General features: G+C 60.3%; 100 protein-coding genes, 2 tRNA genes, 2 rRNA genes and 1 riboswitch (1 of these 105 only partly in view). Of the genes, 55 read left to right on the top strand and 49 right to left on the bottom strand.

Annotation, left to right across the window (positions count from 1 at the left end; all coding sequences use genetic code 11):
• The 4 genes from G5306_RS10030 to G5306_RS10045 form a co-directional block, all read left to right on the top strand.
• A 23S ribosomal RNA gene (locus G5306_RS10030) occupies positions 1-142 on the top strand; the annotation flags it as partial.
• Positions 143-224: 82 nt separating this feature from the next.
• A 5S ribosomal RNA gene (gene rrf, locus G5306_RS10035) occupies positions 225-339 on the top strand.
• Positions 340-434: 95 nt separating this feature from the next.
• Positions 435-511 (top strand) — tRNA-Asp (locus tag G5306_RS10040).
• Positions 512-1,066: 555 nt separating this feature from the next.
• Positions 1,067-3,019 carry a ligand-gated channel protein gene (locus G5306_RS10045; RefSeq protein ID WP_421312816.1) on the top strand — a complete coding sequence of 651 codons (1,953 nt, stop codon included), beginning with the start codon at positions 1,067-1,069 and terminating at the stop codon, positions 3,017-3,019.
• 45 nt (positions 3,020-3,064) lie between these two features.
• On the opposite strand, the gene G5306_RS10050 is transcribed toward G5306_RS10045, so the two are convergent.
• From G5306_RS10050 to G5306_RS10060, 3 genes are all read right to left on the bottom strand, one after another.
• Positions 3,065-4,477, bottom strand: a complete 1,413-nt coding sequence (locus G5306_RS10050) for a diguanylate cyclase domain-containing protein (RefSeq protein ID WP_421312817.1) — start codon at positions 4,475-4,477, stop codon at positions 3,065-3,067.
• A gap of 140 nt (positions 4,478-4,617) precedes the next feature.
• Positions 4,618-5,982 (bottom strand): ATP-binding protein, encoded by a 1,365-nt coding sequence (locus G5306_RS10055; RefSeq protein WP_371878966.1) that lies wholly within the window; start codon positions 5,980-5,982, stop codon positions 4,618-4,620.
• 33 nt (positions 5,983-6,015) lie between these two features.
• Positions 6,016-6,738, bottom strand: a complete 723-nt coding sequence (locus G5306_RS10060; protein WP_005342708.1) for a response regulator — start codon at positions 6,736-6,738, stop codon at positions 6,016-6,018.
• A 199-nt stretch (positions 6,739-6,937) separates the two neighbouring features.
• On the opposite strand from G5306_RS10060, the gene G5306_RS10065 reads away from it, so the two are divergent.
• Positions 6,938-7,288: a hypothetical protein gene (locus G5306_RS10065; RefSeq protein WP_005355311.1), complete on the top strand. Its 351-nt coding sequence runs from the start codon at positions 6,938-6,940 to the stop codon at positions 7,286-7,288.
• A 177-nt stretch (positions 7,289-7,465) separates the two neighbouring features.
• Here the strand turns inward: G5306_RS10065 and G5306_RS10070 are convergent, their stop codons facing one another.
• Complete coding sequence (locus tag G5306_RS10070; RefSeq protein ID WP_216979692.1) at positions 7,466-7,885, bottom strand: hypothetical protein; 420 nt, start codon at positions 7,883-7,885, stop codon at positions 7,466-7,468.
• Between the two features lie 99 nt (positions 7,886-7,984).
• Positions 7,985-8,899: a LysR family transcriptional regulator gene (locus G5306_RS10075; RefSeq protein WP_421312818.1), complete on the bottom strand. Its 915-nt coding sequence runs from the start codon at positions 8,897-8,899 to the stop codon at positions 7,985-7,987.
• Between the two features lie 258 nt (positions 8,900-9,157).
• Between G5306_RS10075 and G5306_RS10080 the strand changes: the two genes are divergently transcribed.
• The 6 genes from G5306_RS10080 to recD all read left to right on the top strand — a co-directional run bounded on the left by G5306_RS10080 (position 9,158) and on the right by recD (position 19,919).
• Positions 9,158-9,490, top strand: a complete 333-nt coding sequence (locus G5306_RS10080) for a hypothetical protein (RefSeq protein WP_013723379.1) — start codon at positions 9,158-9,160, stop codon at positions 9,488-9,490.
• Positions 9,491-9,520: 30 nt separating this feature from the next.
• A complete protein-coding gene (locus tag G5306_RS10085; protein ID WP_216952676.1) occupies positions 9,521-10,207 on the top strand; it encodes a pirin family protein in 687 nt (228 codons plus the stop codon).
• A 39-nt stretch (positions 10,208-10,246) separates the two neighbouring features.
• Positions 10,247-10,639, top strand: coding sequence for a DoxX family protein (locus G5306_RS10090; RefSeq protein WP_005336513.1), 393 nt, complete (start codon positions 10,247-10,249; stop codon positions 10,637-10,639).
• Between the two features lie 258 nt (positions 10,640-10,897).
• A complete protein-coding gene (gene recC, locus G5306_RS10095) occupies positions 10,898-14,251 on the top strand; it encodes an exodeoxyribonuclease V subunit gamma (RefSeq protein WP_421212190.1) in 3,354 nt (1,117 codons plus the stop codon).
• Entirely contained in the window at positions 14,251-17,859 is a 3,609-nt protein-coding gene (gene recB, locus G5306_RS10100) for an exodeoxyribonuclease V subunit beta (protein WP_421312819.1), read from the top strand. Before recC ends, recB begins: the two co-directional genes overlap by 1 nt.
• Positions 17,856-19,919, top strand: coding sequence for an exodeoxyribonuclease V subunit alpha (recD, locus tag G5306_RS10105; RefSeq protein WP_421312820.1), 2,064 nt, complete (start codon positions 17,856-17,858; stop codon positions 19,917-19,919). Before recB ends, recD begins: the two co-directional genes overlap by 4 nt.
• 41 nt (positions 19,920-19,960) lie before the next feature.
• On the opposite strand, the gene G5306_RS10110 is transcribed toward recD, so the two are convergent.
• Together G5306_RS10110 and G5306_RS10115 are read right to left on the bottom strand one after the other, a co-directional pair.
• Entirely contained in the window at positions 19,961-21,130 is a 1,170-nt protein-coding gene (locus G5306_RS10110) for a helix-turn-helix domain-containing protein (RefSeq protein ID WP_421312821.1), read from the bottom strand.
• 332 nt (positions 21,131-21,462) lie between these two features.
• Positions 21,463-21,861, bottom strand: a complete 399-nt coding sequence (locus G5306_RS10115; RefSeq protein ID WP_421205737.1) for a VOC family protein — start codon at positions 21,859-21,861, stop codon at positions 21,463-21,465.
• A gap of 75 nt (positions 21,862-21,936) precedes the next feature.
• Here G5306_RS10115 and G5306_RS10120 point away from each other — a divergent pair, with 75 nt between their 5' ends.
• A complete protein-coding gene (locus G5306_RS10120) occupies positions 21,937-22,833 on the top strand; it encodes a helix-turn-helix transcriptional regulator (protein ID WP_227341565.1) in 897 nt (298 codons plus the stop codon).
• Positions 22,834-23,023: 190 nt separating this feature from the next.
• Positions 23,024-24,022 carry a sensor domain-containing diguanylate cyclase gene (locus G5306_RS10125; RefSeq protein WP_216952682.1) on the top strand — a complete coding sequence of 333 codons (999 nt, stop codon included), beginning with the start codon at positions 23,024-23,026 and terminating at the stop codon, positions 24,020-24,022.
• A 75-nt stretch (positions 24,023-24,097) separates the two neighbouring features.
• Here G5306_RS10125 and G5306_RS10130 read toward each other — a convergent pair whose 3' ends face one another.
• Positions 24,098-24,724 (bottom strand): porin family protein, encoded by a 627-nt coding sequence (locus tag G5306_RS10130; RefSeq protein ID WP_421312822.1) that lies wholly within the window; start codon positions 24,722-24,724, stop codon positions 24,098-24,100.
• Between the two features lie 1,275 nt (positions 24,725-25,999).
• Here G5306_RS10130 and G5306_RS10135 point away from each other — a divergent pair.
• Positions 26,000-26,764, top strand: coding sequence for a helix-turn-helix domain-containing protein (locus G5306_RS10135; RefSeq protein WP_005336490.1), 765 nt, complete (start codon positions 26,000-26,002; stop codon positions 26,762-26,764).
• 150 nt (positions 26,765-26,914) lie between these two features.
• Here the strand turns inward: G5306_RS10135 and G5306_RS10140 are convergent, their stop codons facing one another.
• The gene (locus tag G5306_RS10140; RefSeq protein ID WP_058057086.1) at positions 26,915-27,679 is read right to left on the bottom strand and encodes a UTRA domain-containing protein; all 765 of its coding nucleotides are present in this window, start codon (positions 27,677-27,679) and stop codon (positions 26,915-26,917) included.
• Between the two features lie 264 nt (positions 27,680-27,943).
• Between G5306_RS10140 and G5306_RS10145 the strand changes: the two genes are divergently transcribed.
• From G5306_RS10145 to G5306_RS10170, 6 genes are read left to right on the top strand one after another with little or no spacing between them, the layout of a single operon-like run.
• Positions 27,944-28,990, top strand: coding sequence for an ABC transporter substrate-binding protein (locus G5306_RS10145; protein WP_421312823.1), 1,047 nt, complete (start codon positions 27,944-27,946; stop codon positions 28,988-28,990).
• Positions 28,991-28,999: 9 nt separating this feature from the next.
• Complete coding sequence (locus G5306_RS10150; protein WP_421312824.1) at positions 29,000-29,833, top strand: alkaline phosphatase family protein; 834 nt, start codon at positions 29,000-29,002, stop codon at positions 29,831-29,833.
• Positions 29,833-30,732: an ABC transporter permease gene (locus G5306_RS10155; RefSeq protein WP_216979680.1), complete on the top strand. Its 900-nt coding sequence runs from the start codon at positions 29,833-29,835 to the stop codon at positions 30,730-30,732. The genes G5306_RS10150 and G5306_RS10155 overlap by 1 nt, the downstream gene beginning before the upstream one ends.
• Positions 30,725-31,501, top strand: a complete 777-nt coding sequence (locus G5306_RS10160) for an ABC transporter permease (protein ID WP_005355251.1) — start codon at positions 30,725-30,727, stop codon at positions 31,499-31,501. The genes G5306_RS10155 and G5306_RS10160 overlap by 8 nt, the downstream gene beginning before the upstream one ends.
• Positions 31,502-31,507: 6 nt before the next feature.
• A complete protein-coding gene (locus G5306_RS10165; RefSeq protein WP_421255053.1) occupies positions 31,508-32,515 on the top strand; it encodes an ABC transporter ATP-binding protein in 1,008 nt (335 codons plus the stop codon).
• 39 nt (positions 32,516-32,554) lie between these two features.
• Positions 32,555-33,208 carry an HAD family hydrolase gene (locus G5306_RS10170; protein ID WP_421255054.1) on the top strand — a complete coding sequence of 218 codons (654 nt, stop codon included), beginning with the start codon at positions 32,555-32,557 and terminating at the stop codon, positions 33,206-33,208.
• A gap of 135 nt (positions 33,209-33,343) precedes the next feature.
• Here G5306_RS10170 and G5306_RS10175 read toward each other — a convergent pair whose 3' ends face one another.
• A complete protein-coding gene (locus G5306_RS10175) occupies positions 33,344-34,942 on the bottom strand; it encodes a sensor domain-containing diguanylate cyclase (RefSeq protein WP_421205727.1) in 1,599 nt (532 codons plus the stop codon).
• Positions 34,943-35,025: 83 nt separating this feature from the next.
• On the opposite strand from G5306_RS10175, the gene G5306_RS10180 reads away from it, so the two are divergent.
• Entirely contained in the window at positions 35,026-35,466 is a 441-nt protein-coding gene (locus G5306_RS10180; protein ID WP_421205725.1) for a DUF2214 family protein, read from the top strand.
• Positions 35,467-35,538: 72 nt separating this feature from the next.
• A complete protein-coding gene (locus G5306_RS10185) occupies positions 35,539-36,438 on the top strand; it encodes a DMT family transporter (RefSeq protein WP_216952690.1) in 900 nt (299 codons plus the stop codon).
• A gap of 64 nt (positions 36,439-36,502) precedes the next feature.
• On the opposite strand, the gene G5306_RS10190 is transcribed toward G5306_RS10185, so the two are convergent.
• The 3 genes from G5306_RS10190 to G5306_RS10200 all read right to left on the bottom strand — a co-directional run bounded on the left by G5306_RS10190 (position 36,503) and on the right by G5306_RS10200 (position 38,830).
• The gene (locus G5306_RS10190; protein ID WP_180343133.1) at positions 36,503-37,129 is read right to left on the bottom strand and encodes a glutathione S-transferase family protein; all 627 of its coding nucleotides are present in this window, start codon (positions 37,127-37,129) and stop codon (positions 36,503-36,505) included.
• A 105-nt stretch (positions 37,130-37,234) separates the two neighbouring features.
• Entirely contained in the window at positions 37,235-38,503 is a 1,269-nt protein-coding gene (locus tag G5306_RS10195) for an O-acetylhomoserine aminocarboxypropyltransferase/cysteine synthase family protein (RefSeq protein WP_421312825.1), read from the bottom strand.
• A 150-nt stretch (positions 38,504-38,653) separates the two neighbouring features.
• A complete protein-coding gene (locus G5306_RS10200; protein ID WP_005355239.1) occupies positions 38,654-38,830 on the bottom strand; it encodes a hypothetical protein in 177 nt (58 codons plus the stop codon).
• 100 nt (positions 38,831-38,930) lie between these two features.
• On the opposite strand from G5306_RS10200, the gene sgrR reads away from it, so the two are divergent.
• Genes sgrR through G5306_RS10215 form a run of 3 tightly spaced genes read left to right on the top strand, consistent with a single transcriptional unit; the run spans position 38,931 to position 41,839 of the window.
• The gene (sgrR, locus tag G5306_RS10205; RefSeq protein WP_421208923.1) at positions 38,931-40,649 is read left to right on the top strand and encodes an HTH-type transcriptional regulator SgrR; all 1,719 of its coding nucleotides are present in this window, start codon (positions 38,931-38,933) and stop codon (positions 40,647-40,649) included.
• A 48-nt stretch (positions 40,650-40,697) separates the two neighbouring features.
• On the top strand, positions 40,698-41,093 hold the full coding sequence (locus tag G5306_RS10210; RefSeq protein WP_216952694.1) for an acyl-CoA thioesterase: 396 nt from the start codon (positions 40,698-40,700) through the stop codon (positions 41,091-41,093).
• Positions 41,094-41,137: 44 nt separating this feature from the next.
• Entirely contained in the window at positions 41,138-41,839 is a 702-nt protein-coding gene (locus tag G5306_RS10215) for a hypothetical protein (RefSeq protein ID WP_421312875.1), read from the top strand.
• 44 nt (positions 41,840-41,883) lie between these two features.
• Here G5306_RS10215 and G5306_RS10220 read toward each other — a convergent pair whose 3' ends face one another.
• From G5306_RS10220 to tyrS, 3 genes are all read right to left on the bottom strand, one after another.
• Positions 41,884-42,624 carry a lipase secretion chaperone gene (locus G5306_RS10220; RefSeq protein WP_421312826.1) on the bottom strand — a complete coding sequence of 247 codons (741 nt, stop codon included), beginning with the start codon at positions 42,622-42,624 and terminating at the stop codon, positions 41,884-41,886.
• Positions 42,621-43,532 carry a lipase family alpha/beta hydrolase gene (locus G5306_RS10225; RefSeq protein ID WP_421312827.1) on the bottom strand — a complete coding sequence of 304 codons (912 nt, stop codon included), beginning with the start codon at positions 43,530-43,532 and terminating at the stop codon, positions 42,621-42,623. Before G5306_RS10225 ends, G5306_RS10220 begins: the two co-directional genes overlap by 4 nt.
• 168 nt (positions 43,533-43,700) lie before the next feature.
• A complete protein-coding gene (gene tyrS / locus G5306_RS10230) occupies positions 43,701-44,966 on the bottom strand; it encodes a tyrosine--tRNA ligase (RefSeq protein WP_421312828.1) in 1,266 nt (421 codons plus the stop codon).
• 145 nt (positions 44,967-45,111) lie between these two features.
• Here tyrS and G5306_RS10235 point away from each other — a divergent pair, with 145 nt between their 5' ends.
• Positions 45,112-45,960, top strand: coding sequence for a helix-turn-helix transcriptional regulator (locus G5306_RS10235; RefSeq protein ID WP_421312829.1), 849 nt, complete (start codon positions 45,112-45,114; stop codon positions 45,958-45,960).
• 12 nt (positions 45,961-45,972) lie between these two features.
• Here the strand turns inward: G5306_RS10235 and G5306_RS10240 are convergent, their stop codons facing one another.
• A complete protein-coding gene (locus tag G5306_RS10240) occupies positions 45,973-46,749 on the bottom strand; it encodes a substrate-binding periplasmic protein (RefSeq protein WP_421230866.1) in 777 nt (258 codons plus the stop codon).
• Between the two features lie 109 nt (positions 46,750-46,858).
• Positions 46,859-48,160: a hypothetical protein gene (locus tag G5306_RS10245; protein WP_421312830.1), complete on the bottom strand. Its 1,302-nt coding sequence runs from the start codon at positions 48,158-48,160 to the stop codon at positions 46,859-46,861.
• A gap of 644 nt (positions 48,161-48,804) precedes the next feature.
• Here G5306_RS10245 and G5306_RS10250 point away from each other — a divergent pair.
• On the top strand, positions 48,805-49,302 hold the full coding sequence (locus G5306_RS10250; protein ID WP_216952700.1) for a GNAT family N-acetyltransferase: 498 nt from the start codon (positions 48,805-48,807) through the stop codon (positions 49,300-49,302).
• Positions 49,303-49,306: 4 nt separating this feature from the next.
• Positions 49,307-50,161 carry an AraC family transcriptional regulator gene (locus G5306_RS10255; protein WP_421312876.1) on the top strand — a complete coding sequence of 285 codons (855 nt, stop codon included), beginning with the start codon at positions 49,307-49,309 and terminating at the stop codon, positions 50,159-50,161.
• Between the two features lie 96 nt (positions 50,162-50,257).
• Here G5306_RS10255 and G5306_RS10260 read toward each other — a convergent pair whose 3' ends face one another.
• Complete coding sequence (locus tag G5306_RS10260) at positions 50,258-50,845, bottom strand: superinfection exclusion B family protein (protein WP_216952701.1); 588 nt, start codon at positions 50,843-50,845, stop codon at positions 50,258-50,260.
• Positions 50,846-51,014: 169 nt separating this feature from the next.
• A riboswitch (yybP-ykoY riboswitch) is annotated at positions 51,015-51,121 on the top strand.
• A gap of 88 nt (positions 51,122-51,209) precedes the next feature.
• On the opposite strand from G5306_RS10260, the gene G5306_RS10265 reads away from it, so the two are divergent.
• The gene (locus G5306_RS10265) at positions 51,210-52,196 is read left to right on the top strand and encodes a sodium:calcium antiporter (RefSeq protein ID WP_421312831.1); all 987 of its coding nucleotides are present in this window, start codon (positions 51,210-51,212) and stop codon (positions 52,194-52,196) included.
• A gap of 67 nt (positions 52,197-52,263) precedes the next feature.
• On the opposite strand, the gene G5306_RS10270 is transcribed toward G5306_RS10265, so the two are convergent.
• From G5306_RS10270 to pepA, 3 genes are all read right to left on the bottom strand, one after another.
• Positions 52,264-55,116 (bottom strand): valine--tRNA ligase, encoded by a 2,853-nt coding sequence (locus G5306_RS10270; RefSeq protein WP_421255059.1) that lies wholly within the window; start codon positions 55,114-55,116, stop codon positions 52,264-52,266.
• A gap of 65 nt (positions 55,117-55,181) precedes the next feature.
• On the bottom strand, positions 55,182-55,637 hold the full coding sequence (locus G5306_RS10275) for a DNA polymerase III subunit chi (RefSeq protein WP_421312832.1): 456 nt from the start codon (positions 55,635-55,637) through the stop codon (positions 55,182-55,184).
• 174 nt (positions 55,638-55,811) lie between these two features.
• Positions 55,812-57,320: a leucyl aminopeptidase gene (gene pepA, locus G5306_RS10280; RefSeq protein WP_005336423.1), complete on the bottom strand. Its 1,509-nt coding sequence runs from the start codon at positions 57,318-57,320 to the stop codon at positions 55,812-55,814.
• A gap of 172 nt (positions 57,321-57,492) precedes the next feature.
• Here pepA and lptF point away from each other — a divergent pair, with 172 nt between their 5' ends.
• Positions 57,493-58,605 carry an LPS export ABC transporter permease LptF gene (lptF, locus tag G5306_RS10285; protein WP_005342794.1) on the top strand — a complete coding sequence of 371 codons (1,113 nt, stop codon included), beginning with the start codon at positions 57,493-57,495 and terminating at the stop codon, positions 58,603-58,605.
• A 26-nt stretch (positions 58,606-58,631) separates the two neighbouring features.
• A complete protein-coding gene (gene lptG, locus G5306_RS10290) occupies positions 58,632-59,702 on the top strand; it encodes an LPS export ABC transporter permease LptG (RefSeq protein ID WP_216952705.1) in 1,071 nt (356 codons plus the stop codon).
• A 66-nt stretch (positions 59,703-59,768) separates the two neighbouring features.
• Here the strand turns inward: lptG and G5306_RS10295 are convergent, their stop codons facing one another.
• Positions 59,769-60,302, bottom strand: a complete 534-nt coding sequence (locus tag G5306_RS10295; protein ID WP_421172973.1) for an RDD family protein — start codon at positions 60,300-60,302, stop codon at positions 59,769-59,771.
• A 143-nt stretch (positions 60,303-60,445) separates the two neighbouring features.
• On the opposite strand from G5306_RS10295, the gene G5306_RS10300 reads away from it, so the two are divergent.
• Positions 60,446-60,531, top strand: a tRNA-Leu gene (locus tag G5306_RS10300).
• Positions 60,532-60,767: 236 nt separating this feature from the next.
• Here G5306_RS10300 and G5306_RS10305 read toward each other — a convergent pair.
• The 8 genes from G5306_RS10305 to G5306_RS10340 all read right to left on the bottom strand — a co-directional run bounded on the left by G5306_RS10305 (position 60,768) and on the right by G5306_RS10340 (position 71,137).
• Positions 60,768-61,391, bottom strand: a complete 624-nt coding sequence (locus G5306_RS10305; RefSeq protein ID WP_421312833.1) for a PepSY-associated TM helix domain-containing protein — start codon at positions 61,389-61,391, stop codon at positions 60,768-60,770.
• 64 nt (positions 61,392-61,455) lie between these two features.
• The gene (locus G5306_RS10310) at positions 61,456-63,498 is read right to left on the bottom strand and encodes a TonB-dependent receptor (RefSeq protein ID WP_421312834.1); all 2,043 of its coding nucleotides are present in this window, start codon (positions 63,496-63,498) and stop codon (positions 61,456-61,458) included.
• Positions 63,499-63,789: 291 nt separating this feature from the next.
• Positions 63,790-64,827, bottom strand: a complete 1,038-nt coding sequence (locus G5306_RS10315) for an acyltransferase (RefSeq protein ID WP_227341551.1) — start codon at positions 64,825-64,827, stop codon at positions 63,790-63,792.
• Positions 64,828-65,049: 222 nt separating this feature from the next.
• Positions 65,050-65,961, bottom strand: a complete 912-nt coding sequence (gene pbpG / locus G5306_RS10320) for a D-alanyl-D-alanine endopeptidase (RefSeq protein WP_042053464.1) — start codon at positions 65,959-65,961, stop codon at positions 65,050-65,052.
• A gap of 259 nt (positions 65,962-66,220) precedes the next feature.
• On the bottom strand, positions 66,221-67,687 hold the full coding sequence (gene yjeM / locus G5306_RS10325; protein WP_421208912.1) for a glutamate/gamma-aminobutyrate family transporter YjeM: 1,467 nt from the start codon (positions 67,685-67,687) through the stop codon (positions 66,221-66,223).
• Between the two features lie 436 nt (positions 67,688-68,123).
• Complete coding sequence (locus G5306_RS10330) at positions 68,124-69,002, bottom strand: EamA family transporter (protein WP_421255063.1); 879 nt, start codon at positions 69,000-69,002, stop codon at positions 68,124-68,126.
• Positions 69,003-69,035: 33 nt separating this feature from the next.
• Positions 69,036-69,956 (bottom strand): ABC transporter substrate-binding protein, encoded by a 921-nt coding sequence (locus tag G5306_RS10335; protein ID WP_421255064.1) that lies wholly within the window; start codon positions 69,954-69,956, stop codon positions 69,036-69,038.
• Between the two features lie 119 nt (positions 69,957-70,075).
• The gene (locus G5306_RS10340; protein ID WP_216952723.1) at positions 70,076-71,137 is read right to left on the bottom strand and encodes a porin; all 1,062 of its coding nucleotides are present in this window, start codon (positions 71,135-71,137) and stop codon (positions 70,076-70,078) included.
• Positions 71,138-71,355: 218 nt separating this feature from the next.
• Between G5306_RS10340 and glpX the strand changes: the two genes are divergently transcribed.
• Positions 71,356-72,366: a class II fructose-bisphosphatase gene (gene glpX, locus G5306_RS10345; protein WP_005336386.1), complete on the top strand. Its 1,011-nt coding sequence runs from the start codon at positions 71,356-71,358 to the stop codon at positions 72,364-72,366.
• 134 nt (positions 72,367-72,500) lie between these two features.
• On the top strand, positions 72,501-72,752 hold the full coding sequence (locus tag G5306_RS10350) for a YkgJ family cysteine cluster protein (RefSeq protein ID WP_005336384.1): 252 nt from the start codon (positions 72,501-72,503) through the stop codon (positions 72,750-72,752).
• 70 nt (positions 72,753-72,822) lie between these two features.
• Here G5306_RS10350 and G5306_RS10355 read toward each other — a convergent pair whose 3' ends face one another.
• The 4 genes from G5306_RS10355 to hemC are packed head-to-tail and all read right to left on the bottom strand — an operon-like array spanning position 72,823 to position 76,703.
• A complete protein-coding gene (locus tag G5306_RS10355; protein ID WP_100646922.1) occupies positions 72,823-73,986 on the bottom strand; it encodes a heme biosynthesis HemY N-terminal domain-containing protein in 1,164 nt (387 codons plus the stop codon).
• Between the two features lie 10 nt (positions 73,987-73,996).
• Positions 73,997-75,046 carry a uroporphyrinogen-III C-methyltransferase gene (locus G5306_RS10360; protein WP_005355191.1) on the bottom strand — a complete coding sequence of 350 codons (1,050 nt, stop codon included), beginning with the start codon at positions 75,044-75,046 and terminating at the stop codon, positions 73,997-73,999.
• Complete coding sequence (locus G5306_RS10365) at positions 75,043-75,777, bottom strand: uroporphyrinogen-III synthase (protein ID WP_421212210.1); 735 nt, start codon at positions 75,775-75,777, stop codon at positions 75,043-75,045. Before G5306_RS10365 ends, G5306_RS10360 begins: the two co-directional genes overlap by 4 nt.
• On the bottom strand, positions 75,774-76,703 hold the full coding sequence (gene hemC / locus G5306_RS10370) for a hydroxymethylbilane synthase (RefSeq protein WP_421312877.1): 930 nt from the start codon (positions 76,701-76,703) through the stop codon (positions 75,774-75,776). Before hemC ends, G5306_RS10365 begins: the two co-directional genes overlap by 4 nt.
• Positions 76,704-77,026: 323 nt before the next feature.
• Here hemC and G5306_RS10375 point away from each other — a divergent pair, with 323 nt between their 5' ends.
• The gene (locus tag G5306_RS10375; RefSeq protein ID WP_421312835.1) at positions 77,027-79,546 is read left to right on the top strand and encodes a class I adenylate cyclase; all 2,520 of its coding nucleotides are present in this window, start codon (positions 77,027-77,029) and stop codon (positions 79,544-79,546) included.
• Positions 79,547-79,611: 65 nt separating this feature from the next.
• On the opposite strand, the gene G5306_RS10380 is transcribed toward G5306_RS10375, so the two are convergent.
• Positions 79,612-80,265 (bottom strand): alpha/beta hydrolase, encoded by a 654-nt coding sequence (locus G5306_RS10380; protein ID WP_421208910.1) that lies wholly within the window; start codon positions 80,263-80,265, stop codon positions 79,612-79,614.
• Complete coding sequence (cyaY, locus tag G5306_RS10385) at positions 80,262-80,576, bottom strand: iron donor protein CyaY (protein WP_069554181.1); 315 nt, start codon at positions 80,574-80,576, stop codon at positions 80,262-80,264. Before cyaY ends, G5306_RS10380 begins: the two co-directional genes overlap by 4 nt.
• A gap of 73 nt (positions 80,577-80,649) precedes the next feature.
• On the opposite strand from cyaY, the gene lptM reads away from it, so the two are divergent.
• From lptM to G5306_RS10415, 6 genes are all read left to right on the top strand, one after another.
• On the top strand, positions 80,650-80,826 hold the full coding sequence (lptM, locus tag G5306_RS10390) for an LPS translocon maturation chaperone LptM (RefSeq protein WP_019444858.1): 177 nt from the start codon (positions 80,650-80,652) through the stop codon (positions 80,824-80,826).
• A 32-nt stretch (positions 80,827-80,858) separates the two neighbouring features.
• On the top strand, positions 80,859-82,109 hold the full coding sequence (lysA, locus tag G5306_RS10395; RefSeq protein WP_064335261.1) for a diaminopimelate decarboxylase: 1,251 nt from the start codon (positions 80,859-80,861) through the stop codon (positions 82,107-82,109).
• A gap of 185 nt (positions 82,110-82,294) precedes the next feature.
• Positions 82,295-83,125 carry a diaminopimelate epimerase gene (gene dapF, locus G5306_RS10400; protein ID WP_005336371.1) on the top strand — a complete coding sequence of 277 codons (831 nt, stop codon included), beginning with the start codon at positions 82,295-82,297 and terminating at the stop codon, positions 83,123-83,125.
• Between the two features lie 91 nt (positions 83,126-83,216).
• A complete protein-coding gene (locus G5306_RS10405) occupies positions 83,217-83,897 on the top strand; it encodes a DUF484 family protein (RefSeq protein WP_005336370.1) in 681 nt (226 codons plus the stop codon).
• On the top strand, positions 83,890-84,867 hold the full coding sequence (xerC, locus tag G5306_RS10410) for a tyrosine recombinase XerC (protein WP_337073095.1): 978 nt from the start codon (positions 83,890-83,892) through the stop codon (positions 84,865-84,867). The genes G5306_RS10405 and xerC overlap by 8 nt, the downstream gene beginning before the upstream one ends.
• A 32-nt stretch (positions 84,868-84,899) precedes the next feature.
• Positions 84,900-85,610, top strand: coding sequence for an HAD-IA family hydrolase (locus G5306_RS10415; RefSeq protein ID WP_216952727.1), 711 nt, complete (start codon positions 84,900-84,902; stop codon positions 85,608-85,610).
• A gap of 76 nt (positions 85,611-85,686) precedes the next feature.
• On the opposite strand, the gene G5306_RS10420 is transcribed toward G5306_RS10415, so the two are convergent.
• On the bottom strand, positions 85,687-86,085 hold the full coding sequence (locus G5306_RS10420; protein ID WP_216952728.1) for an STY0301 family protein: 399 nt from the start codon (positions 86,083-86,085) through the stop codon (positions 85,687-85,689).
• A gap of 45 nt (positions 86,086-86,130) precedes the next feature.
• Positions 86,131-87,657, bottom strand: a complete 1,527-nt coding sequence (locus G5306_RS10425; protein WP_216954494.1) for a mechanosensitive ion channel family protein — start codon at positions 87,655-87,657, stop codon at positions 86,131-86,133.
• A 145-nt stretch (positions 87,658-87,802) separates the two neighbouring features.
• Between G5306_RS10425 and G5306_RS10430 the strand changes: the two genes are divergently transcribed.
• Positions 87,803-88,186, top strand: coding sequence for a hypothetical protein (locus G5306_RS10430; protein WP_421312878.1), 384 nt, complete (start codon positions 87,803-87,805; stop codon positions 88,184-88,186).
• A 3-nt stretch (positions 88,187-88,189) separates the two neighbouring features.
• Here G5306_RS10430 and G5306_RS10435 read toward each other — a convergent pair whose 3' ends face one another.
• Together G5306_RS10435 and yjgA are read right to left on the bottom strand one after the other, a co-directional pair.
• Positions 88,190-88,966, bottom strand: coding sequence for a gamma-glutamyl-gamma-aminobutyrate hydrolase family protein (locus tag G5306_RS10435; RefSeq protein ID WP_216952729.1), 777 nt, complete (start codon positions 88,964-88,966; stop codon positions 88,190-88,192).
• Between the two features lie 392 nt (positions 88,967-89,358).
• Positions 89,359-89,883: a ribosome biogenesis factor YjgA gene (yjgA, locus tag G5306_RS10440; protein ID WP_005336359.1), complete on the bottom strand. Its 525-nt coding sequence runs from the start codon at positions 89,881-89,883 to the stop codon at positions 89,359-89,361.
• A gap of 114 nt (positions 89,884-89,997) precedes the next feature.
• On the opposite strand from yjgA, the gene pmbA reads away from it, so the two are divergent.
• Complete coding sequence (pmbA, locus tag G5306_RS10445; protein WP_421257822.1) at positions 89,998-91,341, top strand: metalloprotease PmbA; 1,344 nt, start codon at positions 89,998-90,000, stop codon at positions 91,339-91,341.
• A gap of 75 nt (positions 91,342-91,416) precedes the next feature.
• Here the strand turns inward: pmbA and G5306_RS10450 are convergent, their stop codons facing one another.
• The 6 genes from G5306_RS10450 to G5306_RS10475 all read right to left on the bottom strand — a co-directional run bounded on the left by G5306_RS10450 (position 91,417) and on the right by G5306_RS10475 (position 99,462).
• On the bottom strand, positions 91,417-93,972 hold the full coding sequence (locus tag G5306_RS10450) for a TRAP transporter permease (RefSeq protein WP_227341536.1): 2,556 nt from the start codon (positions 93,970-93,972) through the stop codon (positions 91,417-91,419).
• Positions 93,973-94,075: 103 nt separating this feature from the next.
• On the bottom strand, positions 94,076-95,047 hold the full coding sequence (locus G5306_RS10455) for a TAXI family TRAP transporter solute-binding subunit (RefSeq protein WP_204382487.1): 972 nt from the start codon (positions 95,045-95,047) through the stop codon (positions 94,076-94,078).
• A gap of 414 nt (positions 95,048-95,461) precedes the next feature.
• On the bottom strand, positions 95,462-97,615 hold the full coding sequence (locus G5306_RS10460) for a S9 family peptidase (protein WP_421312836.1): 2,154 nt from the start codon (positions 97,613-97,615) through the stop codon (positions 95,462-95,464).
• A gap of 234 nt (positions 97,616-97,849) precedes the next feature.
• Positions 97,850-98,281 carry a DUF411 domain-containing protein gene (locus G5306_RS10465; RefSeq protein ID WP_005339953.1) on the bottom strand — a complete coding sequence of 144 codons (432 nt, stop codon included), beginning with the start codon at positions 98,279-98,281 and terminating at the stop codon, positions 97,850-97,852.
• 46 nt (positions 98,282-98,327) lie between these two features.
• Positions 98,328-98,651: a hypothetical protein gene (locus tag G5306_RS10470; protein ID WP_204420131.1), complete on the bottom strand. Its 324-nt coding sequence runs from the start codon at positions 98,649-98,651 to the stop codon at positions 98,328-98,330.
• An 88-nt stretch (positions 98,652-98,739) separates the two neighbouring features.
• Positions 98,740-99,462 (bottom strand): SDR family oxidoreductase, encoded by a 723-nt coding sequence (locus G5306_RS10475; protein WP_164537855.1) that lies wholly within the window; start codon positions 99,460-99,462, stop codon positions 98,740-98,742.
• A gap of 142 nt (positions 99,463-99,604) precedes the next feature.
• Between G5306_RS10475 and G5306_RS10480 the strand changes: the two genes are divergently transcribed.
• The 5 genes from G5306_RS10480 (at position 99,605) to G5306_RS10500 (ending at position 104,729) form a co-directional block, all read left to right on the top strand.
• Positions 99,605-100,447 (top strand): LysR family transcriptional regulator, encoded by an 843-nt coding sequence (locus G5306_RS10480; RefSeq protein ID WP_164537854.1) that lies wholly within the window; start codon positions 99,605-99,607, stop codon positions 100,445-100,447.
• Between the two features lie 101 nt (positions 100,448-100,548).
• A complete protein-coding gene (locus tag G5306_RS10485; protein ID WP_005339958.1) occupies positions 100,549-101,145 on the top strand; it encodes an NAD(P)H-dependent oxidoreductase in 597 nt (198 codons plus the stop codon).
• 67 nt (positions 101,146-101,212) lie between these two features.
• Positions 101,213-103,069: a monovalent cation:proton antiporter-2 (CPA2) family protein gene (locus tag G5306_RS10490; protein ID WP_042052534.1), complete on the top strand. Its 1,857-nt coding sequence runs from the start codon at positions 101,213-101,215 to the stop codon at positions 103,067-103,069.
• Positions 103,066-103,452 (top strand): SirB2 family protein, encoded by a 387-nt coding sequence (locus G5306_RS10495; RefSeq protein WP_421203295.1) that lies wholly within the window; start codon positions 103,066-103,068, stop codon positions 103,450-103,452. The genes G5306_RS10490 and G5306_RS10495 overlap by 4 nt, the downstream gene beginning before the upstream one ends.
• 290 nt (positions 103,453-103,742) lie before the next feature.
• The gene (locus G5306_RS10500) at positions 103,743-104,729 is read left to right on the top strand and encodes a helix-turn-helix transcriptional regulator (RefSeq protein WP_005339987.1); all 987 of its coding nucleotides are present in this window, start codon (positions 103,743-103,745) and stop codon (positions 104,727-104,729) included.
• Between the two features lie 853 nt (positions 104,730-105,582).
• Here the strand turns inward: G5306_RS10500 and G5306_RS10505 are convergent.
• Both G5306_RS10505 and rsmD read right to left on the bottom strand, forming a co-directional pair.
• Positions 105,583-105,894 carry a DUF1145 domain-containing protein gene (locus tag G5306_RS10505; protein WP_042052536.1) on the bottom strand — a complete coding sequence of 104 codons (312 nt, stop codon included), beginning with the start codon at positions 105,892-105,894 and terminating at the stop codon, positions 105,583-105,585.
• The gene (rsmD, locus tag G5306_RS10510) at positions 105,878-106,507 is read right to left on the bottom strand and encodes a 16S rRNA (guanine(966)-N(2))-methyltransferase RsmD (protein ID WP_124930360.1); all 630 of its coding nucleotides are present in this window, start codon (positions 106,505-106,507) and stop codon (positions 105,878-105,880) included. Before rsmD ends, G5306_RS10505 begins: the two co-directional genes overlap by 17 nt.
• A gap of 110 nt (positions 106,508-106,617) precedes the next feature.
• Between rsmD and ftsY the strand changes: the two genes are divergently transcribed.
• The 7 genes from ftsY to hutI all read left to right on the top strand — a co-directional run.
• The gene (ftsY, locus tag G5306_RS10515) at positions 106,618-108,507 is read left to right on the top strand and encodes a signal recognition particle-docking protein FtsY (protein ID WP_421312837.1); all 1,890 of its coding nucleotides are present in this window, start codon (positions 106,618-106,620) and stop codon (positions 108,505-108,507) included.
• Positions 108,508-108,565: 58 nt separating this feature from the next.
• Positions 108,566-109,234, top strand: a complete 669-nt coding sequence (gene ftsE / locus G5306_RS10520; protein WP_005339995.1) for a cell division ATP-binding protein FtsE — start codon at positions 108,566-108,568, stop codon at positions 109,232-109,234.
• The gene (gene ftsX / locus G5306_RS10525) at positions 109,234-110,187 is read left to right on the top strand and encodes a permease-like cell division protein FtsX (protein ID WP_005342860.1); all 954 of its coding nucleotides are present in this window, start codon (positions 109,234-109,236) and stop codon (positions 110,185-110,187) included. The genes ftsE and ftsX overlap by 1 nt, the downstream gene beginning before the upstream one ends.
• Before the next feature lie 451 nt (positions 110,188-110,638).
• A complete protein-coding gene (rpoH, locus tag G5306_RS10530; RefSeq protein ID WP_005339997.1) occupies positions 110,639-111,493 on the top strand; it encodes an RNA polymerase sigma factor RpoH in 855 nt (284 codons plus the stop codon).
• Positions 111,494-111,618: 125 nt separating this feature from the next.
• On the top strand, positions 111,619-112,278 hold the full coding sequence (gene can, locus G5306_RS10535) for a carbonate dehydratase (RefSeq protein WP_005339998.1): 660 nt from the start codon (positions 111,619-111,621) through the stop codon (positions 112,276-112,278).
• Positions 112,279-112,289: 11 nt separating this feature from the next.
• Complete coding sequence (hutC, locus tag G5306_RS10540; RefSeq protein WP_041202413.1) at positions 112,290-112,994, top strand: histidine utilization repressor; 705 nt, start codon at positions 112,290-112,292, stop codon at positions 112,992-112,994.
• A gap of 154 nt (positions 112,995-113,148) precedes the next feature.
• Positions 113,149-114,000, top strand: partial view of an imidazolonepropionase gene (gene hutI / locus G5306_RS10545; protein ID WP_421312838.1) — the 5' portion only. The gene runs 384 nt beyond the window's last position; the window shows 852 of its 1,236 coding nt (coding positions 1-852); its start codon is at positions 113,149-113,151; its stop codon lies off the right edge, out of view.

Raw genomic sequence — 114,000 nt, forward strand, 5'->3', positions numbered from 1 at the left:
GAAGCGAGCCCTGAGATGAGTCATCCCTGACCCCTTGAGGGTCCTAAAGGGCCGTTGGAGACCACAACGTTGATAGGCGGGGTGTGTAAGTGCAGCGATGCATTGAGCTAACCCGTACTAATTACCCGTGAGGCTTAACCATACAACACCCAAGAAGTGTTCTAAGGCTTGTAACAGATACCAAGCGAACTACTTACGTCAGCTTTCTCAGATTGAAGAATTTGCCTGGCGGCCATAGCGCCGTGGAACCACCTGATCCCATGCCGAACTCAGAAGTGAAACGCGGTAGCGCCGATGGTAGTGTGGCATTCGCCATGCGAGAGTAGGACACTGCCAGGCACCCAATTAAACGGTGATGTGAAAACACATAGCCGGCTGCGAGGATGACACCTCACAAGAAGCGGCAAATGATTTAGCGCAAGCTAACCGAATGCGGAGCGGTAGTTCAGTCGGTTAGAATACCGGCCTGTCACGCCGGGGGTCGCGGGTTCGAGTCCCGTCCGCTCCGCCACTAATTTAAAGGCCTTCCCAGATGGGAAGGCCTTTTTGCTATGGGCGGTTTTTACCCACTAACCCCGATGGTTGCACACCAGAACCAACACAAAGCCCAGTCTGACGACTGGGTTTTGATGTTTTTAGCCTGCTGGTGAGCTGCCGACATCCCACCGCGATGGCAATACCTTCCCCCTGTTGGCGCTCTTGCTACTGTTTCCAGCTCTGTATCGCATCACACCCCACCTGCATGACGATTAAATCAGGCCATCTTGCAACGGTACGTCATCGCTTCCACTTGTTTGTGTAATCCCCTTTTTTGCTTATGGATTTATTCCATTAAAACAGTCTCTTATCAAGAATGAGCGATTCTGCTGCAGGAATACCACATGAATCAAATGATAATGATTATTGTTTGAATGATTCTGGCGAGGTCGTTACAATGCGGGCTGATTAATAAAGTGCTTTTCAAATGAGCCTTTTCTAATGCTGCGTCTGGCCGGATGCTAGGGCGTTGTAATAAGTGAAGTAAGGGAATACGTCACCTTCCTACTAATAATGTTCAGGCTAAAACATGACAACAGTGAAACCGAACAAGCTTGCCTTGCTGATCTGCTCCCTTCTTGCGACCCAGGCCTATGCTGCCGAACAAGAGGTGATGGTCGTCACCGCTTCCGGCTTCCAGCAGAAGATTGAAGACTCTGCCGCCTCCATCTCCGTGATTACCCGTGAGCAGCTGGAAAAGCGCGCCTATCGCGATGTGACTGACGCCCTGAAGGATGTTCCCGGTGTGGTAGTGACCGGTGGTGGCAGCAGCAGTGATATCAGCATTCGTGGTATGGGCTCGAAATACACCCTGATGCTGGTTGATGGCAAAAAGGTGGATAGCCGTGGTACCCGCCCCAATAGCGATGGACCCGGTATCGAGCAGGGCTGGTTACCGCCGTTGCAGGCAATCGAGCGGATTGAGGTCGTGCGTGGCCCCATGTCATCCCGTTATGGTTCAGATGCCATGGGCGGCGTGATTAACGTGATTACCCGTAAGACTACCGGTCTGGCCTGGCAGGGCTCGCTTCACGCCGATTCGACCTTCCAGGAGAACAAGGATGCTGGCAACAGCTTCCAGACTGATGCCTATACCGCAGGTTCACTGATCGATGGCGTGTTGGGGCTGCGCTTCAATGGTCAGCTGGCCCATCGTGGCGAGGATAAGTTTACCCAGGGCTTTGCCGAGCAGGAGACCCGCAGTGGCACGGCCGTGCTCAGCTTCAAGCCCGACGAGCACAACCGCTTCGATCTGGAGGCCAGTCGCAGCCTGCAGGATCGGGATCGCACGGCAGGCAATTCGCTGGATGCCAAGGCGAAAGATAGCCTGTATCGCTACGAGCGCACCAACTATGCGCTGACTCATGATGGTCAGTATGATTTCGGCTCCTCCAGCAGCTATCTGCAGCAGGAGACCAACAGCAACCCCGCTCGCAAGATGGAGCTCACCAACACCATCGCCGATACCCACACCCAGTTCATTCTGGGAGCTCACTACCTGAGTGTCGGTGGGCAGTATCGTTATGAGGATCTGCACGATCAGGGCAATAACCTGAAAGTGGCCAACCCCGCCACACAGCTGACCCGCTGGAGCTGGGCGATGTTTGTCGAGGATGAGTGGTCACTCACTGACAGCTTTGCCCTGACAGGGGGCGCTCGCATGGATCGGGATCAGAACTACGGCTCTCACTGGAGCCCGCGCCTCTACGGTGTCTGGCATCTGGATGATAGCTGGACTCTGAAAGGGGGGGTATCGACCGGCTATCGCTCGCCGGACTTGCGGATGTCTGCGGCCAACTGGGGTCAGGTTACCGGCGGTGGCAGTCTGGATGGCATGCTGGTCGGCAACCCGGATCTCAAACCCGAGACTAGCGTGAGTGAAGAGATCGGCCTGCTCTGGAATGGCCATCAGGGCTTCAATGCCGGGGTAACCCTGTTCAACACCGACTTCAAGAACAAGATCTCCGAAGTGCGTCGCTGCACCAGCAAGAGCGATCCGGCCTGTACTCTCAATGGGTACAGCTATGACTTCATCAGTGATCGGGTCAACGTCGACAAGGCGAACATGCGTGGCGTCGAGAGCATGATGGATTGGGTGATCAACGACAAGTGGTCGGTCAGCGGCAGCTATACCTTTACCCAGTCCGAGCAGAAGAGTGGCCCGCTGGCGGGTCATGCCCTCAACCAGATGCCACGCCACATGGTCAACGGCAGCGTAGACTGGCAGACCACCGAGGATCTCAACCTCTGGTCGCGGGTCAACTTCCGTGGCGAGACTTCCGAGTACCTGAGCAGGGTCAAGATGGCGGAGGGGACTCCCTCCTACACCTTCTTTGACATGGGGCTGGTCTACAAGGCCAACAAGCATCTCGATCTGACCGCCGGGGTCTACAACCTGTTCGACAAGACGGTGGATTACAGCAGCTATGGCACAGTGCTGGATGGCCGCCGCTACAATCTGGGTGTCACCTACAACTTCTGACAGACATAATGCCTCACGGCCGCCATCATCCGATGGCGGCCGTTTTTATTGGGCATCCATCGGGTTGGCCGCTGCCTGATATGGTGCCGCTTGCCAGGTGTTGCGACCATTGGCTTTGGCTTGATACATCAGCTGGTCTGCCTGCCGCAGCAGCTGATCGGTGTCGATACTCTCCCCGGCTGAAATCCAGACTGCTCCTGTGCTGATGGAGAGGGTGACTTCACCAAGTGTGGTCTCCAGCCGCTCTTTATTGACTTCCTGACAGAGGCACGCCGCCCACAAACCGGTCGCCTGCAGGTTATCGCTCGGCAGCAGGACGCAAAACTCCTCACCGCCAATGCGTGCAAACAGACTCTGCTCCGGCAAGATGACGGCTATGCTTTCGGCCAGTTTTTCCAGCAGTTTGTCGCCCACGTTGTGGCCAAATTTATCGTTGGTCTCCTTGAAATGATCCACGTCGAACAGCAGCAGAGCGCAGGGTGTGCCGCTGGTCAGCTGCTGCTCCAGTGACGGGATAAAGGCGCGCCGGTTGAGGAGGCCCGTCAGCGGATCTGTGCTGGCCAGCTTTTCGAGGCGGGCATTGGCGCGGCTCAGCTCTGCCGTGCGATTGGCGACGGCCCGGCGCAGCTGCACGATATAAGCTACCATGACGAGGCCCGCCGCCAGCAGTAGCCAAGGGCCGAGATGGATGGGGTAGACGGTCTCGACATGCATCCACTTGCGGATGATCCGCTCCCGGTCGCTCTCCTTTATCCTGGCAAATCCCTCTTCGAGCTTGGCCAGCAGGGCGAGATCCCCTTTCTTGACGGCAAAGCGGATCTGGTCGGTATAGAGGTGGCGCACCGGAATAAAGCGGGTCGGATCTGCCGAGGTATAGATGTAGAAGTTGGCGACCTGCAGATCGGCGATAAAGGCCTTTATATCGCCCCGAAAGGCCGCAGCCAGCAGGGTGTCGTTGTCATCGAAGGTCTGCAGTTTGGTGCCCGGGAAGTAGCGCCTGGCGTAATACTCCTCGTAGCCACCGGCTACCACACCGACCGTTTCATGGAGCAGGTAGTAGTGGACATCGGTGCCGCGCAGTTCGCTCGAGAAGAAGAGTTGGGAGTCGAGCTGGGCGAGAGGCCGGCCATAGTCGAACAGTTTGTCCCGCTCCGGTGACCAGAGCAGTCCGGCGTGAACATCCGCTTTCCCCTCATGGAGCAGGTCGAGAGAGCCTTGCCAGTCGACCAGCCTGAACTCGATCTTCTGGCCGGTGACCCTGGCATATTCACGCCACAAATCGATCAGCAGGCCATCCGGCTGGCCCGACTCATTGATATAGGAGAAGGGCTGCCAGGCTTTGGAGTTGGTAATGATGATCGGCTCTTCCGGGGCTTTGGCCCAGGCAGGCAGGGCAAGGGCGAGCAGCAGGAGCCCCCATCCGATACTGACTATGACTCCTGTCCTGGAAGAGGCCATCCTTGCTCCAATCCGTTGCCGTATACCGTCCCGTGGTCACCGATTATCACCGTCTTTCTGATCGAAGAACAAGCGCTCAAATGATGAAGTTTGCATGATGCAAATGGCGCCATGACAAGGCTGGCGGATAGAGTAATTACTTACAGCGGCAGGCTGATCCGCGCCTCCAGCCCACCTTGTGGCCGATTGAGCAGGGTCAGTTCGCCGCCGTGCTGATGCACCAGGGTACGGGCAATGGAGAGCCCCAACCCGACACTGCCGGACTCGGTATTGCGCGCTTCATCGAGCCGCACAAAGGGTTTGAATACATCCTCCAGCCGCGCAGGATCGATTCCCGGCCCGTTGTCACAGACCCGGATCAACAGCTCCTCCTTGCGTCGCTCCAGCGACACTTCGGCGCTGCCGGCATATTTGATGGCGTTGCCGATAAGGTTCTGCAGCACCCGGCGCAGGGTGTTGGCCCGGCAGGCGTAGACCTCTTTGCCCTCCGCCAGACAGGTGACCGGCTGGCCGGTATCAGCGTAGTCATCGCACAGGCTGACCAACAGGCTGACCAGATCCAGCTCGCGGGTAGCCTCCTGCTGTCCCTCCTCGCGGGCAAAGCTGAGGGTCGCCGCCAGCATCTGCTCCATCTGTTGCAGGGTCTGCTGGATCCGCTCCTTGTCCTCGCTATCGGCCAGAAATTCGGTACGCAGCCGCAGGCTGGTGATGGGGGTGCGCAGATCGTGGGAGATGGCCGCCAGCATTCGGGTTCTGTCCTGCACGAAGCGGTCGAGCCGGGTGTGCATCCGGTTGAAGGCCTGAATCGATTCGCGGATCTCGGTCGGCCCCTCCTCTTTCAAGGGCTCGATATCCTCGCCCCGTCCGAGCCGATCTGCGTTGCCTGCCAGCTGCTTGAGCGGGCGAGTGGCACGGCGAAACAGCAGCACCATCAGCCCGATCACCAGACTGGCGACCAGCATAAGATTGAGGGTGGTTTGCCACGACCAGCTGCCCGCCTCCTTGTCGACCAGTGAGCTGAACTGCAGCCAACCTCCCTGCGGCAGTTCGATGGAGCCATAGAGCCGCATGTCGCGTGATGGGGGCGGTGGCCCCTTGCGATCCCGCATCATGCGGGCGTGATGCTCCCAGGCTTTGCTGCGCTGGGCATCCTCTTTCAGCTCGGCGCTGATCTCTATGGTGAGACCCTGCGGGTAGCCGAGCCGAGAGCGCACCAGCTGCTCGAAGCGGGGGCTGCGATTATCCGGTTGCAGTGGTTCGTCTGAGAGGCGCAGCAGCAGGGTTTCGCTGCGGCTCGCCTTGAGGATCTCGTCATAGAGAGATGGGGGTGATAGAGAGAGCAGCCTGACCACCGAGATGATCCGCTGCATGGCGTTGCGGCTGTTGACGAAGCCAAGCGCCTCCTCCCGATCCGAGCGGTAGATCTGGATGCTGAGCAGCTGGATCAGGATCAGCCCTGCCAGCGCCACCAGAATGATCTGGCCTGTCAGCCCCTTGGGCCATATTTTTGCCCACAGTCGTTTCAAAAAGGTCACCGCTTATGCCTGCGTCACGTCGGCGGAGAACATATAGCCGCCACCCCAGATGGTCTTGATCAGCTCCGGATTCTTGGGATCCCGCTCCAGCTTGCGGCGCAGTCGACTCACCAGAGTATCGATGGCGCGATCGAAGGCCACCGCCTCGCGGCCACGGGCCAGGTCCAGCAGTTGATCCCGGCTCAGCACCCGTTGCGGGCGTTCGAGAAACACCTTGAGCAGATCGAATTCGGCGGTGGAGAGGCTGAGGCCCACCCCATCCTCATCGACCAGCTCCCGGCGATTGACGTCGAGTAGCCAGCGATCGAAGCGCAGATCCCGGGTCAGGGTCTCGGCGGCAGGCTGGGTCTCGGCCTGGGTGCGGCGCATCACCGCCTTGATGCGCGCCAGCAGCTCGCGCGGGTTGAAGGGCTTGGCCAGATAGTCATCGGCCCCCATCTCCAGCCCTATGATGCGGTCGGTCTCTTCCCCCATGGCAGTGAGCATGATGATGGGCAGGTTCGATTTGACCCGCAGCTCGCGGCAGAGGGTCAGACCATCTTCACCCGGCATCATCAGATCCAGCACCAGCAGGTCGAACTCCCGCTCCTCCAGCAGTCGCTTCATCTCCTTGCCATCCCGGGCGCAGCTGACCCGCAGGCCGTGCTGTTCCAGAAAGCGTTTCAAGAGATCGCGGATCTCGCTGTGGTCGTCGACCACCAGAATGTGGGTGTTGCCCTGGTTCATGAATACCTCCCCTGCTTGGCGTTGGCCCGAGTATACGAAAATCCGGACGGCGGTTTGTGTCAAAGTGTGCCAGATCCGCACGATGCCACACTCTGCTACAAAAAAGGGCGATGCTGGCAAAGTTCAGACACCGACAGGGTGTTTACTTGAGGGCAAGGCAAGAGCGCCGAACCAGAATCATCCCTACAGGAGATAGACCATGAAAAAGCTGACCAAAACCCTGCTGACCGCCACCCTGATCCTTGGCCTGCCGCTGGGTGCCTATGCTGCCAGTGAAGCGGCCCCCACCGGCCAGCCCGGTGCCATGGTGGATTGCCCGATGGACGGTGGTGGCATGATGGGTGGTAAACACCACGGTGGTCGCCACGACAAGATGGCTCGTATGCAGAACATGACCCCGGAGCAGATCCAGGCCAACTTGCAGCAACGTTATGATCGCATCGAGGATCCTGCCAAGAAGGCGGAGTTCATCAAGAAGCTCAACGAGCGTGCCGCCGGTATGACCAAGCACGCCGAAGCGATGAAGCAGTTCGCCGAAGCGAACCAGTAACAGCGCCAGCTGTTATCAACCCAAGGGTGGCCGAGGCCACCCTTTTTGCGCTTACTGCGTTGAGCAGCAGATTGGTTGAACGCTGGTGATTGTCAATAAAAGAGGGGGAGCCTGATGCTCCCCCTCTTGCCATCTGTACCGGTGCGGGGTGTCGCCCTACCCACCGGACGAGTGAACTTAGCCCTGAGCCTTGTCGGTCAGGTCTACTTTCTTGACGGTTTCCCCTTCGAACTTGATGACCACGTTTTTCTTGGCGGCGTCGGTATCTTTCAGCAGGGTCTTGGTGGTCTCGGCCAGCATGGGAGACGCCTTGTTCAGGGCATCCAGGTCATAGGTCCACACTTCCAGACCGGCTTCGGTCTTGGTAGAGGCCGGCGCACCCAGCTTATCCTTGACCGCCTGCTTGTTGGAACCACCTTCCTTGATATCCAGTGCCTTCTTGATGGCTTCGTTGGATGCGCTATCCATGGCTCCGGATACGGCGGTGCTGGCCGCATCCTTGACGCTGCTGGTGACGCTGTCGGTCAGCGAGTCCATCAGGCCGGCATTGGCAAACAGGGGCAGGGTGGTGAGGGCAACCAGCAAACTCTTTTTCATTTTCTACAGCTTCCATGGGTTCAATGAGGCGGCTATGAAATCAGCAAAGATATTGGGCGTCAAGTGAGGCATGCAATTAACATTTCTGTTAACTGTCTCTCATTTTTCGCCAGCCATAAACAGTTTTGGTATCTCCCGCACCAACCAGCTTTTGGCCTTACCCATGGTGTCTCGCCGCCAGGCCAGCACGACCTGCAGCTGATGGCGATATTCGGGGCTGATCACCTTGAGCCGTCCGGCTCGGATATCCTCCTCAATCCAGCTCTGTGGCATGGTGCCGACCCCGATCCCTGCCAGCAGGGCATCCCGTTTCTCCGTCATGGTGCTGACAGTGAGGCGCGGCTGCTTGTCCAGCAGGCGGTAGGTGAGAACCGGTTTGCGCAGGGCTGTGTCGGCCACCGCGATGGCGCGGTAGCGGCGCAGGGTCTCGTCGGCCAAGGGTTCGGGCTCCTGATGCAGCGGATGATCGGGATGGGCGACGTAGAGCATCACCTCGTCCTTGATCACCTGATGCTTGATGCCGGTCATCATGATGTCCGGGTTGATGGAGGAGATCAGCAGGTCGGCACGCCCATCTTCCAGACACTCCCAGCTACCCGCCAGCACCTCGGCCCGCAGCCGCAGTCGGGTATCGGTCTGCTCGGCCAGCTTCTCCACCAAGGGGTAGAGGGCCTGCACCGGGACCAGCGCATCGACGGCGATTGTGATGTCGGTCTCCCAGCCACGGGCCAGCGCCCGGGTCTCGCCTACCAGATGCTCGGCTGCCTCCAGCAGCACCCGGCCGCGCTCCAGCAGCATGCGCCCCGCCGGGGTGAACTTGGTGCGGTGGCCGCTGCGGTCAAACAGCATGGCATCCAGTTCGTCTTCCAGCTTCTGCACCGTATAGCTCAATGCCGAGGGCACCTTGCCCAGCTCGTCGGCCGCCGCCGCAAAGCTGCCGCGGCGGTCGATGGCGTCCAGCACCCGGATTGCCTCCAGGGTCAGCGCCCGTTCCTTGTTCGATTCCTTGGCCATTCCTCACCTTCAATTTTTTTGAATATGTTTGCCAGTTTATCTCGCTAACAAGTTAGGTCATGTCACTTTAATATTCAATCAACGCTTAGGCAGGAACGTCGAGCGGCCAAATATGCGGGTAGTTCCGCACTGTGACACACCAAATCGGTCTGTCTGATGTCGGTGAAAGAACAACACACTATTTGAATAACCTCTTGCATGGATGCATTGATTCTGGCCGAAAAGGCCTTGGCAATGACATATAAAACAAGAGAGTGAATGAACATGAAAAACGTAATCAAGATGCTGGCCGTTGCAGGCCTGATGACCACAGGTTTCGCCCAAGCTTCTGTACCGGCTGACTTCAATGCCATGCCCGGTGTGCTGTTTGTGAACTGGAACGCCACTGCCGCAATGGATGGCAAAGCCAATCCGATGCTGGAAGTGCGTGACGAGTCTGGCGATCTGCTGGCATCAGTCCACGCCAATCTGACAGGCACCCAGCAGGTGCGGATCCCGAGCCGTACCCAGGGCAACCTGACCGTCAGCCTGGCTGACCAGAGCAGCGAATACCGTATTCCGTTCGGTATCGGTAGCGGCAAACAGCGTTAATCAACCGTCCCGGTAGATGAGGAGCACACCATGATGCAATTGAGAGCCGCAGAAGCGCGGGGCAAGGCCAACTTTGGCTGGCTGGACGCGCGCCACAGTTTCTCCTTCGGTCACTACTATGACCCGGAGTGGATGGGACACTCGGTACTGCGGGTGATCAATCAGGATCTGGTTGCGCCGGGTGGCGGATTCGCCACCCACCCTCACGCCAATATGGAGATCCTCACCTGCGTGCTGCAAGGCACCATAGAGCACAAGGACAGCCTCGGCCATGCCGAGCAGATCCCGGCAGGGGATTTCCAGCTGATGAGTGCAGGTAGCGGGATCCGCCACAGCGAGTACAACCCCTCGCAGACGGAACCCCTCTCCCTGTTGCAGATCTGGATCGAGCCGAACGAGTTCGGCACGCCACCCGGGTATCAGCAGAAGAAGATCGAGTCCAGACCGGGCATGACGCTGGTAGCGTCACCGGATGGCGAGGCGGGATCGCTGCGGATCCGCCAACAGGCCCGCGTATGGCGGCTGGAACTGGCCCCGGGCGAGACGCTCGAATGGGCACTGGCTGGCCGACACGGTTACCTGCAGATGATTTCAGGTACGCTTGCCGCCAACGGTCTGGCTGCCCGACCCGGCGACGGGGTACTCAGTCGTGATGAATACCGGTGGGAGCTGGTTGCGACCAGTGCCAGCCAAGCCCTGTTATTTGACCTACCCTGAAGCAGTCAGCGGTGATGTGACACAAACGAGGAATATGAAATGGACAAGATGAAAGATGTAGCGCTGCTGGCGGGTCGTGTACTGCTGGCGCTGATGTTCGTAATGGCGGGCTGGAGCAAGATCGGCGGCTATGCCGGTACTCAGGGCTATATGGAAGCGATGGGTGTGCCCGGCTTTATGTTGCCGCTGGTGATCCTGCTTGAGCTGGGTGGTGGCCTTGCCGTCGTGCTGGGTCTCTTTACCCGCAGCCTCTCCGTGCTGCTGGCCGGTTTCACCCTGATGGCTGCCTTTATCTTCCACTACCAGCCTGCCGAACAGATGCAGATGCTGATGTTTATGAAGAACGTCTCAGTGGCCGGTGGTTTCCTGGCGCTGGCGGCGGCCGGAGCAGGGGCTTTCAGTGTGGATGCCCGTCTCGGCAAAAACTGGTAATGCCCTGAAGAGTCAAGTTTTCCAATGCCTTTTGGCCGGTGCAACTGCACCGGCTTTTTTCTGTCTGCGTTTTCCGGGGCGATGAGGCAGCTGCACAAATCTGCGGCGCCCCTCATGGTTCAGCGGTTTGCCCGCCTGCTGGCCACAAGAGCCTTTTGCATCTTCCCCTTCGATCCCTGACAATTCCCTCTCTTGTGAAGTGACGGAAATGGCTCGCCTTTTCCCTCGCCCCCTCTCATCCACAGGCGGGAATTGCTCATGTTTACCCTCTACCACTCCAATCAGCTGGATCTGCTCAAGGAGCTGCTGGTGAGCCGCATCCGGCAGGCCCCTCTCTCTAACCCCTTCGATCGGGAGCAGATCCTGGTACAGAGTCCGGGCATGGCCCAGTGGCTCAAGCTGGAGCTGGCCAAAGCCTTCGGCATCGCCGCCAATATCGACTTTCCGTTGCCCGCCAGCTTTATCTGGGAGATGTTCACCCGGGTGCTGGCGGATGTACCGCGCCAGAGTCCCTACAACAAGGGATCCATGAGCTGGCAGCTGATGACCATTCTGCCTGCCTTGCTGGACAGGCCCGCCTTTGCCCCGCTCGCCGCCTATCTGGGCGGTGGAGAGAACGAAGATCCCGTCAAGGATCCCGAGCAAGTGCGGTTGTGGCAGCTCTGCCAGAAGGTGGCGGATCTCTTTGACCAGTATCTGGTCTACCGGCCGGACTGGATCGCCCGTTGGGAAGAGGGGGAAGGATTGAGTCAGGAGCTGGCCGGGGTGAGCGGTCAGGACTGGCAGCCGGAGCTGTGGCGTGAGCTGGTGGCCCGCACGTTGGCGCTCTCTCCGAGTGGCTACCACCGCGCCAACCTCTACGAGGAGTTTATCCACGAGCTGGAGCGTACTGCCGATCTGCCGGGCAAGCTGCCGCAGCGGGTGTTCGTATTCGGCATCTCGGCGCTGCCGCCGCGCTATGTGGAGGCGCTGCTGGCCCTCGGCAGCCGGCCGGAGGTGGAGGTGCACCTGTTCGTCACCAACCCCTGCCGCTACTACTGGGGGGATCTGCTGGATCGCAAGACCCTGGCGCGCCTCGAAAACAAGCTCAAACCCGGCACCGATATCGAGACATTGCAGGGCCCCGCCAACCCGCTGCTCGCCTCCATGGGCAAGCTGGGGCGCGACTACCTGCATCAGCTGATGGAGCTGGAGGTGCCGCAAATCGAGGCTTTCGTCGATATCGACGAAGTTGATGGCAAAGGCAATGTCAGCCTGCTGCGCGCCATCCAGAAGGATGTGCTGGAGCTGGCCGAGCGAGGCGCCGGTCAGTTCGATCTCGACAGCAGCCACCACAAGAGCCCGATCGATCCGGCGGATGGATCCTTGCAGATCCACGCCTGCCACGGCCCGATGCGCGAACTCGAGGTGCTGCACGACCGGCTGCTGGCGCTGTTCGAGCAGGACCCGACCCTCACCCCGAAAGATGTGGTGGTGATGATGCCGGATGTGAACAGCTACGGCCCCTACATTCAGGCGGTGTTTGGCGCGCGGGGTCAGATCCCGTTTGCGGTCTCGGATCGGGCGGCGAGTCAGGAGAGCCCGCTGCTGCAAAGCTTCCTCGCCCTGCTCAGGCTGCCCAATGCCCGCTTCGGGGCAGGGGAGCTGCTCGCCATTCTCGAGGTGCCCGCCGTGCTGCGCCGTTTCGAGCTGGATGACGACGAGTTCAACCAGCTGCGGGTCTGGGTGCAGGAGACCGGCATCCGCTGGGGGCTGGACGACGGCTACCCCGTCCGTTTCGATCTGCCGCCCATGTCCGGCAACAGCTGGCTGTTCGGCCTGCGCCGCATGCTGCTCGGCTTTGCCATGGGGGATGGCGAGCCGGTGGCGGGCATTCTTCCTTACGCCGATATCGAGGGGCAGCAGGGGTTGGCGCTCGGCAAGCTCGCCTGGTTCGTCGACTCGCTGGCCGAATTCCTGCCCCGGCTGCAACAGGCGCAGCCGCTGGCGGAGTGGAACGCCTGCCTGCTGGCGCTGCTGGAGCGCTTCTATCTGGCCGACGAAGATGAAGAGCGTCAGCTCCAGCTGATTCGCAGCCAACTGGCCGAGTGGCAGACCCGGCTTGGTGAAGCCCGTTTCGAGCAGCCCATTACCGCTGACCTGTTGCAGGATTACCTCGGCAGCGTGCTGGGGGAGTCCCGCTCCAGCCAGCGCTTCCTCGCCGGTCAGGTCAACTTCTGTACCCTGATGCCGATGCGCTCCATCCCCTTCAAGCAGGTCTGCCTGCTCGGCATGAACGACGGTGTCTACCCGCGCACCCTGGCTCCCATGGGGTTCGATCTGATGGCGGTGGCGTCGCGGCGCGGGGATCGCTCCCGTCGTGATGATGACCGCTACCTCTTCCTCGAGGCACTGTTGAGCGCCCAGCAGGGGCTCTATATCAGCTATCAGGGCTTCAGCGCGCAGGACAACAGCGACAAGGTGCCATCCGTGCTGCTGGCCGAACTCATCGACTATGTGCGGCAGGGCTTTGTGCTGGCGGGGGATGAGGAGCTGGACGACGAAACCTCCGGCAAGCGGCTGCTCAACCACCTGATGGTGGCGCACCCGCTCACCCCCTACAGCCGCAACTACTTCTACCCAGAGGCGGGTTCACGCCTCTTTACCTATGCCGCCGACTGGTTGCCCGCCCTCAATCCGGTGCGCGGCGCGGCCAACTTCCAGAGCGGCGAGCTGCCTTTGCCCCCCGAATGGGGCAAGGAGCAGGGGCTGGAGCTGGCGGAGCTGCTGCGCTTCTATCGCCAGCCCACCAAATATTTCCTCAACCGTCGCCTCAAGGTGTGGTTTGAGCTGAACGAAGCCAACATCGAGGACAGCGAGCCGTTCGAGCTGGATGGCCTGCAACATTATCAGCTGAAAGATCTGCTGCTCGATGCCCATCTGGCGGAAGGTGAAAGTACCGAGCGTCGCGAGCGGTTGCAGCTCACCGGCCTGCTGCCGCAAGGGTGGTTCGGCAGCCTGCTGCTGGACGATCTGGATGCCGAGATGGGCAAGCTGGCGGATCGGCTGCGGCCATGGGTTGCGGCCAATGAGTCAGAAAAACAGGCGGTGGAGATCGATATCTCCCTCACTCAGGGCCAGCTGCAAGGGTGGATCGACACCCAGAAGGGGCGCTTGCTGGTGGTCAAACCCGGCAGCTTCAACGGCAAGGATCTGCTGCTGGGCTGGATCCAGCACCTCTGCCTCTCATTGAGTGGCGCCCCCGGCGACACCCTGCTGTTCGATGCCAAACAGAGTCTGCGACTGCCCAAGCTCTCTGCCGACGAGGCGCGGCCCAAGCTGGCGGCGCTGGTGGCGTGCTGGGCGCAGGGGATGAAGCGGCCGCTGCCCTTCTTCCCCAACACTGCCTGGGATTGGCTCAAGGCGATCGAGAAGGATCCGGACAAACCGGAGGCGGCCGACAAGGCGGCTCTCACCCGTTTCAACGGCGGCTGGATGATCAATGGGGAGGGGCAAGACGTTTACGTCGCCCGCTGCTTCCCCGAACTCGATGACGAGGTGCTGGGGCAGTTGCAGGCGCTGGCCCGCGAACACCTGACCCCGCTGCTCAAGACCCTGGAGGAGCTGAAATAATGGCTAACCCGCTCAATACATTGCGTTTTCCCCTCCATGGTGAACGACTGATCGAAGCTTCCGCCGGTACCGGCAAGACCTACACCATCGCCGGTCTCTACCTGCGCCTGCTGCTGGGTCACGGCCCGCTCATCGAAGAGGGCGCCGATGTGGGTCAGCCGAGCGCCCACGAGCGGCCGCTCTCGGTGACCGAAATTCTGGTGGTGACCTTTACCGAAGCCGCCACCGCCGAGCTGCGCGGGCGGATCCGCGGCCGCATCCACGAGGCGCGCCTCGCCTTTATGCGCGGCCATAGCAGTGACACCCTGCTGGCCCAACTGCTGGACGAGGTGAAGGATCACGAATTGGCGGCCCGTCGCCTGCTGGCCGCCGAGCGGCAGATGGACGAGGCGGCGGTCTTTACCATCCACGGCTTCTGCCAGCGGATGCTCAAGCAGAACGCCTTCGAGTCGGGCGCCCTCTTTGAAACCGAATTTCTCACCGACGACAGCCAGCTCAGGCTGCAGGCGGTGAGCGACTACTGGCGTGCCGAGTTCTATCCGGTGGATAAAGCCCTCGCCAGCGCGGTGCGCGCGCTCTGGCCGAGCCCCGCCGCCCTGCTGCGGGAGATGGGCAGCTGGCTCGACAATAGCGAGCTGGAGATCCACCCCGCGCTGGGGGACGAGACCCTTGCCGCCCGCCATCAGGCGGCCATGAGCCGCATCGCGGCAGTGAAAAACGAATGGCTGGCGCAGACGGACGAGATCCGCCGCCAGACCGACGGCCAGATCAGCCGCTACACCGGCAAGAACTACGAAGGGTGGCTTGCCAAGATAGCCGACTGGGCACAGGACGAAAGCAGTGGCTACGCCATCCCGAAGGAGCTGGAGCGCTTCGGCCAGAGGGTGCTGGAGGAGAACCTCAAGAAGGGGGGCGCAGTGCCGACCCTGCCGCTGTTCAGCCAGATCGACCAGCTGCTGGCGAGCCGCCCCGGTATTCGGGATCTCATCCTGCAACGGGCGGCCAAAGTAGTGCGCAGCCGGATGCAGGCGAGCAAGCGCCAAGCCCATCAGCTCTCGTTCGATGACCTGCTCAAAGATCTCGACGGGGCGCTCGGCTCCAGCCTTGGCGAGCGGCTGTGCGAGCGCATTCGCGCCACCTACCGGGTGGCGATGATCGATGAATTTCAGGATACCGATCCCCAGCAGTACCGCATCTTCCATCGGCTTTACGGTGGCCACACCGACACGGCGCTATTGATGATCGGTGACCCCAAGCAGGCCATCTACGGCTTTCGCGGCGCCGACATCTTTACCTACATTCAGGCGCGGCGAAATGTGAGCGCCCACTACACCCTCGGGCGCAACTGGCGCTCCAGCAGTGTGCTGGTGGGGGCGGTCAACGGCCTGTTCGAGCGAGCCAAGGATCCCTTTATCTACGAAGCGGATATCCCCTTCCTGCCGGTGGAGGCGCAGGGCAAGAGCAAGGCGCTGCTGCTCGATGGTGCCACCGCCCCCGTGCTCCACTGCTGGCAGCTGACCGGTCAGCCCACCTTCAACCGGGGGGATTACCAGAGCAAGATGGCCCGCGCCACCGCCGCCGAGATCCACCGCCTGCTGACCCTGGCTCGCGAGGGCAAGGCATTGATAGGTGACAAGGCGGTGAAGGCCGGGGATATCGCCGTGCTGGTGCGCACCGGCGCCGAGGGCAAGCTGGTGCAGCAGGAATTGGCGCGGCTCGCCATCGCCTCCGTCTATCTGTCGAACCGCGAGAGCGTGCTGGAGCAGACGGAGGCGCGGGAGATCCTGCTGATTTTGCACGCCTGCCAGAACCCGAGCGAAGAGCGTAGCCTGCGGGCGGCGCTCGCCACCGGCCTGTTTGATCTCGATGCCAAGGCGCTCGATGGGCTGGCCAGAGACGAGCGGGCGTGGGAGAGCGCGGTGCAGGAGTTTATGGAGTACCGCAAGATCTGGCACCGCCGCGGCGTGCTGGCGATGCTGCGGGCCCTGCTGCACCGGCGCAATCTCGCCTCTTCGCTTTTGGCGAGCCCCTATGGCGAGCGGCGGCTGACCAACTTCCTCCATCTTGGCGAGCTGCTGCAACAGGTGAGCAGCGAGCTGGACGGGGAATATGCCCTGCTGCGCTGGCTGGGGGAGGCGGTGAGCCGCCCCAACGGGCAGGATGCGGAGCAGGTACTGCGCCTCGAATCCGAGCGGAAATTGGTGCAGATCGTCACCATCCACAAATCCAAGGGGCTGGAGTACCCGCTGGTGTTTCTGCCCTTTATCTGCAGCCACAGAACCGCCGAGACCCCGCTCTATCACGAGGCGGATGAGGCGGGCAATCGCACCATTCTCGATCTGACCGGCGCCGACTCGTCGCTCGCCGAAGCGGACAGGGAGCGCCTTGCCGAAGATTTGCGGCTGCTCTATGTGGCGCTGACCCGGGGCGTCTACGCCACCTGGCTGGGGCTGGCGCCGGTGCGGGCGGGAGCAGGCAAGTCGGAGAAGACCGACCTGCACCACACCGCCATCGGCTACCTGCTGCAAAAGGGCGAGGAGGGGGATGCGCAGACGCTGGCGACCGCCCTGACCGAGCTGGCACAGGCGCTGCCCGGGGTAGCCGTCGGTGAGCCCTCGCTCACCCGTCCGGCCCCGCTGCCGCCAGAGGAGGAGCAGTTGGGCGAGCCGCAGGTGCGCCACTTTAGCGGCTCCCTTGAGCGGGACTGGTGGATCAGCTCCTACTCCGGGCTGGCGGCGCAGGGGCACGGTCACAGCAAGGGCGTGCTTGCCAATCCCGGCTTCGATGACGAGGTAGTGACCGAGGCGGCTGCATTGGCTTCCGAGCAACCGGAAGAGGCGCCCCAGCCCTCCATCTTCACCTTCCCGAAGGGGGCGCGCCCGGGCACCTTGCTGCACAGCCTGTTCGAGACCATCGACTTTCAGAGCGCTGGTGGCGAGCCGCTGGCAGAGCATATCGCCACCCTGCTGGCGCAGGATGGTTTTGATGAGAGCTGGGCACCGGTGTTGCAACAGCAGGTCGAAGCGGTGCTGGATACCCCGCTCGATACCGGCTTTGGCGAACCGGTGCGGCTGCGGGATCTGGCCCCCGAGCGCAAACAGGTGGAGCTGGAGTTCTTCCTGCCCATGGGACGGGTGACGGCACCGGCGCTGACCGCCCTCTGCCAGCAGCACGACCCGCTGTCGCGGGGCAACAAGCCGCTGAGCTTTGCCACCGTGCAGGGGATGCTCAAGGGCTTTATCGATCTGGTGTTCGAGTGGCAGGGGCGCTGGTATCTGCTCGACTACAAATCGAACCACCTCGGCATGAGCCCCGCCGATTACAGCCGTCCGGCGCTGGAACGGGCGATGGCCGAGCACCGCTACGACCTGCAATACCAGCTCTACTCGCTGGCGCTGCACCGGCTGCTCACCCTGCGCCTGCCGGGCTACGACTTCGAGCAGCACTTTGGCGGCGTTTTCTATCTGTTCCTGCGCGGCATGCCGCAGGGGGGCATTTTCCATACCCGCCCGAGCCGTGAACTGGTGCTGGGGCTGGATAAGTTGTTTAGCGAAGGCAGTGAGCTGCCAGCAGCGGGATCCCAAGCATTTAACGAGGTAGAGGCATGAGCGGCACCATGATCAGCACCGCGACCAGCGCAATGATGGTTGAACGGCTCAAAACACTGGCGCTGGCTGGCCGCATCCGCCAGCTGGATCTGCAATTTGCCAGGCTGGTGGCCGACCTTGGCGGCAGCCCCGAGCTGGTGCTGGGGGCGGCGCTCACCTGCTTCGAACTGGGGCGTGGCCATGTCTGTTTGCCGCTTGAAATGTTGACTGCCGGATCCCTGCGCCCGTTCGGGCTGGATCCCCAGCAGAGCCGGGATCTGTTGGCTGATCTAGCGGATCCTGCCCGCTGGCCCGCCCTGTTTGCGGCAAGCCCGCTCGTGGGTACGGAACAGGATGACGGCAGCGCCCCGCGCTGGCCGCTGCGGCTGTGGCAGGGGCGGCTCTATCTCACCCGTTATCACGATTTTGAACTGGGGGTGGCCCGCCATCTGCGCGCGTTGAGTGAACGCGCCGAATGGCCGGAGATCGCCCCGGCTCTGTCGCGGCTGTTTGCCCGCGACTATGGGTTGGTGTTCGCGGCGCTGCTCAAAGCCCGCCTCGCCCCCGACTTCTCGGCCCGCCACTTTATCGAAAAGTATCTCGATCTGGTGTGCCCGAACGAGGTGGACTGGCCCGCCATCGAGGGGCTGCTGGCCAGCGCCCAGGCGGCGAGCGATTTGAGCAAGCTGGATACGCTGGTGCCCGAGGCGCTCTGCTGCAACGGCCAGAAGCTGGCGGCGGCCACCGCGGCGGCTCGCCCCTTTGCGGTGATCTCCGGCGGCCCCGGCACCGGCAAGACCACCACGGTCGCCAAACTGCTCGCCATTTTGGTGGAGACCGGCCTGCAAGCGGGCAAGGCCCCGGCGATCCGGCTGGTGGCCCCCACCGGCAAGGCGGCGGCGCGCCTCACCGAGAGTATCGGCTCTGCCCTGCAGGCCCTCGATCTGCCCCCTGAGTGGGTGGAGGCGATCCCCACCGAAGCGGGCACCTTGCACCGGCTACTTGGGGTCATTCCGGGGCGCAGCCAGTTCCGCCACCACGCGGGCAACCCGCTGCACCTCGACTTGCTGGTGGTGGATGAGGCCTCCATGGTCGATTTGCCGATGATGGCACGGCTGCTCGATGCGCTGCCCAGCCATGCCCGCCTGATCCTGCTCGGCGACAAGGATCAGCTCGCCTCGGTGGAGGCGGGGGCCGTGCTCGGCGATATCTGCAGCTTTATCGAACAGGGCATCAGCCCGGCGCAGGCGGACTGGCTCTCCCGCCAGACCGGCTACCGCCTGCAGGGCACGCCCGCGGGGGCACCGGTGCGCGACAGCCTCTGTTTGCTTGCCAAGAGCTGGCGCTTTGATCAGCATTCGGGCATTGGCCAGCTGGCGCGCGCCTGCAACAGCGGCGATGCCACGGCGGTGGAATCAGTCTGGGGCATGGGCTTTAGCGATATCAGCCTGCACCCCTGGGCCGGGGAGGCCTACGATGCCCTGATTGCCCAGGGGGTAGCCGGTTACGGCAGCTATCTGAAGGCGGCCCGTGCGGGGGAGGCGCCCGCCGCCGTGTTCAAGGAATTCAACAGCTTCCAGATCCTCTGCGCCCTGCGCGACGGCCCGTTCGGGGTGCTGGGGCTTAACGAGCGACTGGAACTGGCCCTGTCACGGGCCGGCCTGATTGCCCGCGACGGCGACTGGTATGCCGGTCGCCCGGTGATGGTGGTGCGCAACGACCACGGGGTCGGCCTCTACAACGGCGATATGGGGCTCTGCCTGCCCGATGAAACTGGCCGGTTAAAGGTCTGGTTTGAGCAGCCGGACGGCACCCTACGGGCGCTTTTGCCCAGCCGCTTGCCCCCCCACGAGACGGTCTACGCCATGACCATCCACAAATCTCAGGGCTCGGAGTTTGCCCATACTGTGCTGGTGCTGCCCGATAGCTCGAGCCCGCTGCTCACCCGCGAGCTGGTCTACACCGGCATCACCCGCGCCAAGGCACGGCTCGATCTCTACGGCGATCGCGCCCTGCTGGCACAGGCGGTGCGGAAAAAGACCGAGCGTTATTCCGGATTGGCACAGAGGTTGGGGGAGTGATTGATTGGATGGCGGTAAAGGGATTTGCCGCCGTTTTAATGTCATTCACTAATTGAAAATTCAGAGGGAGGATTTATTTGCTCAAAAACCCACTCCGAAAAAACTTTTTCAACATCCCATCTATTATAATTTTCGTCAGGGTAACGTTTTCTCATCAAATCTGACTTACAGGAATTAAACTCATGATATTTTTCCATGAATTTCTTGGACAGTTCATTTAGTTCACTGTCACTGTTAATTATAAAAAATGGCAATTTTATTATGGGTGGTTTCAGTTGAGTTGTGATTGGTGTAGACAGTGTTTGATATGTATCACAATGCACTTCACTTTTTCTTATGTGTTGAAATAAACTATATTCAATAGTTCCTTTTTTATAATAGTAAATCTCACAGTAAAATTCTGCATTTGACCCATCTTGAGCTTCTGGATAGGTAATAAACTCAATGTTTGGGAATGGTATAGTCAAACCCTCGTTGTAGTAATTAACAACAGGCAAGGTTTTAATAATTCTGTTCTTATATTTTAAGTGGTAGTCAAACTGTCTTGCATTCTCAAAATATAAGTTTTGCCACCAGTAATTACCCCCCTCATGTTCTACACTTCCAATCTCAATAGTGAAATCAGGATCATTAGAATAGAAGGCTTGGCTAATACCGTCATAGTCCCAACATTTGGCATCTTCTAAAAGAATGGAGAATCTATCAGGGACTTTTAGGTTGAGGCCGAATCTTTCACTCCACATCGTTCTGACATCAATTGGATTGGCACATGAATCTAATGGTGTATTAGCATCATTTGTCCGTGAATAAACAACACCAGCTCGTATGGATTTACCTTGATAACTGTATTCTTTTGTCAGGTAATATGGTTTTAAAGGCTCATTAAATATTGTTAGGATTGCTAACTTGGCTTCATTAAATTGTAAAAAATCAAGCTGAATGTTTGGGATGTTATCTTCACTAAAACGTAGTCTTCTAAGCGCAGTTATAATATCTGCTTGAGTATATTTTTTATCACTCTCGTTTAATCCAACTACTTCTAATGAATCAGATATTCCGAAAGCTATGTATCTATTCCCATTGTGAATTACATTAGCCATACATAGAATATCATGGACCATTGCAACAATATTGTTGTGGAATTTTTGTTTGAAGTCCCACCAGAGACCTTCTTTACCTTTTGAGAGTAAGTCATTAATGATGCTGTTCATTAAATAAAACCATGAAGTAATGTAAATTGTATTTTGTAATTGTCGTCAGTTTACCTTCAAATATGGTCGCAATGGAACTATTTACATGCTTATAAGCTGAACTCGCATGTTGGGCTTCGCAGGCTCAGCACCAAACTACCGATCGTGTAGGTTGTGGCGAGCGTAGCGAAGCCCAACGTTTACCGCGAAATCTCTTTTTCCTTTCCCTTATCCCCAGCCCTTCTCCTCCTTTTTTAATAAACGGGAGAAGGGAGCAATGCCGTTACCGTTGTCCGATTACGCTTCGCTAATCGAACTTACGAGAGGGCCAGGGTGAGGGGAGCATTCAGGTATTAGATGGTCAGCTCCAGCCGGTTGCCTTCCGGGTCGAGGAAGGTGCTCTCGTAATAGCCGTCGCCGGTCCAGCGGGGGCCGTCCAGGTGTTTCACTTCGGCGCCCTTGAGCAGCTTGAGGCGGGCGGTCATCTTGTCCACTTCCTCCACGCTGCCGAGGGAGAAGGCGAGGTGGGCCAGCCCCTGCAACGGGTGTGGCAGAGTGAGATCTGCCGGAAACAGTATGGGGATGTGCATCAGCTCCAGGCTGGCGCCCCCTTCGAAACGCACGAAGTAAGAGCTGAACTGTTTGCTCGGGTTGTGATAGCGCTCATTGGCCTGCCCGCCAAACAGGGTGCAGTAGAATGCCTTGAGTGCCTCCAGATCCTGCGCCCAGATGGCGACGTGATGGATATGCATGGCTGGTCTCCTGTGACTCGATGCCCTTAATGCTATGCTGGGGCCTGTCCCTTCGACATGGCTGAGCCCGTCCTGATGATGTCTGAAACTGCCAACACCGAGATTATCGATGTCTCCCCCGACTGCCGCGAGCAGATCTGTTGCGACAGTCTGCTGCCGGCCCTCGCACAGGAGCAGGTGTGGCTGGCGGGCTATTCCCGTCTCAAGACCCGCTACCGCATCGCGCGCCGCTTTGCCGATATGCACTGTTTTCTGCTGACCCTGGGCGGTGAGGGGGAGGTGCAGGTGGGCGATCGCCGCGAGCGGTTGCAGGCCGGGGAGTGGGCGCTGATCCCAGCCGGGGAGCCACTCTGCTATCAGTTGAGTGAGCCGTTGAACCAGCAGGTGAATAAGGGGAGTGAGTGGGAGCTGGTGTGGCTGCTGCTGCACAAGGATTCCCCCTGGGATGCCTTCGCCAGCCACCCCCGGCTCGGTTGTACCTCCCAGCAGGCTACCGTGCTGCGCACGCTCGAGAACCTCTATGCGGAGCAGGAGCGCCATCAGGACCCGCTGCTCAGCGCCCTGCTGGTTGAGCAGCTCGGCTTTTACCTGCGCCGTCTGTTGCAAAAGGGGGAGGGGCAGCGGCGTGGCGAGCGGCTGGCGCTGCGCCTCGAATTGCTGCTCAAAGAGGCGCTGACCGAGCCGTGGGACATAGCGCGCATGGCTGGCGCCCTGCATCTCTCCGAGCGCCAGCTCTACCGGCTCTGCCAGCAGCACTTCGCGCTGGCGCCCATGGCGCTGCTGCAACGGCTGCGGCTGCAGCGGGCGGCGCTCTTGCTGGCCAGCCGGGCCGACCCGGTGAAGCTGCTGGCCGAGCAGTGCGGCTTCAAGAACGAGTACCACTTCTCCACCGCCTTCAAACGCCAGCATGGCCTGGCGCCCAGCCACTATCGCAACCTGCATCATCCTGCCTTTAAAACCGGACAAGGGTGAAATATTGAGCCACACTGGTTGCTAATGTTATTCAGACGAACCCGATGGCGGCCGATAACCGGAACAAGTAGTGGCGGTTTTCATCGATCAACGGATAGCGGACTGTGCAGCCGTCTGCCGCTATCATTTCTCAACATCAGGCTGGAATGCCCCGCGCCCCAGCGGGGCGGCAATACAAGGATGGTCTCCCATGCTGCAGGACAGCGACACGATCAGGATCTCGGATGTCAGCGAAGCCGTGGTACATGGCATTCTCGAGGTGATCAGCGATGGCATCTGGGACTGGAATGCCAACACCGGTTTCGTCTATCGCAACCCGGGCTGGTACCGGATGCTGGGCTACGAGCCCCATACTCTAGGCAACAATGTCTTCACCTGGGAGAGTGTGATCCACCCCGACGACATGGATCGGGTGATGGCGAGCTTCGATGCCTATCTGAGCGGCGCCGCCCCCGACTACCGTGTCGAGTATCGCTGCCGCAGTCGCGGCGGAGACTATATCTGGATCGAGGATTGCGGCCGCATCATAGAGCGCAATCCCGATGGGTCTGTGGCGCGGATGATCGGCGCCCATCGCAATATCCACGCCAGCAAGTTGCTGCTGGAGCAGCTGGAGCTGCGCAATCAGTCGCTGGAGCAACTGGTGGCGGAGCGCACCGCCGAGCTGGTGCGAGTCAACGAGGCACTGCAACAGAGGGTGGAGGAGAATCGTCAGCTGGCGGAGACTGATGCCCTGACCGGTGCCGCCAGCCGCTATCGGCTGGAGCGGGCGTTGCAGCTGGAGTGCGAACGGGCGCGCCGCTTTCACTTGCCTTTTACCGTGATTGCCATGGATGTGGACAACTTCAAGCAGATCAATGACAGCTATGGCCACAATATCGGGGATCAGACCCTGATCAACATAGTGGCGCTGGTGCGCGACCATATCCGCGAGATTGATCTGCTGGCTCGTTGGGGTGGCGACGAGTTTATGGTGCTGCTGCCCAATACCGGCCGTGAAGATGCGTTGGTGGTGGCGAACAAGTTTCAGGCGTTGATGGTGACGAACCCCATCTGTCCCCGCGGTGTCACCACCATGAGCTTCGGAGTGGCGGAGTATCAGCAGGGTGAGCAGAAGGAGAGTCTGATGGTGCGTGCCGATCGGGCGCTCTATCAGGCCAAGCAGCAGGGCAAGAATCAGATCTGCTGATGGCACATCAGCCAATAGAAGGGCCGCAGGCGTGAAACCTGTGGCCCTTTTGCATTGTTACTGACGCGGCGCGACTTAGAAGTGGTAGCGCAGACCCAGCTTGAGGGTATCCAGAGAGTAGTGCTCATCACCCAGGCTCAGGGCGTCGAACTGGCGCTCGTAACCGATACCGGCAGAGAAGTGGTCGTTGAAGGCGTAGTCCAGACCTACTTCCAGATTGGGGTGTACCTTGCTCTTGGTTGCGCTCTTGCTTACCTGATCGCTGAAACCGAGGAAGGTGGCGTTGCCGACAACTTCCAATTCGGTGCGGGTGTAGGCGATACCCGGTTTGGCATAGGCGCTGAAGCCCCAGGCCAGCGGCTGGCTCAGCTTGGCGGCCAGGCTGATGCTGCGGGTTTCGATGGTGGTGTCGGCAAAACCGGTTGCCCCCTGAGAGGTCACCCAGATCAGCTGCTCCATCTGTTGGGCGTGCAGGCCACCTTCAATGGCCAGCCAGTCGTTGAGGTGATAGCCGACGATCAGGCTGCCGCCGTCGAGCAGGTCGTCGATCACTTTGGCGTCATAGGCGCGCTGGAGGTCACCCTCGAGATCCATCTTGGAGGTGGTCAGATCCAGACCTGCATACCAGCCTTCGGCATGGGCGCCGCCATTCATGGCCAGAGCAAGCAGGGAGAAAGCGGCAATTTTATTAAACTTGTTCATGGATAAATAACCTTGTGTTGCGTGAACTGCGTGTAATTTATATTGCTCAATCCATGAAGCTTTTTATATTTCCGTCATCGCTCTGCTTTCACAGAGGGGCCGCAGTATAGTCAGCACATTTCTGAATAACAAGAGAGTGGTTTCCCCATCATTATAAATATGACTGGCTGCAAGCAGGGCCATTTTGTTTAATAAATGGTGTTATTAGAGTTTTAGCTTTATTGAGGTTTAAATAATTAACTGGTGAGGCAAATGACCGGCTGCGAGTTCTATTTTGATTCTATGTGATTGATTTTTATCAGCATTGAATTTTCATTCGAGCGTGGCCATGATGAGCCGTCTAAAAATTGGCATCTCAGATGTCACTGATTGGCATCAGGTTCTTTTCGATGATTTTTTGAACGCATCACAAGGTGAAACCGTGAGAAAAAAATTTCTCTCTTTGCCTGTTTTTTGCTCTTTTTGAGGTTTGGGATTGTTCCCATTGTAACTTTTGGTGGTCTTTTGAGGCTGTTTTTGCGTGGGCTATGCTACCCACCAGATACGCGAATGGGCGCTTGTGGGTGGCTTTTCTCTTCACCCGGTAGCAGTTGTTGGGGTGGCATGGGGTGTGATAAGCAGATATGGGGCGTGCGGCCCGATTAATTTTGTTTGCTTATATATGCAAGCCATTTAAAAGATAAGTTTTTGATGTTTTAAATTACTTGATTATATTTGTTTTTATATTGAGTGAAGCTTTCCAAGTAAGCCATTTAAATATATTTAATGGCAATGAGACGGTATTAAGGATCGTTTAGGATACCTTGCCAGAGAGGTCGTAGTGGCTGGCGCATCAGTGGGCGGCGGGTGGCCTGTGACACTTCCCCTTGCCGGGGCCCTTGACCTGACCTGCGAATTCAGGGAAAAGAAAAGGGCGGTGCTATCAGCGCCGCCCAATGCCAGGAAAGAGAAAAAACCTTGCGGTTTAAAAGATAAAAATTTGGAAGCAAACAATCGATTTCTCAACCAGGAAGGGTCTTGAATTCGATACGTTTCGATTATGCGCGATGTTCTATGCAGCACTAGCAAAATGTTTGCGGGTTGAAAGATATGCACTGTCTGGTGTCAGATTTTGCGACCTCATCGTTCAACTGGTCTGTCCTGATGGGCGTTGTAGGCGATTTTTTCTCTAGGCTGTTTTTTCGGTGTCAATATCTGAGCCTTGAAGGTAAAAACAGGTCAGAAGCTGACTCGGCATAACCATGCAATGAAAGTGCGATAACAAGGAAGAGTGGCATGACCTACAGCCAGACCCTGGCCAACAATATTCTCGACACCCTGAAGAAGACCCTGACCGACAAGGGGATCCGCTATCAGACCCTGGCAGAAGCCATGGGTGTCTCCATCGCGACCGTGAAACGGATGATGAACAAGCCCTCGCTGCCGTTTGATACTCTGCTGGAGATCTGCCATCTGGTGGGTCTCTCGTTCGAGGAGTTGCTGGATCGCACTCAGGACGCCCAGAGCCGCCGCGCCGTCTTTACCCAGGAGCAGGACGAGGCGTTTCACAATGAGCCGGGGCTCTACGCTTTTCTCGCCAATATCTTCTGGCGCGACAAGACGCTGATCGATCTCAAGCGGGAGTACGGCCTGACCGATGCCTCCTGCTACCTCTATCTGCGCAAGCTGGAGAAGCTCGGCATTTTGCAGCTTGGTATCGACAACAGTTACCACTTCCTGATCAGCGAGCGGATCAGCTTCGAGCAGCACAGCCGTTTCGCCCGCCAGCAGGCACGGCAGGCGATGTCGGTGCTGGGGGAGTATCTGGTGGAGAACATGCACAAGTCGAACAACTATATGGCGCTCTGCCAGTTGCACCTCAACGAGGGGGAGGCGATGGCGCTGATCGACCGGATGAAGGAGTACTGGCATCAGGAGATCAAGCTCAACCGCCCCGCCATCGGCCAGCAGGAGCACGCCAAGACCTACACCATGTCGCTGCAACTGGCCGACTGCGGCTACCAGAGCTTCGACGACATGATCCCCAATATCGACAACTGATCCCGGCGGATCCTGCGGGATCCGCCATGTTGGAGTCTGGTTATTCCGTGAGTTGAACGGTATGCGATTTGCTTGCGACCGGTTGCAGCACCCGGTTATCGAGGCAGATGCGGATCGCCACTGTGCTCGACAGTGCTCTGGATATTTTCCCTAATCGGCGACCCGGGTTTGTTGCAGCTTGCCTGCGAGCGGCTGCAACGCTCGCGTATCCAGACAGATACGGATCGCATCCGGCCGCCAGTGCTCGATATCGCAATCCACCAGACCGCCCCGCTCGTCGTAATTGACCCGCACCAGCCGCAGCACCGCGCTCCCCTCTGCCAGATTGAGGGCGCGGGCGATGGCGCCGCGCGCCGCCGAGGGGGTGATCTCGAGACTCGCTCCACCCTGGCCTATGCCATAGCGCTGCTGATAGAGCTCGGTGAGGGAGCTGGCCAGCGGCGCGCTGGCGATATCGGGAAAGCGGCTCGCCAGCAGGTGGTGGCTGACATGCAGCACCGGGCGGCCGTCGATCAGCCGCTGGCGGCGGATCTCATAAAGTGGAGTGAAGGGTTCCAGCCCCATCCAGCGACACAGCTCGCTGCTGGCAAGCTCGCTGCCGTGGGCCAGCACCCGGGTTTCGGCGGTGCGCTGCTGCTCGCCGATCCACTGGTGAAAGTGGGTGTGGATGGCAGGATCATAGGTGAGGCGGGGTGGCGCCACGAACCAGCCGCGCCGCTCGGCCCGGTAGATAAGGCCGTCTGCTTCGAGGCTGGAGAGCGCCTCCTTGATGGTGATGCGGGTGGTGGCGAAACGCTCGCTCAGGGCCCGTTCGGCGGGCAGCTGCTGCCCGGCCCCCAATTGGCCGCTGCCGATATAGCGGCGCAGGGTCTGGCAAATCTGTTCGCACTTGGAGGAGGAGCGGCCATCGGCCATGCTCTGTTCGTTCACTCTCTGCTCGCTCAATTTCGGCTCGGTCACACTCTTGTCCCTGTCGCTTATTCAGAAGGCGGATGACTGGCCAATCCCTTACTGGAGTAGTCCAGCCTCACTCGGGTTCAGAGTTGTAACCGCTGTGGATGACAGCACCATGACAGGGCGATTGTCACGAAACTGCCATCAAAGTGCCCCGCCACCGTCATATTTCCCCTCTAGCATCCCTCTCGAACCTTAACTGACCTAGTCCAGAGGGATGGGATGATGAAAAGCGTGATCGCAAGTGCACTGGCCCTGGTGGCCATCAGTCAACCGCTGTTTGCCGCCGAGAACATCGCGGATCTCGAAAAAGCCGCCCGCGGTGAGGGCCAGCTCCAGAGCGTCGGCATGCCGGACAGCTGGGCCAACTGGAAGGATACCTGGCAGCAGCTCGGCAGCATCTACGGCATCAAGCATCAGGATACCGACATGAGCTCCGCCCAGGAGATCGCCAAGTTCGCCGCCGAGAAGGCCAATGCCACCGCCGATATCGGCGACGTGGGCGGCGCCTTCGGCCCGGTTGCGGTCAAGCAGGGGGTCACCCAGCCCTACAAACCCTCCACCTGGGCTGATATTCCCAACTGGGCCAAGGACGCCGATGGTCACTGGATGCTGGCCTATACCGGCACCATCGCCTTCCTGATCAACAAGGATCTGGTCAAGGCCGCCCCCACCAGCTGGCAATCCCTGCTGGGTGGCGACTACAAAGTGACCCTGGGTGATGTGGGCGTTGCCTCCCAGGCCAACAACGGCGTGCTGGCGGCGGCCTATGCCACCGGCGGCAGCGAGAAGAATCTGAAACCTGCGCTGGAGCTGTTCGGTCAGCTGGCCAAGCAGGGCCGCCTGTCGCTGAACGACCCGACCATCGCCAACATCGAGAAGGGTGAGGTGGAAGTGGGTGTGCTGTGGGACTTCAACGCCCTCAACTACCGCGACCAGATCGACCCCAAGAAGTTTGAAGTGGTGATCCCGAGCGACGGCTCCGTCATCGCCGGTTACACCACCATCATCAACAAGTGGGCCAAGAACCCCAACGCCGCCAAGCTGGCGCGGGAATACATCCTCTCCGATGCCGGTCAGATCAACCTGGCTCGTGGCTATGCCCGCCCGATCCGCAGCAACGTTGCGCTGCCGGATGACGTGAAGGCCAAGCTGCTGCCGGCCGAGCAGTACGCCAAGGCCAAGCCGGTGCAGGATCATGCCGCCTGGGAGCAGAGCTCCAAAGCCCTGCCGCGCCAGTGGCAAGAAACCGTCATGATCAACATGCAGTAAGGGAATCCAGTGCAACACAAGGTGATAGTGGTACTTGTGGATGGTCTGGCAGCCGAGGTAGCCCACACCATGGGTTACCTCGGTGGCATGGTGGAGGCGGGGCGGGGCCTGCATACGACCCTGAATGCTGCCCTGCCGTCTCTCTCCCGGCCCCTCTACGAGTGCATCCTGACCGGCGTGCCGCCGGTGGTGAGCGGCATCACCCACAACGGGGTGAGTCGCCTCAGTCTGCATGACTCCATCTTCCATCTGGCCCGCGCCGCGGGCAAACGCACCGCAGCGGCGGCCTATTACTGGGTGAGCGAACTCTACAACCGCAGCCCCTGGCTGGCTGCCCGTGATCGCTTTACTCATGACGAGCAGTTGCCCATCCAGCACGGCTGCTTCTACTGGGATGACAACTATCCCGACAGCCATCTGCTGATGGATGGGGAATGGCTGCGCAGCCAGTACGATCCCGATTTTCTGCTGATCCACCCGATGGGGGTGGACGATGCGGGCCACAAGTTTGGCCTCGATTCCCGCCAGTACCGCAATCAGGCGCGCCGCATGGACAGCCTGCTGGCCGATCTGCTGCCCCAGTGGCTGGCTGAGGGATATCAGGTGGTGATCACCTCGGATCACGGCATGAACAACGATCTGAGCCACGGCGGCACCCTGCCGGAAGAGCGCACCGTGCCACTCTGGCTGTTTGGCGATGCCTTTATCGAGCGCTGGCCGGATGGGGTGGTGATCGCCCAGACCCAGCTCTGCGCCCTGATGGCCGATCTGCTGGGGGTTTCCCACGACAAGCCGGCAGCGCCACCGCTGCTCAAGGCGGCCTTTATGCGTGAGGTGCACTGATGATGCCTGCAACCACCGAGATCCTCGCGGATCAACCTGTGGCAACCAAGCAGAAGGTGCGCCGCCACTGGCTGCCCGCGCTGGTGCTGCTGCCGTTTATCCTCTTGATGATCCTGTTCCAGCTCGCTCCCATGGTGTGGGTGCTGGTGGGCAGCTTTCAGACCCCAGATGGTTGGGGCCTTGACTACTACCGGGAGATTTTGAGCTCCCCCTTCTACCTGCAATCGTTCGGCAACTCGTTGCGCATTGCCGGTATCGCCAGTCTGGCGGGGCTTGCCATCGGCACCCTCGGGGCGGCGGCGCTGCGCCACAGCGGCGAGCGGGTCAAGCGGGTACTGTTGGCCTTCGTCACCATGACTGGCAACTTCAGCGGGGTGCCGCTGGCATTCGCCTTTATCATCATTCTCGGCATCAACGGTGCGGTGACCCTGCTGCTGAAATCCTGGGGATTGATCGACGGCTTCAACCTCTACTCGGGTAGCGGCCTTATCCTCATCTACACCTACTTCCAGATCCCGCTCGCTCTGCTACTGCTCTATCCGGCGTTCGATGCGCTGCAGGATGAGTGGCCACAGGCTGCCGCGCTGCTCGGCGCGAGCAAGGGACAATATGTGTGGCACGTGGCACTGCCGGTGCTGACACCTGCGCTGCTCGGCACCCTGATCATCCTGTTTGCCAACGCGGTGGGGGCTTATGCCTCCGCCTACGCCCTCACCACCGGCAACTTCAATCTGGTGACCATCCGGGTGGCCAGTCTGGTCTCCGGCGATATCTTCCTCGAACCCAATATGGCGGCGGCGCTGGCGGTGATCCTGATGGTGCTGCTGGGAGTGGTGACGGCTGCCAACCAGTGGTTGCTGAAAAAGAGCTATGTGAACAAGGGGCAATCCCATGCATGATTTGACGCCGCGCTGGCCCAAGTGGGTGCTGGGTGGGCTGGTCGCCACCCTGCTGCTGCCGCTGTTGGCCACGTTTCTCTACTCCATCTCCACCCGCTGGGGGGCGACCCTGCTGCCGGATGGCTTCACCCTCGACTGGTATCTCAAGCTGTGGGGCGATCCGCGCTTTCTGGCGGCGTTTGGCCGCAGCCTCCTGGTCTGCTTCGCCACTCTGCTGCTGGGGACGCTGGTGCTGGTGCCGACCGTGCTGGTGGTGGCCTACTACTTCCCAAAGCTGGATCCCTGGATGAACCTGCTGATCCTGCTCCCCTTCGCGGTGCCACCTGTGGTCTCGTCAGTGGGGCTGCTGCAGATCTACGCCGATGGTGTCCTGCCGATTATCGGCACGCCGTGGATCCTGATCGGCACCTGGTTCACCGTGGTGCTCCCCTTTATGTATCGGGCGCTGGCCAACAGCCTGCAAGGGGTACCGCTCAGGGATTTGATGGATGCTGCCCATCTGCTGGGGGCAAGTAGTCGGCGCGCCTTTCTGTTGGTGGTGATCCCTTGTCTGCGCAAGGGGCTGCTGGCTGCCCTGTTTCTCTCCCTCTCCTTCCTGCTCGGCGAGTTCGTGTTTGCCAACATGCTGGTTGGCACCCGTTACGAGACCCTGCAGGTCTACCTCTACAACATGCGCGCCACTTCTGGCCACTTCACCAGTGCGCTGGTGATGAGCTACTTCCTGCTGACCCTGCTGCTCACCTGGGCGGCCAACAGATTTCATCGGTGATCCAAGATGTTTCATTTAGAAGTCAATCAGTTGCACAAATCCTACGGCGATACGCCGGTGTTCGAGGGGATCGAATTCGGCATTCGCAAGGGGGAGCTGGTGACCCTGCTCGGCCCCTCCGGCTGTGGCAAGTCCACCTTGCTGAGGGCGCTGGCCGGGCTCACTCCGGTGGATGGCGGTCAGGTGCGGGTGGCCGGTGAAGATATCACCTGGCAGGAACCCCAGAAGCGGGGCATTGGCATGGTGTTCCAGAGTTATGCGCTGTTCCCCAACATGACGGTGTGGGACAACGTCGCCTTCGGCCTCAAGATGAAACCCCAGCCGGGGCGGGAGCTGGCGGCCAGCGTGAAAGAGGCGCTGGCGCTGGTGGAGCTGACCGGTTTCGAGCGCCGCTATCCGGCCGAGCTCTCCGGCGGCCAGCGCCAGCGGGTGGCGCTGGCCCGGGCACTGGTGGTGCAGCCGCGGATCCTGCTGCTGGACGAGCCGCTCTCGGCGCTGGATGCCCGCATCCGCCGCAGCCTGCGCCAGCAGATCCGCGAGATCCAGCAGCGCCTCGAGCTCACCACCATCTTCGTGACCCACGATCAGGAGGAGGCGCTTACCATGTCGGATCGGATCTTCCTGATGAACAAGGGATCCATCGTCCAGAGCGGTACGCCGGAGGAGATCTATACCCGCCCCGCCAGCGAGTTTGTGGCGGGCTTTATCGGCAACTACAACCTGCTCGGCGCCGAGCAGGGCAAGTCGCTGTTCGGCCCCCGTTTTCAGGGCAAGCTGGCGCTGCGGCCGGAGTCCATCACCCTGCTGCCCGCCGGGGCGACCAGCAGCGAACCCAGCCTGCCCGGCATCGTTCGCCAGCAACAGCTGCTCGGCAACGTGATCCGCTATCAGGTGGAGTGCGAGGCGGGGCTGTTGACGGTGGATTGCCTCAACCGCTCGGTTGGCGATCTGCTGGCCACCGGCAGTGCCGTGACCCTGGCGGTGGCCCGGGATCAACTCTGTGAGGTAGCATGACGCCTCGTTTCATTTTCGTTGTTACCGCAAGGAGCCCTCATGGCACTGGCACTGTTTGATCTGGACGAGACCCTGATTGCCGGGGATTCCGCCAGCCTCTGGCTGGAGTACATGGTGGCCGAGGAGCTGGCCCCTGCCAGCATGATCGCCGAGGAGCAGGCGATGATGTCCCTCTACCATCAGGGCAAGATGGATATGCACCAGTACATGGCTTTCACCCTGCAACCGCTGGTGGGCAAGACGCGCCAGTGGCTCGACTCCCTCTGCACCCGCTTTGCCGAACAGGTGCTGCGGGAGCGCCTCTACCCGGAGGGGCTGGCCCGCATCGAGTGGCACCGCCAGCGTGGCGACGAGCTGGTGCTCATCTCCGCCTCCGGCGAGCATCTGGTGGCCCCCATGGCGCAGATGCTGGGGATGGATCACTGCGTGGCCATCCTGCTCGACGAGGAAGCCGGCATGCTGACCGGCCAGACCCGCGGCACCCTGAGTTTTCGCGAAGGCAAGGTGGCCCGCATCAACCAGCTCTTTGCCGGCAGGGACCATCTCTGGCAGGGGAGCTTTGGTTATAGCGACTCTCACAACGATCTGCCCATGCTGCGGGCGGTGAGCCATCCTCATGCGGTCAATCCGGCCCCCGCGCTGCGTCAGCAGGCCGAGGAGCTGGGCTGGCCGGTGTGGGTGTGGCAGCGCTGAGTTGTGCGCTTAAACAGGCTCAATACACGGCAAAAATAGCGATATAAACAACAGAGAGAGGCCGTTGCCTCTCTCCTGTCTTCCTTTCCTGGTTGCGTTCATTCTGTCTCCCGCCACGATGACCGCCGAGTTGGCTCAAGGTGAGGAGGCCTCTTCCATCTGACCGTTGCCACGACGCTGGGGGAAGCAGATGCGATTTTTCCCCTCCCGCTTGGCCTGATAAACCCCGCTGTCGGCCAGTTCTATCAGCTCCTTGGTCGAGAGCCCGGAGTGGCTCAAGGCCACCCCGCCGCTGAGGGTAATGGTCAGTTCCGGCTCTCGCCACTCCAGTTGAGTGACCGCAAGTCTGAAGCTCTCCAGCAGCGAGGTGGCCTCACTCATTTGCATCTCCAGGCGCAAGATCAGCACCAGCTCCTCGCCACCGTAACGACAGAGCCAGCCCCACTGGTCAAACATTTTCATGCCCAGCTTGCTCACCCGTTTGAGCACTATATCCCCTGTTTGGTGGCCAAAGGTGTCGTTGACCTGTTTGAAGTTATCGAGATCGAACATCACTACTAGGAAGGGGGCACCGCTGCTGAGCTGTCTCTGCAGGCACTCGTCGAAGAAGCGGCGGTTGTAGAGACCGGTGAGTTTGTCCTGATTGGCTTGCTGGCGGATCTGGGCAAAGTCCTGACTGGCGGCATCCATCTCTTCATAGACCTTGGCCAGCTCCAGCATGCGGCTGCCATGATAGGCAATCCCGCCAGAGCGGCTGGTGCGGATCAGCAGGGTAATCTCCCCCAGCATGCGGCGGAAGTAGCGGGCCCAAAGCAGGGCTAGCAGCAGATAGAAAAAGCAGGCAACGGCAATCATCAGCTGCACGTTGATGGAGACGCTGTCGATCACCTGCTGCATGCTGGCGGTGGGCTCGACACTGAGCAGGAACCAGCGCTGCTCGGGGACACGGTAGTAGGAGACCATCATGCCGCTGGCATCGTCGAGGAAGAAACCTTGCGGCTGTTGCATGTGTGTCAGCCATTCAGGGTGGGTGAGCGGTTTGAATACCTGTTCGCGATCCGGGTGAGCCAGCACCAGCCCGTCATGGTTGATCAGGATCTGATAGCCCTTGCCCAGATGATGGCTCTGTTCATGCCGGTTGTTGAGCCAGTTGGCGAGCGGGGTGAGCTGGGTATCGAGGGAGAGCACCCCCACTCGCTTGCCGTCAGGGTCTTGAATTACCCGAGCCAGCGCCATGGTGAGGGTACCCAAGGTGTAGTCGTAATAGGGATCGGTCCAGACGATCCGGTTCGGGTGGCTGGCTGCCAGCAGATACCAGGGGCGAGTTCTGGGATCGAACTTCTCGTCCGCCTGCCAGGTGGGGTGGATCAGCATCTGGCGATGCTCGGTTCCTACATAGACGTAGTCGAGCTCCATCACCTCGTGATAGGCCTGCCACTGTTGCAGGTAGCGCTCGCCGTTACTGATCGCTGGGCTGCTGAAATCCTGATAATTTACCTGCTGATAAATAAGCGTAAACTGGCGTTTGAGGGTCTCCAGATAGGGTTCGAGCAGGGTATGGAGATATTGGGTGTTGCGGGCAATCAGGTTTTGTTGCTGCTCGAGGCGCAGGGTACGTTCCATATGCAGGTAGTAGATGCTGCCGAGCAACACTACGGGAATAAAGAGCAGGAGGAGGCCCAGCCGCATGCGGGTGATTAAAGACCAAGTGTGCTTGGGCTTGGCGGGGGACATGCACAGATCCTTTTCAGCTCGGGTGTCACCAGCATATATGATGCCGTCCCGCCCGTCTAAAGGCAGAAAATGAGATCCGTTCAATGCTGAACCCCACGTTGCTCCTGATGGCTCACTACGGCGGCATCATGCTGTTGATCCTGGCGCTCTGTGTCGAGTATCTGATCTTTCGTCGCGGCCTGAATATGTTGCGGGTGCACCGTCTGCTGCTGGCAGATGGGGTGGCGGCGCTGGCGCTCTTCTCCATCTTTGCCAGCGGTTGCCTGCTGGCCCTCGAACACGCCAGCTCGGTGGCGCAGCTCTTTGCTCATCCTGCCCACGGTCTCAAAGTGGGGTTGTTTCTGCTGATTGTCGGCTCCCTCGACTATCCCAGTCGCCTCTTCTATCGCTGGCGTCGTGCCCTGCGTCTGGGCAAGGCGCCGATGATCTCGATCCAGCAGTACTTCCGGGTGGTGTGGATCCTGCGGGGCAATCTGGTAATGGTCGCCCTGCTGGCCGTGCTGACAAAACAGCTATCGCTCTAAAGACAAGAGGGTAGGGAGGCAGGTATCTTGGATTGGATAACCCGTCACGCGCCGATTTAAGGAAGAATCGCCATGCGCTCCAATCTGATGTTGCTGATGGCTGCCACCATCTGGGGTATGGGCTTTGTCGCCCAGCGCCTCGGGATGGATCATATGGGGCCCTATACCTTCAATGGCCTGCGCTTTCTGCTCGGTGCCTTCTCCCTGCTGCCGCTGCTCTGGTGGCTCAAATCCCGTCAACCAGTGGTCGCCACTGGCGACCATCGCCAATTGCTGACCGGTGGTGTGCTGGCCGGACTGGTGCTGTTCTGTGCCGCATCCCTGCAGCAGGTGGGGCTGCTCTATACCACTGCCGCCAAGGCCGGTTTCATCACCGGGCTCTACATCATTCTGGTGCCGGTACTGGGGCTGCTGCTGCGGCACAAGACGGGTACCAATACCTGGATTGGAGCCCTCATTGCCCTGAGCGGGCTCTATGTGTTGAGCGTGACCGACGAGTTCACCATCGGTTTTGGCGATCTGCTGCAGGTGATTGGCGCCCTGTTCTGGGCGATCCATCTGCTGCTGGTGGATCACTACTCCAACCGGGTGGCCCCCATCAAGCTGGCTTGTGTGCAGTTTGTGGTGTGCGGCCTGCTCAGTCTCGCCACCGCCTTTGTCATCGAAACTCCGACCGTGGCTGGCGCAGTAGCTGGCTGGCAGGCGCTGCTCTATGCCGGGCTGGTGTCGGTCGGGGTGGGTTATACCCTGCAGGTGCTGGGGCAGCGGGGCGCCCATCCGGCCCACGCCGCCATCATCCTCAGTCTGGAGACCGTCTTTGCCGCCGTGGGGGGCGTATTGCTGCTGGATGAAACGCTGGACGAGCGTGCCATTGCCGGTTGCGCCCTGATGCTGGCGGGGATGCTGATCTCCCAGATCCGGCTGCGCTGGTGGTGGAAGTCGCGCCGGGACAAGGTGCCTGCGACCAAGTAAACCGCGCTCGCTGCATAACAAAAACGCCCCGACTATCGGGGCGTTTTTCATGGTGGCTGTTCGGTCAGGGGCGCTGATCCAGCTCGCGCTCCAGCTCCATGGCCTTCTGACGGGCCGGATGGGTATTGAGGCGCTGCCAGTAGGCTTGCAGGTGCGGGAAGTGGGCCAGCTGACCACTTTGCGCCAGCAGATCCACCAGGAAGGAGTTCATGATGTCGGCGCCGGAGAGGCGATCCCCTACCAGATAGTGGCGATTCGCCAGTACCTCATTCAGGTAGCCCAGCACCTTGGCACACTCCGCCTTGGCGTAGTCCGGCAGGAAGCGCATCGGGCTGCCATCCTTGCGCACGAACATGTCGAGCAGCAGCGGCAGGATGCCGGAGCTCTCGGCAAAGTGGAGCCACTGCAGATATTCGGGATACTCCGGGCTATCTGGTGCCGGTGCCAGCCGATCGGCGGCGTAGCGGGCGATCAGGTACTCGGTGATGGCGCCCGATTCCGCCAGCACCCGGCCGTCGAACTCGATGACCGGCGACTTGCCGAGAGGGTGGATGGCCTTGAGCTCGGGCGGCGCCAGAAAGGTGGTGGCATCGCGCTGATACGCCTTGATCTCATAGGGCTGGCCCAGCTCTTCGAGCAGCCAGATGATGCGCTGGGAGCGGGATTTGTTCAGGTGGTGCAGGACTATCATAACGACCTCGATTCGGTGGCAGGAAAGTGTGTACGAACGGGCGAGGGTGGCGGTTCACCGGCAGAGAAAAAGAGCGGGCTGATGCCCGCTCGCTCCACGCCCGACTTAGGCCTCCAGCGCCTGATCCAGATCCGCCAGAATGTCCTCGATCGCCTCGATCCCCACCGACAGCCGGATCATCTCCGGTTTGACTCCAGCCTTGGCCTGCTCCTCCTCGCTCAACTGGCGATGGGTGGTGGAGGCCGGGTGGCAGGCCAGCGATTTGGCATCGCCGATGTTGACCAGCCGCTTGAAGATCTTCAGCGCATCGTAGAAGCGCACGCCCGCCTCGTAGCCATCCTTCAGACCGAACGAGAGGATGGCCGAGGGGCGACCGGCCATGTACTTCTCTGCCAGCAGATAGTGCGGGTGGCCCGGCAGACCGGCGTAGCTGACCCAGGCCACCTTGGGGTGATGCTTGAGGTGATTGGCGACCCGCAGGGCGTTGTCGACGTGGCGCTCCATGCGCAGGCTCAGGGTCTCCAGCCCCTGCAGCAGCAGGAAAGCGTTCAGCGGCGCCAGCGCCGCGCCGGTATTGCGCAGCGGCACGGTACGCACCCGCCCGATAAAGGCAGCCGGGCCAAAGGCCTCGGTATAGACCACCCCGTGGTAGGAGGGTTCGGGTTTGGTCAGCTGGGGGAAGCGCTCGGCGTGATCCGCCCAGGGGAACTTGCCCGAGTCGACGATGACGCCCCCCAGCGAGTTGCCGTGGCCGCCGACATATTTGGTCAGGCTGTGGACGACGATGTCAGCGCCGTGTTCGATGGGCTTGCAGAGCACCGGGGTGGCGACCGTGTTGTCGACGATGAGCGGCACGCCACGGGCGTGGGCGGCCTTGGCCAGCGCGGCCAGATCGACGATGTTGCCCGCCGGGTTGCCGATGCTCTCGCAGTAGACCGCCTTGGTCTTGCCGTCGATGAGGGCGGCGATGGCCTCGGCACTGTCATCTTTGGCAAAGCGCACCTCGACCCCGAAACTTGGCAGCATGTGGGCGAACAAGGTGTAGGTGCCGCCATAGAGCTGGGGAGTGGAGACGATGTTGTCACCGGCGGCGGTCAGTGCCTGAATGGCGTAGGTGATGGCGGCGGAACCTGCCGAGACCACCAGCGCGGCAATCCCCCCTTCCAGCGCGGCCATCCGCTGCTCCAGCACATCGTTGGTGGGGTTCATGATGCGGGTGTAGATGTTGCCCGGCACCGCCAGATTGAACAGATCCGCCCCGTGCTGGGCGCTCTCGAACTCGTAGGCCACCGTCTGGTAGATGGGCACGGCGACGGCCTTGGTGGTGGGGTCGCTGGAAAAACCGTGGTGCAGGGCCAGGGTCGCATCTTTCATCACACACTCCTTGTTGGATGTTGCTTATGGCAGTTATAGATGGATAGACGTCCAATCTATCAGGCCCGTGGCCGATGTAAACAGCAAGATCCGGCAAAGCAATGTCGCCCGCAGGGGATGCGTGTCCCGAGTGGTTGGCATGGCCCGCACTCAGAGGCGACGGCGATACTCCTTGTCATCGATCTGGTTCATATCCCACTGCATCAGGCGGTTGAGCTGCTGCATGGGATCCTCGATGAGCGGCAAGGGGCGTGGCAGGATCCGCTTGAAGTAACGGCGCAGGGTCTGCTGGATCCGGTTCGGTTTGATGGGATTGGCGTGGCTCATGATGGTGCTCCTCTGCTGTGGTTCTCACGTTCATCAGCAGTATTGAGCTAAAATGCGGAAGTAAAAACTGATGACTTACAGCAACAGGATTTCCTCTTTTATGCCGACCGGTCGCCTCTACCAGCAATTTCAACGACTCGCCCAGCTGCTTGGCAGCGACGAGCGGGAGATCAGCCTCGCCGAGGTGGCGGATCTGCTCTGCTGCACCCCGCGCAACGCCCGCCTGCTGCTGCGGCGGATGCAGGATCAGGGCTGGCTCAGCTGGTCGGCGGAAGCGGGGCGGGGGCGGCGCTCCCGGCTCACCCTGCTCGATAGTCAGGAGAGCCTGACCCGGCGCCGCTTGCGAGATCTGCTCAGTCAGGGCCAGCTGGCACAGGCGGTGCGGCTGGCCGAGGATCGCCTCGATCTGCTCACCCCGCTGCTGATCGAACAGCTCGGTCAGGCCACCCGTGAGGGGCGCCAGATCCTGCGGGTGCCCTACTACCGGCCGCTGCCGCAGTTGCTGCCCACCGGCCCGATGCGCCGCTCCGAAATTCACCTGAGCCGCCAGATCTTCAACGGCCTCACCCGGCGAAATGAGGAAAATGGGGAAATCGAAGGGGATCTGGCCCACCACTGGGAGTGTCTGGGCCCCTGTCACTGGCGCTTCTATCTGCGCCCGGCGGTGCGCTTTCACCACGGCCGCGAGCTGGTGGTGGAGGATGTGATGGAGAGTCTGCTGGCCCTGCGGGATCGCCCGCTGTTCGCCCATCTGGATCGGCTGGAGAGCCCTTGGCCGCGCACGCTGGATCTCTATCTCGACAGCCCAGATCCCTGGCTGCCCCACCTGCTGGCGGAGCCGGTGGCGACCATTTTGCCACGGGAGCTCAAGGGGGAGGCGGGCTTTGCCCTGCAACCGGTGGGCACAGGCCCATACCGGGTGGCCGCCAACGATCCCCTGCATCTTTGCCTTGCGGCGTTTGACGACTACTTCGGCCTGCGCGCCCTGCTCGACGAGATCGATATCTGGATGCTGCCTGAGCTTGCGGAGCGACTGGAGACCCACCTGCAGCTGGGGCGCGACAGCCCTGAGCTCGGTACCATGCGCGGCGAATCGGAGCTGGAGTCGGGCTGCTACTTCCTGCTGCAGGACGATCGTTCCGGATCCTTGCAGGATCCCTCGCTGCGCCAGTGGCTCGGCCAGCTGCTCAATCCGGTAGCCCTGATGGGGCGGGTCGCCCCCGAGTTGCAACGGGGCTGGACCAGCGCCCTCGGTCTGCTGCCCCACTGGCGCGAAGCACTGCCCGCGCCCTTGCCCACACCGGCGCAGTTGCCGACGACCTTGGTGCTGGCCTGTTTCAACCAGCATCTGGAGTTCAACGAGTGCGCCAACGCCATGAGCAGCCTGCTGGCCGAACAGGGGATCCGACTCGAGGTGCGCACCCTCGATTACGGCCGCTGGGTGAGTGGCGAGGATGAAGACGTGGATCTCTGGCTCGGCACCCTCAACCTCGAACATGCCGGCCCCTTTGCCCCCTACGCCTGGTTGCAGGGCACCCCGTTGCTGCGCAAGGTGTGGAGCAGTCAGCATGAGTTGTGGCAAGGGTTGATGCAGTGGCGCGCCAGCGGTGAGGAGCCTGGCCCCCGCGCCCTGCTGGCAACTGTGCAGCAGCAGAGCTGGTTTGTGCCGCTGTTCCACCACTGGCTGGAGCTGGAGAGCCGGGTCGGTGTGCACGGGGTGCGGATGACGGCGCTCGGCTGGTTCGATTTTCGCAGCGCCTGGTTGCGGCCGGAACTGGCTGTCAGCACTTGGGATAAGACGGGGAGGCTTGAGTCCTGATGCGGGGCGCGTTAGCCTGAGCGCGGTTCAATGACAAGGAGTCAACCCATGCTGGAAATGCAGATCCAACCCCGCTTTCAGGAGACGGATGCCCTCGGCCATATCAACAATACGGTGCCGGCGGTCTGGTTCGAATCGGCGCGGGATCCCCTGTTCCGGATCTTTTCCCCCGACCTGGATGTGCATAACTGGCATCTGATCATCGCGGGCTATACGGTGCAGTTCAAACGGGAGCTGTTCTACGGCCAGCCGGTCACCATCAAGACCGGCGTGCGCCGCATCGGCACCAGCTCATTTACGGTCTGGCAGGAGGCCTGGCAGGGCGGCGAACTGGCCGTCACCGCCGAAACGACCCTGATCCATTTTGACTACCGGACCCGCCAATCCCTGCCCCTGAGCGATGTTCACCGGGAAGGGCTGCGGGCCTGGCTGACAGAGAGTTAACCACGGGCCGGATGGCCCATCACAGGAGTGTTATGTACAACTCAATGCGCAACACAGCGATCGCGCTGACCCTGGGATTCTGCTCCCTCCCTTCTCTGGCCGCTTCTCTCGCCGAGCAGTTTACCCTGATGGAGAAGGGGGCCGAGAGCGCCCTCGATATCCGTCAATTCAGCCATGACGGCGTCGATATCAAGGCCTGGATCGATGGCGCCCCCGTCATCATCGCCGTGCCCATCATGAACGAGCTGGGCAAGCTGGAAGGGGAGAGCCGCTACTACTTCAAGGGCGGCAAGCTGTTCGGGGTCAAAGAGCCCGCCGCCCAGTTCGCCTTTGACGACAGCGGCAAGCTGACCCAATGGCTGGACGAGAAGGGCCAGCCCGCCGAGTTTGTCAGCAAGATGAGCATGCAGCAGCGTCAGGAGTGGCTCACCAAGCGAGCCGCCGAGCTGAGCAAGCTGTTCGCGCCGAGCGCGGCCGAGCAGAAGGCGGCCAAGGGTGGCGTCAAGCTGAAGGGGGCGGATCTCGCTCACTGGCTCTGCAACGGCAAACTGATGGATCTTGCCCATGGCGACAAGGTGATCTTCGAGCAGGATAAGCTGAAGATTGGCGAGCAGGGGATCGAAGGGGAGGTCTCCCTGCGTCAGGATAAGGGGTGGCAGGAGTTGAGCCTCAAGTGCGAGGTGCAGGGCACTCAGGTGACCCGCCTCACCTGGCAATCTTTACCGGCAACCAACAAGCCGCAATAAGTGCACCACAGCAAGGGGCCCATCGTGGGCCCCTTGTCATTGGCTCATTGTTCCCCCAGCTTGAGCCGGGTGAGCGCCTCGACCCGGCGCCACTGTCCGGGTTCGAACCAGCGGGCCAGCAGCTCCTGTTGCTGTTCGGCCCGGGCCTCGTTCGGCAGTTGCCTGAGTTCGGCCAGAAAGCCGCTGAGCTGCTCCTCGAACCCTTGCCGGTTCAGCTCCAGCTGGCGCATCCGATCCACTGCTTCCGGCCCCCCCGTCTCCAGCAGCAGGGCCTCCCGTTTGGCCGGGTCCATCTGCGCCAGCCCTTGCAACTCCTCAAGCAGACGGCTGTTGGTCTCCGCCTCGCGAAACCAGCCCGGTTGCTCCGCCAGCCAGAGATCCAGCTCGCTGGCCAGCTGCGACTTGTCGCTGTCTCTTGCCTCCGCCAGCGCCCTGCGGCGCAGGGTCAGCTGCTCCATCAGCCGATCCTCGGCAAACAGCTGGGCCTGCTCGGCCGGGGTAAAGCTCTGCTGGCGCAGCTGCTCCCGCTCGTCAAACAGGATCTGCAGGCTGGCGAGGGAGATCTCGGTGGGCACCGTCAGGCTGCTTTGGGCGGAGATAAAGGTGCGATAGCGCGCCTGCAGGGCATCGGCGGCCTCCTGCTCGGGATCGTGCGGGTGGCTCTGTGCATGCTGGCTGGCTTGAGCGGGGGATGAGTCTACCGTCGGTACATTGGGCCAGAGCAACACCCCGCCAAGCAGCAGGGTGATGGCGCAGGGCACGACGAGCAGGGTGGCTATCTTCATAGTCCCAGCTCCTTGAGACGGTTGGCATGCTGGCGATAGAGGGTGACCGGATCGGTCTCGAACAGATGGTGGATGCCGAAGGACTGGTTCACTTCGTCCAGATGGTTCATCCGGTAGTCGGTGCCGATCACCTTGCCGAGGTGGCTGCTGCAGACTCCGACCAGCCCGTCATTGGGCTCCTTGAAGAAGGCGCCGGTCAGCGCCAGCGCAGGATCCACCGGATCCAGCAGATTGGTCAGGTTGCCGCGCCCGCTCCAGGAGAAGTAGTAGACGCCGTTACTGGCCTGCATCGGCCCCTCGCCGCAATAGCGGCTGGGCAGCCCCTCCGGGTAGCGCTGGTTGAACTGGCTGGCCCCCTTGCTGGTGAGAGCATCGAGAGCGGCGACCGGATCTTGCGGCAGCTGGCTCCCGCCCGAGAGCAGTGAAATCATACCGGAGAGGGCGTGTGCAGCGGCGGCCGCCAGCTTCTCGGCGGCCGAGCCGGGCGCCGCATTGGTGCGCACCAGATCGGCAATCTCGGAGCCATAGTTGACCCCGCCGACGCTGGTGGCGGAGGCGACCAGCTCGGGGGCGACCGAGGCGACATAGCGGATGGTGGGGCCGCCGTGGGAGTGGCCGATCAGATTGACCTTCTCGGCGCCGGTGGCCGCCAGCAGCAGCTCAATCTGGGCGAGCAGCTGTTCGCCCCGTTGCTCCGAACTGGCGGTGGCTGACACCTGCGCCACGTAGACTTTGGCACCATCCCGGCTCAGGGCCTGGGGAATGCCGTAGAAGTAATCGACCCCGAGCAGCTTGTCGAAGCCGAACAGGCCGTGCACCAGCACTATGGGGTAGCGGGTCTGGGTGTATCCGCTGGCGTGTGCCAGCATGGGCAGGGTGCAGAGCAGCACCAGAAGCCATCTCTTCATCATCAGCATCCTTGTTGAATCGTGAGGAACAGATTGTGTGGCGTACTCCATGTTCGCCGGTGCCAGTATGGTGGCTGCTGACGGGAGAGGCTGTGAGGGGGATCGCAACTCGGGATTCAAAAGGGATTCAGGGTGTGGGCGGGGAGGTTGTGCTCCCCGCCCTGCGGCTTATTGCCACTCCACCAGGTGATACTGCTTCTTGCCCCGGCGCAGCAGCAGGTAGCGACCAAATAGCCGATCAGTGGCGCTCAGCTGATCATCCTGCTTGAGCACACCATTGAGGCTGATGGCGCCCGCCGCCAGCAGTTCGCGGGCGATGCGCCTGGAGTTAGCCAGACCGCAGCTGACCAGCAGGCTGACCAGATCCGTCTCGCCGCTGACGGTGCTGCACGGCATGCCATCCTGCGCCAGCTGGGCCAGATCGCTCTCGCCGAGGCGGGCCACATCGCCGCTAAACAGCAGCTCGCTGATGCGCTGCACCGCCGCCAGCGCCGCTTTGCCGTGCACCAGCTCGGTCAGCTCGTTCGCCAACACCTGCTGGGCCTGCTTGCGCCCCTGCCGCTTGGCATCTTCCGCTTCCAGCGCATCAATCTCGCTCAGCGACATAAAGCTGTAGTAGCGCAGGAAGCGGTAGACATCCTCATCTGCGGTGCCGAGCCAGAACTGGTAGAAGGCGTAAGGAGAGGTGAGCGCCGGATCGAGCCAGACCGCGCCACCCTCGGTCTTGCCGAACTTGGTGCCGTCTGCCTTGGTGATAAGGGGCAGGGTCATGCCGTGCACCTGAGCCTGATGGAGGCGACGGGTCAGATCCATGCCGCTGGTGATATTGCCCCACTGGTCGTTGCCGCCAATCTGCAGGGTGCAGCCGAGCCGCTGGTGCAGCACCGCAAAGTCGTAGGATTGCAGCAGAGCGTAGGAGAACTCGGTGAACGAGATGCCCTGATCCGGACGGGCCAGCCGCTGGCGCACCGATTCCCGCGCCAGCATGGCATTGACCGAGAAGTGCTTGCCGATATCCCGCAGAAAATCGAGGGCGGACATCTGCCCCATCCAGTCGCCATTGTTGACCAGTTGCGGGGCCGACAGGCCCTCATCGGCGGGCAGCAGCGCCCTGATTTGGGCCGACAGGCTGGCGACCCAACCCTGCACCGTCTCGGCACTGTTGAGGCTGCGCTCGGCCGCCTTGAAGCTGGGATCGCCGATAAGGCCGGTTGCCCCGCCCACCAGTGCCACCGGGGTGTGGCCCGCCAACTGGAAGCGGCGCAGCATCAAGAGCGGCACCAGATGACCGATATGCAGGCTGCCGGCGGTGGGATCGAACCCGCAATAGACGGTGCGCGGGGTGGCAAGATGATCGGCCAGGGCCGCCGGGTCGGAATTCTGGGCCACAAGGCCGCGCTCGGTCAGCTCATCGAGCAGGTGGGGGTTGATCATGGGTTCTCCAACAACAGGGGAAAAGCCGTCATCCTCGCCGTTCTGGCCGGTGGCGGATATGTCCCCTGAGGGACAGTTTTGCCACTCTCGTGCTAGCATTCAGCCATAGCGGGGAATCGCTCCCCGTCACCGGAAACGTGCCACCATGACCCAGCCATTCACCACAGATGCCTTGACCCGCAGCATGACCGAGGTGGTCGATGCCCTGCACAGCAGCGCCTTTGCGGCGGCGCTGGTGCGGCTGATCCAGCAGCAGGTGGCGTTTGACTGTGCCCTGCTGCTCGGGGTGGGGCAGCGGCCCGTCTACCTCTACGACAACCTCAACCATCAGCGGGCTCTGCTCTTTGATCGCTACCTCACCAGCCACTTCAGTCAGGATCCCTTTATGCAGGCGCTGGAACAGGGCTTGCCTGCCGGCGTCTGGACGCTGGCGCAGGTCTCCCAAGGGCGGCTCGATCCCGAATATCGCCACCACTTCTATCAGGCCACCGGCTGGCAGGAGGAGGTGGGGCTGATCCTGCCGGTGCGGGACGGGCTGACGCTGATGCTATTTCTGGGGCGACTCGACAAGCGCAGTACCCTCAGCCGTGACGAGTTGGCGAGGCTGGAGCAGCTGTTCCCGCTGGTACATTCGCTCTGTCGTCAGCAGTGGCAGCAGAGCCAGCCGTTGCTGGCCCAGAGCGCGGCGATGCCAGATAGCATCAGCCTCCGGAGTGCGGTGGAGCAGGCGATGGCGAGTGTCGGGGGGGATTTGCTCACCCGGCGCGAGCGGCAGGTGGCGGAGTTGCTGCTGCAGGGATTGGATACCGAGGCGATTGCCGCGGAGCTCGGGATTGGCAGCGGTACGGTGAAGAATCACCGCAAGCACCTCTACGGCAAGTTGCGGCTCGGTTCGCGGGCAGAGCTGTTCAATCTCTTTCTGAACCACCTCATTACGGCTCCGGTGGAGGCATCGCAGGCGTCATCGGCGGGAGATAGAGAGAGCCCGCCATAGGGCGGGCCGGGGTTACTCGAGGCGCGGGATGGGGGGATTGGTTTCGGGCAGGATACTGAGCAACTGGTAGCGCTTCATCAGCTGCTTGTATTCATCCCCCTGTCTGACCTTGTCCAGCGCCTGTTGCAGGCGGGCAACCTGTTGCTTGTTTGCCCTCAGGTTGAAGGCGAAGCAGTTGTCCTGCTCTTCAATGATCGCGACGGTGACAAAATCCTCGCTGGGAAAACCCAGCTCCTTGGCCTGATGGCGCAGCATCACCTCGTTGCCTGCCACCAGATCGGTGCGTGCCATGATGAGCTGGCGCACCACCTGATCCATGCGCTCCACCGACATCATATTGCTCGGGCTGATCCCACGGTTGAGCAGCAACTGCTCCCCGACATCCGCCTGCATCACACCGATCTGCAGCTTGGCGAGATCCGCTTTGCTGGCCACTTTGGGGGCATCCTGCTTGCGGCCGACCAGCGCGACCCTGGAGTGGCTGATGGGGCAGACCCAGAGGAAGTGGGGATCCCGCTCCTTGGTGTGCGCCGTGGTAAAGAGCACGGCCTCTTGCTGCTGGGTCAGCAGATACCAGCCGCGGGCCCAGGGCAGAAAGTGGATGGGGTGCTCCGGCTCCCCCATTTCGCGCCACATCAGGCGCAGCAACTCGACCGCCAACCCCACAGGCTGACCATTTTTATCCTGGCCATTGAGTGGCATGTTCTGCTCCGAATAGTAGATAAGTGCCGGAGCCGGGAGCGCGATAAACAGGGCGAGAGAAGCGAGAGCAGGGAGCAGACGACGCATGATGCACTCCTTGTGCGGGTAGTTACCTAACAGTCTATGTGGCCTTTTCCATAACGTCATGATCCGGTAGCGGGATAAAAAACAGGCCACCTTGCGGTGGCCTGTCGGTTTATTTGAGCAGGGCTTCCATCTCCGCCTCTGCCTTGGCGCGCGCCTTGGCTTCCGCCGCTCTGGCGGCATCGGAGACGCTCTCTCCGGCCGTATGGGATGCGGCACTGACAGCCTGTTTGGCCGGATCGGCAACGGCCTTGGTTGCCTCTTGCGTCACGGTAGCGGCGGCACTGCTGACTGCCTGTTTGGCCGGAGCGGCAACGGCTTTGGTCGCTTCTTGTGTCACGGTTGCTGTAGCGCTGCTGACGGTCTGTTTGGCCGGAGCGGCAACGGCCTTTGTGGCCTCTTGCGTCACGGTCGCAGCGGCGCTGCTGACGGCCTGTTTGGCAGGAGCGGTAACGGCTTTGGTCGCTTCTTGCGTTGCGGTCGCAGTGGCGCTGCTGACTGCTTGCTTGGCAGGAATGGAAACGGCTTTGGCCGCTTCTTGCGTCGCGGTTGCAGCGGCGCTGCTGACGGCTTGCTTGGCAGGAGCAGCAACGGCCTTGGTAGCTTCTTGCGCCGCGGTCGCAGTGGCGCTGCTGACAGCCTGTTTGGCAGGTGTGACAACGGCCTTGGTGGCCTCTTGCGTCACGGTGGCGGTGGTGTTGCTCACCGCTTGCTTGGCTGGCGCAGTGACTGCGGTGGTTGCAGTGCGGGTAAGTGCGGTTGTGCTTTGGCTCACCGCTTGAGTTGCCTGTCCTGTGACGTTGGCGGCTGCGCCGCTGATAGCCTGGCTGGCGCTGTTGGTCAGCGAGCCGGTGACGCCGCGGGTCACTGTGCCCAGAGCGCTGCCAAGGGAGAAGGGGGAGGCGCCACTCTGACTGGTCGCCGCCCCGGTCAGGGCATTGGCCGCCGGGGTGAGCTGGCTGGTGGGGGTCTGCCAGCCCTGCATGGCGGTTGGCCAGGTCGGTGCCGTGCCCGCCAGATTTTCGCCGAAGGTCAGGGTGGTACCATCCCCTTTTTGCAGCAATACAGACATCTGGTTGGTTTGCGAGTTCCACACCATCCCCGCCTGCTTGGCGATATCCGGCACGGGCGCATACTCGGAGACCACATAGAAAAGCGGTCCCTCCTGCTGTAACTTGTCGGCAGTCTTGAGCAACTGCATGGTGCTGTCGTAATTGGGGCCAAGGATGGCGGTCATCCGATCCTTGATCAGGGGTTGTTCGAACAGATTGACCTCGTTCGGGTCAAAGCCGACCAGCGGCTTGAGCAGGGCCCACATCAGCTGGCTGGTGGGGCTCATCATCAGCAATGGAGCAACGCAGGCGGACAACATCAGGCTCAGGCAGGCAGCCTTGAGCAACGGCATGATACGCATTGGGATAATATCCAAATAACGATTTGATAAATAAGGTTATATTTTGTCAGGACGTGACAAATTCACCGGGAGTTTGCGCGTGGCAGCGAGAGACTGCCCGCAGGCGCTGGCAGGCTACCATATTGGTTCCACAATGCCAGCAGGCTGTATGATTATCCGTCAAGTAAACTCGGGGCCGGGTTGATTGCTGGAGTGGGCCTGAGAGTCTGGCGTTCCCCTGCGATGGTGCTGCCAGTGGCCACATGGCAGCAAAACCAGAAGAGGATTTCAGGGGGCCAGTGAGGCTTTTCTTGATCCAGCTAAAGACATGGACGTGATCCCTGTCGCATAATGCAGCTCCTTTCTACTCTTGGCTGGAACCTAAGAAATGGCTCGTCGCTCTTCCAATGCACAACGTCGTCGCAGTAGCTGGTGGTACAAACGCCTGTTGGCAAGGGAGCGGCAAGAGCGCGAAGCGCGTTCCGTCCGGGATTGATAAAGCATTGAAAAACGGAGCGTTTGCTCCGTTTTTTTTCACCTATGAAACTGGCTGAATGGCTCAGTGTGCAGCCCTGTCTGCCGACAATAAATCACTCTGACCGTGCCGGTTGTATGGACTGATGCGATGGATGATGCATGATGGACGTTTCGAGAAGGAGCCTCATATGCAGATTACCATCCGTCATGCCGAATCCGCCGATGCCCCCGCCTTGCGGGATCTCTATGCCATGCCCAATGCCCAGGCGGGCACTTTGCACTTGCCTATGTCTCCCCTTAGCCAGTGGCAGAAGCGGTTGGAGAGTGACAGCGTGGTGGCACTGGTCGCCGATGTTGACGGCTTGCTGGTAGGCCAGCTCTCGCTGCTGGTTGAGCCCAATCCGAGACGCAAGCATGTGGCCTGTATCGGTATGGGGGTACGGGATGACTGGGCAGGCAAGGGGGTGGGCTCTGCCCTGATGGCTGCGGCGCTGGATCTGGCCGATAACTGGCTCAACCTGCACCGGATTGAGCTGACCGTCTATACCGACAATGAGGCCGCACAGGCGCTCTATCGCAAGTTCGGTTTCACGCAGGAGGGGCTGGCTCGTGACTATGCCTTCCGGCAAGGGCGCTATGTGGATGTGTTCTATATGGCCAGAGTTGCGGGGGGCGTCAGTCGCTAACGGCATGGTCGATTATCAGGCCAGATTGCGCCCGGTGATCCGGGCGCTGGAGCAGAATCCCGAGCTCTGCCTCAGTGAGGCGGCCAGTCTTGCGGCGCTCTCCAGCTATCACTTTCATCGGGTCTTTACCGCCGTCACCGGTGAAACCCCGGCCGAGATGCAGCGCCGCCTGCGGTTGGAGCGGGCTGCTCGCTCTCTCTGCTACAGTCGCGACCCGATCACCGAGATTGCCTTCTCGGCCGGTTTTGCCAGCTCACAGGCCTTTGCCAAGGCGTTTCGCAAGCAGTTTGCCATGGCACCGGGGATGTTGCGCCGCCAGCCGTCACTCTTGCAACTGAGCAAGAATGGACACGCGGCTGCCCGGGTCTCTGATTATGCTGAAGGCCGTTCCAGTGAAAGGAGGCTACAGATGAAAACCGAACAGATGGCTGCGCGCACTCTGGCCTATATCCGGGTCACCGGCCCTTACGGCATAGGCTATGAGCCGGTGTGTGACCAGCTCTATCAATGGGCTGTCGGGTTGGGCTTGGCCGAAGGGGAGTGGATCTTCATCTACCACGACAACCCCGAAGTGACGGCTCCCCAGCAGTGCCGCACCGATATTTGCGTCACCGTGCCGGCGGGGACCAAAGGCCGCGGCAATGTGGAGATCCAGCAGCTGGCGGGCGGCCGCTATGGCCAGTCACGTTTTACCGTGATCGACCCGGCCCAGTACCCCGCACTCTGGCAGCAACATATCGGTGAGGTGGTAGCGGCCGGTTTCGAATTTGATGATCGACCCTGTTTCGAGCTCTATCACAGCTTCGATCCGGTGACCAAGGTTGCGGATGTGAGCTTTTGCTCCAGCCTAAAGGGTTAGGGCACAACAAGACGTAAGGGATGGTACAGAGCATCGCGCAGAAATTAGAGAGCCGGACAGTGTCCGGCTCTTTTGCATCTGGCGGTTGGGCGGCGGTTAGCGCTGGAACCCCTTCTGGGCGAACTTGGGGCGGGCGTTCATGATCTGCTCCACCTGTTCGTCGCTCATCTTGCCACGCGACAGCCCCAGCACCTTGTAGGTGAGCAGCGGTCGGGCGGGCAGGGCGATCATCAGGGCGCGGATCTGGTTCTCGTCATCCTTATCTCGGGTCGGCTTGCCGTAGGCATAGGTGAGGACGCCGGCATCCATCAGGTTTTTGACGGCGGGCTCGGTGATCGGCAAGTTTATGACGCTTTTACGCTGTAGCACGAACTCGCGCAGCACCGCCTTTTCGTTGAAGTCGAGGAAGCCGATCATCTGGGCCAGCTGGTCCTGCTGACGGCGCGCCTGCCACTCTTCGCAAGCCCACTCCCAGGCGATCAGGAAGCCCTGACTGCAGAAGTAGGAGATGGCGATCAGCATGCCGACCCCCAGCCAGGCCGCATGATCCGCAGCCCACTGGCTGACGGCCCCTTTCATCAGCCCGGCCGGAAACAGCAAAATGATGCTGCAACAGAGCAACAACCAGACCATTAGCCAATTGAGGCGGCTGAGTTGATAGAAATGTTGGATCCACCGTTTCATTGTTCATCCTTCCCAAACTGTTGTGGATAGTGAACTACCTACAGCAATCGGTGTGCCAACAGCGTAATGGCGCCGGGGAGGGGAGGCTGGCGATACATTTCCTTACAACTTATTGAATGAGTTATCAGTAATTTGCCTTGTGAGGTGACGGTCGAGTTGGTAAAACGTCCCCTCAGTCATTGGGGAGTAGCAACCCGCCCGTATTCCGGGCCGGGCCCATGTCAACACTCTTGGATCCTCGCATCCATGGCATGGGCGGCGATAGGCACTATCGCTCTGCAAGACCTTTGGCCTCGATATGCACGCCAGCCGGGCGAGCCATGTCGGGTCCATCGGTTATTCTGCTCGCCTGGCGGTATCTATTATGTTGATTACCCTGCTGTTATTTCTCGTCTCTGCGGTCACTATCTATCTTGCTTGCGAATACTTCGTTAACGGCATCGAATGGACCGGACACCACTTCAAACTCTCGCAAAGTGCCACTGGTTCGCTGCTGGCTGCACTGGGTACGGCCCTGCCCGAATGCATCGTCACCCTGACCGCCCTGCTGATGGGCAACACGACCGCCCAGCAGGAAATCGGCATCGGCGCCGCCCTCGGCGGGCCGCTGGTGCTGGCCACCATCGGCTATGGTGCGGTCGGTCTCACTCTGCTGCTTTGCATGGGGCGTACCGAGCGCGCCATCAATGGGGAGGTACAGCGCGAGATTGGCCGGGATCAGCGCTGGTTTATGGGGATCTTTCTGGTGGCGACCGCGCTGGGGCTGGTCGCCTTCACCGGCAAGAGCTGGCTGGCCCCGCTCTTCCTGCTGGTCTACCTCGTCTATGTAAGGCGCGAGCTGAAACAGAGTGACAGCCATGAGGTCGAGCTGCCGGAGCCCCTCAAGCTGGCTCCAAATGCCGGGATCCCGCCCCTTGGCAAGGTGCTGCTGCAGACACTGGCTGCACTGGTGGTGGTGGCGCTGGCGGCCCAGCTGTTTGTCCATCAGCTGGAGAGCATGGGCGAGCTTTTTGGCCTCTCGCCGGTGCTGGCGGCCCTGCTGTTGAGTCCGGTGGCGACCGAGATGCCGGAGCTGATGAACGTGCTGATCTGGGTGCGGCAGGGCAAGAACCGGCTGGCACTGGCCAATATCTCCGGGGCCATGATGATCCAGAGCACTATCCCCAAGGCGTTCTGCTTGCTCTTTACCCCTTGGTTGCTGGATGGCGCAATGATGGCCTCCTCGCTGGTGACGCTGTTGGCGGTGGGGTTGCTCTGGTGGGGGTTCAGAAAGGGAACCATGACCGCCGGACGGCTGGCGCTGGTCGGTCTGCTCTATCTCGGTTTTTGCAGTTGGCTGCTGGTGAGCTGAAACGGGAAGCGCGGATATGAAAAAGCCCCCTTGGCAGGGGGCTTTGTTGTATCGGTTGGGGCGGTGCTTACAGCGCGGCGATTTCGGCCTGCTGGGCTTCCAGCTTGGTCAGCTGGAGACGGTAATCTTCCAGCTTCTCACGCTCTTTGGCGATGACCGCTTCCGGCGCCTTGGCGACGAAGGCTTCGTTGCCAAGCTTGCCTTCGATACGGCCGCACTCGCCCACCAGGCGGGCAACCTCTTTGGCCAGACGGGCCAGCTCGGCATCCTTGTCGATGAGACCAGCCATCGGGATCATCAGCTCGGTGGCACCGATCAGCTTCTTCACTGACAGCGGGGCGGTTTCACCGTCCGCCAGTACGCGGATGGACTCCAGACGGGCCAGCGACTTGAGGAAGGCCTCATTGTCAGCGGCGCGCTGGGCATCCTTGGCATCGCACTGGAGCAGCACGTTGAGGGGCACGCTCGGGGCCACGTTCATCTCGGCACGGATGTTGCGGATGCTGACGATGAACTCCTTCACCCACTCCTGATCCGCCATCGCGGCTTCGTCCACCTTGGCGGCGTCGAACTCCGGGAAGGCCTGAATCATGATGGTGTCGGCGTGTACGCCGGCCAGCGGGGCGACCGATTTCCAGATGGTCTCGGTGATGAACGGGATGATCGGGTGCGCCAGACGCAGCAGGGTCTCGAGGACGCTGACGAGGGTGTGGCGGGCAGCGCGTTGATCGGCCTCGGAACCCTTGGTCAGCACTGGCTTAGTCAGCTCCAGATACCAGTCACAGAACTGGTTCCAGATAAATTCGTACAGCACGCCAGCCGCGATATCGAAGCGATAGGTATCGAGGGCGGTGCGGAAGTCACGGATGGCCACTTGCAGCTGGGACTGGATCCAGCGGTCCGCCAGACTGAACTGCATCTCGCCGCCGTTGAAGCCGCAATCCTGATCTTCGGTGTTCATCAGCACATAGCGGGAGGCGTTCCACAACTTGTTGCAGAAGTTGTTGTAGCCATCCAGGCGCTTCATGTCCCAGTTGATGTCACGACCGGTAGAGGCCAGCGCTGCCAGCGTGAAGCGCAGGGCGTCGGTACCGTGGGCATCGATCCCTTCCGGGAACTGCTTGGCGGTACGCTTGGCAATCTTCTCGGCCATCTGCGGCTGCATCATGTTGCCGGTGCGCTTCTCCAGCAGATCTTCCAGCGAGATGCCATCGATCATGTCGAGGGGGTCCAGCACGTTGCCCTTGGACTTGGACATCTTCTGGCCTTCTTCGTCACGGATAAGGCCGGTGATGTAGACGGTCTTGAACGGGACTTGCGGCTGGCCGTTTTCGTCCTTGATGAAGTGCATGGTCATCATGATCATCCGGGCAATCCAGAAGAAGATGATGTCGAAGCCGCTCATCAGCACGTCGGTCGGGTGGAAGGTCTTGAGTGCCTCGGTGTTGTTCGGCCAGCCCAAGGTGGAGAAGGTCCACAGAGCGGAGCTGAACCAGGTGTCGAGCACATCTTCGTCCTGACGCAGTACGGTTACGGTCGGGATGCTGTGCTTGGCGCGCACTTCATCTTCGCTGCGGCCAACGTAGACGTTGCCGGCGTCGTCATACCATGCCGGGATGCGGTGACCCCACCACAGCTGACGGGAGACGCACCAGTCCTGAATGTCGCGCATCCAGGAGAAGTACATGTTTTCGTACTGCTTCGGCACGAACTGGATGCGGCCATCTTCCACCGCCTCGATGGCGGTCTTGGCCATCGGAGCCACGCGCACGTACCACTGGTCGGTCAGCATCGGCTCGATGGGCACGCCACCGCGATCGCCGTACGGCTGTTGCAGTATGTGATCCTTGATCTCGTCCAGCAGACCCAGCTCTTCGAGCTTGGCCAGAATCGCCTTGCGGGCGGCGAAGCGCTCCAGACCGGCGAACTCGGCCGGCAGGGCAGCGTCATAGGCGGTGCTCGGGTTGCCGTGGGTATCGACCACTTCGGCCTCGGCACGCACGTGGGCGTCCAGAGTGAAGATGTTGATCATCGGCAGGCTGTGGCGCTTGCCCACTTCGTTATCGTTGAAGTCGTGGGCAGGGGTGATCTTCACGCAACCGGTGCCCTTCTCCATGTCGGCGTGTTCGTCGGCAACGATGGGGATCAGACGGTTCACCAGCGGCAGCAGGATGTGCTGGCCGATCAGCGCCTTGTAGCGCGGGTCTTCCGGGTTCACGGCCACGGCGGTATCGCCCAGCATGGTCTCCGGACGGGTGGTGGCGACGATCAGGTAATCCTTGCCTTCGGCAGTCTTGGCTCCATTGGCAAGCGGATAGCGCAGGTGCCACATGTGGCCCTTGATCTCGCGGTTTTCCACTTCCAGATCGGAGATGGCGGTGTTGAGTTTCGGATCCCAGTTCACCAGACGCTTGCCGCGGTACATCAGGCCATCTTCGTAAAGACGAACGAACACTTCCTGCACGGCGGCGGAGAGACCCTCATCCATGGTGAAGCGCTCGCGCTCCCAATCTACGGAGTCGCCCAGACGGCGCATCTGGCGGGTGATGGTGCCACCGGACTCTTCCTTCCACTGCCAAATCTTGTCGATGAAGGCATCACGGCCGTAATCGTGGCGAGTCTTGCCCTCTTCTGCGGCGATCTTGCGCTCAACCACCATCTGGGTGGCGATACCGGCGTGGTCGGTACCTGCCTGCCACAGGGTGTTCTTGCCCTGCATGCGGTTGTAGCGGATCAGGGTATCCATCAGGGTTTGCTGGAAGGCGTGACCCATGTGCAGGCTGCCGGTGACGTTCGGCGGCGGGATCATGATGCAGAAGGAGTCTTTGCTGGTGTCGCCGTGGGGCTTGAAGTAACCCTGGGCTTCCCAGTGCTGATAGAGCGCCTGTTCGATGGCGTTGTGATTAAAAGTCTTTTCCATGGTCTCGCCGTAATCTGGATGGATGGATTCTGGTGTTGATTCGTCGTGGATCACAGGCGGCGCAGTCAGGGCTGCGCCGGATCCGGTGCGGCAAGGACGGGCTGATCCCTCATTTCGAGGGTATGGCCTGCCTGGCGATAGTGCTTGTAGCGCTCGCGGGCTTGCTGCTTTTGTGTTTCGTCAGTGGGGACAAAATCTACCACTTGAGCGAAGTGTCCTGCAAACAAAGGTGTCGCAGTGGCCAGATTGATGAGTCGGGCGTAGCGCCGTTTCGGTGGCTGATAGCCGAGCTCCACAGGGGCCATGCCGCTTTCGCCTTGCAGCTGGTGCGGCACGAAGCGCTCCGGCGGCAGTTGCCACAACAGCTCGTCCAGACGCAGTGCCTGGGCCTCATCGTTGCAGAACAGGTAGATATGGCCCGCCCCCCACGACTCGGCCGCCAGAGTGCAGGCCAGTCGCTCGACCGCAGAGGCCTGCGCGTCATCCTGTTCGCTCATCAGGTAAAAGGTCACTTGGCTCATCAGGTTGATCCTGTTTTGCGGCGACGGACTGTTGACCGCCTCATGAGGTTGACGGGGCGTTTCCCGTCCGCAACTCACTGATTCAAGAATGAAACAAGGAAGAGGCGGGCCTCTTCCTTGTGGTTCAGGGTAACGCCAACCCTTCCGATGCAGCCATCGGCAGGGGCCGGAGAGTTACTCTTTCTCTTCGATATCCACGCCAGCCCGGTTCAGCAGGAACTGGGTCAGCAGGGGCACCGGACGACCGGTGGAGCCTTTATCCTTGCCACTCTTCCAAGCTGTCCCGGCGATATCCAGGTGGGCCCAGTTGTACTTCTTGGTGAAGCGTGACAGGAAGGCCGCCGCGGTGATGGTACCGGCAGGACGACCGCCGATGTTGGCCATGTCGGCGAACGGGCTGTCGATCTGCTCCTGATACTCGTCGAACAGCGGCAGACGCCAGGCGCGATCACCCGCCTGCTCGGAGGCGTTGAGCAGCTCGTGGGCCAGCGGGTTGTGGTTGGCCAGCAGACCCGAGGTGTGGTGGCCCAGCGCGATGACGCAGGCACCGGTCAGGGTCGCCACGTCGATCACTGTTTCCGGATCGAAGCGGTCCACATAGGTCAGCGCATCACACAGTACCAGACGACCTTCCGCATCGGTGTTGAGCACTTCGATGGTCTGGCCGGACATGGAGGTGAGGATGTCACCTGGGCGATAGGCGTTGCCACCCGGCATGTTTTCGCAGCCTGCCAGCACGCCGATGACGTTGATCGGCAGTTGCAGCTGGGCCAGCGCATGCATGGTACCGAGCACGGAGGCGGCGCCACCCATGTCGTACTTCATCTCGTCCATGCCGTCGGCCGGCTTGATGGAGATGCCGCCGGAGTCAAAGGTCAGACCCTTGCCGACCAGCACGATGGGCTTGGCATCCGGATGACCCTTGTATTCGATGATGGCCATCATGGCTTCGTTATCGGAGCCGCGGGCCACCGCCAGGTAGGAGTTCATGCCGAGCTCGGCCATCTCCTGCTCGCCCACCACCTTGGTGGTGATGTTGTCGTAGGCATCGGCCAGACGACGGGCCTGGGAGGCCAGATAGGCCGGGTTGCAGACGTTGGGCGGCATGTTCGCCACGTCGCGGCAGACCCGCACACCCTTGGCCACGGCCAGACCGTGAGCGATGGCTTTTTCACCAATGGTCAGTTCCCGACGCGTCGGCACGTTGAATACCAGCTTGCGCAGCGGGCGACGTGGCTCGGCCTTGTTGGTCTTGAACTGATCAAAGCTGTAGAGGCCCGCCTTGGTGGTTTCTACCGCCTGGCGCACCTTCCAATAGGTATCCCGACCCTTGACGTGCAGCTCGGTGAGGAAGCAGACCGCTTCCATGGAGCCGGTTTCGTTGAGGGTGGTGATGGTCTTGTTGATGATCTGCTTGTACTGGCGTTCGTCGAGTTCCCGCTCCTTGCCGCATCCGACCAGCAGTACGCGCTCGCTGAGCACGCCCGGTACTTGATGCAGCAGCAGCATCTGGCCTGGTTTCCCTTCCAGGTCGCCACGGCGCAGCAGCGAACTGATATAGCCATCGCTGATCTTGTCCAGTTGTTCGGCAACCGGAGAGAGGCGACGCGGCTCAAATACGCCGACTACGACGCAGGCGCTCCGTTGCTTCTCTGGACTGCCACTCTTTACACTGAACTCCATGGAATCTCCTACATCCTAAAGACAAAAGGCACCTTTTATTGAATAATGCGGTGCTTGTTGGGGTATCAGAGGCGGAGCGAACAGCCACAGGCTCCGCAGTTCAAACTGGTAAAAATCCAATATACGGCCCTATTTTTCAGGCATTCGACTAAAAACACAAGTTTACTTGGGAATGACTGTGATCGTTTTCCGATATTTGTTCAGGGAAACCCTGAAAACCCAGCTGGCAGTGTTATTCGTATTGCTGCTTATCTTTGTCAGCCAACAATTTATCAAGATCATCGGTGATGCCGCCGATGGCGAGGTGCCGACACGTCTGGTCTCCACCCTGCTGCTGCTCAACTTGCCCAATATGGCGCTGTTGATGCTGCCTATCAGTCTCTTTTTAGCCATTTTGTTTGCCCATGGTCGCCTCTACGCCGAAAGCGAGATGACGGTGATGCATGCGGTGGGTTTCAGCCACCGTTTCGTAATGCGCAGCGCCATGTTGCTGGCCTTGCTGACCGCTGCAGTCGCAGCGTTCAACACCGGCTGGATCGCCCCGCAGGCCAAGGAGCGAGAGTATCAGGTGATCGACGAGTTCAAGTCGGATCCGGGGATCTCTTTCCTGCAGGCGGGCCGCTTTATGGAGCTCGATAAGGGGCGCCTGGTTGCCTATATCCAGGATTTGAACGACAACGGCTCGAAGCTGCAGAAGATCTTCATCTTGCAGCGGGCTGAAGGCAGCAACCCCCCTTCGGTGGTGGTGGCCAGCGAAGGGGTGGTGACGATCGATGAGAATGGTCTGCAGTGGCTGACTCTGAAGGATGGTTCCCGCTATGAAGGCAACTTCTCCGGCAAGCAGTTCCAGATCTCCGATTTTCGCGAGTATGGTCTGGTGATCCGTCAGCAGGAGATGGAGCGCTCCAACCGCAAGGCGGCGGCCAAACCCACCATGGAGCTGCTGGGTACCCAGGAAAACGACATGATGGGTGAATTGCAATGGCGTATCTCGCTGCCCCTCTCCATTCCGGTGCTCACCCTGCTGGTAGTTCCGCTGGCTCGGGTCAACCCCCGTCAGGGGCGCTACGCCAAGCTGTTGCCGGCCATCATGCTCTATCTCTCCTACTTCCTGCTGCTCAGTGCTGCCCGCTCGGCTATCGACAGTGGCCGGTTGCCCTACTGGCCGGGGATGTTCCTGGTTCCGCTCGGTTATCTGCTGTTTATTGGCCTGCCCCTCAATTTGCAGGGCACCAGCTGGTGGAACGGGGTAAAGAGCAAATATTTCATAAACAAATCAAAATGATGAAGCCCACATAGGAACTACCGCTGATGTTTGGCATTCTCGATAGATATATCGGCAGGGTCATTTTTATGTCGATCCTGCTGTGTGAGCTCACGCTCGTTGGTCTTGCTGCGCTCATCAAGTATGTGGAACAGCTCAAGTCTGTCGGAGAGGGCAACTACGACATGCTCAATGCTCTCTACTATGTGTTGCTCTCCATGCCCAAGGAGGCGGTGCTCTTCTTCCCGCTGGCGGCACTGCTGGGCGGTCTGATCGGTCTGGGCCAGCTGGCGACCAGCTCCGAGCTGGTGGTGATGCAGGCGGCGGGCCGCTCCAAGATCAGTATTGTAATGGCGGCGCTCAAAACCGCGATCCCGCTGATGATCCTGGTAGGACTGATGGGGGAGTATGTGGCCCCTGTCGCCAAACGGATGGCGGATGATATCCGTGCCGGTGCCATGTCGGAAGGGCGGCTTACCGTCTCGGCCTACGGGGTGTGGGCACGGGATGGCAACAACTTCGTTAATATCAACGGGGTGCGCAACGATGGTGCCCTGACCGGCATCACCCTCTATCGTTTCACCCCCGAGCGCAAGCTGATCGACGTGGTGCAGGCACGGGAGGGGGTATTTGAAAGGCATCACTGGCTGCTCAAGCAGACGCAGGTTACCCGCTTCGACGACCCGGCTCAGATCCGCAGTGAAGAGCACGACAAGATGGAGTGGAGCTCGGAGCTGACGCCCAAGCAGCTGGGGGTGGTGAGTATCGACCCCGAGAATCTCTCGGTCTCCGGTCTGCTCGACTACATCGGTTACCTGGACGCCAACAAGCAGGATGCCGGTCGCTACAAGCTGGAGATGTGGCGCAAACTGCTGTCACCGCTCTCGGTGGTGGCGATGATCCTGCTGGCCTCTTCTTTCATCTTCGGCCCGTTGCGTTCGGTGAGCATGGGGGCGCGGATGCTGATGGGGATCATGACCGGTTTCGCCGTCTATGTGAGTGATCGGGTGTTTGGCCCCATCAGTCTGGTCTATGCGGTACCGCCCATTCTGGCGGCTGTCGCGCCCAGCCTGCTGTTTGGCGGCATCTCCTTCTACATCCTCAGCCGCAAGCAGTAATTCACACGTGGTAATACAAAGAGGGCACCTGCTGGTGCCCTCTTTCGTTATTGCATTGATCCGGTATTACTTGTTCAACAATTCCAGATTGGCCTCTTTGCTCAGCACAATCACTTCGCATTCGGCCCAGATATCCTGGAACGCCCGTGGGCGCTTGCGGTTGAACAGGCACATCAGGTTGCCCAGACCAAAGGCGGCAGTGGCGAGACGGATCAGCGCCTGGGTAATACGGATATGGCTGCCATCTTCGTTCTGAATGCGCAGCCGCCAGGCGCGCATGCCGACGGTCTGGCCAGCGCGGGTCCAGAACCAGGTGTAGAAACCGCAGATGACGAAGGCGAGCCACAGGGTGTAGATCAGGCTCAGGGGGTGGCGGGTCAGCAACCAGACGGTATCTTCACCCGCCGGTACGCTGGCCATGCCGGTGACCAGCAGCAGCTTGGCGACCCCCATGCCGATAAAGCCGGCGATGATCAGCAGCGAAGTCACCACCAGCGCATCATAGATCAGGGCGCCGAGGCGACGCAGCAGACCTGCTGACGGGTATGGCTGAGTGGCGGGAGAGGGGGATTTTTGTTGGACTTTTTTAGGCTTGGCCATCGTTTTTATTCCATTAAGATGATGGCGGCATTCTATGTAACTGGCCCCGCATCAGCAAGGCGTTGAATAAATGAACAAACGGGAGTGTTCAATCGAAAAACACCTTGCATGGCATCGCGCCATTCGTATAATCCCTCGCAGTTGCCCGGGTGGCGAAATCGGTAGACGCAGCGGATTCAAAATCCGCCGGTGAATAACCGTGTCGGTTCGAGTCCGACCCCGGGCACCATCAAATTCATGACAAAAGGCCATCAGCAATGATGGCCTTTTGTTTTTGGCGTTCCTGCGAGTTGGTGCGTTACTGCTGAACAGGAGTACTTCCCGTTACCTCTTGGTATCCCTTCTCTTTTCCCGCTCTCCGTTATTTCCTTTTCTTGATGTGGCCGCTGACGGCATCACTGCCAGCGGCCTGTTTCTATTGCGGTTTTTTTCCAAACCATGCTGCATCAGAACATGGTTGCCGCGCTATCCCAGCAGGGCAAACAGCAGGGTACCGAGGGTACCTGCGAGCGTCAGCGCTATGATGGCTCTGGGTGTGCCGTGCAGCTTGGTCCACATAAACAGGCTGGTGAGGGCGAGCAGCAGCAGGGCCAGGGCGGCGATATCGCCAAACAGCTGCCAGCCGAGGCCGGTGCCCATGCCGCGGTGCAGCCGGTTGAGGCTGGCGGCAAAGTTGGCCAGTTGCAAGTCGGTACGTACCAGCAGGGTACCCTCAACATAGCTGGCGGCCACGCTCTGGCTGAGGGTGACGCCGCGCATCTCCCACTTGGCGGGCAGGGTGAGCGGGCCGTTCGGGGTGGGCAGGATCTGGGCCGGGGTGATCATGGTTCGCCCATCGGCAAAGGTATCGGGATAGCGCTGTTGCAGCAGGCTTTTCAGCTGCTCCGGGCTGGTGAGTGGTGCCTTGAGCACTATCTCTTCACTCGATTTGTCGGTGTGGGGGCCGGGGATGGGCAACACGGCTCGGTGTTGCAGCCAGAGGCCGGTGATGCCGTACATCAGCATCAGGGCTAGGGTAAAAAAACCGGCCCAGGCATGGAGGCGGCGTACCCATTTGTTGTTGTGAAGGGGAACTCTTCTGCGTTTCATCGTGGTTGCTTCATAAAAAAACTGGCCAGCAAGGGCTGGCCAGTCGGGGTGGTTGTCACAGAGATCAGAAGCGGTAGGTACCGGTCAGACTCAGCTGACGGGGTGTGCCCGGCATGATCTGGTTGGCACTGGTGGCGCTGACGAAGTACTCGTGGTCGGTCAGGTTTTCGGCGCTCAGCTCGGCTTCCCACTGTTGCCAGCGATAACCGACGCGCGCATCGAAGCGGGCGTAACCGGGCAGTGTGGTGGTGTTGGCGTTGTCGGCAAAGCGATCGCCCACCGCCGTTACGCCGGTTTCACCGAACCAGCCCTGCTCGCCACTCTTGTAGCCGAGATAGAGCTGGCCATTCTGACGGGAGACGTTCATCGGGCGCTTGCCCTGCAGATCCGCATCCGCCTTGACCTGCTCCGCATCCTGAATGGCGAAGCCGCCACGCAGATAGATCTCGTCGGTCAGCTCGGCGCGGGCGCTCAGTTCGACCCCTTCGGTACGCTGCAGGCCGGTGAGGATCACCTTGGTGGGATCCAGCGGATCCTTGGTGCGCTTGTTGTACATCTCCAGTCGATAGAGGGAGAGAGTGGTCGCCAGCTTGCCGTTCAGCCAGTCACTCTTCACGCCACCTTCGTAGAGGCGGGTGTGCTGGGGTTCCAGCCCGTTGTTCTTGTCGCCCGGGGTGATGCCGATCAGCTCGCCGCCCACCGGGGTGAAGGTCTTGCTGTAGGAGGTGTAGAAGGCGTGATCCTCGAGGGGATTCCACACCAGACCGAGGCGCGGGCTCAGGCTGTTGACCGAGACGCTCTCCTCCTTGTTGAGGTCGTAGCGGCGACTGGTGACGGTGAAGTCGTCACGGCGCAGCCCGCCCACCAGATGCCAGTCACCCAGGCTGAGCTGATCCTGCAGATAGAGGCCATTGCCGCGCACCTTGTGTTTGGCGTCGCTGGAGAGCTTCATGGCGCCATTGTAGGTAGGCAGTGAGCCCGGGTCGTAGAGGTTGCCGGACGGGATGGCGGTGGCGTTCTGGTAGAGCTTGGGTGTGCGCTCCTGCCAGTTCTGCTCGAAGCCGGCCAGCAGGCGATGTTCCACCGGGCCGGTCTGGAACAGACCTTCTGCCTCGGTGTTGCTGATCAGGTTCTTCGCTTTCAGATCCTGCTGCCAGCGGGAGCGGGTCACCTGATCCCCTTTGACGCTGGTGACATAGGTGTTGTCAAACTGGCTGTCGAGGGTGGAGTAACCGAGCTGCTGGCGCAACTGCCACTGATCGTTGATATCCCAGGAGAGGCGTGAGCGGGTGGATTGTGCCACGTCATCGATGAAGTCGCGGCTGGTATCGCTGTAGACATACTCTCGCGGCACATCGGCCGGACGGCCATTGACCCCGGGAATGCCGCGATCCGGGGTGCGGTCATGTTCGTTGCGCTCGTACTGCACCAGCCAGTTGAGGTTGTCGCTGATCTCCCAGTTGGCGGAGGGGGCCAGCAGGGTGCGCTTGCTCTTCACGCCGTTGCGGAAGCTATCTTTGTCCTCTTGCGCCATGTTGAGGCGCAGTTGCACCTGCTCACTTGCCTCGCCATTGAGGTCGGCGGCCAGTCGCTGACTGTCAAAGCTGCCGACCCGGGCGGTGACGCTGGACTCCTGCCCTTTTTGCGGCTTCTTGCTGACCCGGTTGACGATGCCCCCCGTGCTACCGCGGCCGTAGAGCACGGCAGCCGGGCCCTTGAGCACTTCCACCCGCTCGATGTTGCCGAGATCCCGGGTGTACTGCATGTCGTCGCGGAATCCGTCGAGATAGAAGTCGTTGCTGGCGCTGAAGCCGCGGATATTGACCCCGTCGAAGCGGGTATCACCGCTTGCGTTGACCCCGGGAATGCCGCTCAGAGCTTCACTCAGCGTAGGTTGGCCGAAGGCGGTCAGCTCGCTGACCTTGACGCTGTCGATGGTCTGGGGAACCAGCTTGGCTGGCGTATTGGTACGGGTTGCGGTGGCAACTTCCTGATGCTGGGAGCGTTTGCCAACCACAGTCATGGTTTCATCGGTGGCCTGGGCAGTGAAGCCGGTGCCCAGCAGTGCCAGCGAGACCAGCGTTCTGCGAAAGTGAGGGTGCTGCATATTCAATATTGACTCTTTGGATGTCGACCTGACGGCTCGAACATATTGATTTAATTATAATTAGCCTGACCCGCTTAAGCGGGATGCCAATGATATTGATTTTCATTTGTCTGGCAAGGTGAAAATGGAGGGGGCTTTGGGTGCGTGTTGTGTGGTCGGCAGAGCTCGGCTGAAAAGCAGAGCCATTACAGCAAACCGCGAGAACGAAGCGAGGGAAAAGGGCGTAGCGGAAGAAAAAGGTGCGAAATGTGAAGCGATATCCAGCCCGATAGGACGGGCCGGATATCGGACTCAGCGAGTGCTCAGCAGTCGGCGGGTGAGGGGGATAGTCGCCAGCAGGCGATAGACCAGCAGAGACGATCCCAGCAGCAGCGGCACCTTGGCGATCTCCCACAGGATGGATGCGGCCTGCGGGCCAAACACGAAGAGCCAGACCACCAGCATCATGTGCAGGCAGTAGATCCCGAGCACTTTGGGGGCCTGACGTTCAAGCCAGCTGCCCTTGCCCCACTCGGGGTTGGCCAGCAGCAGTCCAAACAGGCCGAGAGCCCAGGGAAGGGAGCCGAGCAGGAAGTCGTGGCGGGTGAGCGGCACTGCGGCAAAGTGCTGCAGCGCCCAGGCTTCACAGCCATAGAGCGTCACGCCCGCCAGCAGCAGTTGCCAGCCGGTGCGGGCATCGGGCTGCCACTGACGCTGGCGCAACAGGGCCCCGAGCGCCACAAACAGCAGGGAGAAGAAGGGGCCGTTACGGGTGAGCAGTGGCCACTCGGCGCCCAGCAGCGGCTTGGCATAGGAGCCCCCCAGCAGCGCCAGCAGGTAGAGGCCAAGACCCAGCCAGATGGCGAGCGATGGTCTGCCAAGCCGGTAACAGAGTGCCAGCAGGGCTACCGCCATGACCAGGGCTGGCAGGAACCAGAGGTGGATCATGCCGCCCACCAGCCAGCCATTGAGGGGGTCGCCGAGCTGGAATTGCCACTGCCCGCGCAGGGAGGCCAGATAGCCTTGCTGTACGGCATCCAGCGGATTGAACGGCACCAGCAGGTAGACCAGACTCCATACCAGCCAGAGCAGCAGCAAGGGGTGGCAGTAGCGCCAGGCCACGGTCAGCGGCGCTTCGCGGCTCAGTCTCGGCTGCAGAAAGTAACCGGCACAGAGGAAAAACAGCGGCACGGCAAAGCGGCATAACTGGTTGATGGTGCCGCTCAGCCAGAGCCAGGATCCACTTCCCCACAGGGCGGGATTGAACGGATTGGCGAAGGGGGATACGTGAATGGTCATCACGGCCAGAATGGCCAGTACCCGCCCGCACTCGATACTGGAAATACGCATGGTGGCTCGTCGTTACAGGGGTTGTGATGGCACGCTAAAATTCTCGCTGCTAGGTTACAACCAATTGATTCTATTAGTGTGAATTACGCTGTTGAGTAGTTACATTTTGTAACGGGATGGTGGAAGGTGTTACCTGTAACGGGAGCGGGCTCCCGTTTTTTGGGCGCGCTCATGCAGATAAAAAAGCGAGGCGGGCGCCTCGCTTGGTTGGGGATCTCGAGCTTACTGGTGAGTCAGCATGCTGCTCTGGTTGGCGGCCAGGGTGGTTCTGCCCGAGCTCTCCAGCCAGGTTTTGATCCGCTTGGCGTCGGCGACCCGATCGTTGGTGGTCTCGGCATTGAGCAACACCATGATCACCGGCTCACGATTGACCTTGGTGCCCAGCACCAGACAGCGGCCCGCTTCACGGATATAGCCGGTCTTGGAGAGGGTGAACTCCCATTGCCCTTCGCGGATCAGCCGGTTGGAGTTGAGGTAGTGCAGCTGACGCTTGTTGGTGCGCACATAACTCTGCTCGTCGGTGGAGTACTGGCGGATCAGCGGATAGGAGGCCGCTGCGGCGGCGAGCTTGGCGAGATCCTGCGCGGTGGAGACATTGCGCGGGTTGAGCCCGGTGCTGTCTGCATAGTGGGTATTCCACATCCCCAGCATGCGGGCTTTGGCGTTCATCGCCTCGACAAAGGCGCGCTGACCGCCGGGATAGTGGCGGGCCAGTGCCGAGGCGGCACGGTTTTCAGAGGACATCAGGGCGATATGGAGCATTTCGGCGCGGCTGAGCCTGGAACCTATGGCCAGGCGCGAGCCGGTTCCCTTGATGCGGTCGATGTCGGCATTGGTCACGGTGAGCATTTCGTTGAGGCGCAGGTTGGCATCCAGCACTACCAGCGCCGTCATCAGCTTGGTGAGTGAGGCGATGGGCATTACCCGGTTGCCGTTGCGCTCGGAGATCACCTCGCCGGTTCTGTGGTTGGCCACCACGAAGGCAGCCGAGCTGAGGTTGGGCACATCCCGTCGCTCGAGAAAGCCGCTGCTGCTTTTGCTGCTGGCGGAAAAGGGGTTGGCATGGGCACTGTCCATAGTGGCCGGCAGCATTACTGCGCCAAGCAACAGGGGAAGGAGGGAACGCATCATCATGATCAGCTCTACCGGACGAAATACAGGGATATCTCGCTAAGTTATATGTCGTGAACTGGCGCTTCACAATCATTCTCACCTTGATATTGATAATTTACGGCGTTGAGCACGCTCTGGCGGCGAGGAGAACGTAAAAAGGGTCTCCATGGAGTCTTTTCTGCATTAACAATATGGGCTGGTCGTGATGGCGAGCGGAAGCCGGCGCTAAAAAAAATCGGGACCAGAACAGTCCCGATTGGCATGGAGCATTGCTTACCGTTTAGTGGGCATCTTCCTGCTTGATCTTGAAGCGCATGGCGATCACCACGAACAGCAGCGGGCCAATGATGGTCCAGACGCCGGTGGAGATATCGCCGGAGATAAAGGGGGCGACCACGGTAAAGACGTTGCCGAAGGCGACCAGGATCAGGCTGATGATGGTGGCAAACAGTACCGAGCCCGCGCTCTTGAAGAAGATCAGGTCCTTGCCCAGCGCCGGGTTGTTGCGATAGCGATACCAGGCGTAGATGAGGAACATGTAGGGCAGGGTCATGCCGACGTTGGTCATGGTGATGATCAGCTCATAGAGGGCGGCGGCCCCTTCCGGGTTGATCAGGGTAAAGATGGACTTGGCGGCAATGAACAGACAGACCACCCAGGCTTGCACCTTGAGGGCTTCAATCCGCACGCCATTCTCGTTCTCGCGCTGGAAACGCTCCGGCCAGAAGTAGCTCGGGGTGCCGGTGATGAACTGGCGCAGCGGCGCGTAGGAGAGGGCGATAAAGGCACCCAGATAGCTCAGGAACATACCAAGGCCAGCAAAGCGCATGAACACCTGTCCCAGCCACTCGCCACCCAGATGGCGCCCCAGCTCCAGCATGATGATGAAAAGGGCGGAGAGTGAGGTGATCCCCTCGGCCGGGAAGTCGCTCCAGCGCATGATGGAGCCGACCGCCAGAAAGCCGATGATGTAGCAGAGCACGATGAAGGCGCCGGAGAGGAAGATGCCGCGCTTGAGGTCGCGCTCCGGATCTTCCAGCTCGTCAGCCACCCCGGCCATCGCCTCGACCCCGCCGTAGGCGAAGATGGCGAACACCATAAAGCCGAGGAAGGGGATGATGTCGTTGAAAGCGGCATTGGGAGAAGCCGTCAGCGATGCCTGGGTGAAGGGCTCCTGCAGAGTCATGCCGCTCACCGCGAAGGTGAAGACGCCACCGACCAGCAGCAACACGTTGAGTGCCACCACGGAGAGACCGCCGATGGCCGCCACTTTGGCGAAGCGGGCGCTACCCAGGGTGATGAGCTTGGTGACGGTGGCAACCAGCGCGATGGCGACCACTCCCAGAATAAAGGGGCCGAAGTCGATGCTGGTGCCCAGGGTGACCGGGATGACGGTGATGTCGCGGCCAAACAGCATGAAGGAGAGGGGCACCCACATAGAGAGCGCCTTGCCAAACATCCAGATGACGTAGGAGGCGAACCACATGGTCAGACCGATAAAGGCGAATCGGGTCGAGACCGAGTGGCGCATCCAGGTAAAGATGCCGCCCGCCTCTTTGCGAAAGCCGGTACCAAACTCAATCATCATCAAAATGAACGGGATGAAGAAAAACAGACCGCCGATCACGAACATCGGAATGGCGGCATATCCCATTCGGTAAAAACCGATCCCGATATTAGTGACGCCAAATACCGATGTTAATATCATCAATATAAAGGCGCCCAACTTCAGCTTTTTTGCCGACATATTAAAAACTCCCTGATGGTGCTGGATTTAAAATAATCAAAAATTAAACAGACGAAACCGGACCCATTAATAACGCGGTAGCGCCATGCCATCCTGCTGTGGCGGGCGCGATCGGGTCATCTCTGACCGGGCTGGCTTACCCGTCAGGCGGTCAATGAATGTATGGGCGGAGCGGCATGGTCTGTGCCATGCGCAGTATTGGTCAGCGTTGCCGAAAATTAACTGTGAACGATTTTATCATTAATGCTGCTTGGCAGGTAAGTTTCCCGAATGAAGCTGTGGTTGAAATAAACAGACCTGCCAGTTAATTGATACGTTGCGGATGTAAACATTTACGCCCGGGCCGACACTTATTTCCATTAGTTGGTATTCGGCATATTTGGCGGAGTGAATTACGCCATCCTGTCAGATAAATCTGCACCAATGGCGACAGCGCTTATCCTCCCAGCCGGGTCAGCAGCACGCCGCCGGTGATAATGGCCGCCGCCGTCAGCCGCATGCGCCCGAGCGGCTCTTTCAGCAGCCAGACCGAGAGCAGCATGGCAAACAGCACACTGCTTTCGCGCAGAGCCGCGACCACGCCAATGGGGGCTTGGGTCATGGCCCAGATAACAATCCCGTAGGCGAGCAGTGACATGGCACCTCCTGCAATTCCCGCCATCGCATGGCGACGGATCTGGCGCCATGCGTTGCGCTTTTGGTGGACGAGCAACACCAGCAGCATCGCCAGCCCGGTACAGGCAAAGAGCCAGAGGGTGTAGCGTACCGGTTCACCCCCTGCACGGGCGCCGGCCCCATCCGAGAGGGTATAGGTCGCCGTGAACATGGCCGTGATCAGTGCTGCCCGAACCGCTTTGCTGTCAAGGCGCTGCTGCCCACCTCGCCTGGCCATCAGCAAGACCCCCATGATCAGCACGCAGGCGCCGATGATGCCGCCGTAACCGGGGTAGTCCCCCAGCAATATGGCACTTAACGCCATGGCGAGCAGCGGGGCACTGCCACGGGCCAGCGGATAGATCTGGCCAAAATCGCCCTGATTGTAGGCATGGCTGAGAAACAGGCAGTAACCGATATGGAGCAGGACTGAGAGGCCGAGCCAGGGCAGCTCGGCAGCAGAGGGAAGCCCCATGGGCAGCAGCGCCACGGCGGCGATAAGCCCTGAAAAGATCGCCACCAGTGACACCCCCACCAGCCGCTCTTCGCCAATTTTGACCAGCGCATTCCAGCTGGCGTGAAGCAGGGCTGCCAGCAGAACGGCAAAAAAGACGGTGGTGCTCATGGGAAAAGGCTCTCGGGCTATGGGGGTCAACAGCATACCCGCCTGGAGCCTGATTGGCCGAGATCTTTATCAAGGCTTCGGTTTTTCGGGGTTCTTCTCCTGCTTGGTGGTGCTGCCCAGTTGCCCCAGCACCAGTTTGGGGTGGGGATCGGTCTGCAGCGGAATATCCTGCAACTGCGTTCCCTGCTGGTGGCGATGGATGATTACTGCGGCCATCTTGCCCAGCGCCTCGTAGCTGCTGATGGTGCCAACGCTGCAGCCGTGCTCGACGAACAGCTCTGCACTGCAGATGGTAGGGATGGCAGCTGCGTTGAGTGCATTCAGCAAACGGGGGGCGATGGAGAGCAGATAGCTGTCTGCGGCCAGAAAGACGATGTCGTTTTTGGCATCCTGTTGCAGCCGCTTCAACTCGTTCTCCAGTCGCTTTGGATCCGGTGCTATACGCCAGGTTGCGACTTGCCATTGGTAACCTTTGGCCGCGTTGATCAGCATGTCGGCCACCAGCAGGGTGTTTTGCTCCCGCGGGTTGAAGGGTAGCAGCAGCCGCTTATCCGATGGGAGGTACTTGCTGGCATTGGCCAGTTGCAGCGCCATCGGCACCATATTGCTTACCCCGGCGACCATGCTGTTCTGAGCCTTGTCCTCAGAGAGAAAACCTGCCCCGACAGGATCTGAAACCACATTGAATATCATGGGCTTGCGATTGGCGACCAAACTCTTTGCCATGGTGGTGGCTGTGGTACCGAAGGTGTAGATGTAGTCGTATTCGGCCAGTTTCGGCAGCATCTGCTGACGTAGCATGGTCGCCAGCGCCGTGCGATCCTGATTGGCATTGTAGACGGTGATGGTGGTCTGATAGCCAAGTCGGGTCAGTTCGGCCCGAAAGCCCGCCTCGGCGGCGGTTTCGCCACGCCACAGTACCATGGCGATATTGAGGGCGTGAGCGGGAAGAGCCAGCAGCAAGAGCAGGACGAAAAGCAGCCTGACCATGATCATCTCTCCGGCGATACATCTACTCTTGAGCCTAGGCCAGTTTGTGGTTTTCTGAGCAACAGCGACGAAAAAGCGCGATGGCAAGCCATCGCGCTTTGGGTATCAGAAAACCTCGATTAGAAGTCGTAGCGAGCAGCCAGCTGGAAGTCATCCTTGTTGGCGGTCGCTTTGCCGGCAACGCTGTCCAGATTGTTGATGCGGTACTCGCCGATCACCCGCAGGTTCTTGTTGAACTTGTACTGGGCTCCCAGGGTGTAGTAATCCACATTGTCTTTCTTGGTGCCAGCCTTGTCCTGCTCCTGTTTGTTCCACAGCGCCATCAGACCGAAGCCATTCTCGAAGTTGTAGCCCAGCGCGGCTTCCCAACCGGTGTGATCGGTGCCGGTCGCCAGGAAGTCGCTGCCATCGGCATAACTGAGGGCGGCGTAGGCGGCCTTGTTGTCAAACTTGGCGGAGATCAGCCACAGTTTTGCATCTTCTTCACCGCTCTTGTCGCGCAGGCCGACGTTATAGGCAGTACCCAGCGACAGGTTGAAAGGGAAGGTATAGGCCACGGCTGCTCCGTAGGCCGCGTCGCTATCCTTGCTGGTAGTCTCTTCGGTGTCACCACCGTCGAACTTGTAGCTGGTGTCGAGCTGGAAGCCATTGAACAGGCCGGAGTATTTCAGTACGGAACCGGCGCGGTTGGTGGCGAAGGTGTCGGTCTTTGCACCCAGCGCTTCGTTACCGTAGCCGTCGGAGAGGGAGACATCAGTCCAGTCCGCCAGGAAACCCGGGGCACCTTTCTGGCGACCGAAGGTCACTGTACCCCAGTCAGCGCCCACACCGGCAAAGGCCAGACGGGTACGCAGGTTGTCGGAGCTCTCGCTGATGGTCTTCTCGCTGTCGTTGATGTACATCTGCACTTCGTACTGGGCCAGCGCCTTCAGACCGCTCTGGATCTGGGTTTCAGCCTTGGCACCGAAGCGGACAAACTGGTTAGCCCCTTGCTTGGCGCTGTAATCCTTGGTGCCATTCGGGTTGGCGGTATCGACGTTTTCTTTCTTGTCGCCGAAGAATTGACCGGCGTAGATGCGGCCATACAGGTCCAGCATGGCGGTATCATTTTTATACACCTCAACGGCTTGCGCCTGGAAGGCGGCGGTCAGAGCCAGTGCCACTACAGTCAGCTTTTTCATCTTAATCCCTTGTGTTGCAAGCTTTTGTTTTGAAGACGGGGCCATCCTAGGGAAGATGCATGACAGCGGGGTGACAACTGGATGAAGAGTCGATGGCAATTGGGTTGCAATTGGATGAATTGGCTACATTTATGCACCTGGCAGCTACTTTTGTGCGCAAAGGTTTGCCCTTGTGGTAGAATGCCGCCCGTTTTCGAGCTCCATAGGTTGGATATGCGATGAGACGTGAACTGGCAATCGAGTTTTCCCGAGTGACGGAAGCGGCTGCACTGGCTGGCTACAAGTGGCTCGGACGTGGTGACAAGAATATCGCTGATGGGGCGGCCGTAGCGGCCATGCGCCACATTCTCAACCAGATCGAGATCGATGGTGAGATTGTGATCGGCGAAGGTGAAATTGATGAAGCGCCGATGCTCTATATCGGCGAGAAGGTCGGTACCGGACACGGCGACGCGGTGGATATCGCGGTCGATCCCATCGAGGGTACCCGCATGACCGCCATGGGTCAGGCCAACGCGCTGGCCGTGCTGGCGGTGGGCGACAAGGGTTCTTTCCTGAAAGCACCTGACATGTACATGGAAAAGCTGATCGTCGGGCCCAAGGCCAAAGGCGCCATCGACCTGGATCAGGCTCTCGAGCTGAACCTGAAGTCCGTGGCCAAGGCGCTGGGCAAGCCGCTCTCCCGTTTGACTGTCATTACCCTGGCCAAGCCGCGTCATGACAAGGCAATCAAGGAGATGCAGGGTCTGGGCGTGCGGGTGTTCGCCATTCCTGATGGTGACGTTGCCGCCTCCATCCTCACCTGTCTGCCGGACAGTGAAGTCGACATGCTTTATGGCATCGGCGGCGCACCGGAAGGGGTGATCTCCGCGGCGGTGATCCGCGCGCTGGATGGCGACATGCAGGCCCGTCTGGTGCCGCGTCACCGGGTCAAGGGCGACAGCCCGGAAGTGCGTGCGCTGGGCGAGCAGGAAATTGCCCGCTGCGAAGCGCTGGGCATCGACGTCAACAAGGTGCTCAAGCTGGAAGATATGGCGAAGAATGACAACGTCATCTTCTCCGCCACCGGCATCACCAAGGGTGATTTGCTGGATGGCATCACCAGCGATGGCGTGATGGCGACCACCGAGACTCTGTTGATCCGTGGTAAATCCCGTACCATTCGTCGTATCAAGTCGATCCATTACCTGGAGCGCAAAGACAGCGTGGTACGTGACATCATCCTGTGATGATGGCTCGCTGAACCGGCTGTGTTGTTTGAAGCCCGATCGCCCGTGCGGTCGGGCTTTTTGTTGTGCGCCAGCTACGTTTGTGCCGCCGCTTCGGCTATGGTGGCTCAGACCATCCCAAAGGAGTGGAGTCTATGGAGTGTCGTAGCGGCTGCGCTGCCTGTTGCATCGCCCCCAGTATCAGCAGTGCCATTCCCGGTATGCCAGATGGCAAACCGGCTGGCGTCCCCTGTATCCAGCTCGATAGCGCCCTTGGCTGCAAGATTTTCGGTCAACCGGAGCGGCCGGCGGTGTGTGGCGGTTTTCGCCCCATGATGGATGTGTGCGGCAGCCATCGCGCCGAGGCCATCTGGCTGATCGGCGAGCTGGAGCGGCTCACCACCTGACGAGAGCAGGGCGAAGATATAAAAAAAGAGGCCGCATCATGCGGCCTCTCGCGTTTCTATTCGCCGGGGATCAGATCCCCGCCAGCTCCAGTGCCTGACGATAGTACTCGTTGGCCTTGTTGGTAAGGCGGCGCTTGTCCATCAGCTGGCCGAGAGCATGGTAGGCGGCGGCGCTCGGCGCCCGCTCCACCTCCTGCTCCAGCAGCTTCTGGGCATCGTCCAGCTGACCGGCCAGTAGATAGAGCTGGGCCAGTGCGGTGTCCACCTCCGGTTGCCCCTGCTGTTTTTGCAGCAGTGCCAACAGCGGCTGGTAGCTGTCGAGTTTCAGCTTGGGCAGGCGAGCCAGCAGCTGCGGCATCGGCTGTTTGCGCAGCGCCTCCTGCCACAGGGTGGCGGCCTCGCCATCGGCGCCCAGCTGGCGCAGCAGATCGCCGTAGCAGGCCAGCAGTTCTGGCTCGAGGCGCAGTTTGCGCGGCAGATCCTGCCACACCGCCTTGAGGGTCTCGAGGCTGCCGGCAGCCTGTTGCAGGCGACCACACCAGGCTTGTTGCAGCAGATCTTCTTCCTGTTTCGGGGTCAGCTTGCCCACCTTGTGCAGCGCCGGGATCAGGTCGCACAGGGCGCTCCAGTCCTGACGGGCCAGATGCACCTGACGCAGCTGATCCAGCACCATGGGGTGGCGCGGGTTGAGGGCGTAGACCGACTCCAGCATCGCCAGCGCGGTATCGTACTGGCCCTGCTCGATTTGCAATTGGGTTTGGGTCAGGGTGAGCGCCAGCTCGGCTTTGGGATTCTCTTCCTGCGCTTTTTGCAGGTATTGATCCCGGCGGGCGTCGTCACCACGGGCCTGTGCCGCCTTGGCGGCGCTCAGGTAGTTGAGCAGCGGGGTATCGCTGTTGCTGGCCCCCTTGATCATCAGTTTTTCAGCCTGACTGTAGTGCCCTTCGGCCATCGCCAGGGTGGCGGCGACGGTCTGTTGATTGGCCTTGCGGCGGCGGCGCGAGCCGTACCAGCCGAGGGTCTTGCGGCGCAGGCCGAATACCCGACCCAGCAGCCATTCGACGATCAGCAGGGCTCCGTAGAACAGCACGGCCAGGATCACCGCGCTGGTGACGGAGGATTCGATGGTGTAATTGCCAAGGGCAATCAGCACATAGCCCTTGTTACCGGAGGCTTGCGGGCCAAAGATCAGCCCTGCGACCATCACGGCAACCAGAATGATTATACGGATCATGGTGCCCTCCTCAGCTGCTGGCCAGAATGCGTTGCAGGCGTTCGGTCAGCACCTGCTCCAGCATCGCCTGGGTCTTGAACTGGGCCGGATAGTCGATCTGGATCTGCTCACCCTTGAGCTTGTCGATCTCGCCCTGCATGTAGCGGGTGGCGCTGTTGTCGGTGTCGAAATACTGGGTCAGCCAGCGCTGGGCCTTGTCCAGGCTGTCTTCGTAGAGCGCCTGCTGCTCGCGATAGACGGAGAGCTGGGCCTGCAACAGCTTGGTTTTGAGGTTTTCACGCAGGAAGATCTCCTGCTGCGGCGAGAGCAGCGCCTCGACCGCGCCATCGCGGCGACGGATGGTGACGAAGTTCTCGGTGAACTTGACCCAGTTCTTCTTCAGGTTGCTCTCCCACTCGTCGGGATTGGCGCTGACCGCCTGATCCGGCTCGGCCTTGGCTTCCGGCATGCTGACGGTGGAGAGGGGCAGCAGCTCGATCTGATCTGAGAGCGCGGCCAGCTTGAGGGTCAGCCCCTCGCGGTCGATGCGCGGCATCCCCTTGAGCTTGGCGATATCCTCGGCCAGCGCCTTGCGGATCGGCATCAGGCTGGGGTCGTTGAGGGCGGCGATCCGCTCGTCGGCATTGCCGAGCAATGTGATGGCGGAGACGAGGTCATGCTCCAGCCACAGTTTGCGACCCGCCATCCGAACCAGATACTCGGATTCGGCCAGCATCCAGTCGTTGGGGCGTTTATCGTTGAGATCCAGTACCCGGTTCTGCAGACCCTGCATCTCCCCTTGCAGCCGCTGCTGGGTTTGATCCAGCGCGGCCAGCTGCTCGGCATCCTTGCTGCTGGTCTGGTCGATCTTGCTCAGGGCGCTCGCCAGCTGCTGCTTGAGCTGGGCCAGTTCGGCTTGCTGGGCCACGGCATTCTTGTGACCGTGCAGATAGAGACCGCCGGTCAGGCCAAGGGCCAGCAGGATGGCGACCCCTCCCAGTACGGCACCGGAGCGGCTCTTGCTGCCATTGACCGCAGCGGTCGGCTGGGGTTTTACCTGGGATTCTTGTTGTTCTGTCATTCCATCTTCCTCAGTTCCAGTGCGGCCGTCAGGGCCTGGTTGGATGCACCTTGGGCAATCGTGATATGGATAAAGCCCGCGGAGTGGGCCATCTCGGCCACTCGCGGGCTGGGGACCACCAGCAGGCGGTCAAAAAGCCAGGGCCGCTGGTGGTCGGGAACCAGCTCCAGCAGCCGTTGCAGCAGTTCACCACTGGTAATGAGCAGGCTGTCCAGCCCCGCTGCCTGCCAGTGGCGGGTCAATGTCTCCCCGTCTAGCTCGGGGTAGTGGCGTTCATAGGCCGCACAATAGTGCACCAGAGCACCGCGTGAGGCCAGCGTGCTGGCGATGAGATCCCGCCCGCCATTACCGCGCAAGATCAGTACCCGTTTGCCTGCTACCTGCTGCAGGGCGGGCAGGGCCAGCAGCCCTTCGCTGCGCGGGTCATCCGGGCAGCTTGCTGTGATGCCGATAGCGGCAAACGCATCTGCGCTGGCCTGACCCACCGCAAAGTACTCAATATGTGGCCAGGTCTGACCAGTTTGCAACAGAAAATCGTGTGCAAAATGAACGGCATGGATGCTGACCGCGATAACGATATCGGCGCTGTGCAACAGGTTGGGCAAGCGGGGGAGTTCACTGCCCGCCACGGTTTCCAGCAGCGGGCAGCAGAGTGGTGCATGACCGTGCTGGCGCAGCAACTGCACCAGCTCGGCGGCTTGGGCGGCCGGACGCACCACCAGCGGTGTCATGCGCGGTAGACCTCGGCCAGGATCTCGTCGGCACCGGCGGCCAGCAGACGCTGGGCCAGTTGCTCGCCGAGCGCCTCACCATCGGCCAGCGGGCCGCGGATCTCGTCACGGATAACCTGACTGCCATCCGGGCTACCCACCAGACCGCGCAGCCAGATCTGCTCGCCGTCGACCAGTGCGTAGGCACCGATGGGGACCTGACATCCCCCTTGCAGGGCGCGGTTCATGGCGCGCTCGGTCAGCACCCGGGCGCGGGTCTCGGCGTGCTCCAACGGCGCCAGCAGAGCGTGCAGCTCAACGTCGTCGAGGCGGCATTCGATGCCGACAGCCCCCTGACCGTTGGCGGGCAGACTCTGCTCCGGCTCGATCAAGGCGGTAATGCGGTGCGCCATCTCCAGTCGTTTCAGACCGGCGGCGGCGAGGATGATGGCGTCGTACTCACCGGCATCCAGCTTGGCGAGGCGGGTGTTGACGTTGCCACGCAGGTCGCGGATCACCAGATCCGGGCGCGCAGCGCGCAGCTGGCACTGGCGGCGCAGGCTGGAGGTGCCGACCACGGCCCCTTGCGGCAGTTCGGCAATGGCTGTGAAACTATTGGAGACGAAGGCGTCGCGGGGATCTTCCCGCTCGCAGATGGTGTGCAGACCGAGCCCCTCGGGGAACTCTACCGGAACGTCTTTCATGGAGTGAACGGCGATATCGGCCCGTCCTTCCAGCATGGCGGTCTCCAGCTCCTTGACGAACAACCCCTTGCCACCGACCTTGGCCAGCGGGGTATCGAGGATCTTGTCACCCTGAGTGCTCATGGGCACCAGTTCGACCTGCAACTGCGGGTGCAGGGCTTCGAGCCGGTCTTTGACAAAGTTGGCCTGCCACAGGGCCAGCGGGCTCTTGCGAGTGGCAATTTTCAGGGTTCGGGCTGCCATATCAATCAGTTGTTTCATTTTTAGAAGGAAATCGATATTACCACCCTTTGCCCGGGCTTTCATGGCGGAGCCGGCAAAAGCGGGGCCAAGCTCAAAAATGCATGCTGAAAATGATTTTCATTAAGCAAGCGGCCTTGATTAATTCATTGAATGCATTGGAATTTAATGATTTCCCCTGATACTTGATGTGGTCATACCAGAAATAATCTGACGTTTAGCTGAAGGCTTGTTTACCACCGCTGTTTGCATTGTTAACATGATCACACTTTTTTGACGTATCGCTCTTTTGGTGCGTCATTTTCACTTAGGTGATAGGCAGGGCATTGCAGGAACACATCGATACGCTGGTTGCGCGTTATGACGACATTACCCGTCTCAAGACGCAACGGGCGTTAGGTCTCATGAGTCGCTACGGGCAGCAGGTATTCCAACTGCTGCCCGTCATGCTGCACTTCAATCACCCCCTGCTCCCCGGTTATGTCTCCGGTGATGTTCCTCATGGCATCTGGAGCTTCAGCGCCAGCGCCGAGCAGCAAGCCTTTATCGATGACCTCTGTCGCAACGCCAACTGTCAGAGCGGCCTGGCAACCCATGATCGAGCCATTCAGGGGCTCTACTCCATGGGCAGCACCTCCTCCATCGGCCAGTGCTGTCACTCCGATCTCGATATCTGGGTTTGCCACGTGGCTGGCTTGTCGCAGGAGCGGCTCGCCCTGCTGGAGCAGAAGTGCCGGTTGCTCTCCAAGTGGGCGGAGCAGCGCGGGGTCGACCTCAACTTCTTCCTGATCCCCGAAGACAAGTTCCGCCAGACCAACGATGCCGAGATGCAGGGAGAGAGCTGTGGCAGCGCCCAGCACCTGCTGCTGCTTGACGAGTTCTACCGCAGCGCCATGCGTATCGCGGGCAAACGCTTGATCTGGTATCTGGTGCCCACCGAGTGTGATGATCACTACGATGCGTATGTGAACGAGCTGTTCGAGAGTGGCAAGCTCAGGCAGGATGACTGGCTCGATCTCGGCAGTTTTGACCGGATTCCGGCGGAGGAGTATTTCGGCTCTGCCCTGTGGCAGCTCTACAAGGGGATCGATTCCCCCTATAAGGCGGTGCTCAAGTCGGTGCTGATGGAGGCTTATTCCCACGAGTACCCCAACACCCGGTTGCTATCGATGATCAGCCGCGACTGGTTTCAGCACAACGAGGGGATGCACTACCGGCTCGACAACTATTGTCTGATGCTGGACAAGGTGACCAATTACCTCAAGTCCATCGGCGACATGGCGCGACTCGATCTGGTGCGCCGCTGCTTCTACCTCAAGGTGTGCGATGGCCTCAGTCATCCCAAGGATGATCACTCTCCCGAGTGGCGCCGCGAGCAGATGAGCCAACTGGTCTCCTACTGGGGTTGGAGCCAGGATAAACTGTACCACCTCGATCATCGCCACGAGTGGAAGGTCGAGGAGGTGAAGATCGCCCATGCCGAGTTGCTGGAGGCCCTGATGCAGAGCTACCGCAACCTGATCCAGTTCGCCCGTCGCAACAACATCAGCGAGTCGATCAACCCGGAAGATATCGGCATCCTGTCGCGTAAACTATACGCCGCGTTCGAGAGCCTGCCGGGCAAGGTGCAGCGGGTGAACCTCAAGATCGCGCCGGATCTGAGCGAGCCCGACCTTAGCTTCGTGCAGGTGCCCCACGGTCGCCTCAACCGCGCCGGCTGGTATCTCTACAAACATTCGCTGGAGCCGGTGGACATCATTGGTCGCGCGCCGCTCGAGTTCAACGGCTACATCAGCAAGCTGGTCTCCTGGGCCTACTTCAACGATCTGCTGACCCCCCAGTCGCGGGTGCACCTGTTCAATCAGGGCTCGGATCTGCACATCGACAATCTGCACCAGTTCTGCCGCGATCTCTCCGGCTGCTTCCCCGAGAAGTACCCGTTGGCCACCAACCTGGCGCTCAGTCGGCCGTGCGAGATCCGTCAGCTCTCCATCTTCCTCAACCTGGAGATGGACCCGACCAGCCACTGGGTCGGTCAGGTGATCGAATTTGACGCCAATACAGTGGATGTCTTCTCGTTCGGTCGCAATCAGGAGTGTCTGGTCGGTTCGGTGGATCTGGTCTATCGCAACTCCTGGAGCGAGATCCGTACCCTGCACTTCCAGGGGGATGAAGCTGTGGTCGATGCCCTCACCACCATCCTCGGCAAGATGCATCAGGATGCCGCCGCCCCCGAGATGATCGAGGTGTTCTGCTATAGCCAGCACTTCCGATCTCTGGTGCGCTCCCGTTTCCAGAAGCTGGTGGCGGAGTGTATCGATCTGCGCCTTGCCCGCGACAAGCAGCAGCTGGTCAAGACCATGGCCCTTGGCCGCGAGAAGTACGGCATCTTCTTCGAGCGGCGCGGGGTGTCGGTGAAGAAGCTGGAGAACGCCATCGATTTTTACCGTCACATCTCCCACAACAAGCTGGATCACCTGCCGCTGCGGCTCGACAAGACCCACAGCCAGCATCTGCCGAGCATCGTCGATGCCTACGCCAGCGAAGGATTGGTGCAGTTCTTCTTCGATACCCGGGATGCGGGCACCAATATCTATATCCTCGATGAGGCGAACCGGGTGGAGATCTACCAGCACTTCGCCGGCAACAAGGATGAGCTGGTGGCGGGTGTCAACCGCTTCTATACCTCCAATCACGAGCGGTTCAGCGATGACGGTCAGTTCATCAACTTCAACCTGCCCCAGTACTACGAGATAGTACAAGTGAACGGCGAGCTGGATGTGATCCCCTATCGCAGTCAGGGCACTCTGCGCGAGCAGGTGCCGCCCACCCGGGAAGTGGGCTGACCCGCGAGGGTAAGTCGCCATAAAAAACGGCCTGCAGATGCAGGCCGTTTGCTTTATCGGGTAGCTCAGGCCCCGAGGCGAGCCAGCAGCCAGCTGCGAATGTCGCCCAGCTGCGGACGACAGATCTCGTGACGCATCGGGTACTCGTGCCACTCGGGGGCGAGCCCGGCGCTTTCCAGCCGGTTCTTGGCATCCCAACCCAGCGACAGGCTCACCACATCGTCGTAGATGCCGTGCATGTAGCAGATGGGCAGGGTGCGAGCAGCCTCGCTTATTTCTCCGAGCAGCTTGTCGGGGGCGGCCAGATAGGTGGACATGCAGAGCAGGCCCGCCAGCTGTGCCTGATAGCGCAGCGCGGTGAAGGAGGCAATCACCCCGCCCTGAGAGAAGCCTGCCAGCACGATATGCTCGGGGGCAAACCCGTCGGCCACCAGCTGATCGAGCAATGCGGCAATCTGGTCGGCTGATTCACGGACATGGGACTCCACGGCCCGCTCGGCGGGATCCTCGAAGCTCTTTATGTCGTACCAGCCGCGCATCTTGTAGCCCATGTTGATGGTGATGGGGCGCTCGGGGGCATCCGGCAGCAGGTGACGCACCGGTAGCTCGGCGGGCAGGTCCAGCGCGTCCACCAGCGGGGCGAGACCGGCGCCGGAATCACCCAGCCCGTGCAGCCAGATCACCGCGTGACGGGCGCCCTGCGGGTGCAGGTCGGTCATGGGAACACCACCTCTTCGCCCGCCTGGGCGGTGCAGGATTGGCTCAGCAGCGCCTTGAGCTCGTGGCCGAAACGGTTGTCGATCCAGGTGTCACCCTGCAGTTCGAAGTGGAAGCCGTTCTCGCGGGTGGCGACCCAAATCTGATGCAGTGGCTCCTGCTTGTTGATGATGACCTTGGTCTTGTTCTCGAAAGAGAGGGTCAATACGCCACCGTTGCGTTCGCAGTCGATATCCGGATACCCCTCGTCGAGCGTGTCTTCCACATATTGGAAAAAGGCGTCGGTCAGGGCGTGATACTCGTGATCCTTCATCGGTTTATCCTGTTGCTTTTAACAATGTGAGTGCGATTATAGAGGGCCAAAAATTTTTTCGCAGCGAACCATTATGATCACCCAGTTCACCAAGTGTCTGCTTGCCACTCTTCTGTCCCTCGGGTTGGCCGCGTGCGGTCTGAAGGGGCCGCTCTATATGCCGCCCCCCGAGCAGCCACAGAGCCAGAGTACACCGCAAGCAGCGCCGCCTGCGACCACTGAGGCTGCCACCGAGGCCGCGCCGCACTAATGCCGCACCCATTCTAGGAAGGAACCGCCCCCTTGGATCACTTTAACTACGACGCCGACGGCCAGCTTCAGGCCGAGCAAACCTCGCTGCAACAGCTTGCCGAGCAGTACGGTACCCCGCTTTACGTCTACTCCCGTGCGACCCTCGAGCGCCACTGGCACGCCTTCGACAAGGCCGCTGGCGATATTCCCCATCTGATCTGCTATGCGGTGAAGGCCAACTCCAATCTGGCGCTGCTCAACCTGCTGGCCCGTCTGGGCTCGGGGTTTGACATCGTCTCCGGTGGCGAGCTGTCGCGGGTACTGGCGGCGGGCGGTGATCCGGCCAAGGTGGTTTTCTCCGGGGTCGCCAAGAGCGAAGCGGAGATGCGCCTTGCGCTGGATAAAGAGATCCTCTGCTTCAATCTGGAGTCGGAAGCCGAGCTGGAGCGCCTCAATCGGGTGGCGGGCAGCATGGGCAAGAAGGCCCGCGTCTCGGTGCGGGTCAATCCGGATATCGATGCCGGTACTCACCCCTATATCTCCACTGGCCTCAAGCAGAACAAGTTCGGCATTCCCATCGAGCTGGCGCCCGCCATCTATCGCAAGGCGGCCGCGATGGCGAACATCGAAATCGTCGGGGTGGATTGCCATATCGGCTCGCAACTCACTGAATTGAATCCCTTTATGGAAGCGGCTGACAAGTTGCTGCGGCTGATCGACGGTCTGGCAGCGGAAGGCATTCATATCCATCATCTGGACGTGGGGGGCGGCCTTGGGGTCAACTACGGTTCCGAGCAGCCGCCCCATCCGACCGAGTACGCCGAAGCGCTGAAGCAGAAGCTGGCGGGCCGGGATCTGACCCTGCTGTTCGAGCCGGGCCGCGCCATCGTCGCCAATGCCGGCGTGCTGCTGACCCGGGTGGAGTACCTCAAGCCGGGCGAGACCCGCAACTTCGCGCTGATCGATGCCGGTATGAACGACATGCTGCGCCCCTCGCTCTACGGCGCCTGGATGAACATCATCGAGGTGGATAGCCGCGCCGGTCATGCTCCCGCGCTCTATGACGTGGTGGGCCCGGTGTGCGAGACCGGCGACTTCCTCGGCAAGGAGCGCACCCTGGCCATTGCCGAAGGCTCCCTGCTGGCGGTGCGTTCGGCCGGAGCCTACGGCTTTACCATGTCATCCAACTACAACACCCGTCCGCGCGCAGCCGAAGTGCTGGTGGATGGTGCCGAAGCACATCTGATCCGCGAGCGTGAGCAGTTGGCCGATCTCTGGCGTGGTGAGCACCTGCTGCCCTGATGGCGCAGGCTGGGACAATGATTTCATAACGGTTGACGGTGAGTTTTTACAGCCCTAACAGCACAGGAATGCACGATGTTGACAGATTGTTCCAGGATGCATGGGGCTTTGGACAACGACTTCATGGCGTTTAGCGACCCTTGGTTCGGTGAATTTTTACAGCCCTAACAGCACAGGAATGCACGATGTTGATAGATTTTTCCAAGATGCATGGCTTGGGCAACGACTTCATGGTGGTGGATGGCGTCACCCAGAAGGTATTTTTCAGCAATGACGTCATCAAGAAGCTGGCAGATCGCCACTTCGGGATCGGCTTTGACCAGCTGCTGCTGGTGGAGCCGCCCTATGACCCTGAACTCGACTTTCACTATCGCATTTTCAATGCCGATGGCAGCGAGGTGGAGCAGTGCGGCAACGGCGCCCGCTGTTTTGCCCGTTTCGTGCGTCTCAAGGGGCTGATCAACCGGGATCGCATCGCGGTCAGTACCGCCCGGGGTCGCATCGTGTTGCAGCTGGAGGGGGAGAATCAGGTCACGGTCAACATGGGTGTTCCCCAGTTTGAGCCGGGCAAGATCCCGTTCCGGGCCCAGAAGGCAGAGAAAACCTATCTGTTGCGGGCGCAGGAGCATACCGTGATGTGTGGCGTGGTCTCCATGGGTAATCCCCACTGCGTCATCGAGGTGCCTTCGGTCGCCGATGCGCCCGTCGAGACGCTCGGTGCCATCATGGAGCGCCACGAGCGTTTCCCTGAGCGGGTCAACGTCGGCTTCATGGAGATGGTCAACGCCACCGAGATCAAGCTGCGTGTATTCGAGCGGGGCTGTGGCGAGACCCTGGCCTGCGGCACCGGTGCCTGTGCGGCGGCGGTGATTGGCATCAGTCAGGGCAAGCTCAAGGAGCGGGTCACCGTCAGTCTGCCGGGCGGCAAGCTGACCATCGCCTGGAAGGGGCCGGGCCAGCCGGTCTACATGACAGGCCCCGCCGAGCATGTGTTTGACGGCCAGATAGAGGTTTAGCCGATAAAGGTTCAGGTACGGGGGGCGCTGGCCCCCTTTGCCCATGATGTCGGGGCAGCGAGCCCCATTTCTCTGATGGATCAACCAATTTATGAGCGAACTCAAACGGCAGGAGCAATCGGTGGATGAAGCCACTGTGCTGGAGTACCTGGCCCGTTATCCCGAGTTTTTCCAACGCCATGCCGCCGTGCTGGACCGGATCCGCATTCCCCATGAACGCAAAGGGTCGGTCTCGCTGGTCGAGCGCCAGCTGGAGCGTCAGCGCGAGCGGATCGAACAGCTGGAGCAGGAGATCACCGAATTGATGGGGATCGCCAGCGAAAACGAGCGGATCTTCCGGGTCTATGCCGATCTCTACGGCGAGCTGTACGGCTGCCAGACCCTGTTCGAGGTAAGTGCCGTGATGGGCAAGGCCTTTGTCCAGCGGCTGCGCCTGACCGGGCTGCGGCTCTGGCTCAATCCCAAGAAGTTTGCCCTGAGCGGGCCCGAGCAGCGCTTTCTGGCGCAGGGCAAGCAGCTCGAATCCCTGCTGGGTCAGCGTCTGCCGGGGCAGGATTACTACTTTGGCCGCCTGAGCCAGAGCGAGAAGCAGGCGCTGTTTGGCCATGATGTGCTGGTCAACTCGGTGGCCCTGATGCGGCTCGGCGATCTCGGTGTGCTGGCCTTCGCCAGCTCGGATCCCGGCCACTTTACTCCCCACAACGACACCCTGCTGCTGGGCCAACTGGGGCGCCTGCTGCAACTGCGTCTGCCCGAGTTGACTCATGGCTAGAACACCGGCCAAGGCGCCTGCCAAAGCACCCGTCATCGCACCGCCACTGCCTGCGGCACTGGCGGACGAGCTGGCGGCCTTTATCGAATACCTGAGGGTCGAGCGTCAGCTCAGCCCTCATACCCGCAATAACTATCAAGCCCATCTGGAGGCGATGACCGCCGAGCTGGTGGCCCTCGGGCTCACTGATTGGGGTCGGCTCGAGGCGAGTCAGGTGCGCACTCTGGTGACCCGGATGCACAAGGGGGGCCTTGCTCCTCGTTCCCTTTCCACCAAGGTCTCGGCCCTGCGCAGCTTTTGCGACTGGCAGGTGCGGCAGGGGCGGCTCACCGCCAATCCGGCTCGCGGTATCGTCACCCCCAAACAGGGGCGGCCGCTGCCGAAAAACCTCGATGTGGACGAGATGCACCAGCTGCTCAACATTACCGACGAGCAGGATCCGCTGGCGGTGCGGGATCGCGCCATCATGGAGCTGATGTACTCTTCAGGGCTGCGTCTGGCCGAGCTGGTGGGGATCAATCTGGTGGATCTGAAGCTCGACGACCGCCAGCTCAAGGTGACCGGCAAGGGCTCGCGGGAGCGGGTGCTGCCCATCGGCCGGATGGCGGTGGAGTGGCTGCAGAAGTGGCTCAAGGTGCGCCCGCTGCTGGCCGGGGATGAGAGCGAGGCGCTGTTTGTCTCCAACCGCAAGCAGCGGCTGTCGGCGCGCTCGGTGCAGGCCCGCCTCGATGGCTGGGGCAACAAGCAGGCGCTTAACGCCCACGTCCATCCCCACAAGCTGCGCCACAGCTTCGCCACCCATATGCTGGAGTCTTCCGGCGATCTCCGGGCGGTTCAGGAGCTGCTGGGACATGCCGACCTCTCCACCACCCAGATCTATACCCACCTCGACTTCCAGCATCTGGCCAAGGTTTACGACAGCGCCCACCCCAGGGCCAAGCGTGACCCGGATGCGCAGGACGATGAATAACGGGCCCTGAGCCCCGTTGCAGAGGATAGTCCATGCACTTCTATCGCCGCTGGCAGCCGGTTGCTGCCATCTCGTTTGACCTCGATGACACCCTCTATGACAACGGCCCCGCCATCGTGCGGGCCGAGCAGTGGATGTTGAGCCATCTGCGCAGCGAATATCTGGCGACAGCCATGCTCGACAAGCCACGCTGGCTGGAGCTAAAACGCGCTGTGTTGCTGGCCAACCCCGGGCTGCGCCACGATGTCAGCCTGGCGCGCCAGCAGACCATCCGCGCCGCCATGGTCGAGGGGGGGATGGCCGACCAGCAGGCCAGTCGCGAGGCGGAGCAGGTGTTTGCTGCGTTTCTGGCAGAGCGCTCGAAGATCGATGTGAGCGAGTCCACTCATCAGCTGCTGGCCAGATTGGCCGAACGCTACCCGCTGGTGGTCATCACCAACGGCAATCTGGATCTGCTTCAGGCCGGGCTGGATCGCTACTTCACGCTGGTCTGCAAGGCGGGGGCGGGCGCCAGGATGAAACCGGCGCCGGATATGTTTGAGCAGACCCGCAGTGCCCTCAAGCTGCCTGCGCAGCGGATCCTCCATGTGGGGGATCATCCCGAGACCGATGTACTGGGTGCCCGTCTGCATGGCTTTCGCGCCGCCTGGCTCAACGAACGGCAGCAACCGTGGCAACGGCTGCAACAGTTGCCGGACGTGGAGCTGACGGCACTGGAGGAGCTGGCTGAGCTGCTGCTCTGATGGCGCTGGCGGGTGGCCACGCTCAGGTGGTAATGGCTGTCAGCGAATAGCGATATATGGCAAGGGGTTACGCCCGCTATTTGCGACAAACCAACCCGAGCAGGGTGTAGCGGTCGCGCTGGTTGACGCGGCAGTAACTGATGCCGACGGGCAGCGCCTGCTGCAGGGTGATGGCGCTGTTCTGATAGCGGCAGACCAGATAGAGGGGGCGCAGGCTGCTATCGAGCTGGCTCCAGTAGTGGATCTCGTCGCTGTCGCCGTTATCCGGTTTGAGCTGGACCCGCTCATCGGGATTTCCGTCAAACAGGGAGAGACGATCCAGCCGATGGGTGAGGCGCTCGCCAAGTTTGCCGTTGTCGTTGCGGGTCACGGCCTGCCAGCCCTGCTGCGGGGTCAGCAGCTGCTGGCGAGCCTCGATGGTGGCAGGACAATCAAATTGCAGGCTGGCGGCAAGGGCCAGGGTTGTCAGTAACATGGCTGCTGTTCTCTCTTCACGTCCTCAACAAGATGCCATGCTACGTCATCTGCCCCCGAACAGCTTCATCAGTTTATCAAGCAGATCAAGCTGTTGTGGTGGCCGTTTCATTGACTCTGCCTCTCGTTCCAGCAGTGCCTGTTGCTCCTGCTGACGGTCACTCAGTACTCGATAGAGGGGCTCGACCAGTGACTCGCGCTGGGCGACCAGCTCCTGGAACATGCTCTGATTGATGCGATAGGTTTCGACGGTGGCCACCGCCCGCACGGTGAAGGTACTGGGTTCGCCGGTGAGCAGGCTCAGTTCCCCGAAGAAGTCACCTGCGCCGAGAGTGCCCAGTTTCAACTCTTTCCCTTCCAGATTAATCAGCATCTCGGCTTCCCCTTTGACCAGTACGAACAGCCAGTTGGAGACCTCTCCCTGCTCAAGCATGATGTCACCGCTGACAAAGGGGGCAAACTTCACCTGGTCCGCCAGTCTGATCAGCTCATCCTCCTGCAACATGGCAAACAGAGGTAACTTGCGCAGGGTCGCGGTGCGTTCGACCGTGTGGCGTTTGTGGCGGGCATCCAGGTGCTGCTTCTCCTTGGCCATAAAGACATTGAAGATCGGTGGGGTAAGGCGGCGATCGTTGCGACGCAGGGCGGCATCGATCAGGCTGCGTACCATGGAGTCGGTCGGATCATCGCGAGCCAGATCGGTCAGCCAGTAGCGCACTGCATAGCGGGCAATCCCCCCCTCGACATTCATCAGCAGACAGTCCGGTTGCGGATGCTTGGCGACGCAGGGGAGCTTGGTCTCTCGCAGGGATTTCTCGATCAGGGCGATGATCTGGGTCGGCAGGGTATCCAGGGTCAGATCGAACCAGACCCAGCGTCGCCACTGCAGCGGCTCGCCACGGCGACGCCCGAGCACGGTGAAGCGCTGTTTGAGCAGATGGCTGTTGGGGATGACGACGGTCTCCCAGTTGCGGGTCTCGATGGTGGTGGCACGCCAGTTGATCTCCACCACCCGGCCCTGGGTGGTGTCTACTTGCAGCCAGTCCCCGATGGCGATGGAGTTGTCGAGCTGGATGGAGACCCCGGCCAGCAGGTTGCCCAAAGTATCCTGCATGGCGAAGGCGATGACCGCGGTGATCACCGCCGAGGTGGTGACTATCTCCCCGAGCGCCATGCCGGAGGCGTAGAGGCGAAACAGACCCCAGCCGATATAGCCGATGGTGATGACGATGTCGGCGATGATCCGCGGGATGCGGATCTGGCAGAGGGGCAGAAGAAATTCGAACAGCAGTATCCCCCACACTTTTACCAATATCAGGCCCGCCAGCAGGGTGGAGATCTCGATCAGCAATTGATGGGGCAGCGGCAGTTTGAACCAGCCCCCTTCCAACTGGATCAGCAGGATCACGACAGTGCTTATCATCACGAAGCTGAGCTCGGAGAGCAGCTCCCGTCGTTGCCCGGGGCGGCGCCAGAAGTGGAGCAGCATCAGAGAGAGTGTGAGCAGGGTCCAGAACGGGTGTTCGCGGATCCATATCAGTGTGGGTAGCGCAGTGAGGTTGTCGCTGAACATGACGGCCCCTTGTGATGGTTTTATTTCCAGCATAGCCGTTCCGGCACGGGGAAATGGTGCGTTGGGGCAGCAATTTATTTATCCTGTGCAGAACCGGGCAAAGGAGTGCGATTGAGTGAAATTTTCAAAGAAAATCATCTGTTTGATGGCCCTGTTGCCACTGGCTGGCTGCGATCTGCTGGTCGAGAAGTATCGGGTCGAATTCCGGGATGGCTCCTGGCGTGAAATAGCTATTACCCCCTTCTCCAGCGAGGCGCGCTGGCGCGAGGGGTGTGCCACCGGCGAGGTGCTGAGCGATATGAAGGTGCCCGTCAAACGGGGTGATACGGTCAATGGCCGCGAGCAGTTGCTGATCGGCGGCGAGAAGTTCGAGCTGGATGACAACAACCTCTACCGCAGCAACGGCATGGTGTTTGGCCATTCGCCTGATCATATCCAGCGTGGGCTCAAGGGGATGGATATTTGCCGTACCCTGCGCCCCGAGCGGGGCGGATTGCCCAAGCTCAAGGCGCGAGGATTTGGTGAATAAGCGTTAACGATTATCTCTCTGACGGCGTCGGCAGGCGTCACCAAAGGCCTGGAAGATCTTGATGGAGTGAGGATTCTCGCTGGCTTTCCACTCCGGGTGCCACTGTACTGCCAGCAGGAAAGGGGAGAGGGTAGGAGCATGGATGGCCTCGACCAGTCCATCTTCGGCATGGGCCAGCGGCTCTAGGCCATCACCAAGACGGTTTAGCCCCTGTCCATGCAGGGAGTTGACCGGTATCTGTTCAGCCCCCATCAGTTCGGCAAACCAGCTGCCCGGCAGCAGCTCAATTTGATGACTTGGCCCATACTGTTCGTCGACCGGATCGTCGGCATCTTCCCGATGATCGTCATAACCCGGTTCGGTGTAGACCTTCTGGTGGATATCTCCGCCCAGTGCCACGTTGATCTCCTGCATGCCGCGACAGATCCCGAGGATCGGCATGCCACGGGCGAGGGCTCCCTTAATGAGGGGCAGATCGAACAGGTCGCGATCCCTGTCCTGCTGTTTCTCCGGGGTGAGGTTCTCCTGTCCGTAAAGCGCCGGATCGATGTTGGAGCCGGCGCCGCTCAGATAGATGCCGTCAGCCAGATCCAGATACTGCTCCAGATCGGCGGTGCCACAGCAGGTGGGCACCAGCAGCGGGACACAGCCGCTGATCTCGACCAGCGGCATGATGTATTTGTGGGTCATTACCTGATAGGCGTGGCCGTTGCGGGGCTGGGCCCCCATGGTCATCAGCACGACGGGTTTACGGTTGGTGACGAGTATGGAATTTGGCATAGAACACCCTGATTATCCCTGGCGTTGAAGTCTCATCCTGCACCTTGGGCAGACCCTTGCACATCGGCTGGGCAAGGGCATGCCTCAAGGTATGGTCATGGGATCCCGCGTCTTACCGGGTGGCAGAATCGAATCGTCGGTCAGCCTCGGCAGCGACAGCCTGGATCCTCTCCCCAGTCTGCCAAGGCTGTTCAATATGTCAAACAAAATGATGCAAAATTGTTAATGCAATAGTTTTGAATGGTTCTTTAGTGGCGATTTTACTGGGAAAAACGGATAGGGATGTATGCCAGGAACACCAGAGTGGTGGATATATTAAACGCACAGGGAGGGGGTAGGGGAAAAGGCATCAAGATAAACACGCCTCCCCGAGGGGAGGCGTGTTTCGGGGATCACAGCAGGTCTTCGATCTCGCCGCGCAGATACTGGTACATCTCGCGGTAGGCGACCGGCGGCTTGTTCAGCTCCCGCTCCTTGTTGGCGGAGCGGATCAGCTGGCGCAGCTTCTGGCGATCCAGTTCGTGGAACTGGGACATCAGCTCGTTGAGGGCGCTGTCACCTTCGGTGATCAGGCGCTCGCGCCACTGCTCCAGGCGATGCAGGCGCGCATTCACGGTGGAGTGACGGTTCTTGATGATGGAGAGCGCTTCGGCAATCGGCTCGATATCGCGGCTGCGCATCAGGCGGCCGATGAACTGCAGATGGCGACGGAAGGACTCATCCTTCTTCGGCTTGAGTTTGCGACCCAGCTCGACAGCTTCTGCAAGCTCTTCATCCAACGGGATTTTTTCCAGCTCGCTGTGGCTGAGGGAGACGATCTCTTCCCCCATTTTCTGCAATGCTTCGGCATCGCGCTTGAGCTGGCTCTTGCTGGGGCCCCAGTCTTCGAACTCGTTGTCGTCTTGATATTGACTCATCGGTCTCTTGATTCCTGTCATTCACGTTTGGCGGATATGTTACCAGCTTCTCCCGCTGGGCGCAGGGGTCTGATATGCTTACCCCCCTTTCCTTCTTTCATACAGATGTGAGTTATGGATCAGCAAGACCAAATCCGCCAGGATCAAGCCCATCTCGAGGCCGTGGTTGCCGAAGCCCTGGAGATAGCCAAAGGACTGGGCGCCTCGCTGGCCGAAGTCTCCATCAGCAAGCAGACCGGGTTGTCGGTGAACACCCGGGGTTGTGAACTGGAAAGCATTGAATTCAATAAGGATGGCGCCCTCGGCATCGCCGTCTATCGCGATGGTTGCAAGGGATCTTCCTCGACCACCGATCTGAGCAAACCCGCCATTCGTGCCGCCGTTGAAGCGGCCATCGAGATTGCCCGCCACACCTCGGCGGATGATTGCGCCGGTCTGGCGGACGCCGAGCTGCTGGCCTGGGATGCCCCCGACCTGCAACTGTGTCACCAAATCGAGCTGGATCCCCAGCGCGGCATCGATCTGGCCATCGAGTGCGAACGACTCGCTCTGGGTCGCGATGTCCGTATCAAGCACTCCGACGGTGCCGGTTTCTCCAGCCATCTTGGTATCAAGGTCTATGGTAACAGCCACGGCTTCGTCAAAGGCTACGCGGCGTCGCGTAACTCCCTTAGCTGCGTGCTGATCGGCGAGCAGGATGGCGACATGCAGCGGGATTACGGCTACTCCTCCAGCCGTTCCCTCGACGGGCTCTGGAGCGCGCAGCGCATCGCCGACGAGGCGGTGGAGCGTACCGTCTCCCGTCTCGGCGCCCGCAAGATTTCTACCCGCCATGCCCCTGTGCTGTTCCACCCCGATACTGCCTCCGGCCTGTGGGGCCATCTGGTGATGGCCATCAGCGGTGGCAACCTCTATCGCAAGTCGAGCTTCCTGCTCGACAAATTGGGCAAGCAGATCCTGCCAGAGTGGCTCACCATTCAGGAGTTCCCCCACCTGCTGGGGGGGCTCGCCAGTACCCCGTTCGATGGCGAAGGGGTGCGTACCCGCGACATGGATATCATCCGTAACGGCGAGCTGATGAGCTGGCTGCTTACCTCCTACTCTGCGCGCAAGCTGGGGCTGACCACTACGGGTCATGCCGGTGGCATCCACAACTGGCAGGTCTCCAATACCGGCCAGGATTTTCAGGGCATGCTGAAAGAGATGGGTACCGGTCTGCTGGTGACCGAGCTGATGGGGCAGGGGGTCAATATCGTCAATGGCGACTACTCCCGCGGCGCTGCCGGTTTCTGGGTCGAGAATGGCGAAATAGCCTATCCGGTCGAGGAGATCACCATCGCCGGCAATCTGGCCGAGATGTTCAGTCATATCGTGGCGGTGGGTAGTGACGAGGATGAGCGCTCCAGTCTCAAGACCGGCTCGGTGCTGGTAGAGAATATGAAGCTGGCGGGTCACTGATCGCCGCTGCAGCGAGATCGATATCCATAAAAAGAGGGCCGCAATCGCGGCCCTCTGTCTTATTTGCCTGGCGGATTAACCGGCCTTGACGCTGCGGCGACGCTGCAGCCAGACGATCACCCCGAACAGCAGGAAGCCCGGGATCCACATCCACTCCTTGCGCCAGCGATCGGTGGGCGCCTTGACGGTGAGGATCTCCTGATCGAACTCCAGCCCCATGGTGGCGGCCGGGCTGCCAAAGGCGACGTTGTCGATCAGCGTTTTGCCATCTTGCTCATAGAGGCTCAGCCCCAGATTGGCCAGCCGCTCTTCGCCATTTGCCCCATCCGGTACGGCGACCAGCAGGGTGAACTTGCGTGGCTTGCCCACTGCATCTTCACCGAGGATCCGCAGCCGCAGGGTGCTCTCCGCCTCCACTTCACCCATGGTTTGGGCCAGCTGGGCAGGCGGGGTCTCGCGATAGGGGTCGTGCACCATGTCCATCCAGAAACCCGGGCGGAACAGGGTAAAGGCGACCAGCAACAGCAGCACGCTCTCGTACCAGCGGCTCTTCACCAGGAACCAGCCCTGAGTGGCGGCGGCGAAGATCAGCATGGCGATGGTCGCCACGATGAAGATCAGCACCCCGTGGGCGAAGTCCACGTCGATCAGCAGCAGATCGGTGTTGAAGATAAACAGGAACGGCAGCGCTGCGGTACGCAGGCTGTAGTAAAACGCCGTGATCCCGGTCTTGATGGGGTCGCCCTTGGAGACAGCCGCTGCCGCGAAGGAGGCCAGTCCCACCGGCGGCGTCACATCCGCCATGATGCCGAAGTAGAATACGAACAGGTGCACTGCGATAAGCGGCACGATCAGCCCGTTTTGCTGCCCCAGCGTCACCACCACTGGTGCCAGCAGGCTGGACACCACGATGTAGTTGGCAGTGGTGGGCAGCCCCATGCCGAGGATCAGGCTCAACAGGGCGGTGAGCAGCAGCATCAGCAGCAGGTTGCCCATGGAGAGGAACTCCACCAGATCCGCCAGCACCAGACCGACCCCGGTCTGGGAGACCGCACCCACGATAATCCCCGCGGTGGCGGTGGCAATGCCGATACCGATCATGTTGCGGGCACCGGCGACCAGCCCTTCCCGCAGATCCACCACGCCGTCAGCGACGGTGCCGTAGTCGTGCTTGCCGTCCTTGCGCAGCCAGTTGAGCAGCGGGCGCTGGGTCAGCAGGATGATCACCAGCATCACGGTCCCCCAGAAGGCCGACAGCCCCGGCGAGAGGCGTTCCACCATCAGGCACCACACCAGTACCACCACCGGCAGCAGGAAGTGCAGGCCGGAGAGCAGCACGGCGCGGGTGTTGGGCAATTCGGTGAGCGGCTTGTCGGGATCTTCGGCAGGCAGCGGTTCATTGCTGGCGGCGATCTTCAACAGGGCCACATAGGTGGCAGCCAGCAGTACCGAGATCCCCGGCAGGGCGTAGTCACCCAGTGCAGGTTTGAGCCAGCCGAGGCCATAGTAGACCGCCAGTGACAGGCCGCTGATGAGGGCCGCGCCAAAGGCAAAACCGGTCAGGCGACGCAGCCAGGGTTTGGGTTGATGGTTGCCGATGGGCTGCATGCCCAGTTTCAGCGCCTCCAGATGGACGATGTAGAGCAGCGCTATGTAGGAGATGGTGGCAGGCAGGAAGGCGTGCTTGATGATCTCCACATAGGGGATGCCCACGTATTCGACCATCAGGAAAGCCGCAGCCCCCATCACGGGTGGCATGATCTGGCCGTTGACCGAGGAGGCTACTTCCACCGCCCCCGCTTTCTCTGAACTGAAGCCCACCTTCTTCATCATCGGGATGGTGAAGGTACCGGTGGTCACCACGTTGGCAATCGACGAGCCGGAAATCAGACCGGTCAGGCCGGAGGCGACCACTGCCGCCTTGGCGGGGCCGCCGCGCAGGTGGCCGAGCAGGCTGAAGGCGAGCTGGATAAAGTAGTGACCGGCACCGGCCCGTTCCAGCAGGGCGCCGAACAGCACGAACAGGAACACGAAGCTGGTGGAGACGCCAAGGGCAATGCCAAACACCCCTTCGGTGGTGATCCACTGGTGGTTGGCCAGCGCGGTGAAACCTACCCCGCGGTGTGCCAGCAGTCCCGGCATCCAGGGGCCCGCCAGACTGTAGATCAGAAAGACGATGGCGATGACCGCCAGTGCCGGCCCCAGGGCGCGGCGCGCCGCTTCCAGCAGCAGCGGAATGCCGATGCAGGCGGTCACCAGATCGGCGGTGGTGAGGGTGCCGGGACGCAGCGCCAGTGCTTCATACATCACGAACAGGTAAGAGGCGGCGCCAGCAGCGATCAGACCGAGGGCGATATCGCCGAGGGGAACCCGATCCCGCGGCGAGGAGCGAAATGCCGGGAACACCAGAAAAGCCAGCAACAGGGCGAAGGTGAGGTGAATGGAGCGGGTTTCGGTGTCATTGAGTACGCCAAACCCCACCATGAAGGGGAGGGGCGAGGCGATCCAGAGCTGGAACAGGGACCAGGCCAGCGCCAGCGCGGTGATGAGCCAGCCCATGATGCCCAGCGGCAGGCGAGCGCCCACATCCTGGGCGATCAGTTCCTCGGTAGAGAGTTGTTTATCTTGCATAGGGTTAACTTGTGCCAACGAGTACAACAAGAGCGACACCCGCCCCCGCAATCAGGCGGCGGACGGGTGTCGAAGAGAGTGACAAAGGCCCCGGGGCCTTCAATCAGATCCAGCCGCGCTCTTTGTAGTAGCGGGCAGCCCCTTCATGCAGCGGTGCAGAGAGACCCACCTTGATCATGTCGGCCTCTTTCAGGTCGGCAAAGGCAGGGTGCAGGCGCTTGAAGCGATCCAGGTTGTCGAACACCGACTTGACCAGCTGATAGACCACTTCCGGATCGGTTTTGGCGCTGGTGGAGAGCACCGCTTTGCCACCGATGGAGGGGGTCGGCTTGTCGCTGCCCTTGTAGATGCCGCCCGGGATCTCGGCTTTGCTGTAGTAGCTCTTCTCGGCCAGCAGCTTGTCGATGTCGGCGCCGGTCACAGGTACCAGTACTGCATCTGTGGTGGTGGAGGCTTCCTGAATGGCACCGTTCGGGTGACCGACGAAGTAGCTCATGGCGTCGATGTTGTTGTCACCGAGGGCGGAGGCCTGTTCGGCCGGTTTCAGCTCGGAGACCAGACCGAAGTCACCCTTCTTCCAGCCTTTGACCGCCATGATCTCTTCCATGGTGTCACGTTGGCCGGAGCCCGGGTTGCCGATGTTGACGCGCTTGCCCTTCAGATCGTCGAAGCTGGCGATCTTGGCATCGCGGCGAGCCAGGATGGTGAATACCTCGCTCTGCAGGGAGAAGACGGCGCGCATATCGTCCATGGCCCCTTCGGCCTGGAACGGTGGCAGCCCCTTCATCGCCTTGAACTGGTGGTCGGATTGCATGATGCCGAAGTTGAACTCACCGCTGCGGATGCCGTTGACGTTGGCAACACCGCCGCCACTGGCCGGGGCGTTGCACTTGATCTGGTGATCGGCGGCGCCGCGATTGAGGAAGCGGCAGATGGACTGGCCAGCGACATAGTAGACGCCGGTCTGACCGCCGGTGCCTATGGTCACGAAGCGCTCCTGCGCTTGCACCGGACCACCGAATGAAACACCGACCAGAGCCGCCGACAGGGCGCATGCCAAAGTTAATCCTTTCATTTTTTCTCCCTTTTCTTTGATTTTGTTTATCCGATCCCCGGATAAATTGATGGCAATCCCGTTCTGCGCCGGGCTTGCCCGCTCTTCTCGTTGCGCGAAAGCGGGGGAGTTGATTGCCCCCTTTTCCGGCGGTCACCCTCATCCTGTGGTGAGGCTACCGACCTCCTGTCGGTCGAAGATAAATTGGCCCCTGAGGGGCCAAATAAAAAGTTGCAAGCACTCCGATTAAGCACATTCACCCAACATAAATCAAACGAAATGGCAAAATCACGGAGTTTAATCTTGAGAAACATGACCTCGATCATTCATTTTCTAGCCGAAGATTAATTTGATATGAAGGGAAATGGAAGAGGGAAAAACTAGGGTGGGATTCTTATGCGGCCCTTGTGTGACAAGGGCCGGGGTCATACTGGATCAGTTGGCCGGGGTGGCCAGATCCAGGATAAAGGCGTACTCCAGCGCGATATCTTCGTAGGCTTTGAAGCGGCCCGACTTGCCACCGTGGCCGGCGTCCATGTCAGTGTTCAGTAACAACTTGTTATCATCCGTCTTCAGCTCGCGCAGCTTGGCGACCCACTTGGCTGGCTCCCAATACTGCACTTGCGAGTCGTGCAGCCCGGTGGTGACCAGCAGGTTGGGGTAGGCTTGCGCCTTCACCTGATCGTAGGGGCTGTAGCTCTTCATGTAGTCGTAGTAGCGCTTCTGGTTCGGGTTGCCCCACTCGTCATACTCCCCGGTGGTGAGGGGGATCGACTCGTCCAGCATGGTGGTGACCACATCGACAAACGGCACCTGCGCCACCACGCCGCGATAGAGTTCGGGCGCCTGATTGATGACGGCCCCCATCAGCAGGCCGCCGGCGCTGCCGCCCATGGCGTAGACCTGATCCCTGGCCCCGTAGCCTTGCTCAACCAGCGCCTTGGTGACATCGATAAAGTCATTGAAGGTGTTCTGCTTTTTCAGCAGTTTGCCATCTTCGTACCAGTGACGGCCCAGCTCTTCACCACCCCGGATATGGGCGATGGCGTAGACGAAGCCGCGATCGAGCAGGCTCAGGCGCGAGCTGCTGAAGTCGGGATCCATGCTGGCGCCGTAGGATCCATAGCCATAGACCAGCAGCGGATTCTTGGGCGCATCAGCCTGCTCTTTCTTGAACTTGTCCTTGCGATAGACCAGCGAGACCGGCACCGATACACCGTCGCGGGCGGTTACCCAGAGCCGCTCGCTGGCGTACTGGTCGGCCTTGAAGCCGGCCACCGGCTGCTGCTTGAGCAGGGTGCGCTTGCCGCTCGCCATATCCAGCTCATAGGTAGAGGCAGGGGTGGTCATGGAGGAGTAGCCATAGCGCAGGGCGCTGGTATCCGGCTCCGGGTTGTAGGCGAGCCAGGTGACATAGGCGGGATCATCGAAGGCGATCTCCTTCTCGTCACCGCTCTGCCAGTTGATCTGGCGCAGTCGGGTCAGCCCCTTGTTGCGCTCTTCCAGTACCAGCCAATCCTTGAACAGGGCGTAGCTCTCCAGCAGTACCTCCGGATTGGGGGCAATCACCGCCTTCCAGCGATCGACCGGGCTCTCCTTGGTCTCGTAGAGGCCGAAGTTCTTGCCATCCTTGTTGGAGCGCACATAGAAGCGGCCGCGGTAGTGATCCAGGCTGTATTCGTGATCCACCTGACGGGGCAGGAACAGGCGTGGGGCGTGCTCCGGCTGGTTGGCATCGATCAGCCGCGCTTCGCCTGTGGTGGTGCTGGAGAGGGCGATGACGATGAAATCTTCCGAAGTTGTAGCGTAGAGGCTGATGTAGAAGGAGTCATCCTTCTCTTCATAGACCAGCTTGTCCGTGGCCGGATCCGTCCCGAGCGTATGGCGATAGACCTGATAGGGCAGCAGGGTCTGCGGGTGCTTGCGCACATAGAAGACGGTCTTGTTGTCGTTGGCCCACACCAGATTGCCGGAGGTATTTTCCAGTTTGTCGGTGGCCCACTGGCCGCTCTCCAGATCGAGGAACTGGATCTGGTACTGACGGCGGGAGAGGAAATCTTCCGCCACCGCCAGCCAGCGATTGTTACGGCTCACCTCAAGGGCGCCGAGGGCATAGAACTCGTGCCCTTCTGCCCGCTGGTTGCTGTCGAGCAGCAGGCTCGACTGCTCTTCACCGAGCTTGGTGCGCGAATAGATCCCGTACTCCTTGCCCGGCTCATAGCGGGTCTGGTAGCGGTAGCCGTTCTTCACATAGGGCACCGACTCATCCTGCTGGGGGATGCGGGCGACCATCTCTTTGTAAAGCTGTTCGCGCAGGGGTTGGGTCGGCTTGAGCATGGCCTCGGTATAGGCGTTCTCGGCCTTGAGATAGTCCAACACCTCGGGCTTCTGCCGCTCGTCGTCACGCAGCCAGTAGTAGTTGTCGATGCGGGTATCCCCGTGTTTTTTCAGAGTGCGGGGATGTTTGGCGGCCACGGGCGGCTGGATTGGATGTTCGCTTGTCAGCATGGCGGGCTCTTCATTGGCATAAGTGGGGGGGAGAACTGTCAGAAAGGCTAGCAGCAGAACTCCTCGGGAAAAGGTAAACATGTCGCATCCTTGGCGCTGGAAAGGGTTGGTGGACCTGAGCATCGGCTCCATGAATTGGCGTTAAATCTGCCCCTTGTTGCCGGTGGTTGCAAGCAATCCCTTGTTATTGCAGGAAATGTAATCAAAAAAAGCCGCTATCTCGCGATAGCGGCCCTCTTTCTGGCCATGAGCGGCAAGAGTCCGCTCAGGTGTGCCTCACATGATATGGGAGTGCCCTCTCATGACCAGTTTTCGTCAGCCTGGGTAGCTCGACCAGCGGTTGGTCGCGCCCTCGTTGCTGATACTCAGTACCTCATAGGGATGGCCCGGAATATCCATGCCCGGCGCACTCTGGGGCATGCCCGGAATGGTCAGGCCACGGATCGCCGGTTTTTCCCTGAGCAGCTTCTGCACATCGGCGGCCGGTACATGCCCCTCGATCACATAGCCATTTACGATACCGGTATGGCAAGAAGCCAGCTCCGGCGCGATACCGTATTGCTGCTTCACTGCGCCGAGCTGTTCGGTTTCGATGACCTCCAGTTCGAAGCCATTCTGCTCCATGTGCTCGTTCCAGCTTTGGCAGCAGCCACAATATTTGGATTTGTAGACGGTCATCTTCTCGGCCGCGAGGGCCGAAAAGCTGACGGTACCGGCCAGCATGGCCAGTAACAGGGGTTTGTACATCACTCACCTCAGATTGAAAGAAAAGATGCCCGATACGGGATGCGTTTCAGGTCCGGGTGCGTGGGGGACGTTCGAGCCGCTCGCACGGGGCGTCCGGCATAAAGAGAGAGGGGGAGGCGAAGTCGGGGGTATCCGGTTCCAGTACGGCGACCGTCAGGCTGTCGCTGCCTACCAGCGTCATCGAGAGGGCGGTGGTAAAGCTACCGCAGGGCATCGCTTTTTCCAGGGTACGCTCGCTCTGGCTGCAGTGGGTAGTCAGGGTACAGAGGTCGGTTGCGGCCCGGCTGCCAAACGACATCAACACCAGCACCAGGCTCCATAGGGGGAGCCAGCGACGGGCGTGGGCGAGTTGGCGACGGGTGAGAACCATGGAATGACTCGAAAATAACAAGGGGCACATGGTAACTCTGTGCCCCGGGGGAGGGTCAAGCCCTCCCCATGGTGTCAGTCAGCCAGGATTAAGGTTGCTGACGGGTCGCCGCCAGCACGATCTCGCGCACGCAGACGTTGGCAGGCTGGTTCCAGGCGTAGAGCACGGCATCGGCGATCACTTCCGGCGCAATGACGCCGCCCATCTGATCTTTCCAGTCGTGGTAACCGGCCTTGATGCTCTCGTCAGTGGTGTGGCTGAGCAGCTCGGTCTCGACCGCACCCGGGGCAATGGTCACCATCCGCACGCCGACATCGGCCACCTCTTCCCGGATGTTTTCGGTCAGGGCGTGCACGGCGAACTTGGTGGCGCAGTAGGCAGCATGGTTCGGGAAGGTCTTGCGACCGGCGATGGAGCTGATGTTGATGATGGTGCCGCTGCGGCGCTCCTTCATGCCTGCCAGCACTGCGTGGACGCCGTTCAGCACCCCCATCACGTTGATGTTGAGCATCTGCTGCCATTCGGCGGGATCCTGCACATCTGCCTGACCCAGCAGCATGACGCCGGCGTTGTTGACCATGCAGCCGACCGGGCCAAATTTGGCTTCTGCCTGCTGGATGGCGGCCTTCATGGCTGCGGTGTCGGTTACATCGACCCCGATGCAGAGGGTATCGGGCAGGTTCAGTGCCTGCATCGGCTCGACCCGGCGGGCCAGCAGTAGCAGCGGATGACCGGCGGCAGAGAAGGCTCGGGCGATGGCGGCACCGATCCCGGCGGAGGCACCGGTGATCACGACGAGAGATTTGGACATGGGTCTTTCCTTCTGATTCAAGAGTCGGTTTGAGCAAACAGGTGGCTGGCCAGCACGGAACCCAATCACTATAGTCACTGCATCTATAAGTGATAAATATTGTTTTCCGCTGGTTATCATCTGAAAAAACTATGGTTGGTTTATGCTGGACTTGAGATTGCTGCGTTTCTTCATCGCCATCTATGAAGAGAAGAACATCACGGCGGCGGCCGAGCGTTGCCACGTCAGCCAGCCCTCCCTCTCGGCGGGGCTGCGCCAGCTGGAAGAGGCGCTCGGTGACAGCCTGTTTGTCCGGGGCAAGAAGGGGGTGGTGGCGAAAGATCCGGCCCACTATCTCTATCCTCACGCGGTCAAGCTGGTGGAGGAGGCGCGCCGTCTGCCGGAGCTGTTTCGCCAGAAAGCGACGCGTGCGAGGCTTAATATCGCCATCATGCCGGACTTGAGTCGCCGCCGGGTGGCCGGGCTGTTGCAGCAAGTACAGCGCGTGTTGCCGCAACTGGATCTCACCCTCTCCGACTACACCACACCCGCCGACTGCCGTTTGACGCTGGATGCCTTGCGCCGGGAGGACGAGATCTTCCTGCCGCTGTGGGAGGAGGATTACGTGCTCTGCGTGCCGGTCGACCATCCCCTTGCCAGTCGCGAAAGGATCGAGCTGGCCGAGCTGCAACATTATGATTTTATTGAGTGCCCACCCTGTGAGGCCCATCAGCAGACTATCGGCCTGCTGGCCTGTGACCGCCTTACCCTCAATCTGGTGGCAAAGGCCGAGAGCAAGGGGCTGGTGATGGCGCTGGTGCTGGCGAGGGTCGGCATCAGTTTTCTGCCGGACGGGCTGGTCGAGGATGAGGCGGGGCTCTGTACCCTGCCGGTGAGCGGGCCGCGGATGTTTCGCCGGATCGGGCTCTGCTATCCCGCCCACCAGACCCTCAATCCGGCGCTGCGGGAGCTGATCCCCGAGTTGGCAGGCTATGGCGCTTCCTGATAAGGTCGCTCTCCTGTGCACCTTTACGATGCAGCTCCCCAGACTCCCCTTTTCTGTTTACCTCGCCTTGCACCGCAAGGCTTTGTTCGGGTGATGTGGTCATGAAACGCATTCTGGTTATTTTTTCCCATCCCGCGCTGCAGAGCTCGCGGGCCAACAAGCAGCTGTTGCAGGCGATTGAGGGGCTGGAGGGGGTCACGGTTCACGACCTCTATCAGCACTATCCCGACATGTTTATCGATGTGAAGCGGGAGCAGGCGCTGCTCTGTGAGCACGACATCATCGTCTTCCAGCACCCGTTTTACTGGTACTCCTGCCCGGCCATCATGAAAGAGTGGATGGATCTGGTGCTGGAGTATGGCTATGCCTACGGCCCTGAAGCCCACGCCCTCAAGGGCAAGCAGTGGCTGAGCGCCATCACCACCGGCGGGGCGCCGGAGTCCTACTGCAGCGAGGGTTACAACAGCCGACCGCTGCTCGATTTTCTGCTGCCATTTCAGCAGGCGGCCACCTTGTGCGGCATGAACTGGCTGCCCCCTTTCGTGCTCCACTCCTTTCACAAGATCAAGGATCCCGCCGCCCTGCGCCGCTGTGGGCAGGACTACCGCCAGCTGCTTTGCGCCCTGCGTGACGATCAGCTGACCCCGGAGCAACTGGCCGGGCGCCCTTATCTGCGCGACTTGCTGGAGGTGCTCTGATGAAACACGGGCAGCTTGCTGGCCGAGCTTATGAGCCGGATCTGATGTTCACACGGAGGGCTGACTGATGGGCCACGGGATCCTGTTTGATGCCTTTATCTACCTCTCCGCCGCCGTTATCGCGGTACCGCTGGCCAAACGCTGGGGGCTAGGCTCGGTGCTCGGCTACCTGCTGGCGGGGATCATCATAGGCCCCTTCCTGCTGGGGCTGGTGGGGGAACAGAAGGATGTGATGCACTTCGCCGAGTTTGGCGTGGTACTGATGCTGTTTCTGGTCGGTCTTGAATTGCGTCCGGCCCTCTTGTGGCAGTTGAAGGGGCCGATCCTCGGCACCGGCGGCCTGCAGGTGCTGCTCACCACGGCGGCGCTGACCGGCGTGGCACACCTGATCGGTCTGCCGCTGCAACAGGGGCTGGCCATCGGCCTCATTCTTGCGCTCTCTTCCACCGCCATCGTGTTGCAGAGCCTGCAGGAGCGCAAGCTGATGCAGAGCGAGAGCGGTCGCTCCGCCTTTGCGGTACTGCTGTTTCAGGATATTGCGGTCATTCCTATCCTGGCGTTGCTGCCGCTGCTGGCCATGGCGCCGGTCGCCAGCAGTGGAGGCTCCGAGCTGGCGGGGTGGCAACATGGTTTGCTGGTGGTCGCGGCCATCTCCGGCATAGTGCTGGGTGGCCACTATCTGATGCGGCCGGTATTTCGTGCCATCGCCCAGTCCCATATGCGGGAGATCTTCGTCGCCGCCGCCCTGCTGCTGGTGATCGCTATCGCCGTGTTGATGGAGTCGGTGGGGCTCTCGCCCGCTCTCGGCTCTTTTCTCGCCGGGGTGGTGCTGGCCGACAGCGAATATCGCCATGAGCTGGAGGCCGACATAGAGCCGTTCAAGGGCTTGCTGCTCGGCCTGTTCTTTATGTCGGTGGGGGCGGGGATCGACTTCGGGCTGTTTGCCGAACACCCCTTCCTGATACCAACCCTGGTGGTTGGCCTGATGGTGCTTAAATGGCTGGTGTTGATGGCGCTCGGCTTCATCATCCGCATTTCGCCGAGTCAACGCTGGACCTTCGCGCTGGCGCTGGCACAGGGGGGCGAGTTTGCCTTTGTGCTCTTCTCGTTTGCCGCCCAGAACCGGGTGCTGCCCGGTGAGACCATCTCCCTGCTGACGCTGGTGGTGGCACTCTCCATGGCGCTCACCCCGCTGCTGCTGATCCTCAACGATCGGGTGATCCAGCCCTGGTTCGATTACCGTAACCAGAGCGACGCACCGCAGCATGAGCAACCTGAGCTGGTGGAGCATCCGGTGATCATCGCAGGCTTCGGCCGCTTCGGTCAGATCGTGGGGCGTCTGCTGCATGGTCACGGCATCGGCACCACCATCCTCGAGCAGGATGCCAGCCAGATAGAGACCCTGCGCAAGTACGGCTATCAGGTCTTCTATGGCGATGCCAGCCGGATCGACCTGCTCCATGCCGCCGGGGCGCACAAGGCGAAGCTGCTGGTGCTCTCCATCAACGATCCGGCTACCTCGCTGGCGGTGATCGAGATGGTGCAGAAGCACTTCCCGCACCTGAAGATCCTGGCGCGAGCGCTGGATCGACCCCATGCCCACGAGATCCTGCGCCACGGGGTCGAGAGCGTACACCGGGAAACCCTGGGCTCGGCGGTCGATCTGGGGGTGGAAGCCCTGACCCAGCTCGGTTTTCGTGCCAACCAGGCCTGGCGGGCGGGGCAGACCTTCAAGCAGCACGATAACTGGCTGTTGCGCGAGCAGGTCAACTATCTGGACGACGAGCACACTTATATCAACAAGAGCCTGCAATACCGGGAGATCCTCTCCGATCTGTTGCAAGACGACGAGGAGGGGCAGGAGCGTATCCATGCCCATAACTGGAACAGCGGGTTACCCGACGACGACAAGGAAGCAAAATGATTGCCTATTACCCCATGTTTAAACACCTGCATATGACGCTGGCGCTGGTCAGTCTGCTGCTCTTTATCTATCGCTGGAGTCTGGCGCTGGCCGGCAGCGATCGGTTGCAGCAGAAGTGGCTGAAGATCCTGCCGCATATCAACGACACCTTCCTGCTGCTGTTTGGTGTGTTGCTGGCGGTGGCCTTGCAGTTGAGCCCGGGTCAACAACCCTGGCTGATGGCCAAGCTGATTGCACTGGTGCTCTATATCGGTCTGGGTGTCATGGCGCTCAAGCGCCCGGCCCGCGGTCAGAAGCTGGTGGCCGGTGTGGCGGCACTGGCGGTGTTTGGCTACATGGTCGGTGCGGCCATCACCAAGTCAGCCTGGTCGTGGCTGACGTGATTTGGCTGGGAGGGAGGATTGCCTCCCTCCGGCTATCTCAAAAGAATAGATTCAGAAAAATCCTACGCCCCTCTATGTTAGCCTGCCTCTCCACTTAGTTTTCTTCGATACGCTTAGCTTGTCTGAAAACGTCAAGTTAGCTGTGTTTATCCATATTTTTTCTTATCAATCATATATATACGTAGTTTTGTATGAAAATGGCGACAGTTGTCGCTACAAAACTTACGACATAGACTGTCGCAAGTTGCGACTAGCATACAGTCAACGCTAAACCAGTGAAGGCATGCACCATGAGTAAGAAGCTGTTACGACAACTGACCTTGGCGCGTTGCATCCCGCACCGCCCTTACAAGCTGACCGCCAGCCAACTTCAGGTAAAACTGGAAGAGGAAGGCATCCATGTCAGTCTGCGTACCGTGCAACGGGACCTGGAGGAGATGTCCGGCATGGGACTGTTCGACCTCACCTCGGACGAGCGCAGCAAACCCCATGGCTGGTGCTTCGAGCGCCACGGCCTCAACGACTTTGCCAATATCATGCCGCTCTCGCTGGCGGTGGCCCTGAAAACCTGGAGTGATCAGGCGAGCCAACTGTTGCCGGCGAGTGTACTGACTGAATTGAATCCGCTGGTCGACAAGGCGAGCCAGGTGATCCGCGACAGCCAGAGTGAACTGGCCGAACGCTGGCTGGAGAGTGTCCACCAGTCACCGCGCCCGTTTGCCGGCAACCCGGAGATCCGTCGCAGCACCCTGATCCGCGATGCGCTCTGGCGTGGTCGCAAGTTCAGTGCCGAGATCCAGCGCGTGATCAAAGAGCGCACCGTGTGGCTCTGCTACGACCGTATCAACCCGCTCGGCATTCTCAATCAGCCGGACGGGCCGATCCTGCTCTGCACACTATCCGAGCTGGATCCCAAGGTTTACGGCATCCCGTTTGACCATATCAAGAACGTGGAGCTGACCAACTTCAGCGCCACCCAGCCGAAGGATTTCAATATCCAGAAGCTGATCCGCGATCAGGGCTATCAGGATGTGAGCGGCCCGATCCGCTTCGTCGGCCGGATCGATGCCAACAGCCAGTCGCTGGTGGATAACCAGATCCCCGGCAACAATCCGCGCATGACCCGCTATGACAAGCGCAGCGTGGTGGTGGAGACCGAAGTGCAGGACACCCCGGAGTTTCGCAGCTGGTTGAACAACATCGGCGGTGAACTGGAGGTGCTGGCACCGGAATCGTTGCGCAAGGCCTATCTCAATCCGGCCAACCGCTTGAGCTGATTAAAAAATTGGAATGTTGAAGAGTCGAGCCTGGTCTCGGCTCTTTTTTTGCGGTTTTTTTAAGCATATTTATTCAACTAATTTTTAAGTCTTAACGTCAGGATTGAACCGTTTTCCTGCCCCGTTTTTGGGGGCGAAACCCGTGTAAGAGATCTGCCATAGCGACTGTAAGAGGCTGGCGCTTTGAGCCGTACGCGAAGCCATGCCAGAATGATCGAACTTTCCCGTGAAACTAAATAAATAACTGATATTAAAGGGTTAGTTTTTAAGTTTGTTTTTTGGGATGAGAGCTGCATCGGATCTTTATCATCGGATGGCCCTTGTTCGGGGGGCGCATTTCCTTAGTATGGGTCTCACAAGGACGGAGCTGGTCCGGCAGGATGCAGGGCAGCGCATAAAGATGGAATATTCCGCAGGATGTGGACAAGGAACACCTCAGGATGAGCTCGATAATCAGGATGATTATCGTTACGGATGAATAAAGGAACACCGCGGGATGCGGCAGGACACTCTCGGGATGGGAGTAGAACGAACGGAACCTCGTTCTTCAGGATGAACAGGACCTCGCCGGATGCGAGAGGAATACTTCAGGATGAAGTGAGATAACCCGGATGGTTATCTGTCAGGAAGACGCAAGGAACCCCACAGGACGTGGTAATGGACACCTCCAGGATGGAGACAGGGAAGCAGTTCAGGATGAATTGCCAGGCCAGGAACGCCGCAGGACACGCCAACGGATTGGAAAGGGGATATTCCAAAGGATTAGGATAACGTCAGGGATTGCAGGGAGCATTGCAGTTCTACGGACAGGACGACACGACTCTAGGGGACGGCTACCGCCGTCCCCTTTTCTTTATGGTTTGTCCGAGAGATTGCCGCGCTGGGCGGCGTTGACGATCTCTTGCAGGCGCTGACGAATGTCGACCATGCCAAACACGCCAAATATCAGCACAGTGACAAACTCGGCCTTGGTGACAGCGAAGTAGCGTTTGCAAGCTGCCTTGATCATGCTGGCCTGCAGCCAGTGCAGCAGGGCGACGATCACGCCGCAGACCGGCAGAAAGCCGTTGAGTTTGCCGGGCAGCGGGGCAATCAGGCTCATCAGCACACCAAACCAGAAGAACAATATCAGCCCCATCGCCAACAGATTAAAGACTCGCTTCATTGTTTACCTCCCTTAGATAGAGTTGATAGCAGACCTGACCGGCTTGTTTGTCCTTGAGTAGTTGCCAGCTGGCGGGCAGCGCCAGATCGGCCATCTCCTTCTCCCGCTCCAGATAGATGAGGGCGTCCGCTGCCAGCCAGCCGCGCTGCTCCAGCAGTTCGCACACTTGCGGCAGCAGCTCGCGGCGAAACGGCGGATCGAGGAACACCAGATCAAACGGCGTGGCCGGGCCTTGCAGCCAGCTCACTGCATCTGACTGGATCACCTGACCCTGACTGCTGCCGAGAGCGGTCAGGTTCTTCTTGATCTGGTCGGCGGCCCCTTTGTCCATTTCGATCAGGGTCACCTGCTCGGCATAGCGCGACAGCGCCTCCAGTCCGAGTCCGCCGCTGCCGGCAAACAGATCCAGGCAGCGGGTGCCGCGAATATGGGGGGCCAGCCAGTTGAAGATGGTTTCCTTGACGCGATCCGTGGTGGGTCTGAGCCCCTCCACATCCTTGACCGGCAATTTGCGGCCTCGCCACTGGCCGCTGATGATTCTTACAAAGCCCGATTTTCCTTGCGGGGCAGGACTCTTGCTCGGGTTGCTACGGCTGGATTTCACTCTGGGCATCGCGTTTCATCGTCAGAAAATAAAGTGGTAGTATAAGGCGGTTCATTTTTATGCCGACCCGCCAAGGGACGGCTATCTTAGCAGTCAGCCTTTGATGTGAGTATTTTTAGATGGCAAAAGGTTTGTTTTCCTGGCTGGGTTTCGGCCGCAAGAAAGAAGAGGCTGAGGCTGTCCAACCACAGACACCCCAAGCCACCCCCGTTACCGTTGAGCCCGAGGTCACTGCTACCCCCGCTCCCGTTTCCGATACCACTGTTTCCGATAGTACGCCGGCCGTTGCCCCCGAAGTGCCTGCCAGCGCACAGAATTCCGTTTTGCAAGATGATTGCTGCCTGCCGACCGAGCTGGACGACCACGGCCCACTGGTGGTGGAGGAGTGCGCTTCCGATTTGGAGCCGGTGATCGTCAACGAAGCGCTGATCGCCGAAGAGGAGCGTGCCGCTGAAGCCGCTCGCTCTGCCGCAGAAGCGCAAGCCGCTGAGGTCAAGGCAGCCGAAGAGGCTCGTATTGCTGCCGAAGCTCGCGCTGCGGAAGAGGCACGTATCGCTGCCGAAGCCCGCGCTGCAGAGGAGGCTCGTATTGCTGCCGAGGCTCGCGCTGCAGAAGATGCTCGTATCGCCGCCGAGGCTCGCGCTGCAGAAGATGCTCGTATCGCCGCCGAAGCTCGCGCCGCAGAAGAATCTCGCATTGCCGCCGAGGCTCGCGCTGCAGAGGAGGCTCGTATTGCCGCCGAAGCCCGTGCTGCGGAAGAGGCTCGTATTGCCGCTGAAGCCCGTGCGGCTGAAGAGGCTCGTATTGCTGCTGAAGCTCGCGCTGCGGAAGAGGCTCGTATTGCTGCCGAAGCCCGTGCTGCGGAAGAAGCTCGCATTGCTGCTGAAGCTCGCGCTGCGGAGGAGGCTCGCATTGCCGCTGAAGCTCAGGCTGCGGAAGAAGCCCGTATCGCCAAAGAGGCCCAGCGAGCGGAAGATATGCGCCTGGTCGCCGCGATGGAGGCTGAGGCTGCCGCACTGGCTGCCCTGCCGTTGGCCGCCAAGGTGGACGACGACACCCAGGACAAACCGCAGCGGGAGGGCTTCTTTGCTCGCCTCAAACGCAGTCTGGTTCGCACCAAGGAGAATATCGGTTCCGGTTTCTTCGGCCTGTTCCGTGGCAAGAAGATCGACGATGAGCTGTTTGAAGAGCTGGAAACCCAGCTGCTGACCGCCGATCTCGGTGTGGATACCACCACTCGTATCATCGAGGGGCTGGTGCAGCACGCGGATCGCAAGCAGCTCAAGGATGCCGAGGCGCTCTACGGTTTGCTCAAACAGGATATGGGCGAGATGCTGGCCAAGGTCGAGCAGCCGCTGATGATCGACACCAGCAAGAAGCCTTACGTGATCCTGATGGTCGGCGTGAATGGCGTCGGCAAGACTACCACCATCGGCAAGCTGGCCAAGCAGTTCCAGGCTGAAGGCAAGAGCGTGATGCTGGCAGCGGGTGACACCTTCCGTGCCGCTGCGGTCGAGCAGCTGCAGGTATGGGGCCAGCGCAACAACATTCCAGTGATTGCCCAGCATACCGGTGCCGACTCCGCCTCCGTTATTTATGACGCCATCGAGGCCGCCCGCTCCCGCGGGGCTGACGTGCTGATCGCCGACACAGCCGGTCGCCTGCAGAACAAGAGCAACCTGATGGAAGAGCTCAAGAAGGTAGTACGGGTGATGAAGAAGCTGGATGAAGAGGCCCCCCACGAGATCATGCTGACGCTGGATGCCGGCACCGGCCAGAACGCCCTGAGCCAGGCCAAGCTGTTCAGCGAGGCGGTTGGCCTGACCGGCATCACCCTCACCAAGCTGGATGGCACCGCCAAGGGCGGCGTCATCTTCGCGGTGGCCGACAAGTTCCAGATCCCGATCCGCTATATCGGGGTGGGCGAGGGGATCGACGATCTGCGTCCCTTCGTTGCCAACGATTTCATCGAGGCGCTCTTCAGCCGCGATGAGTCAGCTCAGCCGTGATGATTAAGTGTTCCATACCCCGACTTCGGTCGGGGTTTGTCAATGTCAGGGAACCGTTATGATTCGTTTTGACAAGGTCAGCAAGGTATACAGCGGCGGCCATCAGGCGCTGCAAAAGGTCAGCTTTCACCTGCGCAAGGGAGAGATGGCCTTTCTGACCGGGCACTCGGGGGCGGGCAAGAGTACCCTCCTCAAACTGATCAGCGTGATGGAGCGTCCGACCGATGGTCGCGTCTTCTTTCATGGTGATGATGTCAGCCATATCCAGCGCAGCCAGATCCCCTATGTTCGCCGCCAGATCGGGATGATCTTTCAGGATCACCGCCTGCTGATGGACCGCACCGTGTTCGACAACGTAGCGCTGCCGCTGGTGATCGATGGTTACAGCCATGCGGACATCAACAAGCGGGTGGCGGCGGCATTGGACAAGGTAGGGTTGCTCGGCAAGGAGCGTTACCAGCCGCGGATGCTCTCCGGGGGTGAACAGCAGCGGGTCGGCATCGCCCGTGCCATCGTCAACAAGCCGCCGCTGCTGCTGGCGGATGAACCGACCGGCAACCTGGATCCCCAGCTCTCCATGGATATCATGCGGCTATTTCAGGAGTTCAACAATTTTGGGGTCTCTGTACTGATTGCTACTCACGATCTGGGGCTGATCGCCCGCATGCGCTATCGCACCCTGACCCTCAAGGCGGGTCGCATGTATTCGGCCGGGGAGGAGCTCTGATGGCTATCGTTCGTCACAAGCAGCCGCCGCTGCGTCGTCTGATGATGTACGGGGTTGACCATGTGCGGCAGGCGTTTGCCAGTCTCGGGGAGCTGTGGCGAAATCCGCTCGCCTCCCTGATGACGCTGGCGGTGCTCGGTGTCAGTCTGGCGTTGCCCTCCTGCTTCCACGTATTGTTGAAAAACGCCGAGGTGGTGGAGGGGAGCTGGCAGAACAGCTCCCAGATCTCCCTCTATCTGCGCAAGGATCTGCCGGAGCAGAGCATTCTCGATCTGCAGCACAGGATCCTGCTCTATCCCGAGGTGGATTCGGTCACCTACCTGAGCCGTGACGATGCGTTGCGGGAGTTTCGCGAGATCTCCGGTTTCGGCGATGCCCTCGATTATCTGGACAGCAACCCGCTACCGCCGGTGCTAAGCGTCATTCCGGATCCGCGCTGGCAGAATCCGGAAGGGGCCGCCGAGTTGCTCGGCAAGCTAAACAATGAGGATGGGGTCGAGCAGGGCAAGCTGGATCTGCAGTGGCTGACCCGCCTGCAGGGGATCATGAACCTGCTGCGTCACACCATTACCGGTATCGCCGTGCTGCTGCTCTCCGCCGTGCTGCTGATCGTCGGCAACACCCTGCGTCTCAACATCCTCAACCAGCGCTCAGAGATCGAGGTGCTCAAGCTGGTGGGGGCAACCGATGCCTTCATCCATCGCCCTTTCCTCTATACCGGCATCTGGTTCGGGGTGATCGGCGGCATGCTGGCATGGTGGCTGACCGAGGTGATGGTGATCTGGAGCGAAGGGGTGGTGAAGGAGCTTGCGGGCTTGTATAACAGTAACTTCCGGCTGGTTGGCATGGGTCTGGTAGACGGGGTGAACCTGATCCTGCTGGGGGCCTTGCTGGGGCTGATTGCTTCCTGGTTTTCGGTTCATCGTCACATTCGAGATATAGAGCCATCCTGATTAATTTATTATCAAAGTAAATCGCTGGATTTTGAGAGGTGGATCAAGTAAAAGAGGCTCCGTTTCTGGCTTGACCCCCTCAGTCAGAGTATTCTGAATAGCGGCGATCTTCCGGATCTTTGCTGGATCCGTGGAACCTTCTGATTTATAAGCAGTCTATTAAGCTGAAGCATTTATACGAGTGTGGCCCCTCTGCCTTGCTCGTCAGACTTGGCAAGCATGTGAAGGTTGCGAGCTCCGCAACAATGGACTTAGCATGCTACTTTTCGGGGGTCCTTCATTGTGACCCCTTTTTTTTGACTGTTCATTCATGATTCATCCTGCAGGCATAAGATAAGCCGGTCTAAAGCTGGGGCATGTTATTTGATACACGCCGCAGAATGACATCCGGTCAGTAGACAGACCCAATCTGGGTGTTAGACTGATTCGATTGAAAAGTAAGAGGTAACAGATGGGAACTTCATTGCAGCGCACTATGGCTTTGATTCCGCAAGGTAGTCTGGAAGGCTATATCCAGGCAGTAAACTCTATTCCGGTGCTGAGCGCAGAGGAAGAGCGTGAGCTGGCTGAGCGTTTGCAGCAGGATGGCGATCTCGAGGCTGCTCGTCAGCTGGTTATGTCGCACCTGCGCTTTGTCGTTCATGTCGCCAAGAGTTATGCCGGTTACGGCCTGCCTCAGGCTGATCTGGTTCAGGAAGGCAACATCGGCCTGATGAAGGCGGTCAAGCGCTTCGACCCGACGGTCGGCGTGCGTCTGGTCTCCTTTGCCGTGCACTGGATCAAGGCCGAAATTCACGAATATGTCCTGCGCAACTGGCGCATGGTCAAGGTGGCGACCACCAAGGCCCAGCGCAAGCTCTTCTTCAACTTGCGCAAATCCAAGAAGCGTCTGGGCTGGCTGAACCACGAAGAGGTTCAGGCCGTGGCGGCCGATCTCGGCGTCTCTGCCGCTGACGTGACCGAGATGGAAGCGCGGATGGCCAACTACGATCAGGCGTTCGATCTGGTTGGTGATGATGAAGAAGAGGGCGGTTTCGCTCCGGTTCACTATCTGGAGGATAAATCCTCCGATCTGGCCGCGACCATCGAGAATGACAACTGGGACGATCATGCCACCCGTCGTCTGAGCTCTGCCCTCGCCACCCTGGATGAGCGCAGCCAACACATCATCCGCGCCCGCTGGCTCGATGATGACAGCAAGACCACTCTGCAGGAGCTGGCCGATACCTACGGCGTCTCTGCCGAGCGTGTGCGTCAGCTTGAGAAAAACGCACTCAAGAAGCTGAAAGATGCCATGGAAGCCTGATGCTTCCTCTCATAAAAACAGGGCCTGATGGCCCTGTTTTTGTTTCGCAAGGATCTGGTCGGCCTTGCTTTGGTTACCCTTGAGTGTGTTATGTTGCCGCCACTGCCACATTAGGGAGAGCAGAAGTGAAACTGTTGAACGACCTGTTTACCAACAACCGTGAGTGGGCCGAACGGATCAAAGCCGAAGATCCCGCTTTCTTTGCCACCCTTTCTGCCCAGCAGGCCCCCGAATACCTCTGGATCGGTTGTTCCGACAGCCGGGTCCCCGCCAACCAGCTGATGGGGTTGCTGCCGGGGGATGTCTTCGTCCACCGCAACGTCGCCAATCTGGTTGTACATACCGATTTCAACTGCCTCTCCGTGCTGCAATACGCGGTAGAAGTGCTCAAGGTGAAGCACATCATCGTCTGCGGTCACTATGGCTGCGGCGGCGTCAAGGCCGCGATGCAGAATCAGGAGCTGGGTCTCATCGACAACTGGCTGCGCAACATCAAGGATGTCTACTTCAAATATGGTGAAGAGCTCGAGGCCATCGAGGATGAGCACGAGCGCTTCGACTACCTGTGCGAGCTGAACGTGGCCGAACAGGTCGCCAACGTCTGCCACACCACCATCATCCAGAACGCCTGGCGCAAGGGGCAGGAGCTGGCGGTGCATGGCTGGATCTACGGGATCAAGGATGGTCTGCTGCACGATCTCGATCTCTGCATCAGCGGCCCGGATCAGATCCCCGACGTCTACCGCGCCTGGCCGGATATGCGTCCGCCCCACCGTCGGCGCTAGGGAGCTTCATGGTGGCGCCAGCCCTCTATCTGCAGATCAAGCAGCACATTCTGGACGGAATCCGCGAACGCCACTATCAGGCGGGGGACAGGATCCCGACCGAAGCGGCCCTGTGCGAGCAGTTCACCGTGAGCCGGATGACGGTCAACCGGGCGTTGCGGGAACTGGTGGCTGAGGGGTGGCTGGTGCGTACCGCCGGTTCCGGCAGCTTCGTGGCGGACAGGCGAACCGAATCACCGTTGCTGGCCATTCGCAACATCGCTGACGAGATCGCCGAGCGTGGCGGCGAGTACAGTGCCCGGGTGATCCGGCTGCAGCGGCTGGCCGCCGACGAGAAGGTGGCGGTACAACTGGGGCTGCGGGTAGGTGCCCCTATCTTTCACAGCCTGATCGTCCATCAGGCTGATGGTGAGCCGTTGCAGCTGGAGGAGCGCTTCGTCGATGCCGGGCGCTTGCCGGGCTATGGCGAGCAGGATTTTACCCAACAGACCCCCAACCGCTATCTGATGGATGTCTGCCCCCTCTCCGAGATGGAGCACGTGGTGGAAGCCGTGTTGCCGAGCGCCGGTGAGGCGGGATTGTTGCAGATCCGCGTAGATTCCCCCTGCCTGTTGTTGCACAGACGCACCTGGTCGGAGGGGCATCTGGTCTCCTACGCCCGTTTGCTCTCCCCCGGTTCCCGTTACAAGCTAAGCTCCAAGACTCAGCTGGAGTAAATGACTATACAACTTGATTTTGCAAAGCCCACCTCCTGGTGGGCTTTTTTGTGCTTAAACTCTAAGTTTGATGCTGTTATCAGGATGTGAATTTCGCTCTTTCTTTCGTCATAGAGATCGACTATAAGAATATGTATATACATTTGAGGTCGCTATGAACAAGGAACTGTTGAACTGCGAGCGGGTCTGGCTCAACGTGACGCCCGCTACCCTGAATGATGAGCTGGCCGACTACGGCCTGCTGCCGCTCCACGCCATCGGCGTGAATGATGGCAAGATCCACGCGCTGGTGCCGATGGCCGAACTGAAGGGGTCGTATCCCGCTCACTGGCAGGATATGCGGGGCAAGCTGGTCACCCCCGGCCTTATCGATTGTCACACCCATCTGGTCTTCGCCGGCAGCCGTGCCGAAGAGTTCGAGCTGCGTCAGCAGGGAGTGCCCTATGCCGAGATCGCCCGTCGGGGCGGTGGCATCATCAGCACGGTGCGTGCCACCCGTGCCGCCAGCGAAGAGCAACTGTTCGAGCTGGCGTTGCCGAGGGTGGCATCCCTGATCCGCGAAGGGGTCACCACGGTAGAGATCAAGTCCGGCTATGGCCTCACTCTGGCTGATGAACTCAAGATGCTGAGGGTGGCCCGCCGACTGGGAGGGGCGCTGCCGATCCGGGTCAAGACCACTCTGCTGGCGGCCCATGCGGTGCCGCCGGAGTATCGCGACGATCCCGATAGTTGGGTCGAGACCATCTGTCAGGAGATCATCCCGGCCGCCGCCGAGGCAGGCTTGGCCGATGCGGTGGATGTCTTCTGCGAGCACATCGGCTTCTCGTTGGCCCAGACCGAGCAGGTCTATCTGGCGGCGGATCAATACGGCCTGCCGGTGAAGGGGCATATGGATCAGCTCTCCAATCTCGGTGGCAGCACACTCGCTGCCAACTTTGGCGCCCTCTCGGTGGACCATCTGGAGTATCTGGATCCGGAAGGGATCCTGGCGCTGGCCCACCGTGGC

The organism is Aeromonas sp. 603404 (genome assembly GCF_049171775.1).
GTDB classification, from domain to species: Bacteria; Pseudomonadota; Gammaproteobacteria; order Enterobacterales; family Aeromonadaceae; genus Aeromonas; species Aeromonas veronii_A.

Excerpts from the sequence above, each read along its gene's own strand:
- G5306_RS10045 (WP_421312816.1), top strand. The coding sequence starts at position 1,067 with ATGACAACAGTGAAACCGAACAAGCTTGCCTTGCTGATCTGCTCCCTT.
- G5306_RS10050 (WP_421312817.1), bottom strand. The coding sequence starts at position 4,477 with ATGGCCTCTTCCAGGACAGGAGTCATAGTCAGTATCGGATGGGGGCTC.
- G5306_RS10060 (WP_005342708.1), bottom strand. The coding sequence starts at position 6,738 with ATGAACCAGGGCAACACCCACATTCTGGTGGTCGACGACCACAGCGAG.
- G5306_RS10065 (WP_005355311.1), top strand. The coding sequence starts at position 6,938 with ATGAAAAAGCTGACCAAAACCCTGCTGACCGCCACCCTGATCCTTGGC.
- G5306_RS10070 (WP_216979692.1), bottom strand. The coding sequence starts at position 7,885 with ATGAAAAAGAGTTTGCTGGTTGCCCTCACCACCCTGCCCCTGTTTGCC.
- G5306_RS10075 (WP_421312818.1), bottom strand. The coding sequence starts at position 8,899 with ATGGCCAAGGAATCGAACAAGGAACGGGCGCTGACCCTGGAGGCAATC.
- G5306_RS10080 (WP_013723379.1), top strand. The coding sequence starts at position 9,158 with ATGAACATGAAAAACGTAATCAAGATGCTGGCCGTTGCAGGCCTGATG.
- G5306_RS10085 (WP_216952676.1), top strand. The coding sequence starts at position 9,521 with ATGATGCAATTGAGAGCCGCAGAAGCGCGGGGCAAGGCCAACTTTGGC.
- G5306_RS10090 (WP_005336513.1), top strand. The coding sequence starts at position 10,247 with ATGGACAAGATGAAAGATGTAGCGCTGCTGGCGGGTCGTGTACTGCTG.
- recC (WP_421212190.1), top strand. The coding sequence starts at position 10,898 with ATGTTTACCCTCTACCACTCCAATCAGCTGGATCTGCTCAAGGAGCTG.
- recB (WP_421312819.1), top strand. The coding sequence starts at position 14,251 with ATGGCTAACCCGCTCAATACATTGCGTTTTCCCCTCCATGGTGAACGA.
- recD (WP_421312820.1), top strand. The coding sequence starts at position 17,856 with ATGAGCGGCACCATGATCAGCACCGCGACCAGCGCAATGATGGTTGAA.
- G5306_RS10110 (WP_421312821.1), bottom strand. The coding sequence starts at position 21,130 with ATGAACAGCATCATTAATGACTTACTCTCAAAAGGTAAAGAAGGTCTC.
- G5306_RS10115 (WP_421205737.1), bottom strand. The coding sequence starts at position 21,861 with ATGCATATCCATCACGTCGCCATCTGGGCGCAGGATCTGGAGGCACTC.
- G5306_RS10120 (WP_227341565.1), top strand. The coding sequence starts at position 21,937 with ATGATGTCTGAAACTGCCAACACCGAGATTATCGATGTCTCCCCCGAC.
- G5306_RS10125 (WP_216952682.1), top strand. The coding sequence starts at position 23,024 with ATGCTGCAGGACAGCGACACGATCAGGATCTCGGATGTCAGCGAAGCC.
- G5306_RS10130 (WP_421312822.1), bottom strand. The coding sequence starts at position 24,724 with ATGAACAAGTTTAATAAAATTGCCGCTTTCTCCCTGCTTGCTCTGGCC.
- G5306_RS10135 (WP_005336490.1), top strand. The coding sequence starts at position 26,000 with ATGACCTACAGCCAGACCCTGGCCAACAATATTCTCGACACCCTGAAG.
- G5306_RS10140 (WP_058057086.1), bottom strand. The coding sequence starts at position 27,679 with ATGGCCGATGGCCGCTCCTCCTCCAAGTGCGAACAGATTTGCCAGACC.
- G5306_RS10145 (WP_421312823.1), top strand. The coding sequence starts at position 27,944 with ATGAAAAGCGTGATCGCAAGTGCACTGGCCCTGGTGGCCATCAGTCAA.
- G5306_RS10155 (WP_216979680.1), top strand. The coding sequence starts at position 29,833 with ATGATGCCTGCAACCACCGAGATCCTCGCGGATCAACCTGTGGCAACC.
- G5306_RS10160 (WP_005355251.1), top strand. The coding sequence starts at position 30,725 with ATGCATGATTTGACGCCGCGCTGGCCCAAGTGGGTGCTGGGTGGGCTG.
- G5306_RS10165 (WP_421255053.1), top strand. The coding sequence starts at position 31,508 with ATGTTTCATTTAGAAGTCAATCAGTTGCACAAATCCTACGGCGATACG.
- G5306_RS10170 (WP_421255054.1), top strand. The coding sequence starts at position 32,555 with ATGGCACTGGCACTGTTTGATCTGGACGAGACCCTGATTGCCGGGGAT.
- G5306_RS10175 (WP_421205727.1), bottom strand. The coding sequence starts at position 34,942 with ATGTCCCCCGCCAAGCCCAAGCACACTTGGTCTTTAATCACCCGCATG.
- G5306_RS10180 (WP_421205725.1), top strand. The coding sequence starts at position 35,026 with ATGCTGAACCCCACGTTGCTCCTGATGGCTCACTACGGCGGCATCATG.
- G5306_RS10185 (WP_216952690.1), top strand. The coding sequence starts at position 35,539 with ATGCGCTCCAATCTGATGTTGCTGATGGCTGCCACCATCTGGGGTATG.
- G5306_RS10190 (WP_180343133.1), bottom strand. The coding sequence starts at position 37,129 with ATGATAGTCCTGCACCACCTGAACAAATCCCGCTCCCAGCGCATCATC.
- G5306_RS10195 (WP_421312825.1), bottom strand. The coding sequence starts at position 38,503 with ATGAAAGATGCGACCCTGGCCCTGCACCACGGTTTTTCCAGCGACCCC.
- G5306_RS10200 (WP_005355239.1), bottom strand. The coding sequence starts at position 38,830 with ATGAGCCACGCCAATCCCATCAAACCGAACCGGATCCAGCAGACCCTG.
- sgrR (WP_421208923.1), top strand. The coding sequence starts at position 38,931 with ATGCCGACCGGTCGCCTCTACCAGCAATTTCAACGACTCGCCCAGCTG.
- G5306_RS10210 (WP_216952694.1), top strand. The coding sequence starts at position 40,698 with ATGCTGGAAATGCAGATCCAACCCCGCTTTCAGGAGACGGATGCCCTC.
- G5306_RS10215 (WP_421312875.1), top strand. The coding sequence starts at position 41,138 with ATGCGCAACACAGCGATCGCGCTGACCCTGGGATTCTGCTCCCTCCCT.
- G5306_RS10220 (WP_421312826.1), bottom strand. The coding sequence starts at position 42,624 with ATGAAGATAGCCACCCTGCTCGTCGTGCCCTGCGCCATCACCCTGCTG.
- G5306_RS10225 (WP_421312827.1), bottom strand. The coding sequence starts at position 43,532 with ATGAAGAGATGGCTTCTGGTGCTGCTCTGCACCCTGCCCATGCTGGCA.
- tyrS (WP_421312828.1), bottom strand. The coding sequence starts at position 44,966 with ATGATCAACCCCCACCTGCTCGATGAGCTGACCGAGCGCGGCCTTGTG.
- G5306_RS10235 (WP_421312829.1), top strand. The coding sequence starts at position 45,112 with ATGACCCAGCCATTCACCACAGATGCCTTGACCCGCAGCATGACCGAG.
- G5306_RS10240 (WP_421230866.1), bottom strand. The coding sequence starts at position 46,749 with ATGCGTCGTCTGCTCCCTGCTCTCGCTTCTCTCGCCCTGTTTATCGCG.
- G5306_RS10245 (WP_421312830.1), bottom strand. The coding sequence starts at position 48,160 with ATGCGTATCATGCCGTTGCTCAAGGCTGCCTGCCTGAGCCTGATGTTG.
- G5306_RS10250 (WP_216952700.1), top strand. The coding sequence starts at position 48,805 with ATGCAGATTACCATCCGTCATGCCGAATCCGCCGATGCCCCCGCCTTG.
- G5306_RS10255 (WP_421312876.1), top strand. The coding sequence starts at position 49,307 with ATGGTCGATTATCAGGCCAGATTGCGCCCGGTGATCCGGGCGCTGGAG.
- G5306_RS10260 (WP_216952701.1), bottom strand. The coding sequence starts at position 50,845 with ATGAAACGGTGGATCCAACATTTCTATCAACTCAGCCGCCTCAATTGG.
- G5306_RS10265 (WP_421312831.1), top strand. The coding sequence starts at position 51,210 with ATGTTGATTACCCTGCTGTTATTTCTCGTCTCTGCGGTCACTATCTAT.
- G5306_RS10270 (WP_421255059.1), bottom strand. The coding sequence starts at position 55,116 with ATGGAAAAGACTTTTAATCACAACGCCATCGAACAGGCGCTCTATCAG.
- G5306_RS10275 (WP_421312832.1), bottom strand. The coding sequence starts at position 55,637 with ATGAGCCAAGTGACCTTTTACCTGATGAGCGAACAGGATGACGCGCAG.
- pepA (WP_005336423.1), bottom strand. The coding sequence starts at position 57,320 with ATGGAGTTCAGTGTAAAGAGTGGCAGTCCAGAGAAGCAACGGAGCGCC.
- lptF (WP_005342794.1), top strand. The coding sequence starts at position 57,493 with ATGACTGTGATCGTTTTCCGATATTTGTTCAGGGAAACCCTGAAAACC.
- lptG (WP_216952705.1), top strand. The coding sequence starts at position 58,632 with ATGTTTGGCATTCTCGATAGATATATCGGCAGGGTCATTTTTATGTCG.
- G5306_RS10295 (WP_421172973.1), bottom strand. The coding sequence starts at position 60,302 with ATGGCCAAGCCTAAAAAAGTCCAACAAAAATCCCCCTCTCCCGCCACT.
- G5306_RS10305 (WP_421312833.1), bottom strand. The coding sequence starts at position 61,391 with ATGAAACGCAGAAGAGTTCCCCTTCACAACAACAAATGGGTACGCCGC.
- G5306_RS10310 (WP_421312834.1), bottom strand. The coding sequence starts at position 63,498 with ATGCAGCACCCTCACTTTCGCAGAACGCTGGTCTCGCTGGCACTGCTG.
- G5306_RS10315 (WP_227341551.1), bottom strand. The coding sequence starts at position 64,827 with ATGCGTATTTCCAGTATCGAGTGCGGGCGGGTACTGGCCATTCTGGCC.
- pbpG (WP_042053464.1), bottom strand. The coding sequence starts at position 65,961 with ATGATGATGCGTTCCCTCCTTCCCCTGTTGCTTGGCGCAGTAATGCTG.
- yjeM (WP_421208912.1), bottom strand. The coding sequence starts at position 67,687 with ATGTCGGCAAAAAAGCTGAAGTTGGGCGCCTTTATATTGATGATATTA.
- G5306_RS10330 (WP_421255063.1), bottom strand. The coding sequence starts at position 69,002 with ATGCTGTTGACCCCCATAGCCCGAGAGCCTTTTCCCATGAGCACCACC.
- G5306_RS10335 (WP_421255064.1), bottom strand. The coding sequence starts at position 69,956 with ATGGTCAGGCTGCTTTTCGTCCTGCTCTTGCTGCTGGCTCTTCCCGCT.
- G5306_RS10340 (WP_216952723.1), bottom strand. The coding sequence starts at position 71,137 with ATGAAAAAGCTGACTGTAGTGGCACTGGCTCTGACCGCCGCCTTCCAG.
- glpX (WP_005336386.1), top strand. The coding sequence starts at position 71,356 with ATGAGACGTGAACTGGCAATCGAGTTTTCCCGAGTGACGGAAGCGGCT.
- G5306_RS10350 (WP_005336384.1), top strand. The coding sequence starts at position 72,501 with ATGGAGTGTCGTAGCGGCTGCGCTGCCTGTTGCATCGCCCCCAGTATC.
- G5306_RS10355 (WP_100646922.1), bottom strand. The coding sequence starts at position 73,986 with ATGATCCGTATAATCATTCTGGTTGCCGTGATGGTCGCAGGGCTGATC.
- G5306_RS10360 (WP_005355191.1), bottom strand. The coding sequence starts at position 75,046 with ATGACAGAACAACAAGAATCCCAGGTAAAACCCCAGCCGACCGCTGCG.
- G5306_RS10365 (WP_421212210.1), bottom strand. The coding sequence starts at position 75,777 with ATGACACCGCTGGTGGTGCGTCCGGCCGCCCAAGCCGCCGAGCTGGTG.
- hemC (WP_421312877.1), bottom strand. The coding sequence starts at position 76,703 with ATGGCAGCCCGAACCCTGAAAATTGCCACTCGCAAGAGCCCGCTGGCC.
- G5306_RS10380 (WP_421208910.1), bottom strand. The coding sequence starts at position 80,265 with ATGACCGACCTGCACCCGCAGGGCGCCCGTCACGCGGTGATCTGGCTG.
- cyaY (WP_069554181.1), bottom strand. The coding sequence starts at position 80,576 with ATGAAGGATCACGAGTATCACGCCCTGACCGACGCCTTTTTCCAATAT.
- lptM (WP_019444858.1), top strand. The coding sequence starts at position 80,650 with ATGATCACCCAGTTCACCAAGTGTCTGCTTGCCACTCTTCTGTCCCTC.
- dapF (WP_005336371.1), top strand. The coding sequence starts at position 82,295 with ATGTTGATAGATTTTTCCAAGATGCATGGCTTGGGCAACGACTTCATG.
- G5306_RS10405 (WP_005336370.1), top strand. The coding sequence starts at position 83,217 with ATGAGCGAACTCAAACGGCAGGAGCAATCGGTGGATGAAGCCACTGTG.
- xerC (WP_337073095.1), top strand. The coding sequence starts at position 83,890 with ATGGCTAGAACACCGGCCAAGGCGCCTGCCAAAGCACCCGTCATCGCA.
- G5306_RS10415 (WP_216952727.1), top strand. The coding sequence starts at position 84,900 with ATGCACTTCTATCGCCGCTGGCAGCCGGTTGCTGCCATCTCGTTTGAC.
- G5306_RS10420 (WP_216952728.1), bottom strand. The coding sequence starts at position 86,085 with ATGTTACTGACAACCCTGGCCCTTGCCGCCAGCCTGCAATTTGATTGT.
- G5306_RS10425 (WP_216954494.1), bottom strand. The coding sequence starts at position 87,657 with ATGTTCAGCGACAACCTCACTGCGCTACCCACACTGATATGGATCCGC.
- G5306_RS10430 (WP_421312878.1), top strand. The coding sequence starts at position 87,803 with ATGGCCCTGTTGCCACTGGCTGGCTGCGATCTGCTGGTCGAGAAGTAT.
- G5306_RS10435 (WP_216952729.1), bottom strand. The coding sequence starts at position 88,966 with ATGCCAAATTCCATACTCGTCACCAACCGTAAACCCGTCGTGCTGATG.
- yjgA (WP_005336359.1), bottom strand. The coding sequence starts at position 89,883 with ATGAGTCAATATCAAGACGACAACGAGTTCGAAGACTGGGGCCCCAGC.
- pmbA (WP_421257822.1), top strand. The coding sequence starts at position 89,998 with ATGGATCAGCAAGACCAAATCCGCCAGGATCAAGCCCATCTCGAGGCC.
- G5306_RS10450 (WP_227341536.1), bottom strand. The coding sequence starts at position 93,972 with ATGCAAGATAAACAACTCTCTACCGAGGAACTGATCGCCCAGGATGTG.
- G5306_RS10455 (WP_204382487.1), bottom strand. The coding sequence starts at position 95,047 with ATGAAAGGATTAACTTTGGCATGCGCCCTGTCGGCGGCTCTGGTCGGT.
- G5306_RS10460 (WP_421312836.1), bottom strand. The coding sequence starts at position 97,615 with ATGTTTACCTTTTCCCGAGGAGTTCTGCTGCTAGCCTTTCTGACAGTT.
- G5306_RS10465 (WP_005339953.1), bottom strand. The coding sequence starts at position 98,281 with ATGTACAAACCCCTGTTACTGGCCATGCTGGCCGGTACCGTCAGCTTT.
- G5306_RS10470 (WP_204420131.1), bottom strand. The coding sequence starts at position 98,651 with ATGGTTCTCACCCGTCGCCAACTCGCCCACGCCCGTCGCTGGCTCCCC.
- G5306_RS10475 (WP_164537855.1), bottom strand. The coding sequence starts at position 99,462 with ATGTCCAAATCTCTCGTCGTGATCACCGGTGCCTCCGCCGGGATCGGT.
- G5306_RS10480 (WP_164537854.1), top strand. The coding sequence starts at position 99,605 with ATGCTGGACTTGAGATTGCTGCGTTTCTTCATCGCCATCTATGAAGAG.
- G5306_RS10485 (WP_005339958.1), top strand. The coding sequence starts at position 100,549 with ATGAAACGCATTCTGGTTATTTTTTCCCATCCCGCGCTGCAGAGCTCG.
- G5306_RS10490 (WP_042052534.1), top strand. The coding sequence starts at position 101,213 with ATGGGCCACGGGATCCTGTTTGATGCCTTTATCTACCTCTCCGCCGCC.
- G5306_RS10495 (WP_421203295.1), top strand. The coding sequence starts at position 103,066 with ATGATTGCCTATTACCCCATGTTTAAACACCTGCATATGACGCTGGCG.
- G5306_RS10500 (WP_005339987.1), top strand. The coding sequence starts at position 103,743 with ATGAGTAAGAAGCTGTTACGACAACTGACCTTGGCGCGTTGCATCCCG.
- G5306_RS10505 (WP_042052536.1), bottom strand. The coding sequence starts at position 105,894 with ATGAAGCGAGTCTTTAATCTGTTGGCGATGGGGCTGATATTGTTCTTC.
- rsmD (WP_124930360.1), bottom strand. The coding sequence starts at position 106,507 with ATGCCCAGAGTGAAATCCAGCCGTAGCAACCCGAGCAAGAGTCCTGCC.
- ftsY (WP_421312837.1), top strand. The coding sequence starts at position 106,618 with ATGGCAAAAGGTTTGTTTTCCTGGCTGGGTTTCGGCCGCAAGAAAGAA.
- ftsE (WP_005339995.1), top strand. The coding sequence starts at position 108,566 with ATGATTCGTTTTGACAAGGTCAGCAAGGTATACAGCGGCGGCCATCAG.
- ftsX (WP_005342860.1), top strand. The coding sequence starts at position 109,234 with ATGGCTATCGTTCGTCACAAGCAGCCGCCGCTGCGTCGTCTGATGATG.
- rpoH (WP_005339997.1), top strand. The coding sequence starts at position 110,639 with ATGGGAACTTCATTGCAGCGCACTATGGCTTTGATTCCGCAAGGTAGT.